Here is a 115,343-nt window from a genome sequence, read left to right as displayed (position 1 = left end):
CACGCGCATCCTGTTTTTCAACGTGCTTTAGAGCAGGCCCGTGAGTTTATCCGCCTCGGTAAGATTGATTTACCAGTATCTGAAGAGGGAAAAAACTAGGCGGAGTGCCGTTCTTTGTATTCGATACCGTTTTTTCGGCTATTGCCGACACCTTGGTCTTACCGTACACAATCACCATGCAAGCTGAAAAAGGCTCAATAGACGTTAATTAAGTAGTTATGCGACCTTTCTGATGAACGACTATTCTTTGGGTATTGGTGTTCAACCGCGAGAATGTGTGACTTTGGGACTGAAATAGGCGTTTTTAAAGCATGATCGCTCTCAAAAATGAACATCAAATTATTGATATCTCACATAGTCTAGTATGATTCGCCATCAAAACGATGATAAGGAAGCCAACAATGAAGGAAAAGTTTGCAGTATTCATCCTTTGTTCGTATCTGCTTGTAGGCAGCGTTATACATATTTATGACAACGTAACTGGTGGTTTCTTGCCATATACCGAAGTGCCGCAATGGCTTAATAGCTACTGGACGAGTTTAGGGATATTAAACTTACTCTCAATCTATTTGCTTATTAAACACCGCCGCACTGGGGTATTGATGTTGATTCTGACGATGGGCAGTGATGTCGTCTTTACCTCATATGCGCACTACAACTTTGGGCTTTTTAGCGATGAAGTTCCTTTGCAACTTCAATCAATGATCTTTGGTTTTGCTTTAGCCGCATCGTTATGGTTATGGAGTGCAAACAGGGTTAGAAACTCTCGTCAGATATTCCGCTAATTTTATTTTTAAATTGTTTTCTAACAGGGATGAGTTATGAACAACGTTAAGGATCTTGCGAGCTTTGGACTTTTCGCAGCGATCTCTGGCTTTAGCTTTGGTGCAATCTTTTTTGGGATTGCGTTTGTTTACTCTGCTATCAACAAACAACAAGATGTGAGTATGTTAGCGCTTGCGTCAATTGTGTTAGGTGTTATTGGCTTGTTTGTTGGCGTAACCCAATCAAACAAGAAGCGCGATTTGATCAAAGCCTAATTCCAGCAGAGCATAAATGCTTCAACACGTTTCTAGTGGAGACCCTTCGGTCGAATCCCTTTCCAGAGATTGCTTTCATGAACTGAGAGCAATCTACTCCCCAAACAAAACCGCAAAACCAACTTCAGGCAAAGATGAATGGGTCACTTACGCCTATTATATTGAAACCAAGGTTGTTGCTTGTATCAAAGTCAAATTAACAAGCAGCGAACTACAATTATCGGGATTAGCCGTCGAAAGAGCATCTCGTAAACAGGGCATCGCTCGCCGCTTAATTGCGGCTTTGTATGAGTTATATGATTTGGTGAATTGTTTGAGCGTCTGGTGTGTAGAAGAGACGGGTAATGTTGTTGTTTTTGAAGCACTCGGCTTTGAAGTGCTACAAAGTGAGGAGTCGACGCTATTCTCATCAACCAATGGTAACCCTGCAACAGAAGTTAAGCTGGTTTATTCAATCCGAAACACACTGGGATGAGTTGTAGTCGCATATTCGTGATACATATCATCTAGGTAGATCAGTAACTCATCTTCATCGAGAAAGGGCGGCACGACAAAATCTCTAACAGGGCGTTTTATTGATGTTTCCGAGTCGATATAAAGCGTCCAAATCCCATCTTTGCATTCAGCAAGCATGATTTTTCCAAACACATTCACCTTTATTGAACTGCTCATGAGGAAGACTTTTCCTTGTAACGAAATGGTTGGGTGAGCAGTCTATCCAATCTTTGCTCGTCTTTGTCGCGAATCTCTGGAACACCAATCACAACATCATCATGGCCTAACTCCGGTTGAGCGCAGTAGGTGCCAAACAAACGATCCCAGATAGACAAGAAAAAGCCAAAGTTTGAATGTGTCTCGCGCACGATGACAGAGTGGTGCACGCGGTGCATGTCTGGCGTCACAATCAACTTACGTAACTTCGCGTCCCAAAGCAGTGGCAGCTTTGCATTGCTATGGTTAAACATCGCGCTAGCATTTAATACAATTTCAAACACTACGATGGCGATAGGAGAGACGCCCAAAGCGAAAACAGCGGCGATTTTTACAATCATTGAGAGAATGATTTCTATCGGGTGGAATCGTGTTCCTGTGGTGACATCGATATCCAGGTCGGAGTGATGCATGCGGTGAAGCTTCCACAGCGGTTTAACGCGATGGAAGACTAAATGCTGTAGGTAGATGATGAGATCGAGTAATACGACGGCAATCAGCACATGTAACCAAGTTGGTAAGGCGAATGCATTGAGTAGACCCCATTGGTTTTCATAAGCGATGATGGCAGCTTGGAAAGCGGCAATAGGCATGACAATAGCAATGATGACACTATTTAAAACGACCAGCGTAAGGTTGTTAAACCAGCGAAATGATCGCTCGACCGTAAGCTTCTTTCTCGGCAGCTTGTTTTCCCATAGCGTACAGAGTAACAACACACCAATGAAGATGCTAAGCCTTAGCCAGGAAGGGTCGTTAAATGCAGTTTCAGTCACTCTAATTTCCTTGATTAATTCGCTTAACTCCTAAGACCTTACGACATCAATGTATCTTTCATCGAAAGGTAGGAAGGTGAATTGCGGTCTGTTTGCGAGCATTCCTTGAGACTAACAGACGATGCAAGTAGAATCGCGCTCTACTTTATAAAGACCCTAACAACTGGCACTTTCTATCCATGAGAATCCACGCTTTCCATCGTTTATACCAGCACCGTCAATCTATCTCAACGAAGCCATTTAATGCTCGTGGTTGTAAAGTGGTTCGTTGTCCATATTGTCAGGTTTCTGAGCAGTTTTGTTTGTGCGACATTCAACCGAACATCGAATCTGATATCGCGTGTATGCTGATTGTGTCGGAAAACGAAGTGTTCAAACCAAGCAATACCGGGCGTTTAATTGCTGATACGATTCAAGAGACCTACGTGTATCAATGGAATCGCACAGAACCTTCTGAAGAGATGCTGGCGCTGTTAAAGAACGACGCTTATCAACCTGTGGTTGTCTTCCCTGCAGACTATGTGGATGAGCCAGAACGCTTGTTAGACGGTCTGAACCCTGAGCGCTTGGCGACAGAAGAAGGTAGCATGGATAAAAAGTGGCTGCTGATTTTCATTGATGGTAGTTGGCGTGAAGCTCGCAAGATCTTCCGCCGTTCAGAGTTTCTTAAATCTTTGCCTGTGCTTTCTATTGAGCCGGAATCACTGTCTGAATACATTATGCGTCGTTCAGATAACGAGCAGCATTTATCTACGGCTGAAGTGGCGACGTTAGTATTCAAACAAGCGGGAGAAGAACAAGCGTCAGAGTGCTTGCAATTGTGGTTTGAAGCATTCCGTGAAACTTACATGCTAACAAAAACTCGCGTGAAAACTGACTGGTCTCGACCGCATCTGAAACGTTTCAAAGAGTGGGCTAAAATCGAGAGCTAACTCTAAGGAATGAACTTTTGTTGATGGCTTGTTGTTCAACTGGCTTTAATGAGGGGATAAATCTGCATTCGGTCACGGTTTGCAGGCGTACAGATATGGATAATGCCTAAAGTTTATATTTTTGACTCCAGCATTTTTTGGGAGTCGTTTGAGCATTTTAGGAGAGAATTGCATGTATTACGGCTTTGATGTCGGTGGCACTAAAATCGAGTTTGGTGCGTTTAACGATAAACTTGAGCGTGTAGCAACAGAACGTGTACCAACACCAACAGACAACTACGATTTGCTGGTAGAAACCATCGCAGGTCTAGTAAACAAATACGATGCTGAATTTGGTTGTGAAGGTACGATTGGTCTTGGTCTTCCTGGTATGGAAGATGCCGATGACGCAACGGTACTAACGGTTAACGTACCTGCGGCGAAAGGTAAACCACTTCGTGCGGATCTAGAAGCAAAAATTGGCCGCAGCGTAAAAATCGAAAACGACGCAAACTGTTTTGCGCTTTCAGAAGCGTGGGATGAGGAACTCAAAGACGAGCCATCGGTACTTGGCTTAATCCTTGGTACTGGCTTTGGTGGCGGCTTCATCTACGAAGGTAAGGTGTTCTCTGGTCGTAACCACGTAGCAGGTGAGGTGGGTCATACCCGTCTTCCCCTTGATGCTTGGTTCCACCTAGGTGAAAACGCACCGTTACTAGGTTGTGGTTGTGATAAGAAAGGCTGTCTAGATAGCTACCTATCTGGTCGTGGTTTCGAACTTCTTTACACGCATTACTACGGCGAAGAGAAGAAAGCGATCGACATCATTAAGTCACACGCAGAAGGCGAAGCAAAAGCGGTTGAACACGTTGAGCGCTTTATGGAGCTTCTCGCAATCTGTTTTGCGAACCTATTTACTGCAACTGACCCACATGTAGTTGTGTTGGGTGGTGGTCTATCTAACTTCGAACTGATTTACGAAGAGATGCCAAAACGTATTCCTAAGTACCTACTTTCTGTAGCGAAATGTCCGAAGATCATCAAAGCAAAACATGGTGATTCAGGCGGTGTACGTGGTGCTGCGTTCCTAAATATCAAGTAATCGTCAGAGTTTTCATTAAGAGAAAACATTTAAGACAAAGATTGAAAGCCTCGCTTCCCTTTAAGGTAAGCGAGGCTTTTTTATTGTTGTTATGCCGTTGCTATCTTTACCCAGTTTTACGCTTCATTTACGTCTCTTGAACTCGTGATTGATAAGCTGTTTCCATTGCTTCCATGAACAGTAGGAATGAAGATGTTCAACTCATTAAGATTTCGGTATGGTGTTCTTAGTATCGCTTTAGTTGGTATGGTCTCGCCGACGCTTGCAAAGCCGCCAGCACCTAAGCCCCAAAAACACGTAAAGAAAGTGGTGGTAGTTAAACCTGCTTATCGTCCCGTTTATAAAGCACCTGTTCACCGTGTTTATCATTACAACAAGATCCCAAGAACCGCGACGTACCTAGTGATTGCGGGGATCACTTATGCAGTGGTTGATAATGTCTATTACAAGCGAAGTGGCGATCAGTACATTTACGTTGAGCAACCACCGGTCTCTGTAAAGAGCGAAGTGAATACAGCGAGTAGCACTGTCGTAGCAAATAAGGGAATGGCAGGTAAGATAGTCGATGTGTTGCCAAATGAAGCGACTACGGTGACCGTTAATGGGGCGACTTTCTATGTCCAAGGCAGTGATTGGTATGCGCCAATTGCAGGAACGAACCAGTTTGTGATTGTTGAGCCTCAGTTATAAAGCCTTACCCTTGGATTTCATGCATAAAAAACTCGCGACGAATCGCGAGTTTTTTGCTTTGACCTATTTGGTTAGGCTTATTTGTTCTTTTTACCTACGCCCAAGTTTTCTTTTTGAGCTAGGGTGATTTTGCTAAAGCCTAATTTTCTGAAGTAGTTGTCGCGGTAGTTGCGCACAGCTTTAGTGTCAGATACTGCTTCGATTTGTTGCTCCATCTTTAGGAACTCAGTGATGTCGATACCTTCTGCTTCTGCAACCGCTTCTTGAATGTTGCGGTGTTGCTGGTACGAGAACGTCAGTTCTTTGTCTTGGTCTTTGTAAGTGTAAAGAATGGTGCGAGCCATAGCTGTCTCTCTGAAAAATTTTTCTGTAATCAATAAAAAGGCCAGACATGCTGACCTTTGAATTCTGAATTGGTCTAGATTCTGCCTTGAAGCGGGATAATTGTCACGCTTTCTCCTGCTTTTACTGTATCAACAGCAGGGGAGATTTCGATTAAACAGTTTGCCTCACTCATTGAACGTAAAATACCAGAACCTTGTTTGCCCGTTGTGCGAACCGTTAGGCGACCTGTTTCGTCTAGCTCGTAGATACCGCGGCTAAATTCGGTACGACCTTGGCGAGAGCGCAGATTTTCTGTGGCAATGGCGCTGACTTTAAGTGGCTTCCAGCCTTGTTCGCCTTGCATCTTACGCAGCGCTGGTTCAACAAAATTGATGAATGAAACCATCACGGCAACAGGGTTACCCGGCAAACCAAAGAAAGGTTTATCGTTGATTTGACCGAACGCAAGCGGACGACCAGGACGCATGTTGATACGCCAGAAATCAATTTGCCCCAGTTTATCCAATGCCAGCTTAATGTAATCTGCATCGCCAACGGATACACCGCCAGAAGTCATCACTACATCGGCTTGCGCAGAAGCATTTTCGAGCGCTTCAATCATCAACTGCTCGTTGTCTTCTAGAATTCCGAAATCCAAAATTTCGCAGCCAAGTTTCTCTAACATGCCCATGATAGTGAAACGGTTTGAGTCGTAGATTGAATTCGCTTTCTGTTCTGTACCCGGCGCTTGTACTTCGTCACCGGTAGAGAACACAGCAACTTTTAACTTGCGGAACACATTCGTTTCACCAAAGCCAAGAGAAGCAATCATGCCCATCTCAGGGGAGGCTAGGCGGGTGCCTGCAGTGAACACATCGTTACCAATTGCTAAGTCTTCACCTGCTTGGCGAACGTTTTGACCGGTTTTGATGCTCGCACCATTGAACGTAACCGTATCGCCGTCTTGGGAAGCTTGTTCACGCATAACAACGGTATCACCATTGATAGGTGTTGGTGCGCCCGTCATGATCTTAACCGCTTGACCAACTTCCAGAGGCTGATCGTAAGCATGACCCGCCATCACTTCAGCAACCACTTGGTAGCTGTCGCGCTCGACGTCATCACCGCGAATGGCGTAACCGTCCATTGCTGAGTTAGTGTATTGCGGAACGTTCACTGGTGACACAACATGATCTGCAAGCACGCGGCCGTACGCATCTTCAATCTTGCACGATTCGGTTTCGGCAACCGTGTTCACCAAAGATAGGATCTTTTCTTGGCCTTGAACGACAGAAAGGAAAGCTGGAGAAAGGGTATCGCAGCAAGCGGCTTCTTTCTCTTTGCTCTTTGGCGCTTTCGCTTCTTGAACATACTGAATAACGAACTGAGCAATCGCTTCAAGATCGTTGATGTTCATTTGTGGCAATTCAGAATCCAATTCGCCGCTGTCAGAAGCAATGGCGATGATGTTGTCATCGTTTGGATGAAGCCAAGGCTTGCCAACTTCTTCACGATGCAATTCGATCTTAGGGAACGCAATGTTTTTGCAGCCTTCCACTAGAACCACGTCTAGCTTGTCTTCGTCGAAACGCGTTAGTAGGTAATCAAACTCAGATTCCGACTCTGGCGTTTCTGTCATCAGCGCAAAACGGTTACGAGAAGAGATCAGCATTTGCGATGCACCCGCTTTACGTAGGCGGTGGCTGTCTTTGCCCGGTTGGTCGACGTCAAAGTTATGGTGTGCGTGTTTTAGCATACCAATGCGTAAACCCGCTTCGGTTAACTTCGGTAACAAGGCTTCAAGTAGCGTAGTTTTGCCTGTACCAGAGTAGGCAGCAAAACCAAGAATAGGGATGTTTAGCGTGTGTTTCATGATTCTAGTTGTCCAAATTGCGCCAGTTCTTCTGGAGTATTTAAGTTGACGAAACAGTTTGGTGAGTCGCTAAAGTCAACGTAACTGGTGTTGCACTCTTTGTAGAGTAGGATGATCTTACGATCGCCACGTTCTAAAAACGCAGTCAGTTTTGGCAGTACGCGCTTGTGGTAAAGCGTGAAGACGGGTTGCTGGTGGTCGCCATCATGAGCAACCAAAATATCGGTGTCTTCTTTTACCGCGTGGCAAAAACGCTCAACAAGATCGGTGTTAATTTGTGGGCTGTCACAAGGGACGAAGCCAACCCAATCGGTTTCTGCATGAACCAAGCCCGCGTGGATACCACCCATCGGACCTGGGAAATCTTTGAATTGATCGCTGAAGACGAAACCAAACGCACGATAGGCGTCTTGGTTTCGGTTTGCATTGATTAGAATGCGCGGTGTTTGCGGAGATAAACGTTCGATAACGTGTTCGATGAGTGGTTTCTGATTCAGTTCGATCAGGCCTTTGTCTTTTCCACCCATACGGCTGGCTTGACCACCAGCTAAAATGACCCAACTAGTTTGTGTTGGCTGAAGCATATGCGTTCTCTTGGGATGTTTCTTTTGGTATGACATACAAGATTGGAGACTCTACCAAAGTCTTGTCTTTAATCCACCACTGTTTTTTACATAAATCCGTCAACGCGTTAGCTTGGTGGCTAGTCACAACAATACTAGAACCTCGATCAAGCAGATCTTTTGCCATGATGACCAGACGTTCAATCGACTCTTGGTCAAGAGAGGCACTTGGTTCGTCCATCAACAAAATCGATGGTTTTAAGATCCAAGCTCGTGCCATTGCTACGCGTTGTTTTTCGCCGCCGGACAATACAGAGATGTGTTCGTCGGCTAAGGTTTCTAACCCTACCATGCGCAGCGCACTAATAACTTGAGCTCGCTTATCTTTTGCCGAGTCTTGTTGATATTTAACTCCATAAACGACGTTCTCATATACAGTGCCGTCAAAAAGGTAAGGAGATTGATGGAGATAAATCACATCAACACGACCACTACGACGCGTCCACTTTTTAAGCCAAGTGTCTTTAGGTGCAACCACTTTGCCCGTGGAAGGCTTTAGCAAGCCAGCTAGGATTTTGAGTAGGGTAGTTTTACCAACACCGTTGTCGCCTTTAAGGTAAATCGCGTCATTTGGACCAATAGCCAATTCAGGAATGTGAAAAAGCACGCGCTCTTTAAAGCGCATGGACAATTGCTCGGCGGTAATTTTTATAGTCATAATACACCCTTATATTGGGATGATGGCGAGTCGATTGCTTGCTTCATGTTCTTAGATAACCTTTGCCTCTCATACTAGATAAGAGAAAGTTGAGCGCTAACGCTAGAGATAATAATACAATTCCTAATGCAACTCCTTGCGCAAAAGCACCTTTACTACTTTCCATAGCAATGGCAGTCGGAATATTGCGGGTCACGCCCATAATATTACCACCAACCATCATCGAGCAGCCTACCTCGGTGACGATTCGTGAGAATCCCGCGATGATTGCCGCCAATAAAGGAAAACGTGTCTCCCAGATCATAGTAGCAGCGATACGTGGCATTGAGGCACCCAGTGTGATTGCAGTTTCAACTGCGCGACGGTCACTAGATTGTAGTGCGCCGTGCATCATGGAAACCAAAACCGGGAAACAGACGATCATTTGCCCTAAGATCATGGCTTTTTGCGTAAACAGCATTTGCCAATCTCCCAAAGGACCAGCTCTTGAAAGCATCATATACAGCAGCAAACCTATGACTACTGTTGGCACCGCCTGTAAAGTGTTCACAATGGAGAGCAAGAACCATTTACCACGAAAGTCGGTGTAGGCTAAGACAAAGGACATCAAAATAGACGGCAATACCACCAAAGATATTGCCGTAATAGAAACACTAAAGGAGACCGCAACGATCTCCCATAGGTCTGCATCAAAATTCACCAGTAAGCGCAGGGCTTCTAGTGTTGTATCAGCAAGATTCATATTGCGTTATTTGCTCTCAGCATTCGCCACGAACAATTGTTTACCATTCAGACGGAAGCCATTGATCAGCTCCTGACCGCGTGGGTTCACCAACCAGTCACTGAATGCTTTCGCACCTTGGTAGTTGATGGTTGGGTAACGCTCTGGGTTAACCAAAATCACTTGGTACGGGTTAAACAGTTTTTCGTCGCCTTGGAATAGAATCGCAAGATCCAGTTTGTTTTGGTAAGCCAGCCATGTACCGCGGTCAGTCATGGTGTAGCCTTGCATCTCTGACGCCATATTTAGAGTAGGGCCCATGCCTTGGCCTACGCTGCGGTAGCCACCAAAGTTTGGTTCCATCTTAGTTTGCGCCCAGATGCCCAGTTCTTTTTTGTGTGTACCAGAATCATCGCCACGAGAGATGAAAGTCGCGTCTTTGTTTGCGATCTCTTTGAATACGTCTAGCACTGACGCATCGTCTTTCACCTGTGCTGGGTCAGCTTTTGGACCAACGATAACGAAGTCGTTGTACATCAGTTTACGTGGAAGGACGCCGTAGCCGTTTTCAACGAACACACCTTCTGCTTTAGGCGCGTGCGTCATGACCAAATCAACGTCACCGTTTTCACCCATCTTCAGTGCTTTACCAGTACCTGCAGCGATGATGTCCACTTTGTAGCCAGTGTCTTTTTCAAATTGAGGAAGTAGGTAGTCTAGTAAGCCAGAGTGGTAAGTACTTGTTGTCGTAGCCAGACGGATGTGTTCACCTTCTTGAGCTGAAAATGCAGAGTAGCTTACAAGAGTGATTGACGTTGCAGCTAGAGTCAGCGCAATTTTTTTCATTTTAGTTGTTTCCTTTCCAATGATTCTTTGGCTTCTTAAGTCTTGGGGTACTAAAGAAGTCGCCAGAGCGTCATAGTGCGCTCATATCTCAAGTCATCTTAGGGTGAGGGAGTGAGGTGCGATGGTTGCGCGTTGATGTCTCCCGCATCCTGAGACCACTTGGACAATCCATATAGCAAACAAGATGCCAACATTTTACAAGCTCAAAATGTTTGATTTATGCGCTAATTCATGGACTTATTTGCATAAAAATTTGCGTTGGTACAAAATGTCGCACTTTTTGTAGGGTATCTCTGTTTAAACTTGGTACACTCTGTCCCATTCGAATCCAACTGGGGTAAATATGTCTACTCAATCCCATATTAGTACAAACCAACAATACAACGCTTTTTCAGTACTGGTCGTTGATGATGAACTCGGTATGCAAGCCATCCTTAAAAAGGCTCTGGGCAAACTGTTTTCGCAAGTCGATACAGCGGGCAGCATTGAAGAAGCGGAAGAGCTACGTAACTCGCGCCACTACGATTTGATTCTGTTGGATATCAATTTGCCAGGGCGTTCTGGGATTGAATGGGAGGAAGCCTTTGAGGATGACGACAAACGCGCCGATGTTATTTTCATGACCGGTTACGCGGATTTAGAAATCGCGATTCGAGCACTTCAGCTCGGCGCATCGGACTTTATTCTCAAGCCATTTAACCTAGAACAGATGTTGAAAGCGGTCAGTCGTTGTATGGATCGCCGCTTAAACGAGCGCATGCAATACGCGATGAAGCGTGACTATCAGCGTCATCATACCTCAGAGATTATTGGTGGCTCAGAGAAAACGCGTCAACTTAAACAGATGATTGCTCAGTTTGCACCGTCTCGCGCGTCTGTCCTAGTTGAAGGTGAGTCGGGCACGGGTAAAGAACTGGTCGCGCGAGGCATTCACCAAGCAAGTGGGCGCACTGGTCCATTTGTCCCACTTAACTGTGGTGCGATAGCGCCGGAGCTTTTAGAGAGTGAACTATTTGGTCACACCTCAGGTGCCTTTACCGGAGCGAAGAAATCACGTGAAGGTCTATTTCGCGTAGCCAATGGCGGCACATTATTCCTTGATGAAATCGGTGAAATGCCTTTATCCATGCAAGCGTCACTGCTGCGTGTGTTAGAGCAACGCACCATTCGCCCTGTAGGCTCAGAGCGTGAAATCAGTATCGATGTGCGCATTGTCGCGGCGACCAACCGCAACTTACAAGAAGAAGTCAACAAAGGTAATTTCCGAAGCGACCTTTATTACCGTTTAAACGTGTTAAAAATTGAAGTCGCACCTCTGCGTGAGCGTAAAACCGACTTGTTTGAACTGGTGCCGTACTTTAGCAATATGCTGACCAGTGAACTTGGCATGCAAGCACCGAAGTGGGCGCATGAAGATATGGAAGCAATGAGCGAATACGATTGGCCGGGCAACATTCGAGAGCTTAAAAACCTAATTGAGCGCTGTATTTTGTTAGGTAAACCGCCGGCGCATCACTGGCGTGAACTCAATGGCGGTCATGCTCTGCCTAACGTCTCGATTACCGTGTCACATAGCGAAGAGCTTCCGACGTTCAAAGAAGGTAAATCGTTCTCTGGGGAAGGCTATCCAAACTCTTGGACCTTAAAAGAAGTAGAAAAAGCGCATATTCAACAATTGGTTAATTTGCACGAAGGTAATAAGTCAGCAGCGTCTCGAGACTTAGGAGTGGCACGAAAAACGCTAGAGCGCAAATACAAAGAGTGGGATTCCGAGGACGAGGATTATGCCGAGTAATAGTTGGCAGCAACACAAAGGAATGTCGAAATGGACATATCGATTTAAAACTATGGTCCGTTATCGACTGTTGATTTTAACGTCTGCGCCAATCTTCCTAACGCTGATAGCCCTTATTGGTATTACGATCTATTGGTCTATTCACTATACGTGGCAAAACGCGCTATTAGATGTGTCTGAGCGTTTGGGCGTTGCGAATAACAGCATTACGCTGCTGCAACAAAAGCAAGCGAATTACGTTAAAGCGTTCTCGGATTCATATGATTTCCGTACACGAGTGAACCAAAATGTCCCACAAGCGCAACTGCAAACGTGGGTGACCGAGCAGAAGAAACGCTACGCGTTGGATTTTTTATCCTTTCAGCGTGTGAACTCGATGGAAAACAAGTTCCACTTTATGGATTTAACCAAGCGTGAATCTTTCTTCGATGTACTGGATAGAAAAGAGCTGGAGAAGCTTGACCCAGAACTCGCTAAACGCGCTGAAGTGCCTATTTTGAAAAATGGCGGCGTAGAAGCTCGTGGCTTAGTGAGTAGAACGGTTATCCCTGTTTATAGCCAGCATAATGACTTACTTGGTTTTTTAGATGGGGGACTGCTGCTTAATAACAGCACGGTGCTGGTCGATCAAATTCGTGATCTTATCTATTTGAACGATAACGACAGGCTGCGCCCGGTGGGAACTCTGACGGTATTTTTGGATGATCTTCGTGTTAGTACCAATGTTCCTTTAGATAGTGACCAACGTTTAGGGCGTGCGATCGGCACACGAGTCAGTTCAGAGGTGTACAACAAAGTTCTAGATGAAGGTGAGCAGTGGGTCGACCGCGCGTTCGTTTACGATGCTTGGTACATTACGGCATATCAACCTATCAAAGACCAGTATGATAACGTCATTGGCATGCTTTACACTGGTTATCTGATGTGGCCGTTTGTTAAGGCATACATGACCAACATTGTCGAAATCAGCGTCATTACTTTGGTGCTTTTATTGGCTTCTGGTGTGATGGTGTATCGTGGTTCACGGGATTTGTTTCGTCCAATAGAACGTATTTACAAGGTCGTGAAGTTGGTCCAACTAGGTAAAGAACAACGTATTGGTCCATTAGGTTTAGATGAACATCATGAGTTGGCACAGTTGGCTCGGCAGTTCGATAATATGTTGGACGCGCTAGAAGAACAAAAGCTAGAACTGAAAAACTCAGCAGCACAATTAGAGTGTAAAGTCCAAGAGCGAACCGCCAGTCTAAAAGATAAAACGGAAGAGCTAGAGCTGCATATTCAACTACTTAACCAAACACGAGACAAGCTAGTTGTAAATGAAAAGCTTGCGGCGCTTGGTGAACTAACAGCGGGTATTGCTCACGAGATTAACAACCCAACCGCAGTGATTCTGGGTAACGTTGAATTGATTCAGTTTGAGCTAGGTGAAGAGGCAAGCCGCGTTCAGGAAGAGATTGACGCCATTCACGCTCAAATTGACCGTATTCGCAATATCACTCGCAGCTTATTGCAATACAGCCGTCAGGGTGGTGTACAAGACGAAATTACGTGGCAGCACGTGAATCCAATCATTGATGAGAGCATCACGCTGGTTAAAACCGGCACTAAAAAGCGCGACATCGAGTTTGTCACCGATTTACAAGCCCATACTTCGGTTGAGATCAATCGCCACCACTTGTTGCAGATTCTGGTGAACTTGCAGATGAATGGCATTCACGCGATGGACGGTAAAGGCAAGCTAACCGTTGTGAGTGAAGATTGGATTGAAGACAGCGAATTGAAAGGTGCTGCGATTCATGTCACCGACGAAGGTTGTGGTATTAAGCCAGAAAACTTGAGTCGTATTTTCTCGCCATTCTATACCACTAAACGCGACGGTACTGGGCTAGGGCTTTCTGTTTCGCAAAGTATTCTTAGTCAAACAGGCGGCGAGCTAAAAGCCGAATCGGAATGGGGTAAAGGCAGTACGTTCAGTATCTACCTGCCAAAGAAAGCCGAACTATTGCTTGAGGTAACGAATATCGCTTAACCGGCGATTCCAATTAGCTAACGCGCAAAGAAAAGGGTCAGTGCAAATCACTGACCCTTTTTGTATCTGTCCTTCTCTAAACGCGAGAGGAATACATCGAATTAACCCGTATGTACCGCAATCTTCGGAGGATTGATACCGTGCTTCTTGAACTCTTTCATCACACGCAGAGTAATGTCGGTTTCAAACAGCTTCTCGTAGGCGGTGTCTACCACATAAGCCTTACACGTTAGCTGAATCGCCAAGTAGTTATCAGTAATAGTCTGCTTCACAAGCACCGTAACTGGCTTAGGTAGGTGGATATAACGACTTGAAGACGCCGCTTCCTGAATCAAGTCACGCGCTAACGTAATGTCTTCATTCATGCCTACATAGAACGGAATCACCACCTGCATATCCAGTGCACCATAGTTACCGCTGACGACAACTTCACTCAAGAACTTGTTGTTTGGAATCGTAATGATGTCATCGGTTAGGGTGCGCATACGCACAGAGCGCAAACCAATCGCAATGATATCGCCGTAGTTACCTTCGAACGTGACGCGGTCACCAACTTGGAACGGGCGATCCACCATAACCGTCATACCCGCGATGAAGGATGCGGCTAGGTCTTTCAATGCGAAACCAACCGAAACCGCTAACGTACCACCAATCAAAGCAAGGATTTGATCGTTAATACGGAAGCTCATCATAAACACGACAGAACCAGCGGTTAAGTAGATAAAGAACTGCAAGAAAGATTGAAGCTTTTGCAGCACCATGCGGTATTGCACGAATTGGCTACCAATACTTTCTACCATCGAGTTCATGAACTTAAGCAATAGCCACGTTGAGGCAATCACAATGACAGAGAAGAACACGCCGCTCCAGCGAATTAGGCTAGCGATTTGCGAGATATTATCCACACTCGCGATCTCTTCAGTTGCCAATGCAGAGGTGCTTAATAGCGATAACGCTAATACGGTGAGTAGTTTTTTCATCGTTATTTCACCAATAAATGTTGACGGTCGAGAACGTTGGTAATGTGACGGAACCAGTGATCCGACACGCGAGCTTTGTCTTCGCTCCACTCAATAAAGCCGCGGCTTTGGAAGTAGCGCAGAGTACCAATCACTTCCGCAATACTCAGCTGAGTACACTCAGAAAGCTCTTCCGGCGACGCCACTTCAAGCTGAACAATTGAGCGCAGCACGGCCAGCATTGGCTTCGGCATTTTCTCTAGCTCTTGAGACTCTGGTGCGTGGAACAATCGAACCACCACTTGTTGCGTCTCTTTATCCTGACGCAGAGACAAGCGGAAAAAGCGCAAGCCCACTGTCGGGTTACCATCTGAGTAATGCCACAGAATACGGTAGAAACCTTGTTTCGCACGTTCTTCTTCCGTGATGTCTTCTTGGTCCCATTGCTTAGGGACGACAAGACCATCAAACGTCACTGGGTTCTCAATCTCTTGGTTAATACGCGTATCAAACAGCGCAGACAGTTGTTTTTCACTCCAGCGCGGCATAAACGCCACCCAGTCAAACAACAAACGCTCGCCACGAGCACGGTCGACGAAACGCCAGCTTGCTTTCTCAATCGCCATCACAACGCGGTGGTTTTTCTTGGAGCGGCGAAGTAGGTTAGTCAGTTTAATCAAACCGCTTAAACCGCCTACCATTGGCTTAACTAGGCGCTGGGCGTTATCAACTGCGATAAGGTAAGGCGTATCACTCTTACGTAAATGCGCAAGAACCTGAATCTCTGAAGCGTCTTCTTCCAACCCAAGTTGTAGTGCCAGCTCTTTTAGTAGTTCACTGTAACCTGCGTATGGACAGTTCAGATAAAGTGGTTCGGCGTTCTTCACTTTGTTCAGGATAGTGCGCAGGAAGGTTGTTGTACCAACGCCACGTTCACCAGAAATCACACACACAGCAGGGCTATCTGTCAGTAGGTATTTAGACAGTTGTTTGATTTCGTCAGAGGCATACTCGACCAACTCGCTGTCTTCGCTACCTGGAAGAATATATTCGAACGTTTGCTCGCCTTTGATTCTTACGAGATTGGTATCACCACCGTTATTACCAGTTTGTTTGGCAACTTCGATTCGGAACAAGTACGCCAGCGCTTGGCTAAACATGGTGTAGTTAGACAACATTGCGACAATGCGGTGTTTAAAGCTGTGCAGCATAATCCACACAGCACAAATAGCCGTACCGATGATGCTTAGCAACAAGGTATCTTTACGACGGATTGACCAGTTTACCCAAACAGGACGATCAGAGAGCTTCTCCGCGACTTCAAATACCTTTTTACGCCATAGTCGCAATACCGACAGCGTCACCAATACAAACCAGAAGAACAGCGCGCTGTAGATCCACGAGTAAATGGTGCCTTTACCCAGCGTGCGAATCGAGATTTGCAGAATCACGCCAGCAACAATGGCGCTCCAAACGTAACGACGAATGGTTGAAAGGCGTAGGGCAATCACCTCTTGGCTAGTGCTGCGGCTATTGCGATAAGTGAACTCGAGAATAAAGCTAATTGCGATAGAACCACCTAGAACCCACCAAGTGAAGATTTCTAGAATGATCAAATGCTGCAAGCTTGGGATTTCTGATAGCACTCGAAGCGAGAGCGTAATCGAAATCAACCAAGCTATTGCTCTGTGCGCACGGCTGATATACCAAATCAAACGAACCCAAATTGGCGGTTTGGCAACGTTATCTAGCTGCGTTTCGCGGAATAGGGTAATGATGCGCTTGCTATTGGTTAACCACCACACCAAACCGAAGTAGATAAACAACACTTTGATGCCAGCCCAAACGACCGGAATCGGTGAAATCAGAATTTCTTTAATCAAAGATTGGAAAGAACGAATCTGGAAGAACACCAAGTATTCAACGTTAAGCTGAGTTTGACGCCACTCTTGCTTAAACTGCGTAACACCATAAGGACCAAAACCGGTCAATTTGTCGTGCGTGATAGGGTCGGTAAGCTCTAATAAACGTTCTTTGCTTTGACCTAGGCTGTTGACCGTAAGGTAACTGGATTGCGTCTCAAACCATTCTTTGTCTTCACCAGATTCACGGAATGTCTTTAAGTGTTGAGCAAAGATAAGGGTTTGTTTGCGCTGCTCACTCATTACTGCATTGAGCAGTTGGTTGACCTTACGTTTGTCTTGGTCAGACATAAATAAAGGTTCTGGCAGCTTGTTGATCTCCTGAGTGATCTCTTGCGCCACAGGGAGGATTTGAGGCTCAGGTTGGAATTCGTACTCCCACTCAGCGTGAGCAGGTAAAGAAAGCACGAGACCGACTAGCATTAAAATGCGCGCCATGAAATGCATAAAATTCTCTTAAAACTTATAAGGTTAGAGTTAGTGTAGTTGCTTTATCGCGATATGCGAGTTTTACCCAATGACCGTGCACGATGTTGCGATTTCCCTTGATAAACTGATGCTTAAAAAAGGCATAGCGTACGGGAATGATAAAAGGGGACGCACTATAAACCTAATTTCATGGAGTATGTCAATGCTTGGTCATGACGAATTTATGTCTCAGATTTGAGTCGGTTAGGGTAGGAGCGCTTATTAGTAGCAAGGTTTATGTTAGCCAAATCTCAAAAAACAGCCTGCTAAAGAATGCTTTTTCTCATTAATTAATAAAAACAAAACTTGAAGTGTGTAGCCTTAAGCAGTAACGTTGCGCGGTTTTTCCTAATAAACTTGAATTGCTAAGGTAAAGGTTTTGATTTCCACAGCGAATATTACTCAACAATTTGGCGCTAAGCCGCTATTTGAAAACATCTCAGTTAAGTTCGGCGAAGGTAACCGCTACGGCTTAATCGGGGCTAACGGTTGTGGTAAATCAACCTTTATGAAAATCCTGAGCGGTGAGCTTGAACAAACAAGTGGTAACGTAAGCTACGATCCAAACGAGCGCGTTGCAAAACTGAACCAGGATCAGTTTGCGTACGAAGAATTCACTGTAATCGATACAGTAATCATGGGTCATAAAGAGCTATGGGAAGTGAAGCAAGAGCGTGACCGCATCTACTCACTTGCTGAAATGAGCGAAGAAGACGGCATGAAAGTGGCTGACCTAGAAGTTCAGTTCGCGGAAATGGACGGTTACATGGCAGAAGCGAAAGCGGGTGAGCTTCTTCTTGCTGTGGGTATTCCAATGGAACAACACTTCGGTCTAATGAGTGAAGTTGCACCGGGTTGGAAACTTCGTGTGCTTCTAGCTCAGGTTCTATTTGCTGACCCAGACGTAATGCTTCTTGACGAACCAACGAACAACTTGGATATGGACACTATCCGTTGGTTGGAAGACACGCTAAACGCGCGTAACTGCACAATGATCATCATTTCGCACGACCGTCACTTCCTAAACTCAGTATGTACGCACATGGCTGACTTGGATTACGGTGAGCTACGTGTTTACCCAGGTAACTACGATGAGTACATGACAGCGGCTTCTCAAGCTCGTGAACGTCTGCTAAACGACAACGCGAAGAAGAAAGCACAAATCGCTGAGCTACAAACGTTCGTTGCACGTTTCTCTGCAAACGCATCGAAAGCAAAACAAGCGACATCTCGTGCTAAGCAAATCGACAAGATCAAACTGGACGAAGTGAAAGCGTCTAGCCGCCAAAACCCATTCATTCGTTTTGAACAGTCTAAAGAGCTATTCCGTAACGCTCTGATTGTTGAAAACCTAAGCCAAGGTTTTGAAGACGACTTGTTTGCTAACTTCAATGCGATTTTTGAAGTCGGTGAGCGCGTTGCAATCATCGGTGAGAACGGTGTGGGTAAAACAACCTTACTAAACACACTTGCTGGTGTACTAGAACCACGTACTGGTGAGTTCAAATGGTCTGAAAATGCGAACATCGGTTACTACGCGCAAGACCACGCACACGACTTCGAAGAAGACCTGAACCTAACTGATTGGATGGGTCAATGGCGTCAAGAAGGCGATGACGAGCAAGTGGTTCGTAGTTTCCTAGGTCGTATGCTGTTTGGTCAAGATGACATCAAGAAGTCAGTAAAAGTACTGTCTGGTGGTGAGCAAGGTCGTATGCTGCTTGGTAAGCTAATGATGCACAAACCAAACATGCTGCTAATGGACGAACCAACCAACCACATGGATATGGAATCGATCGAATCATTGAACACGGCACTAGAGCAGTACAAAGGCACATTGTTCTTCGTATCGCACGACCGTGTATTCGTAGACTCACTAGCAACACGTATCATCGAAATCCGCGATGGTAAAATCACAGACTTTAAAGGTACTTACTCTGAGTTCCTAAAATCTCGAGGCATTGAAGGCTAACGCTCTCATAGCCCAAAAATAGAAGTCTAAAGATAAAAAGCCCCAAGCATGCCTTATGCTTGGGGCTTTTTTACATCTCTTTGCTAAAAGATGCCGCTCAAGTCTTTAATAATTGAAAAGGTGCATAGCAGCGGCGCTGAACTTCCCCGTAGCTATGCTTTTTCCATTAATACTTAAATTGACCAAGTAGCGTCTGTAATCTTGAACTTACGCTCTCAACCTCGTTACTCGACGTAGAAGATTGGGCAACGAGTTGATGGGTCTCACTGGCTAGTACCGCGATTTGGGTAATATTACGGTCAATCTCACTTGACACTGTGCTTTGCTCTTCGGATGCAGCGGATATTTGGGAATTCATATCGAATAAGGTATCCACTTGCGTAGTGATTGACTCTATTGAGCCTTGAGCTTTTGAACTGATCGAATTGGTTTCTTCGGCTTGCTCGAAACTGGTTTGCATCATGTTTACGGCTTGTTGCACACCCATGCCAAGCTGACTAATCGTGGTTTCAATTTGATGGGTCGAATCATTGGTGAGTATTGCCAATTGTCTTACTTCATCGGCCACGACTGCGAATCCTCGTCCACTATCACCAGCTCTTGCTGCTTCAATAGCCGCATTAAGTGCGAGTAAGTTTGTTTGTTCTGCAATACGCTGAATAGAGGAGACGATATGGTTGATCTCTTGGCTCTGGCCTTCCAAATCTTCAACGGTAGATTTGGAGGCATGGATATGCTCCATTAGAGTTGTGGTGCTCTGCTTCGATTGCTCAGTTAAAGAAAGTGTTTCTATTGCACTACGACGAACTTCGCTTGCTGTTTGCGCCGCAGCATCGATATTGTTGTTGATCTCATTACTCGTCATCACCAACTCATTGACCGCCGTTGCGACAGACTCCGCTTCGACCTTTTGCAATTGGCTATTATTCATGCTCTTGTCTGCGCTGTGCTTACACGTTGAAGCACTTACTTTAAGAATTTCCAGCACTGCAGCGAGCTCAATCATATTGTTGTGTATTTTTTCTATGAAGAAGTCAAAGGACTGAGCCAATTGTCCCAACTCATCTTTGCCTCTCGCTTCCATTCTTACGGTTAAATCACCATCACCTGATGAAATGTTGTTCATCATATGTGTGATTGCATTCAAGCGTCTCGATATGGTCACAGATAGTAAGATAAGCAATGTCGATACGAACAGTGCGATGAACGCTCCAATTATATGAAGTTGGAACTGAACTTCTTGTTGCGCATTTTTGGCCATCACTTCAATGTTCTTTTGTAGATCAAATAGCTGTTGTTCTAAGAGGTGGACATTACTTCTTAATGCCCCACTGAAACCTAGACTAGGGGTGTAGCCAATACGCTCAAAACTTGAGACTAAAGATGTTAGGGAAGATAAATAGAGGCGTGAAGAGTGCTCAAGAGAAGGGAAAGTCACGGCTTCTATATTAACTAAATCCGAGGCTTTTGAAATGAGACGCTGGCCAAGGTTCATAGATGGCAGGGAAAGATATTGATAATCCAACTCAACTAACTCTAAGTAGGCGATTTTTGCTTGTGCGCTGTGTGTGTCTATTGTCGCTCTCTTTAGCTCTTCGCGTGCTGTTGCCAGCTGTGCATAAAAGCCGTTTGGTGTGTAGAGTTTTGTTACTTCGTTACTCAGCTCTTTGAATTGTCGTTGATACTCAAAAATACGGCTTTGAGCTTCTTGGATAGTTGAATTGTATTGCGGTGCATTTTGTGTGATAAACGTATTCAGTTCATCGAGTGACACTTCGAGTTCTTGAAAGGTTTTACTAAATCTTGAAAGGTATTTGGGATCATGACGAGCAAGAAAGTCTTTTTCATGCCTTCGTAGGGTGAGGAGTTCTATTTCGCTGAGCTGATTAACCTCGATTGCGTGCCTCAGGGAATCAAGTCTTTCAAAGCTCGCTTGCTCAATATAGGCGTATCCAGAAATGCCTATGAGAAGAATGACAATAATGGATGTAAGTTTTGCTCGGATGGATAGATTGGTAAGTCGTTCAAGTATTGGTGACCCTGGCATGGACACCTCCCTAGCTATTGACGTTTAATTTATGCACCGCAATTCATAATGAGATGTCATATATAAAACTAATAGTATATTGGAGGTGTATTGCAAGTCTGAGTGATAGAGCCGTTACGAGTTACCCTTTACGTCGAACTCAATCTTCTCTGCTCCGGTAAATACTTGGAAGCGTAAGCCTTTCGCACGAGCGATAGTAGTAATGCCAAACTTTTTCGCCAGATCCAACCCCATTTGAGTCACGCCTGAACGAGAAAGCAAAACAGGGATACCCATCTGCGCTACTTTAATCACCATCTCTGATGTAAGGCGACCTGTTGTGTAGAAAATCTTATCTTCACCGGTCTCTTGATTAAGCCACATTTCACCTGCTAGCGTATCAACCGCGTTGTGACGACCAACATCTTCCACAAAAGACAGCACTTCATTGCCTTTACAAACCGCACAGCCATGCACCGCACCTGCTTTTTTGTAGGTATCGTTGTAATGCGTCAACGCTTCAAGCGCCGCGTAGATTTCAGATTGTTTCAACGGCACTTGTGGCACTTGGTAATCTTCAAGCTGCTTCATCACGTTGCCGTACATAGTGCCTTGACCACAACCAGACGTCACCGTCTTCTTCTTCAGCGCGCCTTCTAAGTGCTCAGTATTTTCTTTGGTGATAACCGCAGCTGAGTGCGTTTCCCAGTCAATAATGACCGATTCAATCGCTTCAGGATCAGACAAGAAGCTCTGGTTCTTTAAATAACCCAACACAAGCGCTTCAGGACGAGAGCCAAGCGTCATTAGCGTAACGACTTCCTTCCAGTTCAACATCACCGTAAGAGGGCGCTCACAGGCGATTTGCTTAGTCAGCTTCTCACCGTATTCGTCAAACACTTCTACTTCGATGGTCTGTAGGGGATTTTCACTGGTTTTAATAATGTTTGGTTTTACCACAGTCATGTCCTAATGAATGAGAGAGCCGATACACGCTCTCATTAATGGGTCTATTCGTCTTAACTCTGCTTACAAAGCAATTCTCATTCCAAAATAGCCGTTATGCGAGAAATTGCGAGGCTTTAGGTCAATTCAATGCAAAAACCGCGATATCGCAGTAATGACACAGATATCGGTTTGCGTATCGACTAGTTTTGATCTTGGGGAGAATTTGAGTTTGATTTGGCGCGTTTATTGCTTTGTACCGCTAAAATGGTTGAAAGCAAAGTACAAAATGTCCTTTTCTGTCTTAAAGCCAACATAGAACAAATTGGGTGAGTTATGTCGGATAAGAAACAGTTCGAGAAAAATGAAGATTCATGGCCGGTAGGTGTGGATCTTGTAGAGCATGAGATCAGTACCGGTATTTGGGTTACGACCCAATGGCAACTGACGGGATTTGAAATTAACCCAACCGAAGACACTCAACATGTGTGCTTGCTGCAATTGCACAAAGACGAGCGCACCGATTACCGCTTTAACCTGAGCTCGCAACAACCAAAGCTTTTCTTGGTTATGGACAATGTCGACTCTGGTGATACACCGACGATTCAGTTGCTTACGGCGTCTCAAACTGTCGCTGCGCAATACATGGATGGCGATAACCTAGTATTATCCAATGATATGCCGTTAGCCGTTCAAGCTTGGATGGAAGCTTTTATCGGTCGCCACGGTGAATTGTTAGAAGTAAGACGTAAGAAACGCAAAGGAGCGGGTAGAGCAAATGGCAACTAGTTTTTTTAGCCGTTGGTCGAAACGTAAATTAGAAGAAACTACGACCGAGTCTACAGAGGCTAAGGTTGTGGACTCTGTTGAATCTACTGAGCCAGGAACCGCATACGCACAACAAGAATTAAGCACTGAAGCGGAAGCATCTGCTGCCGAGGCTCCTGCTAAAGAGACTGAAGCTCAAGATACATCAAGCGAAACTACCAATCCTGAAGAGATGTCCGTAGCGCAGTTATTGGTTTCTGAGGCGTCAGAGAGCGTTAAGAAAGCCGCACTGCGTAAGATGTTCTTATCAGAAGAATTTAACGTCCGTGATGGTTTGGATGATTACGACGATGACTACAGTAATCTCAAGTCGCTTTCTGAAGGGGTTGCTGAAACACTTCGTGATTGGGTGAAAGAGAAAACAGAAGAAGAATCAGCAGAAGAAAACGCCCAAATCGCTGAATCTAAAGAACAAAGTGATATTGAAGAGGCTGATGCAGAACTTACTGAAGGTGCCGAAATTCCCGAAGAACAAAAAGAACTGGATATAAACACAGCATCTAATGAAAGTGATATTCCAGAGACAAAACTAGGCCCAGAAGAAGTGGGACAAAATATACCACACAAAGAATAGGTACATTTTGACTAAATACTCAATGAACCGGTTGAGACAAAATGTCTCAGTCGGTTTTTTTATCCCTACAATTTCTAAGATAAATAGCTAACCTATTGAAAATTAGCTTATATTTAATTGGCACGACATTTGCTATCTGTTGCTCATTACCATTTTCGTTGAACTTAGCCTAATTGCTTAACAGGCAAATATGGCGAGGTCGGTACTACTCAAAAGAGGAAGTTACGGACGAGTTAATCAGCAGAATCGCCTGCGCTAACTACAATGAATGATGGAAGAAACTATCCATGCGTATAAATGGAACTGAGCAATGTTGAAACAACTATTAGAACAAGCAACTTCCAATAACGGTAAAGCGCGTCTGTATGCGTTTGAAAATACCGTAGAGTTGACCAATCTTATTCCACCAACGGTGAGCTACGAGAGTGGCGGTAATACACTGATTGTTGGACCGACTGCCATCATTGAGAGTGCAGCCGCGCAGCTATCTCAAATGAACAGCCTGACACTTCTTTCTACAGACGGAGAGAAAGGCACCAATCCAGAACTGTACTTTGCAAACTCAGTTCAGGTTTCTGGTTTCCTAGGCACGTTTGAAGTGCTTATCGAAAATAACGGTCTAACAAGCAACCTAGCAAAAGTCGCTATTAATAGTGATTGTTTCGATGTTGTTCTCGATCTTTGTCTAAGCAGTTGTATGTCAGAAGAGGTTCCGGTTCCGGGTTACTACCCAGTAGGACGCGGTTATCCAAAACTGGCAGAAGCGTTAGAAGAAATCCCAACATTAATGGGTACGTTTGATAAGCCAAAGTTCTTCCGTCTGGACACTGATCTATGTGCGCACAGTTCTCGTGGCGTAAAAGGTTGTGAGCGTTGTGTGGATGCTTGTCCTGCTGGTGCACTATCAAGTGAAGGCAGTGATAAAACCGGTCATCGCATCGAGATTAACCCATACCTATGTCAGGGCGTGGGTACTTGTGCAACGGCTTGCCCGACAGAAGCGATTCATTACGCGCTACCTAATCCTGAAGATACGCAAAAATTCATTGAACGCACGCTAGCGAACTACGAGCAAGCGGGCGGTCTGGATCCTATCGTTCTTATCTGTAGCTCTCGTCACGAGGCTTACAACGTGATGGCACTGAAAGCGCTACCAGATAACGTGATTCCAATCGTGGTTGAAGAGCTTCCTTCTATCGGTATCGATACATGGTTTGCCGCTCTAGTTAATGGCGCGACGCAAGTGTTATTTGCGGCTTCTCGCTTTATGCCTGCAACCATCATTCGTGTTCTGAACAACGAAGTGGGTATCGCGCAAGAGCTATTGGATCAACTTGGTATCGCAAAAGAGACCATCGATATCCTTTACTTGGAATCGCTTCGTGAAGGTCCTCCAACATTATGTACAGATTCATTCGATCTTGCTCTTGGCGATCTTCAAGGTAACAAGCGTCAACGTTTATTTACTGCGCTGGATGCAATGTCTTCTTCTCGTATTCCGGTTGAGAACATTGTTGAACTGCCTGCGAACGCGCCTTACGGCAATGTTTCTTGTGAGAGCAAAGATTGTACGTTGTGTATGAGTTGTGTGGCGGTATGTCCAACACGTGCACTTCATACCGACGGTGAATCACCATCACTTAAATTCGTTGAACAAGATTGTATTCAATGTGGTTTGTGTGAAAAAGCATGTCCAGAGAAAGTTCTGACTCTAACGCCACGAATGAACTGGGTGAAAGAAGAGCGCCAAAAAGCGGTTGTGATTCACGAAGAGAAAGCAGCGGAATGTATTCGCTGTCATAAGCCATTCGCACCTCAGTCTATGATCGACATGCTACAAAATAAGTTACGCGGTCACTCTCATTTCTCTGATGAAGCGGCGATCAATCGTATCGCGATGTGTGAAGACTGCCGTGTGATCGACATGTTTGAGTCGATGGCAGAAGACCCAATGAAACAACTGAAATACTAGGAGCTCGCAGTGGATACACAACGAGAACAAGAACAAACACTGAGAACAGAGATCTACTTGGCTTTGTCTGCGCTTTTCCGTAGCGCACCAAGTGAAGAGATGATCGAGTTCCTAACTTCTCTAGAAGTTGAACCATCAGAAAGCGCAATGCAAAAAGCGTGGATTGCGCTTCAACAAGCGGCGAAAGATTCCAACCGCGAAGCGCTAGAAGATGAATACCAAGATCTTTTCATTGGTATCGGTCGTGGTGAAGTGATGCCGTTCGGCTCATGGCACATGACGGGTGCAATGATGGAAAAACCACTGGCTGAAATTCGTCACGATTTGGAGCTGCTTGGTTTCGAGCGTGATGAGAATGTGAAAGAGCCGGAAGACCACATCGCGGCACTTTGTGAAGTGATGTCGATGCTAACGGGTGAAGAAGAAGATCTTCAACAAGCGGTGTTTAATAAACACATCGCACCTTGGTTTAACTCTTTCACTCAGCAACTAGAAAACGCAGAGAGCGCGAACTTTTATAAGCCAGCAGCTCAACTGTGTGAGGCGTTCTTAACACTGGAACAAGTGCGCTTTAGCGTGAACACCAAAAGCAGTAAGCACAAATTAAAAATTGATGTGAAAAACGTCACTGATTACGAGTAATCGAGCAGTACTTGGTCATATCGATAGAGGGGCAATAGCCTCCAAAGATCTACCGTAAGGTAAGGAAGCAATGATGAAAGATAATAAAGAAATAAACACAAGCCGTAGGGATCTCCTGAAAGGCTTAACGACTGCAGCCGTAGCTGGTGCGGTTGTCGCTGGAACAACAAAAGTGGCAAGCGCTTCAGAAACGGTTGAGCCTTCTGAAAAAGACGTGAAGAAGAAAGGGTATCGTGAAACTCAACACATTCGCGATTACTACGACACACTTTAGGAGATAACGGATGAAACTTGTCAAACGCTCCGACAGTGTGAGCAAAGAAACCAATCAGCTTGGCGTTTCTCGCCGTGCATTCATGAAAAACACCTCGCTTGCTGCTGGTGGTGCGGTTGTAGGTGCAAGTCTTTTTGCACCGGGCATGATGAAGAAAGCACAAGCTAAATCGGTGGATCCAGAAGCGAAAACAGAAGTAAAACGTACCATCTGTTCTCACTGTTCTGTAGGTTGTGGTATCTACGCTGAAGTTCAAAACGGCGTATGGACAGGTCAAGAGCCTGCATTCGATCACCCATTCAACGCTGGTGGACACTGTGCAAAAGGTGCAGCACTGCGCGAGCATGGACACGGTGAGCGTCGTCTGAAATACCCAATGAAGCTTGAAAACGGTAAGTGGAAGAAGCTTTCTTGGGATCAAGCGATCGAAGAAATCGGCAACAAGGTGATGGACATCCGCAAAGAGTCGGGTCCAGATTCAGTTTACTGGTTGGGTAGTGCGAAGCACAACAACGAACAAGCGTACCTATACCGTAAAATGGCGTCACTTTGGGGTACCAACAACGTTGACCACCAAGCACGTATCTGTCACTCAACAACCGTAGCAGGTGTGGCAAACACTTGGGGTTACGGTGCGATGACCAACTCTTTCAATGACATGCACAACTGTAAGTCGATGCTGTTCATTGGCTCTAACCCTGCAGAAGCGCACCCTGTTGCGATGCAGCATATCCTTATCGCGAAAGAGAAGAACAACTGTAAGATCGTTGTAGCGGATCCTCGTCGTACTCGTACAGCTGCGAAATCGGATCACTACGTATCTCTACGTCCGGGTTCTGACGTTGCGTTCATTTGGGGCGTGCTATGGCATGTCTTTGCGAATAACTGGGAAGACAAAGAGTTCATTCGTCAGCGTGTTTTCGGTATGGATGAAATCCGTGCGGAAGTAGCTAAGTGGACACCAGCAGAAGTTGAGCGCGTAACTGGCGTTCCTGAATCTGAAGTTTACCAAACAGCGAAACTGCTTTCTGAAAACCGTCCGGGTTGTATCGTTTGGTGTATGGGTGGTACTCAGCATACGACTGGTAACAACAACACTCGTGCTTACTGTGTACTTGAGCTTGCGCTAGGTAACATCGGTAAATCGGGCGGCGGTGCAAACATCTTCCGTGGTCACGATAACGTACAGGGTGCAACTGACCTTGGCGTACTATCTGATACGCTTCCAGGCTACTACGGTCTGTCTGAGGGTTCATGGCGTCACTGGTCGAAAGTGTGGGACATCGATTTTGATTGGGTAAAAGGTCGCTTTGATGACAACGCTTACGGCGGTCAAAAACCAATGAACAGTGCAGGCATTCCTGTGTCTCGTTGGGTGGATGGTGTACTTGAAAACAAAGACAACATTCGTCAACGTGAAAACATCCGTGCAATGTTCTACTGGGGTCATGCAGTAAACTCTCAGACTCGTGGTCCTGAGATGAAGAAAGCGATGCAGAAGCTGGATATGATGGTTATTGTCGACCCATACCCAACAGTCGCAGCGGTAATGAACGACCGTACTGACGGCGTTTATCTGCTTCCAGCAACGACTCAATTCGAAACACACGGCAGTGTAACTGCTTCTAACCGCTCTATTCAGTGGCGTGATCAGGTTATCGAACCATTGTTCGAATCTAAACCTGACCATGAAATCATGTACCTGCTAACTAAAAAGCTAGGTTATGAAGATCTGCTGTTCAAGAACATCCGTGTTGAGAACAACCAGCCAGTGATTGAAGACATCACTCGCGAATTTAACAAAGGCATGTGGACGATCGGTTACACAGGTCAAAGCCCAGAGCGTCTAAAAGCGCACCAACAAAACTGGCACACATTCCACAAGACATCTCTGGAAGCAGAGGGTGGTCCTGTGAATGGTGAGACTTACGGTCTACCTTGGCCATGTTGGGGCACGCCAGAGATGAAACACCCAGGCACACACATTCTGTACGATACGTCTAAAACGGTTGCAGAAGGTGGCGGTAACTTCCGTACGCGTTTCGGTGTGGAATTCGAAGGTCAAAGCCTACTTGCTGAAGACAGCTACTCCAAAGGCTGTGAAATCAAAGACGGTTACCCAGAGTTCTCTGACAAGCTAATCAAACAGCTTGGTTGGTGGGACGACCTAACGGCTGAAGAAAAAGCAGCCGCGGAAGGTAAAAACTGGAAAACTGACCTGTCTGGCGGTATCCAACGCGTAGCAATCAAGCACGGTTGTATCCCGTTTGGTAACGCAAAAGCGCGCGCGATTGTTTGGACATTCCCAGACCGCGTACCGCTACACCGTGAGCCGCTATACACGCCTCGTCGTGACCTTGTAACGGATTACCCAACTTGGGACGACAAAGAAGCAATCTTCCGTGTACCAACGCTTTACAAGTCTATCCAGAAAGAAGACAAGTCTGGTGAATACCCAATCATCCTGACTTCTGGTCGCTTGGTTGAGTACGAAGGTGGTGGTGAAGAAACACGTTCAAACCCATGGCTTGCTGAACTTCAACAAGAAATGTTCGTTGAAGTGAACCCGAAAGACGCAAACGATCTTGGCTTCAAAGATGGCGATGACGTTTGGGTTGAAGGTGCAGAAAAAGGCCGCATCAAGGTGAAGGCGATGGTAACTCGTCGTGTTAAACCGGGTCTGGCGTTCATTCCGTTCCACTTCGGCGGTAAGTTTGAAGGTGAAGACCTACGTCCTAAGTACCCAGAAGGTACGGACCCTTATGTTGTTGGTGAAGCAGCCAACACGGCAACCACTTACGGTTACGACCCTGTTACTTTGATGCAGGAAACTAAAGTAACCCTATGTAACATTCGTAAAGCGTAAGGAGTCTGACAATGGCACGAATGAAATTCCTATGTGACACCAAACGCTGTATCGAGTGTAACGGCTGTGTTACTGCATGTAAGAACGAAAACGATGATGCGCTTGAGTGGGGTATTCAACGTCGTCGCGTGGTAACACTGAACGACGGTGAACCAGGTGAAAACTCAATCTCTGTTGCTTGTATGCACTGTACAGATGCGCCTTGTATGGCAGTTTGTCCAGCTGACTGTTTCGAGCACACAGAAGACGGCATCGTTCTTCACAACAAAGATCTTTGTATCGGTTGTGGTTACTGTCTGTTTGCTTGTCCATTCGGTGCGCCTCAGTTCCCGAAACAAGCATCTTTCGGTGAGCGTGGCAAAATGGACAAATGTACTTTCTGTGCAGGTGGTCCAAACACAGAACCAGGTTCTCTAGAAGAGCGTGAGAAGTACGGTGCGAACCGTATTGCTGAAGGTAAGCTACCTATGTGTGCGTCACTATGTTCAACAAAAGCACTGCTAGCGGGTGATGCAGAGAAAGTTTCTGACATCTTCCGTCAACGTGTGGTTGAGCGCGGTGCGAAAAACGCAGGTTGGACAGACGGTAACGATCTTTCTTACGACGCAACCAAAAGCTAAGTAGGAGAGACACATGTTAAATACTCTTAAACGTGCGTCTCTTGTAATGCTGTCGATGATGACAGCATTACTGCTGACCTTCGCGATGCCAGCGTCTGCGCAAGAAGACACATCTCCAGTGGTACAACAGGAGATGACGCAACTTGCAGGTGCAGACTTCTGGCGTCAGGTCAAAGAGGGGCAAGAAGGCTATACCACGTCGAAATCAGCGGAACACGGTGTGCTGATCAGTACTCCGGGTGAGACTTGGTACATTCTTAAAGAGAAATGGATGTCTCCTGCGGGCGCTGTCGCGATTTTCGGCAGTATCGCAATGGTTATCATGGCTTACGTATTCGTTGGTCCTCTGATGCTAAGCAAGCCACGTACTGGCAAGAAGATGAAACGCTGGTCTCGACTAGACCGCGCACTACACTGGAGCATGGCGTTTACCTTCTTAACGTTGGCGTTCAGTGGTTTGATGCTGGTTTACGGTAAGCACTTCTTAAAACCGTACGTACCAACTGAGTTCTGGGGCTTCATCGTCATGTTGGCGAAGCAGTACCACAACTACATGGGTCCGCTGTTCTTCATCTTGCTGATGTTTGTTCTACTGAAATGGTGGCGCAAATCTATCCCTAACATGACAGACATCCGTTGGTTCATGAAAATGGGCGGTATGGTTGGTAAACATAAAGGTACGCACCCATCGGCTGGTTTCTCGAACGGTGGTGAAAAGGCGATTTACTGGTTGTTGATTTTCTTTGGTGCTATCGCTGCAGTGAGTGGTTTAATTCTGGATTTCCCAATTTTTGGCCAAACTCGTCGCGATATGGAATTGTCTAACCTTGTTCACGCGATTTCGGCATTGATTCTAATCTGTGGCTTTGTCTTCCACATCTACATCGGTCTATTCGGTATGGAAGGTGCGTTAGAAGGTATGGTTACCGGTGAAGTTGACGAAACATGGGCGAAAGAACACCACGATCTTTGGTATGAAGAAGTAAAATCCAAAGAAGCGATGGGCGAAACAGATACGGCAAACACGGAACCAAAAGGAGCGAAAGCGAATGAACAAACCTCATAACGGGATTTGGGTTGCGTACATCCTGAGTTGTTTGACCCCGTTTACGTTTTTGATCTCAGGCGTTATCGCAATCATTTACGCGGGCTACCGCTTGGATAAAGGCGAAGACAGTGATGTAGTGAACTCGCATTACTACGGCTTGATTCGTACTTTCTTCCTGTACTTCACGTTCTTTGTTGTATTGATCGTAACAGTGGCAACATCGAATGGTGTGTTGGTTGGCGTAAGTGACTATTGGGTGCACAGCACCTTGCTAGACACGGTAGCTTACTTCATTCCTTGGGTTGGTATGCTGTTCGCAACGCTAGCGATTCTAGTGTGGTTCTTACGTATGTACCAAGGTATGAACCAACTACGCAACAATATGCCGCACAGACCGTCTACAGGTCCAAACCTGTAAAACGGAACCTTTGCTCAAGAGCCTCGCAATCGCGGGGCTTTTTTATGCCTTGAACATAAGATTCGTCTTACAAATATGACACCCAGTCTCAAACAAGCGAATTACTAAGGATTATTTGATCGTTTTTATATTCATGGAGGAGCCTCAAAGATTTACTACAACTTTAGAATACAGGTTCTAAGTGACGGGATATCACTCACAACACTACTATTGTGCATTTACTCAGATTTATTTGTGTCGATAGAGTGTGTAGCGCTAAGAAAATCAGTGGTCTACAAGCGTGTCAAGGCCAGCGCAAAGTTGTTATCTACAGGCATTAGTAAAGGACTAACACGTTACAGCTATGGTTCCGCAATTCATTCTTCCCCTAATCAGTACATCTGGTGCGCTATATCATTTATCGAGTGAAAAACCTCCTAATGGTGAGTTAGTTGAATTCAACTCTCTGATCGCTGCAGAAGATTTCTTAAAAGGGTTTCAGAATGCAGAAACCTCTGATATTGAAAGACTCTTCTATCAAATTGGGGAATTTCCACCACAGCTAGTTGAAACAGAGTCGCCATTTGATAGCTACTTACCTCGTCTTTCAGAAGCGTTGCTCAACGGCAAATTAAAAGCTTCTTTCATCCCTCCTTCAAAAGAACATGTGATGACCACAGGGGTGACAAATCCCCCAAATTCGTCTACCAAAGTCAGTAGCAAACAACCCCTAAAAGCCGAGCAAAAGCAGCAGGCTAGGGTCGATGCAATGTCAGCCAAACCACAAAAAGAGAGCTGTGAAAAAGACCAAAAAGCAGGTGATCCAGTATCCTTAGTTAGTGGCGAGGAGATACTGACGTTAACGGATGTAGAACTGCAGAACGGTTTTGTATGGTCGAGAACATATCGCTCAAGCATCTCGGATACCGATCAAGGGTTGGGTTATGGGTGGAGGCACAACTTTTCATTCGATCTTAAAGATAACCATGACGAAAAAGGATCCGTAATAAATTGGGAGTTCAAAAATGAACTTGCTGATGTCATCAGCTTTACGCCAGTGTCAGTCGGTGCAACCAGTTATCAAATTTACGTAGGTGCAAGTTGTCATTTTTTAAACTCAGTGACAAGAGTTATTACTTTAGCAAACGGTAATCAATACCGATTTGAGCTGAAGCGCGAAAAGTGGCTATTAAGAGAAATTCGATCTGACATCTTTTCAAACTATCAGCTTGAGTATTCACAAAACCATCGCTTGATTCGAATTGCTACGAATAAACAACCGACGATAGAGTGTCAATATAATGATGAAGGTCGCTTGGTCGAATTATTCCTACCTAATACAGGAAAAGCGTTAGCGACTTTTGAGTACAACTCTGAATTTGATCTTGTTAAAGCGTCAAATCAATGGAAGTTGACTGAGCATTATTATTACAACCATTCACACCTCATCACCAAACGAGTTAGACCAACAGGCTTTGCCCATCATTTTGTTTGGGAGGGGGATGATACTGAAGCCGTCTGTATTAGAAACTATGGTGACCTAGGCGTATATGACTACCAATTTTCTTTTCACCCTCCACATTCATCATACTCAAATTCTTTTAATGACACGTGGAGATTTGTCCATGATGAACAGGGAAAGTTATTAGAGAAAATCAGTCCTAGTGGAAGGAAATGGACATTTGATTATGACGACTTAGGAAGGAAAGTCACCGAAACCTATCCAGACAACACCAAAACAAGTTACCAGTATAACCTTCAAGGTCAATTAGTATCGAAGTCGCATTCCTCTGGTGCGATAAATGCCTACGAGTATGACTCGCTGGGGCAACTCACTAAGGTCATTACGCCAGATGGCGAATCAGAGCAGGTTTTTTATAACTCCCTTGGACAGCGAGTATGGGACAGCGACTCTCAAGGGTGCATGACTAAGTATGAATACGACAAACACGGTCATATCATCCGCAGCACTTGCTCTGATGGAGAGGTTAAACAATGGTGGTGGGATAAGCAGCAACGAGTCGTAGCCCACGAGCTTAATGGGACTTTGATTCGGTATAGTCATAATGAAAATGGTTGGATCAATGGTATCGCTTACCCCGATGGCTGTATTGCTTCGTTAACTTATGATGATACTGGTAAACGCACAAGCGTGCAGTTTTATAACGAGAGTGACAAAACAGGCTTTAGTGAAGAGTATTCCTACGATGAGTACAGCCGAGTAGTAAGAGTATCAACGCCCGAAGGCGTCACGCAAATTGTTTGGGGACAGCTAAACCAGCAAGAAGGTATTGTGCTTGCTGATGGGAGTAGCTTTTTCTATGAATACGATGAGGAAAGAAACCTCAGCAAACTCATACGTAGTGATGGATTGGAATTTTGCTTTTCTTACGATCAAGAAGGGGAATTGATCTCAACCCAAGGCTTTGATGGGATAGAAACCAAGTTTCGCTATGATTCGATGGGAAGGATTGCCGAAAAACAAGTTCATGAACGGACAGTGCTATACAGGTATGATGATGCAGGTTATTTGTCTAATGTTCGGGCAGGAAATGGTCGCTTTATCAACGAAAGTCACTTCAGTTACACCCTAGGTGGGAAAATTACTTTTGCCTCCAATAAGCATCAAACTCTTCAATATCATTACTGCCCATCAGGAAACCAAATAAAGCGGGTTCAAGGGTCGTTCGAATTCACCCAAGAATATAGTCGCCTCGGCAAGTTGCTACAGGTATCGTTGCCGGATAAAACGAATGTCGTACACGAATATGATCGATATGGACAAGTGTCTGCTGTCATTATTGGAGATGATGCGAGACATAAGGTGGAATTCAACTACGACAAAACTGGCAGAATCTGCGCCATTAAAAGCAATGACTTTATAGAGAATAAGGTGTTCGATGGTATTGGGCGTTTGAAAGAACAATGTTGGCCCGATAGGAAAAAGAGTTACTTATTCAACGCAAGTAATCACATATCTACTATTGTCGACAGCGTGTTTGGAAAGACACATTTTCATTACGATAAACTTGGGCAACTCATACGTGTAAATTCCCCAAAAGATATTCAGTCTTTTTGTTTTGATAGCTTTGGAAACCCCAAAATTCCTGATTGCGAAGTACATTTAGACCGAGTCGATATGTATGGCAACATGAGATACAAATACGACTCTCAGGGGAATCAAGTTTCAGCAGAAGGGAACGGTTACACCCAAACTCGAGTCTTTGACGCCTTGAATCAATTGATAGAAGTGCATTTATTCAAAGGTATATGTCAATTTGAATATGATGCTCTTGGTCGACGGACAAGGAAAATCTCCGAAAATGGAATTCGTGAGTTCTTCTGGGAAGGAGAACGCTTGATTGGTGAGTATTTTTCAGGTTCATTCCGTTGGTACTTCTATCAACCTGAAACTTATATCCCTCTAGCGTTGTATGAAGATGGCCATGTGTATTTTTATCAATGTGACCAAGTCGGAAAGCCAGAAGTACTCAAAGATATTGACGGAAGGACAGTATGGCAAGCGACTTACGACACGTTTGGGTATGCGCACATTGATATTGAAGAAGTCGTTAACCCGCTAAGGTTTCAAGGGCAGTACTTCGATTGCGAAACCCAGTTACATTACAATTTAGCACGTTACTATGACCCGACCCTCGGCCGCTTTATTCAACAAGATCCCATAAGCATTGCGGGCGGTGTTAACCATTATCAATATGCCATTAACCCTATTCAATGGATTGACCCTACAGGGCTACTTTGCGATGAAGGTTTAAAACGTTTATCTAAAATGTTGGTTGAAATCCATTCTCAAGGCAAAGTACCCAAAGAGTTGTGCGACCGTGTATTGCAAGCAGCTAAAGAAACATCTGTTGGGGAAGATGGTGTTCGTTCACAAGTTAAGATTCGTAAACCCAATGGCAAAAACCACATCAGGTATGAATACGATATCGATCATATTGATTGCCAGAAAAACGAAATCACCTTTTATCGTCACATCAATCAATCAGGTGGCAGCAAACAAAAAGTTCAGTACGTAGTCGGTATAGAGGAGTTTGTAAATGCGCATGTACTGGACTCTGAGAGTGCAGATGGCGAGCAGGGCTGCACAATCTTTACTGAAGATCTGGTGCTTAATAAAGCCGAATACAAAGAAAACTCGGAACTAAACACCAACGATTATGAACTGACAGATCGCAACAAAGAAAAAATCGATAAGTGTCTGAAGATGCGCAAAGAGGCGATGAATGCAAGAGAAACAGAAGGTCATAATGCGCAAATAGCCAAGATCAACGAGCAGTCTGCAAAAATTGGTGAGTTGGCGGCCGACGACTTTGTTAGAAGTAAGTATCCAACTGCCAAACTATTGCACCCTGAAGATATTGAAACATCAGGCTCCAAGCCTGGTGACTTCGATATGGTTTATGAGGTCGAAGACCCTCCTCCGGGTGAAATCATTGTCGTAGAGGCTAAGGGTGGCAGCAGCCCGCTCGGCAGCCGTAAAATTGGCAATGAAGCGTATCAGCAAGGTACAGGTAAATATGCGGCGGAAATAGTTAAGCTAATGTCAGAAAATAAAGAAGGAACGACGGAAGAATTAGCTGCCAACGAAATTCAATACGCCGCTTTATCCGGCAGACCTATTCGATATATACATACTCAAGCGAGCATCCCTAAAAGTGGAAAGGCATCGGACTTAAAACTAGAAGTGGCAGAGTTTAAAATTGATTCCAAAGGACTAAAGTAAAAATGCAAAGTAATGAATCGGTCAACATTGTAGAGCGCAACGCAAACCCTGAACTTGACACACAAGCCGTTGTGAATAAAAAAAAATTTATAAACCGGGTTCTAGATAACAGAAAAGAATGTCTTGAAGTCAGACGGGAAAACCTAGTCAGTCTTGGTGACTTTGCCATTGACCAGGTTCGCTGGTATACCTGGTTCCAAACCTCACATGAAGATGAGCAAATATGTACATTACGTCTTTACGAAACTTCATTAATGGGGGCTTGTTATCATCGGCTTGCTATGTTTCCGAATGAGCCATTAACTGTTCAGATACTCGGTTATCCAGAAGTAACATGGGATGGTGAAGGTATCTTAGAGATGGGCTTCATTTGTCCTTCAATGTGGCTGGATGCTTATTTTATATCAGCAATTGTGCGTGATAGACCAAGTTTAGACCTATTGGCCAACTTTCCTATTTCTCTGATAAAACAAAGTTCCACAAAGGCAGGAGAACTGTCTTACATGTTGGTGGATGTCATTCAGTCTTTTCACAATCGTACTTCCGATTACCCTGATAAGTTGGTAGCCGCGATGGATGCGACCATTGCTCAGGGTGATGACTGGGCATTAGAAATTGCGATGGGCATTCTAGAAACCTTTGCTGCCCTGACAACCGACATTGGTTATGACTTCGAAGAAGTGCTAATTAAGAACTTGAAGCTGCAGGAGCAATATCACCTTCGAGAACTTGGTCCGGAGCGAATAGGCATTCGTACATTCATCAATTTCCCTCTGCTTGGTATGGCATGTATGTGGTATGACAAAGGGAACCGATTGTCTGTAGAGACAGGTTGGCTGCCACCATATCTTGTTGAAGGACGTTGGCTAGAAGACGTCAAAGCAGGAAAGATCACTCGATAGAAAAACTAAGGGGTATATTGACGCTATTTTTTGCTGTCGTTTGAGTATCTCTGCTAATTGGCAAAGTGTAATAGGCTCATTTCCAAATCTAACGCAAACGAACCATACCGAATAGGTGTGTTGGCGGCCGATGACTTTATTAGAAGTAAGTATCCAACCGCCAAGCTATTGCCCCCTGAAGATATCGAAGCATCAGGCTCTAAGCTTGGAGACTTCGATATGGTTTATGAGGTCGAAGACCCTCCTCCTGGTGAAATTATTATCGTAGAGGCTAAAGGTGGGAGCAGCCCGTTGGGGAGTAGGAAGGTTGGAAATATGGCATATCAACAAGGTACTGCAGAATACGCAACTGAAATTACCGAATTGATGTTTCAGAAAGGTAAAGGCACTACCGAATGGAAAGCAGCTCGAAGTATCAATAAAGCAATGAGAAAAAAACGACCAATTAGGTATATTCACACTCAAACTGCTATTTCTGATGAGGGAAGGGTTCCCTCGGTTAATATCAAGGAATTTAATGTAGAATTCGGAGCGAATTAAATGACTGAGAATAATAAGAAAGATTTCGTAAAGAGAAAGGCGGAACCTCAACTATCGCAACATGATGTTGCTGAATATCAAATGTACTTTGATGAAGATTTGGACGAGCGAAAAGAGCTAATCACAATTCGTAGAGAAAACCTAATTGCCCTTAGTGACGACACGTCAGAGCAAGTTCGGTGGTACACTTGCTTTCCGTCTGCAATAGAAACTGAGAAAATAGCAACGCTTTGCCTTTACGAGTCGTCATTGATGCGTGCTTTTTATCATCAGTTAGCGATGAAGCCTAGCGAACTTTTAAGTATTAAGTTACTAGATCACCCGGAAGTCACATGGACAGGAGAAGGCATATTAAAAACAGGATGCTTGCACCCCAATAGGTGGTTAGACGCTTATTTTACCTCAGTCACCGTACGCGATAAACCCAGCATGGATTTGCTGGCCGACTTTCCGATTTCTCTCATGAAACAAAGCTCTACGAAGGCAGGAGAACTGTCTTACATGTTGGTGGATGTCATTCAGTCTTTTCACAATCGTACTTCCGATTACCCTGATAAGTTGGTAGCCGCGATGGATGCGGCCATTGATCAGGGCGATGACTGGGCATTAGAAATTGCGATGGGCATTCTAGAAACCTTTGCTGCCCTGACAACCGACATCGGTTATGACTTCGAAGAAGTGCTGATTAAGAACTTAAAGCTGCAGGAGCAATATCACCTTCGAGAACTTGGTCCGGAGCGAATAGGCATTCGTACATTCATCAATTTCCCTCTGCTTGGTATGGCATGTATGTGGTATGACAAAGGGAACCGATTGTCTGTAGAGACAGGTTGGTTACCACCATATCTCGTTGAAGGACGCTGGCTAGAAGAGGCAAAAGCAGGGCGGATTACTCGTTAGTATATCCGAGCAACCTCAAAATGGTTAAAGAGAGTACTTTCTTGTAAAGGCTTGATGAGCTAGGCGATCTGAGTCCCGCTCCTAAAAGTCGGTCGGGGTAGAATGGAGCGCAAGTTGATAGTCATTGCGCTCCACCCAGCGAAGAAGTCTAATTAAAGTAGTGGCATACATTGTACCGCTGTTTTAATTTAGCAGTTTCCTTTCTTTGCTTGACCCGGTGGGCAAAAATCTCCGCCATGACCCGGATGTTTGTTATTATCATTGGTACTCACTTTGACTTTTACATCGTCGAATTCACCCTCAACATTTGTAAGCTGACACCCTGCTAAAGTACTCAATAGGATAAGGACAAGAGATACACGTCTCATTGCTTTGCCTCTCAATTTATCATTCTAATTAAGACCAATACGACCATGGTCTAATCCATATTACTACTGTTGTTATTCGTTCAGTGTTAAGCTAATGAAAAAGAACAACAAGGATAGGTTATGAATTTCCCCTATAGAAATATTGTAGTACTTACTGGCGCAGGCATTTCGGCTGAGTCTGGTATTCAAACATTTCGAGCTCAGGATGGTCTTTGGGAGAATCACCGAATAGAAGATGTGGCAACACCAGAAGGTTTTGACCGCGATCCGGATCTTGTTCAATCATTCTATAATCAACGCCGTAAAAAACTGCAAGGTGACGATATCAAGCCAAACGCTGCTCATACCGCGTTAGGGCGCCTTGAAAAAGAGCTAGAAGGCAAAGTAACTATCATTACGCAAAACATCGATAATTTGCACGAAAGAGGTGGTAGTGCCAATATCATACACATGCATGGCGAACTACTGAAAGCACGCTGCAGCGAATCAAATCAAGTCATTGAACATTCGGAAGACATTCAAACTGGTGAGTTGTGTCACTGCTGCCAAATTCCTTCACAGATGCGCCCACACATTGTTTGGTTTGGTGAGATGCCATTACGCATGGGTGAGATATACGCGGCATTAGAAGAAGCAGACTTGTTTATTTCTATTGGCACATCTGGCGTCGTTTACCCTGCGGCAGGTTTTGTACATGATGCAAAGATGCACGGTGCACATACGATTGAAATCAATTTAGAGCCAAGTGCTGTCGAGAGTGAGTTTGAAGAGAAGCGTTACGGTAAGGCAAGCATCGAAGTACCGAAGCTTGTTGACGAGATTCTTGCTCTGGAAAACGAAGCTAGCGCTTAAAAACGAGTCAACTCCAAAATATAACAAAGGCATCGAGCGATTCGATGCCTTTTTGTATTCTGAAACTTTGTATTCTGCCGCTTTGTAATTCGAGCAGTATGGATTGAGATGAAAAGCGCGATCTCTAGATACAAGAAAAGCGACCGAAGCCGCTTTTCTGAACTATTTCGACAGACTGATTAGTTGTCTACTTTTAGTTTTTGGAAGTACTCATCGTAAAGCACGCTTGCTTCACCAACTTCATCTTGCCATGTACCGCTGTCCATCACTTCTTGTGGAGGGAAGATGCTTGGATCGTTAGCAAATTCTTTCGGTAGTAGATCGTGAGCTGTTTTCACTGGAGTAGGGTAACCAATCTCTAGCGCAATCTTAGCTGCGTTCTCAGGGCGTAGTAGGAAGTCGATCATCTTATGAGCGGCATCAACGTTCTTCGCGCCAGCTGGAATCGCTAGGCTGTCCATCCAGAAGATAGTGCCTTTTTCTGGCCAGATGACGTCGATGTTAGCGCCTTCTTGACGAGCCATGTATGCAGAACCGTTCCAAAGCATACCAAGTGATACTTCGCCTGCTAAGTATGGGTTCGCTGGGAAGTCTGAGTTGAACACCAATACGTTCGGCATTAGCTTTTTCAGCTCTTCGTAAGCCGCTTTGATTTCGTCAGGGTTAGTCGTGTTTGGAGAGTAACCAAGTTTTGTTAATGCAATGTGGAATACTTCGCGAGAATCATCCATTAGCATTAGTTGACCTTCCCACTTGCTATCCCAGAAGTCATCCCATTTAGTCACAGAAGACTTGTCTAGCATATCAGCATTGATACCAATACCGGTCGCACCCCAAATGTATGGGATAGAGTAGTTGTTGTTCGGATCGAACGGCTTGTTTAGGAAGTTAGTGTCTAGATCAGCAAAGTGAGACAATTTCTCTTTGTCGATCTTTTGCAGCATGCCTTCTTTACGCATTTTAGATACGAAATAGGTAGACGGTACTACCAAGTCGTAACCAGAACCTTGAGTTTTCAACTTCGCGTACATGCTTTCGTTAGACTCGTACGTAGAGTAGATAACTTTGATACCAGTTTCTTTTGTAAAGTCTTCAAGAACTTCGTTTGGAATGTATTCCGACCAGTTGTAGAAATACAGCTCTTGATCAGCAGCCATTGCAGGGGTAGCGATTAGCGTCGCTGCACACAGTGCGCTTGCGTAGAATTTACTTTTCATTTGTTTTCCGTTTTGTTCAGCAACAGGACAAATCAATACTAGTAACAAATAACGATTTGAGCCAAATTGCGATAAGCACAATTCTGTTTATCTGAGCCATGACAACAGGCATTACGAACAAAATAGAGCGTAATGCTTGAACTCGAGTCAAATAAACCTAGCAACATACAATTATATCAGTCAATTACAAAAATAGGCAGCGTATTGCTGCCTATTTTCATTTAGTAGATGGCTTAGTAAGCGATTATTGACCCGCTTTCAGCTTCAAGAAGTAATCTTCGTACTTCACTGTCATGTCGCCAACAGAATCTTGCCATTCAACGCGGTCAAGATCTTCTTGAGAAGGGAACAGTGGCGCAACGTCTTTGAACTTAGCGTTCGATTCTGCAACCGCTGTTAGGTAACCCGTGTCCGCTGAAATTTGCTCTGCGATTTCTGGACGTAGTAGGAAGTCGATCATCTTATGAGCCGCTTCTACGTTTTTTGCACCAGAAGAGATAGCGAAGTTATCAACCCAGCCGATACCACCTTCTTTAGGGAATACTAGCTTAAGGTTCATGCCTTCATTTTGAGCTGCTGCTGCGCTGCCGTTCCAAAGCATACCAACGCCAACTTCGCCAGACATGTATGGTGCACCTGGGTTGTCAGAGTTAAATACTAGAACGTTTGGCATTAGCTTTTGTAGCTCTGCGTACGCTTCATCAATTTGTTTTGGATCCGTAGAGTTACCTGAGTAACCCAGTTTGCGTAGCGCAATGTGGAACACTTCACGAGTGTCATCCATCAGCATTACTTGACCTTCAAGCTCAGGTTTCCATAGGTCAGCCCAGCTTTCGAAGTCGTTTGGATCGTACATGTCCGCGTTCACCGCTAGACCTGTAATCGCAACAACGTGAGGAATAGAGTAGTCGTTATTTGGATCATAAGGCTTGTCTAGGTAGTTCTTGTCTAGGTTGCCGAAGTTCTTCAGCTTAGTCTTATCGATCTTTTGTAGCATGCCTTCGTCACGCATCTTCGCTACGAAGTAAGTGGAAGGAACCACTAGATCATAACCTTGGTTATGAGTTTTTAGCTTTGCATACAAAGTTTCGTTCGACTCGTAAGTCGAGTAGATCACTTTGATGCCAGTTTCTTTAGTAAATTGTTCTAGGATATTACTGTTGATGTAAGGACCCCAGTTCATAAATACTAATTCTTTATCATCCGCTGCCGCTGTACCAGAGAACAGAGAAAGCGCACATGCACTACCAGCTAATAGAGTAGCCCATTTTTTCATTGACGTTAGCTCCAAACCAAACGTTGTCCAATTGATTTTGGACGATAGATAGAAAAACAGAATGGCATGTAACCATTCTGTTTCGCGATGTTAACGGGTGCGGATTTTACTTCACTTTTTCTCTTGCTAGCAACTGAGAAATTACTACAAGAACCAAAGAAACAATCAGCATGACCGTTGCAAGGGCGTTCACTTCCGGTGAAATACCCACCTTAACCATTGAGTAAATCTTCAATGGTAGGATTTCGTATGTTGGACCTGTCACAAACGAGCTAATAATTACGTCGTCCAGAGACAGGGTAAAGCTTAGTAGCCAACCCGCAGCAACCGCTGGTTTAGCGAGAGGAAGGATGATCTGCTTCAAGATTACCCATTCGCTTGCACCAAGGTCTTTTGCTGCTTCCAACATCTTCACATCAAAGCCATTTAAGCGGCTGTACACTGTTACCACAACGAACGGTAGACAGAAGGTGATGTGAGCAATCAATAGCGTAAAGAAGCCAAGCTGTGCGCCTAATACGAGGAACAGAGCAAGCAATGAAATCGCCATTACAATATCTGGAGACATCATTACGACAAACAGCATGCCGTTTACTGCGCCTTTACCCTTGAACGAGTAACGGAATAGAGCAACGGCTGTCAAACTACCAATAATTGTAGCAGCAGTTGCAGAAAATACCGCGACGTTCAATGAATGCCATGCAGCCTGCATTAGGCTGTCGTTATTAACTAAGGTTTCGTACCACTTAGTAGTAAAACCACCCCATTTCATACCAAACTTGTTGGCATTAAATGAGTTAACAATTAAGACGATGATTGGTAGATACAAAAATGCATATACCAGCGCCATAAAGCTAAATCTAACTGTGCGTCCCATTAGTCTAGCTCCACTTTCTTATTCAATAGTTTGCCTGCTCTGTAGTAAGCGTAAAGCATCACAGCCATTGCGAAGGTGAGGGCGATACTGGTCGCTGCACCAAATGGCCAGTCACGAGCGTTCAGTACTTGGCTCTTAATCACGTTACCAATCAGTAGGTTCTTCGCGCCGCCAAGAAGGTCAGAGATGTAGAACATACCTAGTGCAGGTAGTAGAACCAACAAACAGCCACCGATAATGCCAGGCATTGTCAGAGGGAGAATCACTTTAGTAATGGTTTGGAACTTGTTCGCACCAAGGTCTTTTGCTGCCTCGATGTAAGTGTTGTCCAACTTCTCAATCGCCGAGTAAAGCGGCAAAATCATAAATGGAAGTAGGATGTACACAAGACCGATCATTACTGCTGTTTCGGTGTACATTAAACGCATTGGCTTATCGATGATTTCCATCGCCATCAACGATTTGTTCAAAATGCCCTGAGTACCAAGAACAATCTTCAGACCGTAAGTACGGATCAGAGAGTTAGTCCAGAACGGTACAATCACCAAGAACAACATGAACGGACGCCATTTCTCAGGCATTTTCGCTACGATGTAAGCAAATGGGTAACCAATCACCAGACACAACAAGGTTGCGATGATCGCCATGTAGAAAGAGTGCATCAACACTTTTGCATACAGAGGATCGAGTAGGCGAAGGTAGTTGTCGAAAGTAAACGTTAATTCAATTAGGTTCGCTTCATCACGCGTCAAGAAACTCGTACCGATAATCATTAGGTTTGGTACTAACACAAACAGTGTTAGCCAGCCAACGATTAGGGTAATGATCGCGTTCTGAAGATTAAGCTTCTTGCTTATCATTTAGTACTACCTCCCAGCTCTCAACCCAAGTAATAGCGACTTTCTGGCCGAGGGAGTGGTCCACATCTGGATCATCTTCGTTAAAGAATTCGCTTACCATCACGCGCATGCCTGAATCCAACTGGATAACTGAATCAAGCGTCATACCTTTATAGGTACGCTCTGTTACGTGACCTACGATGCCTTTTTCTTCAGACTCTTTGATCTCTTCAATGCGTAAGTCTTCTGGGCGAAGTAGTACTTGTAGCTTGTCACCTGGTTGAGCTTCTTGATCGTAGTAAACAACTGACTCAACACCTTCGATTTCTGCACGGATACGTTTCTCGTCGATACGCTCTAGCATGGTTGCGTTGAATACGTTGATCTCACCGATAAAGCGAGCAACAAATAGGTTCTTAGGTTCTTCATAAATCTCACGTGGAGAACCGTCTTGCTCGATAACACCGTCGCGCATAACAATAATGCGGTCAGACATCGATAGGGCTTCTTCCTGATCGTGCGTAACGAAGATAAAGGTAATACCAAGTTGACGCTGAAGTTGTTTCAGCTCGATTTGCATTTGCTTACGCAATTTGTAATCAAGTGCAGATAGAGATTCATCTAGCAGCAGTACTTTTGGCTTATTAACAACCGCACGCGCAATCGCGATACGTTGTTGCTGACCACCAGAAAGTTGGTGAGGCTTACGTTGTGCCATTTTTTCGAGGCGAACCATACGTAAAGCATCCATCACTCGTGGCTCGATCTCTGCTGCAGGGGTTTTCTGCATACGAAGACCAAATGCAACGTTTTCGAATACGGTCATATGAGGGAAGAGTGCGTAACTCTGAAATACTGTGTTGACGTGCCTTTGCTCTGCAGGAACCTGTGTTACATCTTGGTCATCTAATACGATTTGACCGTTGTCTGCCGTCTCAAAGCCCGCAATCATGCGTAAAACCGTTGTTTTACCACAACCTGATGGACCAAGAATCGTCAGAAACTCACCATGATTAACATCCAGATTTAAATTACCGATGATCTCCTTGCCATCGAAACTTTTGCTAATACCAGATAGACGAACTACTGGCTTTCCTGCTTGCTGTTTAGCGTTCAACGTCTGTATTTCTCCCACGTTCAAGTTGGGGTGGATCCAATTGATGTGACATTAGTCATTCACTTTTGAGGCGCGCATCATAATCACCAAAATTGTGAAATCAAAGCATTTTCTTATCTTGAAACAGAAAAAATTTTGCAGGCAAAAGTAAACATTCCTTACCATACTGTTTTTATGACAGTATTTGTGCTTCCACTATCACTTTGTTAGGTATTAGTTTCGCTGGCAAATGTTTGCTATTTCATAGATTTGCAAGTGGTTAATTATCGACCAAATGGTAGAATTTGCAAGTATTTAGGCGTTGTTATGATTTTAGACATGCAAAGATTTCTTTATAATGACGCCCTTATTAATTAGCTGGTTTTTCAGCATATATTTTAAAAGTTAGCCTTGGATAACATATGAACAACGATTTTGAGAAAGATTTTAATCTTGGAGGGAGTATTGAGCGCGCTCTTTCTGGCCAATACGAACTAAAAGCCGGAGCAGTTTTTAGTGAAGCTTGGCGTATCACTATCCAACAATTCTTATCCTTTTCTCCGGCTATCATTTTATTGCTCTTTGTTCAGCTAGGTATCTTTTATATTGCATTACAACTTCAATTAGGAAACCCAAGCGTCATTCTTGATGCACTTCAAGACCCAGAATCATTTACAACCGATATTGTGTCCGCCATTTATGTAGCAAACTTTAGCTATGAAGTAATCAGTGCGCCAATTTATGCTGGTATTAGTTTGATGGCGATGAGCCATGTAGCGGGCTTAAAGACAAAAGTACGTCACGTAGGTAAGGGACTTCAATTCACCGTTCCAGTGATCTTGGCGACGCTGTTTAGCCTTATGATGCAGGGTGTAGCAGGAATGATTTTCCCGTTGCTGTCTCTTTACCTTTCTTTGGCATTTAGTCACTCTATCTTGTTGATTTGTGAGAAAAGAGTTCCTCCAATGCAGTCGCTTCTGTTGTCACTTCGTGCAATCAATAAGAAGCTTTTTGTCGTCGCAGGGCTTTACTTAGGCGTGATGTTGATGTTTATTATTGCAGCAATGTTCTACGGAATCGGCTTAATTTTCGTGTTACCGTTCTTTTTCCATTTGAAGGGTATCCTTTACCGCGAAATGTTCGGTATTAAGTTGAAGATCGTGGCAACACAGAAAAATGATAACGATCACGATGGTAAATCTCAGGTGTTTGATGCCTAAATCTTTAAAATCTATGAGTTTACGAGTGGCGGCTATCACAATAGCCGCCACTTTTGTTTCTATTGGTCCTTATTTGCATTATGACCGTGAGTATCGCAAGGCGATTGACCCACAAGTAGTGCATAGACCTGTTTCGCACCCGGACCTGTCACATCTTCCGTATATTGGTGATATTCCAGACTTCAATTCGATCACAGACACGAAAGATAAGAAGACGGCATTTTTCGACTTCCTTCGTCCGAAAATCGCGTTAGAAAATCAGCGTATCGAGAAAGAACGTGCTTTCTTAACTTCTTTGAAAGTCGGAGAGGTAAGTTCGGAGCAAACGTCATACGCAGAGCGTTTGGCTGCACTTTATTCCTATCCATTGAAGGATGGTACAGTCACACAAGCTTGGTTGGATGAAATGCTCAAGCGCGTCAATGTGTTGCCTGAAGCACTAGTGTTAACCCAAGCAGCCAATGAATCTGCGTGGGGAACCTCTCGTTTTGCAACTCAAGCAAATAACTTGTTTGGTCAATGGTGTTATAAGAAGGGCTGCGGTATTGTTCCTGCAAAACGCGGCGCAGGTAAAACACATGAAGTAGAGAAGTTTGACACTGTTCAGGAATCTGTACACGGATACTTTATGAATGTGAATCGCAACCGTGCTTATGCTGATTTACGCGATATTCGCGCTAACTTAGCGGAGAAACACAAGGATTTGTTATCTGTGGCGACAGCATCTGAATTGACTCATGGTTTGCTTGCGTATTCCGAACGCGGCATCGCCTATGTTAATGACTTACGTGCAATGATTCGTCACAATAACGCTTACTGGACACAATAAAAGAAATAACGGATCGGATGAAGAAGTTAAGCCTAAGTTTACTAGGCAGTGCGGTACTGGTCTTAGCATCGCCTGCAACTCACGCGCAGGAATACATGTTCACGTATTCCAAGCTCTATACACAATTGAAGAATAATGCGAAAGAAGGCCACGATGATGTAAAAGTTGGTGTGTTCTTTGTAGATGCAGACACCAAGCAATTGTGTGAGATTGAAAAAGCATGGATGGAAAAAGAAGAGCATTACGAAGAGTTTGTGATTCCGGCTTCTAAGGAGCTTCCAATTCCAATCGACAAAAACCTGAAGTCAGCGAATCCGCTTGTCTTTGTGCAAACTCCGAAAGATACGCGATGTGATTATTCTTTAGTTGTAATGACTAAACATCCGTTACAGGGTAGCGTTTCATACGAGCAACTAACGCCATTAATGCCGCAAATGCAGGCTTTACTTGAAGATCTTGGCGGTATGTTTGCAGGCTGGTTCACTCCAGAAGTTCAAGGCGTGACCATGGAGTTTGCTGATGAGTTGAATGACAACATCAGATTCTCCGATGGTACGGAAAAAGCCATTGTGAATGGTAAAGTACAAGTCGCACTAAGCGAGATTGGCGAGGGTGGTCATATGATATTGCCTCAGCCAACAACTCGCGTGCTACCTTATCTACCAAACGCGAAAAAGTAATCGTGATTTGATTCTTAAAGAGCTGCAGTTGCGGCTCTTTTTTATTTTTATTGCTCATCGCGCTGTTTTCGAGTGCATTTATTGGTGACTCGGTCACACAAACATTTAATCCTGCGTAAAAAGCTCGTATAATCCACGCCCCATAGAAACCCATGTTAGGAAGCCCTAGTCGATTTATCGGCGATGTGAGAGCCCGCAATGAACCAAGTAGATACAAGAAAAGAAACCCTAGAATTCAACAAGCTTCAGAAACGCCTCAGAAGAAATGTTGGAAATGCCATTACTGATTACAACATGATCGAAGAAGGCGATGTTGTGATGGCATGTATTAGTGGTGGTAAAGATTCATTCGCGATGCTGGATATCCTGTTGAATCTACAAAAGGCTGCACCAATCAAGTTTGAAGTGGTAGCGGTTAACCTTGACCAGAAACAACCTGGATTCCCTGAGCACATTCTTCCAGATTACTTTGAAACGCTGAACATTCCTTACTACATCGTAGACAAGGACACTTACTCAGTTGTTAAAGAGAAAGTGCCAGAAGGAAAAACAACTTGTGGTCTGTGTTCACGTCTTCGTCGTGGTACGCTTTACTCTTTCGCAGAGAAGATTGGCGCAACTAAACTGGCGCTTGGTCACCACATGGATGACATCGTAGAGACAATGTTCTTGAACATGTTCCATGGCTCACGCCTTAAAGCGATGCCACCAAAGCTTCGTTCAGATGATGGTCGTAACGTTGTGATTCGTCCGTTGACATACTGTCGTGAAAAAGACCTGATCAAATATGCAGAACATAAGGATTTCCCAATCATCCCTTGTAACCTATGTGGTTCACAAGAGAACCTTCAACGTCAATCGATTAAAGCAATGCTTATTGATTGGGACAAGAAGACACCTGGTCGTGTAGAAGCTATCTTCAAGTCAATCCAAAATGTAAGCCCAAGTCAGCTTGCTGACCGTGATTTGTTCGACTTTGAAAACCTTCCATTAGATCGTGAAGGTAATCGTGAAGAATACGAATTCAGCGAAGCCGTGGTTTCTTCAACCAACATTGATGAGTCTATGTTTATCGATGTAACCAATATCTAGTTTGAAAGAGGAGGCTGAATTAGCCTCCTTTTTGTTCGACGTGCTCTAAGGGCTGTCAGCAACATAAAAAATCCCCCAATAGTTGGGGGATTTTCATTTCTTTATAGCTTTAAAACTCAAAAGTCACTATGTGGCCGTGTTTGGATCAAGCGGACTGATGTAACCGTTTGGTTTCAATGCCAGTACGTCGCAATTAATTTTATCAATCACATGCTCAGCAGTGTTACCAATAAATACTGCTGAAAGACCCGTACGCCCAGTTGTACCAAGAATAACCATTGCTGCATTTAGTTTTTCAGCGGTGGTAGGAATGATGTCCTCAGGTAGGCCTTGCTCAACAATAGTTTGTTCTTCATCCAAGCCGTGTTTCTGACGAAGCGCTTTCATTGCTGTTAAGTGATGCCCACGAACGGCATCGGTGTACGTCATTGGGTCGAACTCTGGCAACTCGATAGTAATGTTAGCCGGGGTCACCGGGTATGCATTAACAAGATACGGATCCGCATCGAGGCGACTAGAGATTTCTTTAAGACGTTCAACCATTGAATCATTCAAGTCAATGTGGGTTGGATTTTCAGACCCAACATGGACAGAGGCAAGAATCTTTGCATGTTCTGGCCATTCAGCATTCTTAATCAACAGAACAGGGATAGGGCACTTACGTAGCAAATGCCAATCTGTAGGAGTGAAAATGACGGATTCTAGAACATCGTGTTTACGCGTTCCTTTAATAACGATGTCGTGACCGCCGGCAAAGACTTCAGCAATGATCGCTTCATAAGGGCGATTATGCCAAACAACACAAACATCAAAGTCGAAGCTATCGTCTAAATACGGTTGGGCTATCTTACGCATCCATTGTTCACGTTGGTGGATAACACCGCGACGCATAGCATCTCTTTCATCGACCGACAGCATTGAGGTCATGTCATACGAAAAATCGTAGATTGACAGAAAGAAAGTGATTCGGCTTCTGGATACACTTTTTTGAGCGAGTTGAACTGCTCTTGCAAGTGCTGGCTGCTCATCGTTATTGATGTCAGCAACAACAAGGATCTTACTGTATATACTCATAACTAAGCCCACTTATTATTGTAAAACCAAACACTGAATATAAGGTAAATCAGTATATTGGAGTACTCAAGGTACATTTTTACTGTAGCTCAGTTTGAGGAAGAATATGAGGACTTTCGAAGGGATTTTAGAAGAAATATGATGTAGCTCATTTTCGAGCTACATCAATTGATAGGACAAATTAGTCTTTGCTAACGCCAGCAAGTTCCATCAATGCATCGTGATCTAGGATGGTGATGTACTTACCTTTTACACTCAAAATTTCAGACTTCTGGAAGCGGCCGAGAAGTCGGCTGATGGTTTCCACTGTTAGACCTAAGTAGTTACCGATGTCACCACGAGTCATAGTCAAACGGAACTCACGAGGGCTAAAACCACGTTGCGAGAAACGCGTTGATAGGTTGTAAAGGAAAGCAGCTAAACGTTCTTCCGCGTTCTTTTTAGAAAGCAGAAGGATCATTTCTTGGTCGCCTTTAATTTCGTTACTCATCAGACGCATGATCTGTTGACGAAGTTTAGGCATTTTTCCTGACAGGTCATCAAGGATTTCGTAAGGGATCTCACAAACCATTGATGTTTCAAGAGCCTGAGCGAAACTTGGGTGTAGGTCACCCGTAATCGCGTCGAAACCTACAAGGTCACCTGCTAAATGAAACGCAGTGATTTGCTCATCGCCTTGTTCTGTAATTGTGTAGCTCTTGATCGTGCCAGAGCGGATAGCGTACAGAGATTTTAGCTCATCACCTGCTTTAAAAAGCTCTTGGCCTTTTTGGATTGGCTTTTTACGCTCGATGATTTGATCCAACTGATCCAGTTCAGACTCATTTAGAGTGAACGGAATACACAGTTGGCTAATGCTACAATCTTGGCAATGAATCGCGCAACCGCCTGATTGGATACGCTTTGTTGCAGGTTTTTCAGAAATCATAACAACCTTTCACTATTTGATATACATCAATATTTTATCACTGCTTACTTCTAAAGGGTAGCAAAAAAATTATCGAAAACGACTTTGATGCTATATGAAACCAAGCATTCTCATCGCACCAGCGGCAGTATACATGCCATAGCTTATTAGAATTAATGCTGAGATGTTTCTAAATATTAACGATTTTTGCAATTTCTGAAAGTGACTCGCGCCGTACCCGACCGCTAACATGGATGGAAGAGTGCCGAGTCCAAATGCTAGCATGATTAATCCACCATTTAGTGCGCTCCCTGAAACTGCAGACCATGTGAGCGCTGAATAAACCAAGCCACAAGGTAGCCACCCCCAGATAAAGCCAAATGGGAATGCGTGAGAGGGATGCTTCAAAGGGAGTAACCTCTTTCCGGCTGGAGAGATAAACTTCCAGAGATACTGGCCAGCTTTTTCTATCACCAATAAACCCTGCCACCATTTGGCGATATAGAGTGCGACTAGGATCATGAAAAGTGCAGCGACAAAACGAAGCCAAGCAAGAGATTGGGTTAGACCGCTCAGTTCAGAAAGGCCAGAGATTGCGCCACCGACAATAGCGCCAATCAAGGCGTAGCTTGCAAGCCTTCCAAAGTTATAGAAAAGAGGAATGGTTGGGGAGGGATTATTGTTCGGTGCGCCGATAGAAAGCAGTGATGCGATACCACCACACATTCCCATGCAATGACCAGCACCAACGAGGCCGATCATAAATGCACCAATAAAGTCTGGATTCATAGGGTAACGTTATAGTTTTTTGTTATTCGGTTTTTCGTCTTCATCAAGAAGAATGTTGTGACCTTGTCGCTCTAAATCCTCAAACTGATCACTACGAACAGCCCATAGGAAAATAGCAACAGCGACACAGACCAATACAATGGCGATAGGGATTAATATGTATAGACTTTCCATGTTTGATCTCTCATCTACTTCTCTTTAAGCAGTCGCAACGAGTTGGATACAACAATAATAGAACTTGCCGACATACCAACAACGGCCACATACGGTGCGACTAAGCCTGCAACTGCCAGCGGCAAAATTAACAGGTTGTAGCCTAAAGACCAAGCCAAGTTTTCTCTGATTATCTTTCTAGTACGTATCGCAAGCAATCTCGCTTCTAAAAGCTTCTCTAAGTTATCGCCAAGAAGTGTCATATCTGCAGAAGCTTTAGCGACATCCGTACCTCCACCCATGGCAACGGAGAGGTGCGCACCGGCTAGTGTTGGAGCATCGTTTATACCGTCGCCAACCATCAGAGTGATATCGTCTTTGTCTAGCCCCTTAAGATACGCGAGTTTGTCTTCTGGTTTTGCCGATGCGATCACATGGTCGATGCCCATTTCATCGGCAACCGGCTGAGCATTTTGTAATGAATCTCCAGTCAACAACGTGGTTTTGATACCAGCGTCAGCAAAACGTTGAATAAATTCTTTACTCTGTTTACGAATAGGATCGCGGTAGTAGAAAGTCGCAACATGGACATCATCCACAGAAAGGTATACTGCATTGCTTTCATCTCGGACTTCACCAACAACAAAATTTGCGCTGCCGATTTTTACTGTTTTCTTACCCCAAATACCTTGAATACCCGAACCAATGACATTTTGAACGTCATTAACAGTGAGATCTTCTCGACCAAAGTCAGCAAAAGCACGAGCAATAGGGTGGTTAGCATGAGCCTCAAGTGCTGCTGCAATCGCGAGTGCTTCGGCTTCCGTTATGGTAGCAAAGGTTTTGGTTTCACTTATTTCGATGTCGCCTTTGGTTAAGGTGCCTGTTTTATCAACGACAAGGTGATTAATCTTACACAGTGTCTCGAAAACATGACCTTTCCGCAGCAAGATACCAAAATTGCCCATACGAGATGTTGCACAAGTTAGTGCTGTTGGCGTTGCTAAAGATAGAGCACACGGACAAGTAGCGACCAAGACAGACAACATAATCCAGAACGCATCATCAGGTTTGGTTTGATTCCAGTAGAACCATGTGCCTGCCGAAATGATTAGAATAGCACCAACGAAATAGCGTGCTACCACATCCGCGATCTCGGCGATCTTAGGTTTGGAATGCTGCGCTTCATCTTGAAGACGCACAATATTCGAAATCATCGAATCTGCTTTCGAATTGGTGACTTTCAATTCGAAAGATTCATCTCCATTCAATGTTCCTGCGTATACCGCATCGCCCGCTTTTTTTACTACGTGAACAGATTCGCCAGTCAGCATTGATTCATCGATATGTATGCGACCTGACATCACTTTGCCATCTGCAGGGATGTGTTCGCCAGGGAGAACGCGAATACGGTCACCAACCTTTAAGGTCTTTACTGGGATTTGTTCACCGTCTAGCGTTGTAGCAATCGCAGGGATTAATTTGAGGAGGTTGCCGCTAGCTGCCGCTGCCTTACGGCGAGCTCGCATTTCCAAGAATCGACCTACTAGCAAGAAGAAGGTAAACATCGAAATGGATTCGAAGAAGACTTCACCTTGCTCAGTAACTGTCGCAACTAAACTTGCGACATAAGCAAAGATCAATGCAATGGAAACAGGAACATCCATACCCAGTGTACGGCCGCGAATACTGCGCCATGCATTGAGGTAGAAAGGAAGCGCTGAATAGAGCAGTACAGGGGTTGCGAAGATTAAACTCACCCAACGGAAGTAGTTTTTAAACTCCGGCTCTAAATCGCCAAAGACTTCCAAATACAGGGCTACTGCGAGCATCATGACCTGCATTGTTGCAAGGCCAGCGATACCTAGGCGGTATAGGTACTGCTTCATCGTATGATGGTAGGCAGCTTCTTGCTTATCTGCTTCGAAAGGCGCTGCTTTATAGCCAAGTTTGTGAATGATAGAGAGTAATTCACTAAGGCGAACTTGTGTCTTATCCCACGCAAGCAATGCACGGTTAGTGGTGGTGTTCACACGAATAGAAACCAAACCTTTGACACCGGACACTTGTTTTTCAATCAACCATGCACAAGCTGCACATGACACGCCTTCCAGTGATAGCGTAACTTCAGAGGTATTTTCATGATTGCGAACAAACTCAGATTGAACATCTTCGTTGTCATAATGAATGAGAGCTTGTAGCTGTTCTGGAACTAAGTCTGCTTTTTCAGCTGGCGCAGTTCGATATTGGTAGTAGGAAACTAAACCGCTGTTGACAATAGTTTGCGCCACAGTTTCACAACCAGGGCAACACATGTCGCGAATTTCACCTAATATTTCTACTTTGAAATCCGTGTTGGCTGGTACATCTTCACCGCAGTGATAACAGGATTTACACATAGACTTACTTCATTAATGTTGTTGGTTGCGCAGGGAACTCGACTCGACCTTGAATCATCCATTCTTTGTTGTGTGGTTCAAGCTCGACGAACCAGGGACCCTGAATAGAATCTTCAGGAGTTAAACGATAATTACCTTTTGCATCTGCTGTAAGCAGCTTCGTGAAGTCACGGTCTGGCAACGTACGGTGTGTGAACGTTGCAGTTAGAGCAGGGAAGTGAGGCAACTCGCCTTTATTGAAAGCGATAACAACCGTGTTCTTATCAGAAGAGACTGTAGCGTTAAGACCAAGGTCACGAGCGACATTCATTTTACTGATGTCGATATTGATGCCTTTGCCTTTTTTATAGTAATCCTCAGCGACCAAAGATACCGAGTTGTTGGCGAATACGACTACTGTAACGACCGTCCATACTACAACCGTCAGAGGTAGGATGATCAGGAACCACGGCCAAAATTGTTTATACCAAGGCTTTACCATAAAAAAGTTCTCAACAGCTAAATGAAAAAATGTAAGGCTTTAAATTTAAAGGAAAGACAGCCCCTATGAAAGAGGCTGTTATTGAAATGTTACTTATTGTCTGAGTTGCTTAAACTCCAGACGTATGCCGCGACAAGCTGAACTTTGTCTTCGCCTAGAATGTCCTTCCAAGCAGGCATTACACCAGAGCGACCATTCATAACTGTTTCGGTTACCGCGGCGCGCGAATCACCGAACAACCAAGTTTGATCAGTTAGGTCGGGAGCACCTACAGCAGGGTTACCCTTACCATCTGTACCGTGACAAGCTGCACACACAACGAAACGCGCTTTACCAGCTTCTGCTTCACGTGCATTCACTTTACGACCAGATAAGCTTAGCGTGTAGCTTACGACTTCTTGAACACCTTGTTCGCCAAGTGCATCTTTCCACGCTGGCATCTGACCGATACGGCCTTGCATGATAGTTGTAACGATAGCTGCTGGCTCGCCGCCGTATAGCCATGCGTTGTCAGTTAGGTTAGGGAAGCCAGTTTGACCTCGAGCATCAGAACCGTGACATTGTGAACAGTTCTGCAGGAACAAACGCTGACCAACCTTAATTGCTTCAGGATCTTGCGCAATCTCTGGGATAGGGCGTAGACCATCTGCGTTATGAGCAAGGGCACGGAATGCTTCACCGAAGTATGCATCTGCGTCATCTAGCTCTTTAGCGTATTGGTTAAGTTGTTTGTTCTCTTGTGCTCGTGCGATGGCTTCTTTTGATTCTTCCAACGTACGAACGGTTTGATCTGAACTCTGCCAGTTTAGGAAACCTTTAAAGTTACCTAGGCCTGGAAAAAGAGCCAGATATACAGCTGCAAACACAAATGTGCTCACAAACAAGTATGTCCACCATTTTGGTAGAGGGTTGTTAAGCTCGCGAATACCATCGTACTCGTGGCCCATGTCTTCCCCTTCCTCGACGCCCATTTTATCTTTAGCGCACCAAGTCAGGAGGATCGCACAGCCAACTAGCGTACCGACAGTAATCACGATAATCCAGAGACTCCAGAATGTAGTCATTACTTCTTCACTCCTTGGTTATTTGGGGTCGTTTGTTCTTCGTCAGCAAACACCAAGTTAGCATCTTCTTCAAAACGTGCTTTACGTTTCTTGCTAAATGCCCACCATACGATGCCGATAAAACTAGCGAAGAGTACAACGGTATAAATACTATGAATTGTACCGAAATCCATATGACCCCCTTACTTCATTGCATGACCAAGAGACTGAAGGTAAGCGATGATTGCATCCATCTCTGTTTTACCTTCTACTTCTTTAGCCGCATTCGCGATTTGTTCATCCGTGTACGGAACACCGAACTGGTTGCGGAATACTTCTAATTTCTTCTGCGTCAGCTTGCCGTCTAGTACGTTTTCTTCAAGCCAAGGGAAACCTGGCATATTTGATTCAGGTACTAGCTCACGTGGGTCAATTAGGTGAACACGATGCCACTCATCAGAGTAACGTCCGCCTACACGTGCTAAATCTGGACCAGTACGCTTAGAACCCCATAGGAATGGGTGCTCCCAAACACTTTCGCCAGCAACAGAGTAGTGACCGTAGCGCTCTGTCTCAGAGCGGAAAGGACGAATCATCTGACTGTGACAAACGTTACAACCTTCACGGATGTAAATGTCACGACCTTCCATTTCTAGAGGAGTGTAAGCTCGCAGGTTTTCTACAGGCTCGGTAGTTTGCTTCTGGAAAATCAGAGGAGTGATTTCTACAAGCGCACCCCAACTGATTGCAAACACAATGAAAATAGCCAACAAACCGACATTACGTTCTAGGATTTCGTGGCGATTATTCGAATTATTACTCATTCTTTAATCTCCTTATGCCGGTTGAGGGATAGCTTTTAAGCTTTCTTTAGGCGCAGTTACCGTCTTGTACGTGTTGTATGCCATTAGGAACATACCGAATAGGAAGATGAAGCCTCCTAGGAAACGTACGAAGTAGAACGGGTAAGATGCTTCTACAGATTCAACAAAGCTGTAAGTTAGCGTACCGTCAGAGTTGACTGCGCGCCACATTAGGCCTTGCATTACACCAGAGATCCACATTGCTACGATGTAAAGAACAGTACCGATAGTTGCTAACCAGAAATGAACGTTGATTAGGCTAACAGAGTACATACGCTCTTGACCAAATAGACGAGGAACAAGGTGATATACAGAACCGATTGAAACCATTGCAACCCAACCTAATGCACCAGAGTGAACGTGACCGATGGTCCAGTCTGTGTAGTGCGATAGCGCGTTAACTGTCTTGATAGACATCATTGGACCTTCGAAAGTAGACATACCGTAGAAAGACAATGAAACGATTAGGAAACGTAGGATAGGGTCGTAGCGAAGCTTATGCCATGCACCAGATAGCGTCATGATACCGTTGATCATACCACCCCAAGATGGAGCGAATAGAACCAGAGACATCACCATACCTAGAGACTGAGTCCAGTCTGGTAGGGCTGTGTAATGTAGGTGGTGAGGGCCAGCCCAAATGTACAGCGAAACTAGTGCCCAGAAGTGAACGATAGATAGACGGTAAGAATAAACAGGACGTTCAGCTTGCTTAGGAACGAAGTAGTACATCATACCAAGGAAACCAGCGGTCAATAGGAAACCTACCGCGTTGTGTCCATACCACCATTGAACCATTGCATCCACGGCGCCTGAGTAAATCGAGTAAGATTTACCTAGAGCAACAGGAATTGCCATGCTGTTCACGATGTGAAGTACTGCTACTGTGATGATAAAGGCACCGAAGAACCAGTTAGCCACGTAGATATGAGAGGTATTACGCTTAACCAGTGTTCCAAAGAACACGACTGCGTAAGACACCCAGACAATCGCAATTGCGATATCAATAGGCCATTCTAACTCAGCGTACTCCTTACCCGAGGTAAAACCTAAAGGTAGGGTGATTGCTGCTGCTAGAATAATTGCTTGCCAACCCCAAAAGGTGAAGGCAACGAGTGGACCACCAAAAAGACGTGTTTGACAAGTACGCTGAACAACATAATAAGATGTTGCGAACAGGGCACTGGTACCAAACGCAAAAATTACCGCATTAGTATGCAATGGACGTAAACGACTGTACGTCAACCACGGCGTATCAAAGTTTAGCTGTGGCCAAACTAACTGAGCGGCAATCAAAACACCAACAGCCATACCAACTATGCCCCATAAAATGGTCACAAGGGTAAATTGGCGAACGACTGTATAGTTGTAGTTTTGTTCAAGCTGCTTTACTTGGCTCATTTGCATGCTTCCAATTTCTAATTAACTACACTTTACTTCCAACACGACTTGCGTCGTAACACCACCCAAGTAAACTCAAGAATTCAAGTGTTATCATCACTTTATTTCCATTGCTGACTTTAATAAAAAGTGGCATTTTCAGCGAGACACTATACTTGAATTAACAATTCAATGACAGAGTAGTAACCTTACAACGCCTCTGGAAATCATTTTTTATTTAAAAAGTTTGAAGTTTGTAACAAGGATATTAGGAATTATGGCCGCACAAAAGTTAACAAAGGCAAGACTTGCACAAATCTTAATCATGCTCAGTGTTTTAATTGGAGCATTTTTCTGGCGCACCTTTACTTATGAGACGAGCAGAGTTGTGGATTGTTCACAAAAACAACGATGTGATGTAACAATTGGTCAGTCAAAAATCGCCATAAACAAGAGTTCGAACGGTTTTTCGATCGAAAGCACAGAAATTGACAGTCTAAAAATTGATCTAAATCAATCTGGTCAATTTATTAACGTAGGTGATAAATATCGCGATATTGAGTGGAATAGTATTTCTGAGACAAAAGCAATTAATCTCAAAATAAACGAAAACATTGTCCAAGTTCATTTATAAATCAGATCTGACGCGAGATAATTGTATCTTCTTTGTGCAGTTAATACCTTCTTACCTAGCGCTTAATTTTCGCAATGGTATAACAGTAAAGTGATAAACAATAATAAAACCGTATGCAGTGCCAATCATTATTTACTCATATTACCGACGAATATTCAGCGATAGAAAAATTTCGCTCAGAATTGAGCCAGGATAATCTGTCCCATTTGATCTGTTATTACACAGAGGAGTATGACTTCAGAAAAATTCAACGTGCATTCGTTAAACTATTTCCTGAAGCCACCGTGCATGGGGCCAGTTCGTGTCAAGCAATCATGACCAACCATGGGTATCATCAAGGACCTGTTATTGCAGTACTTGCGATTTATGATTCCGGTCAGCACGCATACGGGACTGGGATTTCAACCTATGGGGCAAATTTAGAAACAAGCGTTGATGAGGCGCTTAATATGGCGCTTTTTCATGCAAATAGAGTAGGTGAAGTACCCAACCTGATCCTTCTTCATGCAACTCCGGGACATGAAGAATCGATTATCGAATGTATCGATGAGCGCTTTGGTACTTTGGTTCCCATTATTGGCGGATCGTCAGCCGATAACAATGTAAAAGGGAATTGGTCTGTAATCACGTCCCAAGGATATGAGCAGAACGGGGTAAGTCTTACTCTCTTCTATTCGTCTCAGGCAGTTGATACCGCTTTTAGTGCAGGGCACTCTCCAACAAGCATCACTGGTATCGCAACAAAGACTATGGGCCGCTGCCTTTTAGAAATAGACGACCAACCCGCACTAGATGTCTACCGCAAGTGGACGAAGCATCAAGAAACACAATCGGACGAACAAAGCTTCCTATTTACAAACTCCAGTGCGTATCCTCTGGGACGTATTGCAGGGCACCTGTACGAGAGGCCTTATTACAAACTGTCTCACCCAATCAGAGAAACAGAGCAGGGTGGCATCGAGCTTTTCACGAATATTGAAGAAGGTGAAGTTCTTACCCTAATGCAGGGAAGTCGTCAGCATCTAGTGGCTCGAGCGGCCAGAGTTGTTAACGCTGCTTTCAATCAAAAGTTAGAAGAGTCTCGAAAAATAGGAGTGATAAACATTTTTTGCGCGGGCCCTATGCTGCACTTAAAGCAAGATATTAATAGTGTTTGTGAACAAATTAACCAGGAATTAGATAACCTGCCTTTTATTTGCCCGTTTACCTTTGGTGAGCAAGGAAGATTTATAGGTGGCGAAAATGGACATGGAAACCTGATGATCTCTTCAGCAATTTTCCATAAACCTTATGAAAAATAAATATTTAGAGATATACCAACAAGAAGCGTTACAAGAGGCACTTGTTGAACTAAAAGAGGCAAGACAGCGAGAGAAGCTCTTGGCTGACGAAAACAAAGCAATCTTATCAGCCATTTCTGCTATGAGTGAGGCTCGTAATCGCCACGAAATATTTTCCGGCCTCAACAGCGTTCTAAAGAAATACATCGACTTTGATGACTTCATCGTCATCACCCGTGACTGCAATCAACAAAATTTCAAAACACTTCTATCGACAAATAGCGTCTTTGATAGAACTAGTTGGTTACCGGGTAACGCGTCGGAGAGGGCGCTCAATGGTGAGTGTATTTTGCTGTTTGAACCAATGCGGTTAAAGGAGTTTGAGGGGCTTAACTCCTTTATTAAAAGCCAGGTAAGTTCCATGCTTGTAACTGGTATTCGGTCTGAAGTAACACAAACTATCATCATACTTGTAGGTGCTCAAAAAGGTCACTTCAGTATCGAAAACAAAGAGACGCTTCGGCGTTTCAGACCTTTGATTGAAAGGGCTGTTATAGATATCGAAACTAAAGAGAAGTTACAACGTATCGTAGAGGTTCGCACCTCACAGCTTGCTAAGGCAAGAGAAGAGGCAGAAAGAGCAAACCAGTCTAAGTCAGAGTTCTTAGCCATGATGAGCCATGAGATTCGTACTCCGTTAAACTCAGTTTTGGGCATGCTCGACATATTGAGGCAATCGACTTTAACCGAAGAACAATCAGAAATCCTTAATCAGATGGAATGCTCAGCAGATCTGCTTCTCGCAATCATTAGCGACATTCTTGACTTGTCAAAAATAGAGTCTGGTAGCTTTCATTTGAACGAACAGTGGACTAACCTTAGTGACGCTGTAACTCTTATCGTTTCTCAACAAAAACAGGTAGCTAAAGCTAAAAATTTGAGTTTTGAGTTCGAGTGTAACCTCGATAAAAACAGGCAATATTGGATAGACTCAACACGCTTGTCTCAAATTCTTTTTAACTTAATTGGCAACGCGAGCAAATTTACAGATTTTGGTGGTATTGATATCTCTGTGATTGAGCAAGATAGCGAACTTGTAATTTCTGTTGCTGATACTGGCATTGGAATTCCAAAAGCTAAGATTGGAAATCTCTTCACGGCTTTTAATCAAGGAGACAGCTCGATTACGCGAAGATTTGGAGGTACAGGCCTTGGACTGGCTATCACCAAACATTTGGTTGAAATGATGCGAGGAACAATCAGCGTTAAAAGTGAAGAGAATGTTGGCTCACACTTTGAAATTAAGATACCTGTGTTAACGAGAAATAATCAAGATAGACCGGTAAAGATAGAGCCCAACCATCCATCAAAAGCAATGAACCTTCTTGTTGTAGAAGATACGGAGTCTAATCAACTTGTGATTAAACTAATCTTAAACAAGTTAGGACATAATGTTTTTATTACGAGCCACGGCGCAGAAGCAATCGCATTTCTTGAAGAACAAAGGCAAAACATCGACATCATTTTGATGGACGTCTCAATGCCAATTATGGACGGGATAACAGCGACGAGGCTAATCAGACAGAAAGGCATTAATATTCCAATCATCGCGTTAACAGCTCACGCATTAGAAAGCGACAAGACTACATGCATGAAAGCCGGTATGGACGGTTTTGTTTCAAAACCAGTTCGACGACAAGAGATCTACGAAGCAATTCAGTCGCTAGTTGAAACCGCGTAGCGCGTTAATATAGATCTTAACAATCGTAGATTATTAAGATCTATATTAAGTATTTTATGGTAAATCGCCATTATGTTTAATGGCATTGCCAAAAAGCGCGGCATTTTAAAATCTGAACGGGATAGGAGACCAAACTAGAGAAGATTTGGCGCACATGGATAGTTTATTTAACATAATATACATAATGCGCACTGGTATAGTAATTCTTGTGGGCTTGTTAACACTACGGCTAATCCAGTGCAAGCCATTTAAATTCCAGACAATCCAAGCGCATTGAATTATTTGCGATATTCGTCCTCTGTCAGCATTTGAGGCTTATCCCCAAATCAGGCGCAATTTGTTTCTATTGCACGTAGTTCATTCGCTCTTTGTAGGCGTCAATGAACTGGTTTGTGTACATTTCTGCTGCTACAAAAAGATCTGTACGCGACCACCTTGGCTGCAGTTATTCTAAATGTGTCTGTTCGTCATATCCGGCGCTTACTCAATCGAATTTGCACTATAGGAACTCAAAGTCTCGCACACGCTGCTCGTGGTCGTCCGAGTTACCGACGTTACTCTGAAGATTTTAAAGTTAAAATACTAAAGATCATTCACAAGTATTATTCTGATTTCTCACCAACGCTCGCTCTAGAAAAACTCTCAGTACAACACAACCTCGCGGTATCCAAAGAGACTCTACGTCAATGGATGATCGCCGACGGGCTTTGGGTCCCACACTCTAAACGCAAGCCCCGAGTTTACCAACCTCGTTACCGACGTGATTGCGTGAGCTCATTCAAATTGATGGTTCGCACCACGTGTACCTAAACTTGGTTACGCTTCTTTTTCATGGTGACGTTGTCACTATGGATGTCTTGACATGAACCACGCTCAAATCATCTAATAGATTTTCTGTCTGACTACAAAAGCGGTTGTTTCCTTTGGAGCCAAAGACTTAAGTAGTTTTTACTAAGCTGCTCATCTTCTTTCAAGCATGAGCTAATTAAAGGATTTCGTTACCGCGTAACCAACAAGGGCGGCTAGCTCCCTGCTCCACCTATGTTCAACCTAGCTTTGGCCAAGTATCTTAGAAGTTGATACATATTAAAATTTCTGGATAGCACTTCAGATGCTCTCGCACTTCACGACATCACACTGTAACTATTAATTGATTTAGTCGTACCTTACGGCTTAACAACAAAAAAGCTCGCGACGCGAGCTTTTCTTTTCATACTGATTTCTACATTGTTAATGTTAACTTCCCGGGGATTCTTGAGCGCACTTCTTTTAGTGCTTCTCCAGACATCTGAACATTTGCGAACCAGAATGGCTTGTGCTTATCAATGAAGGCGCTACTTTTTGTTAAGCCTTCATAAATTGAGTACGCTTTGGCTTGTGCCAATGCTGCGCCATAGTCGCTTCTCTCCAATATTGGTATGTTATCAAGATCTTCGATGACAGCATTTTTGATATGTAATGAAGCTTTTGGCCAATCATATGATTCGAGAATACGGCGTGTAATCGATGCTTCCATCTCGTGTATGACTTTTGGTAAAAAGGCGGTATTGGCTTTTATGTCAGCACAAGCATAGTATTCTTCTTTTTTTTCTGCTTTCCTGTAGTTAAGCATGACCTCAACCAATGCGTCTTCAAAGGTATAAGTAAAATGATTGACGATGACGAAGTTACCTAGCGTACGCAAAACACCAATTAGGATACCTGCGTCTGGCTCTCGAACACCTGCACTTTGTAAACGCATTCGTGTGACATTTGCAGTTACCACAAGGTGTTGCCACATTTTAGGAGCAATAAGTTTGGTATTCCGATCTGCCCATTTGAGCATCGGCCTTGCCATTAAGACAGGAAATAACAGGCGACAATTCTCAATTCCGATTTGACCAATAGCAACTTTTGCATCCGGTACGCCCTTAGGTTTACGCCCTAGCCTTTCACAAAATTTGGGGTTAGAAATGAGATCTACAATGGTAGAGTTCAATTGGTGACTAAGGGTCGTGAGTGTCCCTAACTTCGAAAAAGACAGTGATGGAGAGTATGCAAAAGAAGCAAAATGATCAAAAAGAGGGATTCCTCCGCATAGTTTATCAATAGGATAAGACTCTAACTTACTAATCAACATGCGTTCAGCTACTCGTGAAACATCCCGCACAACTTTTCTTAGTGTTTTTTGTTTGTCTTCAACAACCTGACGTCTTTCCTGTACCCGCTCTTGTTCGCACATAAGTAAAATACGTTGATTTCGGGTTATACGTTCATCCTCGTTGAAGATGACGTCGTCACAATAGCGGCCTTGTAAACTTAGTAAATCATCGACCTCTGTTTGATCAACTAGGTACTTCATGCTAACAAGCCATTTTGCGTGTCGAATTTCTACCTCTTTCGATACTTTACTTGCTATATCAATTGCTTCTTGCGTGTAGGTTTTCTTGGTTAGCAACAAGCTTCTATCCCTATACTTCTTATAATGAATCTAATTGGTATAGTGTATACGATATGGCAATCAATCTTAAGTTTTGTGTGATATTAATTCAGATAATGCCCCATCCGAATCTACTAAACCATCAACAAACTACAATTTTGACAGAGTAGACAGGTGAAGGCGGATAAACTTTTCGGGATACCGATATTTAAACTTTTTGCCTTTCTTCAGCTTCGATTTGGCAAATTTGCAGATCTTCGTGTCACCTATGCCAGTGACACGCCTTATCTTGGCAGTGCTGTTGGAGTGCTCTAGCTCAATCATGACATCACAATACCCTTGGTAATCATCAAACCTCTTATCTACCTGCTTTTGGAGCTTAGATTTGATTTTCTTTGCCACAGGATTGAATTCCGAATCATCTGCAACAATAAGGTTCGAAAACAATAATAAAGGAAACAGGAGTATTGAACGCATTTTCAGTCAGATAGTATTTAGAAGCCATGAATACTGACTATATTAAGTTCTCTTTCGTAAATAAAACCGGGACGCATGTTGTGCGTCCCGGTGAGTGTTTTTTCGTAAGTGATATGTTTGTTAGGCCTGCTTTTTCCCTTTGCTACTTTTAAAACCTTGGTGAGGAAAAACGTTTCTAATACGCTGCTGTACTTTCTTGGGTACCTGTTTAGAAAACACCAGTCGCATACCAGTGCGCTGACTATATACTTTCAGTTGACCATCAAAAGGAAAATGTTCAGCAATATCTTGCAAGTTGTGCTTAAAAGAAGGTGGAATGTGGCCTTTCACTTTAGTCAAACTACCCTTGTCAAAGTTCACCTTTAAAACTGGGCGATCTACAGCTATCAACCAAAAAATAACAACAGCAGCAATCAAGATTACATAAAGCATTCGGTGCTCCTTAGCTAGACAACAGTTTACTCAAGTCTTCTTTAATTGATGATACCTTAAGACTTGCCTTTTCGCTTCTTGATGCTTCGGACAATAAATATTCGATGGCATCGGATAACGTACAACCTAGCTCATTCGCTCTACTGGAGAGCTTTTCCCATACACGATAGTCAAGATCGATGGATTTCTTCTTGGTATGAACTTGCTCAGCATTAAAGTGACGTTTGCGCTTAGCGCGAATCGCTTGCTTGAGCTTATTATCGAGTTCTTCTGACATATGGTTTTCAATCCAAGTCAGAACTTGTGTTGGCTCATGCTCTATTTTACGCAACTCAGCAACTGCTGCGTCAGCTTCACTGGTGTCAATGTAGCGTGTTATCGCCTCTCCATCTTTCCATTTTTTGATGAGATACTTCCACTTCCAACCACATTCTAAATTTTCAAGTTGCTGATATTTCATCCTTTCGACCCTTAATGCGCATCTGGGTGACAGCGTAACCCAGAGATGTCAATTCAGCAATTAAAACTCGTGAAAGTATCGATGTCGATCACTTATTTGTCTAAAGTTTAACCGGCGTACCGTTTCAACTTTTGGGATTGGTTAAATTGTCGCTAGGGAGTTGATCATCGTTTCGTTATAATGCTTCGCAAGATTAGATTAAGATGAATTTTAATGAACCAAGTTAACTGGCAAGATGTCACCCCTTCTTTCGAGCAATATGAAGAGCTTTTAAGCAATGCAACTACTCTTCCGATAAAATCCTTTATTGACCTTCAGCCAAGACTTGAAGCAACCATTAATAGATTTACTAACGTCCGAGGACTCACTCGCATACTCTTGGTCAACTGTACTGATAACGCCATTTATAGAGGGTTTATCTTTGATGTAGTAAAGGGTAAAACGTCTGGTCCTGTTATCACAACAGAATCGCTTGACGCGAAAGAGTTGTTTGACCGTTACAGGGTGAGTCGAGATGGTAACACGACATGTGAATCGGGTTTGCTCTCTAAAGCAGATGGTGGCTATCTAATTGTTCCAGCAAATTTGGTTCTTGCTAATGCCGCTCGTTGGCCGAGTATCAAAGCAGCTATTCAGGGGACTGGATTTTCGCCAATAAACCTAACGCCTGAGCGTATCGCCTCTTCACCAGTTACGGCAAAAACTTACGATGTAAAACTGATAATCACAGGCGATCGTAATCAGTTGGCCGAAATAGAATATGTTGATGATGACTTTTCGGCAGGCTTAACGATGTATACAGAAGTGGAAGAAGACATTCATCTTTCTCAAGAGAACCTCGGTAACTATATTGGATTGGTTAACTGGATTTGTAAGAAATATCAGCATCCAAATTTAGATTGCAGTGCATTTAAAAGGTTAATTCTTGCTGGTATGCGATACACGGAGGATCAGCATTACTTACCTCTTGGTGTGATGTGGCACAACCAGTTACTTGGCCTTTCACGACAATATGCTACGAGCGATATCATTAACTTTAACGCGGTTGATCAGGCTATTGATGACAAGTACTACCGTGAGTCATACCTGCCTCAACGAGCGGTTGATGATATTCTTGACGGGCAAGTGATCATCGAGACTACGGGAGAACAGGTTGGCCAAATTAACGGATTGACCGTTATCGATATGGCTGGACACCCAGTTTCTTACGGAGAGCCCGCTCGTATCTCATGTGTTATACACTTCGGTGATGGTGATATTTCCGATGTTGAACGCAAGGCAGAGCTTGGCGGTAACTTACACGCCAAAGGCATGATGATCATGCAAGCATTTGTGAGCTCAGCACTGGATCTTGATGAACCCCTACCATACTCCGCATCGATTGTATTTGAGCAGTCTTACAGTGAAGTTGACGGTGATAGCGCCTCATTAGCCGAGCTTTGCTGTTTGGTAAGTGCCCTGTCTGAATCTCCAGTCAATCAACAGATCGCCGTCACCGGAGCTGTAGACCAATTTGGTCGTGTGCAAGCCGTTGGTGGCCTGAACGAAAAAATCGAAGGTTTCTACCAAGTATGTAAACACCAAGGGTTCACTGGCCAGCAAGGTGTGATTATGCCCAAATCTAACCTCAAGCACCTCGCGTTACATAAAGATGTCATAGAGAGCATTAAGAATGATGAGTTCCATATTTGGTCTGTTTCTACTGTAGACGAAGCGATTCCTATCCTGATGTCAAAACCATTTCGTGGAGAAGAAGATAGCGTCATTGGTAAAATTGCTGAACGTATTGAAAGCTTTGAAAGACACGAACATCCTGAAGGAATTGTGGAGCGCATCAAAAACTGGTTTGTCTAGTACTGATCGGAGTTGTTTAGCGTACACGTGTTCACTAAGATGCAGCTATCAAAAATCGGAGTAATTGATAATGCAAAACAAACGTGATTCTTATAACCGTGACGATCTTCTAGCTTCTAGCCAAGGTGAGCTGTTCGGACCTGGTTACCCTCAGCTTCCAGCGCCAAACATGCTAATGATGGATCGTATTACTAAAATGTCTGAGACTGAAGGCGATTTTGGTAAAGGTTTAATTCTTGCAGAATTGGATATTACTCCTGACCTTTGGTTTTTTGATTGCCACTTCCCTGGTGACCCGGTAATGCCAGGCTGTCTTGGTCTTGATGCAATGTGGCAGCTTGTTGGTTTCTTCTTAGGCTGGGTTGGCGGTAAAGGGAAAGGTCGCGCTCTTGGTGTTGGCGAAGTGAAATTTACTGGTCAGATCCTACCAACAGCGAAAAAAGTAACTTACGAAATCCACATGAAGCGTGTTGTTAACCGTAAGTTGGTGATGGGCTTAGCTGATGGCCGTGTATGTGTAGACGGTAAAGAAATCTACGTAGCAAAAGATCTGAAAGTGGGTTTGTTCCAAGACACTTCTAGCTTCTAATCACCTACTCTGAAGCGTTTTATAAGGCTCCTTTTTTAAGGGGCCTTTTTGTTATCCGTGTACCGTCCTAAATAAGGTTGACACATTTCCGACATGAAATTGGAGAGTGTCATGAAATCAACAAGTAAACGAACCCAACGAGATTATTCTCTTGCTTTTAAATTGACGGTCGTTGACCAAGTAGAAAAAGGCGAAATGACCTATAAACAAGCTCAAGAGCGATACGGGATACAAGGTCGGTCTACTGTCTTAGTTTGGCTTCGTAAGCACGGTCAGCTAAATTGGTCTAAAGGAATAGAGAAACCAAACACAGTAGGTAATGGTATGCCTGATTCTCCTTCTACTCAAACTCCAGAACAACGGATAAAAGAACTCGAGCAACAACTTGAAGAAACTCAACTGAAAGCGGACTTCTTTGAGGCTGTCGTAAAAGTAATGGATAGAGATTTCGGAGTCCGAATCTCAAAGAAGCGCAAAGCCGAGTTATTAAGGAAAAAACGGTCAAAAAGCTCACAGTAACTAAAGCTTGTCACTTCATCGGGATTACTCGGCAGGCGTTTTACAAACGCTGCGCGCTCGAGCTTCAGCGAACTCAGAAAGAGCAATCTGTCATTGGGTTCGTCAAAGAGCAAAGGATTCGACATCCTCGATTAGGAACTCGAAAGCTAAAGTACTTACTCAGTCAGAGTAACATTTATATAGGGCGAGACAGTCTGTTTTTATTGCTAAAACAGCATCGCCTATTGGTCTTAAACCGTAGGGCTTATCATCGAACAACAAACAGCCATCACCGGTTCCACTGCCATCCAAACCGAATCAAAGAGGGCATGGTTCCAAATAAACCGGAGCAGTTGTGGGTCGCTGATGTTACTTACTTGGCAACACGAGCGGGAAATACTTATCTCAGCTTAATCACTGACGCTTACTCGAGGAAGATAGTTGGGTATCATCTCGATGATAATATGAAGACGCAAGCCGTTAAGAGTGCGTTCCTGAAAGCTTTGAAAAAGCGGCGATATGAGGGAGAGCTTATCCATCACTCTGATCGAGGTATTCAATACTGCTCTGAAGAATATCAGTCATTACACAGAAAATATCATGTGACATGCTCTATGACTGATGGGTACGACTGCTATCAAAACGCTCTAGCGGAAAGAGTAAATGGTATCTTAAAGATGGAGTACTTGCTGACTAAGCCGAATGACTTGAATGAAGCTAAGAAAATGGTCGCTGAGTCTGTGAAACTCTATAATGAACAGAGACCACATACAGCTCTAAAATACAAAACGCCCGATGAAGTTCATCGAGCGTTTTAACTAAAAGTGTCAACCCATATCAGGACGGGTCACCGCAGTATTGTTTTAAAACAAAATCTAGGCTTATGAACGCAGAAAAGGCTCTAAATGAGCCTTTTCAAATCCTTCTAGTTGTATGTGGAGAGTTATTTGTAGAGACCAGACTGTTTTTCATCTCTGGCATCACGCCAACCACCTAACCAATACGACCGAGCATCAATTTGTTGATATGGGCAAGCCTCTTGGGACCTTCCATTCAACCCAGCTTTGTAGCCTTGAGATTGAGCTCGCTCTAGGCGATCACGCTTTTGTCTCTTCATAGGTAATTCCTCATACAGGTCGTACAACTGTTATTGTGAAACTTTGATGGAGTTTTTATGACTCCACTTATAAGAATCGATCAAAGTTTGCTTTTTCTCAAGGCATAAAAAAAGCAGAGACTCATTTCTGTGAGCCTCTGCTTGATTTAAAAAATACTGACTATTTTCTACGGAACCCGAAAAGCCCAAGTAGTGTCAAAGCAAAAATGCCAAGCCCAGCACCTTGGCGTTCTGCTGCCGCTTGGTCGACAGATCGAGTGACAATGTCAGTTGCATCATTGGATGCGATTGGAATTAGTTTAACCGCCACCACTTTTTCAGCATTTGCCTCACCACCGTTACACAGTGAGTTATGTGCAAACGTATCATAGCCACCTGGACACATCGTCGCCGTTGCGGATATCATACCTGCATCATTAATGTCGGTTGCATCAATAATGCGGAATTGGTTGTTTTCAGCTGAATAATCACCACCATTAGTAAGGTCGTCCAAGTACCAAGCTCGATCTTGGAAGATATCTCTTCTCGCTTCAACTGTCCCTGTTGCGTCGTAAGGTAGGATAAAGCCGCGTTTTCGGCGTGCTTTGCCATCAACTTCACGCGTATCCTCCGCATCTAGCTGACCAACAATTTCATTGTAATTGTTGATGGACCCAACTTTACCGCCGATACCATCAAAAAAGATACCTCCGGATAGGTAGTTCGCAGTTGGCTGTTCAATGTTACTAACCACAAATAGCCTGTTTGACGCTGAACCATTTTCGGGGGCACCACCTGATCGCTTTGCCTCGCCGACTGCTATAAGGTTATCGTTTATCGTTTCAACTACAGAATTAGTATAAATAAAGTCAGAACTAATTTCTGATGTTGCACCTGATACACGTGATGATGTCCAAGCTGCGGTGGATACATTAGAAGAAGAATCAAAAGTGCCTTTAAAAATAGTTGCCTCTAGGTAATTGTCATCATTTCCGTAAGTGTTATATCCAACGCCGTATATCACACTGTTTGCAGAATCCTTTTTAGATACAAAATCTCGCATACTTCCTTGCGCAATACGGTCATTTCTTATGGTATTGCCAGAAGACCAACCAATAAGAGCGGTATTACCTGCACTATCCCAGATTGCTGCCTTCGAGCTGTAATTCGAGCCATAGTCATTAACTTTTGAATATGAAACACTACCCGACACAAAACTATCATCGCTAGCCCAAGCTCTAGATTGATAATACTCTGTCTTAGCATCATCATCTGATTCCTTAATATAACTAGGATAAACAGGGGCAACAACTTGGTTACGTGTTTTCAATTTACTAGCGAGAGAGCCATCGCTGCTACTGTTAAGTACACTTTGATTACCTATCGCCTGACCGCTTTCAGTAAGAGCGTTTATTACATTGTTGTACTTGTTATCAAAAGGAGCACCCTCTGAGAATGCTAGCGCATTCGATTTTTCGTTTAGTGTGTATTTCTCTTGATACCAAGGCTCCCAAACACGTGAAGCCCAACTCTCACATGTGGAATATCGTAGTTCTCTAATACAATATAACTCAACGTCATCAAAGTCTTCGATGTAACGGAACTGAGCATCCATCGCAAATGGTACTTCCTCACGAAAGCTAACACCATCTACCGCTTCACCCGATAGTATCTTGGTCGTTCTCGTTTCACCGGCTAGCTTGAATGTTGTTTCATCACAAGCGGCACCATTATCAAAACAACCTAACTGATATGGTGTTGTTTTATCAGTGTCTTCATAAACGTTACCAGCTTGGATTGCAACGCCATATGCTGTGGCATAATCGGTATTGATACCTTCTGGAGCCACCTCCACCACACGGTAAAGCGCAGCGTTAGCATTCATTGCCGTACCCACCATCATCGCGACGGCGGTCAATTTGAATTTGTTACTACAATTCATGGAATTCTTAACTGTCCTGTTGCATTGCTTCGAGTTCTTCCCATCTCTCGAACGCGATTTCCAACTCCTGCTCTACGGCAGCGAGCTGTTCCAATACCGGTTGAGTCTGTTCTACAGGTTTAGTGAAGAACTCTGGGTCATTCACTTGTTCTTGTAGAGTCTCAATATCCGACTCTAATTGTTCTAGTTTAGCTGGAAGAGCCTCTAATTCTCTTTGCAGCTTATACGATAACTTCTTCGAATTGTTCTTAGGTTGCGTAGTTTTGGGAGTTTCCTCAACCACTTTCTCTTTCTTCGCTGTTTTTTCAACCTGACCACGCGAAGCAAGAACTTGATCACGTTGCTGTTTTGCATCGTGATAGCCACCAACGAACTCTTCGATTACGCCGTTACCTTCAAAAATCCAACTGGTCGTTACTGTGTTATCTACAAACTCACGGTCGTGGCTTACTAACAGTAACGTACCCTGATAATTGGCAAGCATTTCTTCTAAAAGTTCCAACGTTTCGATGTCCAAATCGTTAGTTGGTTCGTCCAGAATAAGCAAATTGTTAGGTTTCAATAAGATACGCGCTAGCAACAAACGGTTTTTTTCACCGCCTGATAACGCTTTTACTGGCGTACGAGCACGTTTTGGTGCGAACAAGAAATCTTGCAGGTAGCTCAATGCGTGACGCTGACGACCGCCCACCATTACTTCTTGCTTACCATCCGCTAAGTTATCGATAACCGTCTTTTCAGGATCGAGGATTTCACGGTACTGGTCGAAGTAAGCCACTTCAAGTTTTGTACCGCAATGTAGACGACCACCTTGTGTCTCTAACTGGCCTAGTAGCAACTTGAGAACAGTACTTTTACCACAGCCATTAGGGCCAATAAGTGCGATTCGATCACCGCGCATGATGTTGAAGCTGAAGTCATCCACGATCTTTTTGCCTTCAAAAGCAAAAGAGACGTTCTCTGCTTCAAAGACGATCTTGCCTGAACGCGATGCATCATCGATATTAAGGTTAACTTTACCTTGAACTTCACGGCGGTCACGACGTTCTTCACGCAGCTTTTTAAGAGCACGAACGCGACCTTCGTTACGTGTACGACGCGCTTTAATACCCTGACGAATCCATACTTCTTCCTGAGCTAGCTTTTTGTCGAACTCTGCATTTTGCATCTCTTCAACACGAAGCATTTCTTCTTTGTCATTCAAGTATTGGTCATAGTTGCCAGGGAAAGAAGCCAATTGACCACGATCTAAGTCAACGATACGTGTCGCCATCGATTTGATGAACGCACGGTCGTGAGAAATAAAGATAATCGAGCCCTTGAAGTCTTTTAAGAAGTTCTCTAACCATTCGATGGTTGTTACATCAAGGTGGTTAGTAGGCTCATCAAGAAGCAATACATCAGGGTCACAAACAAGTGCACGAGCGAGCGCAGCTTTGCGTTGCCAGCCACCTGATAAATCTGTCAGTTTGGTTTCAGGACTTAGCTTTAGCGCGCCAAGTACATTCTTAACACGATCATCAAAGCGCCAAGCGTTAAGGTGATCCAGCTGTTCTTGAATCTTAGCGAGTCGGTTGATGTTCTTTTCACTTGGGTCCTGAGCCACAAGATCGAGAAGATCGTGATAGATCTTTAGCTGTTCACCGATTTCAGCCAAACCGCCAGATACGTATTCGTAAACCGTACCCTCTTGATTACGCGGTGGATCTTGTTCAAGTCGAGAAACAACTACGTCTTGAGTGATTTGAATCTTGCCATCGTCCAACAAAATGTCGCCGGCAAGCACTTTCATTAATGTAGACTTACCTGCACCGTTGCGACCAACTAAACAAACGCGTTCGTTCTCTTGAAGAGCGAACTCGGCTTTGTCTAGCAATGGATGGTCACCAAATGCAAGTTGTGCGTTATGAATGGTAAGTAATGCCATTATTATCCAACCAATGTGTGAGTTGTTCTAAGTCAAACGGCCAGTTCAACTCAGAATCTTGATATTTTAATACGGGAATTGTGACGCCGTAACGAGAAAAGAGAACATCGTCGAACGCAATGTCGACGATGTGAGTTTGTTCGGCGAGACCAATCTGACCAACGAGGTCAAACGCCATCTCACAGAGATGGCATCCTTCTGTGCTGTAAAGTGTTAGCACATTCAACATCCTTTTACTGTTCCGTCCCTATTCTGCGTGCGTAACCAACCAGCAGTTGTGAATCTGTTTGTTACGAGAGAAATCCAATGGCAGAGTTTGAGAAGAAATGTTCTGCGCTTTTAAGCCAAGTTCTGCAAGCCCCGCTTCGTCCATCTTGAAGTGACGTTTATTGTTAGAAAACACAATCGTACCGCTGGCACGTAATAGACGCTTCAGGTTTGTCATTAGCTTAATATGATCGCGTTGTACATCGAACGACGTTTCCATTCGCTTAGAGTTAGAGAATGTCGGTGGATCAATAAAGATAAGATCGTATTCACCTTTCGCGTTCTCAAGCCACTGTAGACAGTCAGCTTGCTCAAAACGATGCTGGCGACCCACACAACCATTTAGCTGCATGTTGTCTTTCGCCCAGTTAAGGTAAGTGTTAGACATGTCTACCGTGGTTGTAGAACGCGCACCACCAACGGCAGCGTGCACTGTCGCACTGCCAGTGTAAGCAAACAAGTTAAGGAAATCTTTACCCTGAGCCATCTCACCAAGGCGACGACGAGTGATCTTATGATCCAAGAACAAGCCTGTGTCTAGGTAATCGTGAAGGTTCACGATCAGCTTCACGCCATACTCATTCACTTCAAGCGTCTCTGAAACTTGACCTAGTTTTTGGTATTGACTACGACCTTTCTGCTTCTCACGAACTTTAAGTACAACTTTGTTCGCTTCTACACCTGTTACCTGAATCGTTGCACGGATGATGTCCGTTAGACGACGCTTAGCTTTTTCCTCAGGAATGTTTTTAGGTGCCGCGTATTCCTGAATCACAATTTGCTCGCCGTACACGTCGATAGCTACGTTGTATTCTGGAAGGTCCGCATCGTAGATACGGTAACAGTCTAGTTTCTCTTTACGCGCCCACTTACCAATCTTGCCGATGTTTTTCTTCAAACGGTTTGAAAAGTCAGGTGCGATTTGGACGTTAGTGTCCGCACCTTTCACTTCATCAGCACTACGCTCCGCAATGCTGTAGTTCTTTTGGTGACACGGTAACGCACCATTATTCAATTTGAACTGTTTGTCCGCACGCATACGAAGACAACTTAGTAGCTCGTCTGAACTAGAGAAAATAGACGCTTTACAACCGCCAAATTCTGCTTTTAGCTGACCACCAAACGCTGTGTATAGCGCAATCAGACCTGGCTCAGTACCAAGACGCTCACCATACGGCGGGTTAGACACGATAACACCAGCTTCGAAACCGGCCGGACGAGTAATAGTTGCTGCGTCGCCTTGTGCAAATGTAATTAGCTCTTCAACTCCAGCTCTGCGAGCGTTGTCCTGTGCTACTTTCAGAACTTTCGGGTCGTTATCGAAGCCAAAAAACTTAGCGTCAACTTTTTTGACACCGCGTCGGGCTTGTACATTTGCTTCTGATTTAATCTCTGCCCAAAGCTCAGGTTCAAAGTCTTCTAGCGCTTCAAAGCCCCACTGTTTACGTTTAACGCCAGGTGCCATGTTCGCTGCCATCATTGCCGCTTCAATCAGCAACGTACCAGAACCACACATTGGGTCTAGAAGTGGTTGAGAGCCATCCCAGCCACAACGCATTACGATTGCTGCAGCAAGCGTTTCACGAAGTGGAGCTCGGCCAGATTCTGGGCGATAGCCGCGTTGATGAAGGCCACTGCCCACCATATCGACACCAAGAATCGCTTTGTCTTTATGTAGACGAACGTGAACACGGATATCTGGACGCTCTTTGCTAATGTTCGGACGAGGAAGTCCTTTCTTCTCAAAGCAGTCTACGATGCCATCTTTGACTTTCATCGCGCCATATTGGCTGTTGCGGATTTCGCGGTTAGTACCGTTGAAATCAACCACAAAACGCTTTGAGCTATGGAATTGGTTTACCCAGTTGATTGCAGACGTTGACAGGTAAAGATCCATGTCGTCGTTACAGGTAAACTCCGATAAAACACGTACAAATCGAGACGCTAAGCGGCTCCACAAACAGCAACGGTAAATCTGTTCATTCGTTGCCTTAAATTTTACGCCTGCCTGTACTGGTTTGGCGTTTTCAATGCCTAGTTTAGTCAGCTCTTCTACAAGCAAGTTTTCCATGCCGTTTGAAGTTACCGCGAGATATTGATTCATAGTGTTCTTTCGTCGATAAAAAATGGCTTTGATTATACCTGACTTTACGATCAATGCCTCGTTTTTAAAGGCTTTTTCGCTTTATTAGCGCAAACAGTCGCCAATCTCACCAACTGAAAGTCAAATCACATCACCTCCATAAACAGAATACGTCTCCTTTTCACCTTCTTGTAAAAATGCGGCCTGTGGCGAAAGTAAATACTTATTCACTAACAAATTGGTATATACCAAGATGGGTTTTGGCATGTAATTTACTTACAAAATGGGTGTATAGAGGAATAAAAGGTGAAATATAAAGCGTCTTATTGCCTAATTTAAGGAAAAGCTAAAGTGAAAAAATTGGAATAAAAGTGAGTTGCTTCATATATGAGATATGAAATCCCCCTCATCTAGGGATGAGTTTTGGGTGCGTACAAGGAGAGATTTGGAAAATTCTAGGCAAAAAAAATCGACCTAATGCGGTCGATTAATGCAAACAAAGGAACGAAAATAAAGAAAAAATCAAAAGGAAACTAACCCACCATCGCCATTGGTGCCATCATGAATAGGTGATTGGCACATACCATGCGATCATGCATTACTTTAATCGGTTGTCCAAATGGCAGTGCTTTATTGCCATCGAGTAAGAACTCGTCCTGCCCTACATAAGCACACAGACTAGATGTTTCGCCTGACTCGAGAACGATGAATACGCCTTCTGAAAAGCGGTTTGTCAGGCATACCATGTCCCCTTCTTCTGGCTCATGTCCATCGCATTGGGCATCGAAGAACCAGCTCTTGGGCTGGACTGGCTTGTGAAAGCGTTTTGCGGCTACGCAATAAAGCGTAAGTTCGGCTTGACGGTATTCGTTGATGTCGAGACAACGGATTCGTTCGTTGTACGTTTGGAACGCGCTTGCGTCATCAACGGTGAATTCATTGTCTGAGAAGGCACAATTGACCAACAGCTTACGGCATAGATTGGTTTGGAAAATCATCTCCTCCCCCAAATCCAGCATTAGGCAAGCTTTCTGCTCGTCAAAATACCAATTCCATTTGTCGCTGGGTTTAAGCATTATTCCGTTCTCTTGTGACTAGTTAAACAGTAATAAGAGGTAAAACGCTTAATTACCTACTCATGATTTTTAAATTTTACAAACGAACGGACAAAAAAAAAGAGGAAACGAGTTCCTCTTTTTTTTAGTAACAAGCGTCGATTTCTCAACGAGTTAGCAGCTAATTTTATAGACTTTTAACAATATCGCGTACGAGGCCCGGACCGTGGTAGATGAACCCAGTGTAAACTTGAACAAGTTGTGCACCCGCCATCATTTTCTCTTTGGCAGCAACGTATGAGTCCACGCCGCCTACGCCGATGATCGGTAATTTGTCACCCAGCTCTTCATGAAGTTTACGAACGACCTCTGTTGAACGAGATTGAACTGGGCGTCCACTTAAACCACCCGCTTCGTTCGCATGTTTCATTCCTTCAACAATTGTGCGATCCAACGTCGTGTTTGTTGCAATAACGCCGTCAATGTTGTTCTTAATTAGAGAATCACAGATCTGGCTGATTTCGTCATCACTCAAATCCGGTGCAATTTTTAGCGCAAGTGGTACGTACTTACCGTGTTTTTCAGCAAGTTCTGCTTGTTTCTCTTTGAGTTCAGATAACAACTCGTCTAGCGCTTCACCGTACTGAAGCGAACGAAGTCCTGGTGTATTTGGTGACGAGATGTTCACGGCAATGTAACCGGCATATTCGTACACTTTTTCCATACAAATCAGGTAGTCCTCTGCCCCATTCTCAATTGGTGTGTCTTTATTCTTACCAATGTTGATACCAAGAACGCAGTTGTATTTTGCCTTTTTCACATTCTCAACCAGATGATCCACACCTAGGTTGTTAAAGCCCATACGATTGATGATACCTTCCGCTTCAACTAGGCGGAACAAGCGTGGCTTGTCATTGCCTGGTTGCGGACGAGGCGTAACAGTACCAACTTCGACAAAACCAAAGCCCATAGCGTCAAATGCTTCGATACATTCACCGTTTTTGTCCAAACCTGCAGCAAGACCCACAGGGTTACGGAATGTAAGCCCCATGCATTCTACTGGACGATTTGGTAATTGTTGACGATAGAAAAGATCGAGAGGAGTGCCGTTAAAGCGTTGGAAGTTTTTGATTGCAAGATCATGTGCCTTTTCGGCATCAAGTTGGAAAAAGCCAGTTCTGGCTAGACGGTAAAGCATTGTGCCTCCGAAAGAAAAAAGCCCCGTGTAAACGGGTCAATATTATTTACTGTTTTTCAATGCAATTCAATGAAAATGAGTGAATTCAGCAAAATAGTACGTCTCATTTTAGTTTTGCTCATAAAAACAGTCGATTAGCGAACTATTCTCTGTACAAAATTGCTAGCTTTTTCTTTAAAAGCAAACGATTTCATGCCATAAAAACTTAAACATGGAGTTACGGCGTCACTATTCATGGGTAGTTATAATGATTTGAACATAAAAAAGCCCCGCGATTGCGAGGCTTTTGCTAAAGTGGCTTACCCTATTCGTTTGAAGAGCAGTTTAAGTTGAGTAGAACCAACTCTCGAAGCGCTACAGAGAACTTAGCGAACTCATGAACTGAGCCGACTTTGAACTCGTTCAAGATGCTTTCCCAACGATGGAGTGACAGCTCATTCGTTGTCATCCAATCTTCTAGCGCTTGCATCACATCTAGATCTTCTGTTGAGCAACCACAAGTTAGAACTTGAGCTGTCAATTGACGTTGTTGCCAATCAAGATCTTCACGGAACGCCGCACGAGCAAGAGCTTGCCAGTTGTTGTCTACCGCTTGACCATTGATTTGTTTCAAGAACCAGTGAAGTGATAGACGGTCACCCAAGTTGAAGTAAAGCTTCGAAGCTTGCTCAACGGTTTTACCTGTTTCACTTGCCACTGCTGAGATATCCAGTGCTGACTGCAGGCTAGAAAGACGAGCCACATGATGAGCCAGCTTCTCTTCTACTCCACGCTCAATCCATTTCTGAGCAAGTTCGTTATGCTCTTCCACTTCTGATGCAACTAGCATGGTATCTAGTGTTTCAGTAATGGTGTGAACATCGTCTTTATATAGTGCAACGAGCTCAGTTACTGTGCTCTTACCGCTACGGTTACGTAATAACCAGCGAGAAATACGGCGTAATGCGCGACGTACGTAGAACATAATCTCATATTGAGCTTCTGCGGTTGCAACGTTATCAAGTGCACGGGTTTGCTTAAGAATATCTTCCAGTTCGAAGATTTCACGCGTCGCACTGTAAGCGTTAGCAATATCAACCACACTCGCGCCCGTCTCTTCTTGAAGACGAGTCACGAAGTTACACCCCATTTCATTAACCATTTGGTTTGCCAACGCTGTTGCGATGATTTCAGCACGCAGCGGGTGGTTTACCATTTGATCCTTGTAGTTACGGCGTAACTCACTTGGGAAGTAAGCAACTAATTGTTTTCCATGGAATTCGTCATTTGCAATTTCGTCAGCGACCAATTGCTCTTTCAGAACCATCTTACCGTACGCTACCAGAACCGAAAGCTCAGGACGTGTCAGGCCAAGACCTTGTTTTTCGCGCTCAATGAGTGTTTCGTCGTCAGGAATGTACTCAAGAGCACGATCCAAGTACCCTGCCTTCTCCATTGTATGGATAAAGCGGATTTGCTCTTTAACGATGCCAACACCTTGTTGTTCAGTCACAGAAATCGACTCAGACTGGCGATATGCATCGTCCAATACGATCTCACCCACTTCGTCTTCCATCGATTCAAGAATCTGGTTGCGTTGTTTAACCGTCAGATCGCCATTCGATACAAGACCGTTCAAGAAGATCTTGATGTTTACTTCATTGTCCGAGCAATCTACGCCACCAACGTTGTCAACAAAGTCGGTATTTACACGACCGCCTGCGGTTGCGTATTCGATACGACCCAACTGAGTCATACCCAAGTTACCGCCTTCACCAACGACTTTCGCTTTTAAATCACGCCCATCGATGCGGAGTACGTCGTTTGCACGGTCGCCAACGTCAGTGTGTGTCTCGCTAGAAGCTTTAACATAAGTACCGATACCACCATTCCAAAGGAGATCCACTTCCATTTGCAGGATCATCTTAATCAGATCATTTGGTGCTAAAGACGCTTTCTTCGTACCCAACATTTTTTGGATTTCTGGCGTAAGTTGGATCGATTTAGAGCGACGAGAGAAGATACCACCGCCCTGTGAGATCAACTCCGCATTGTAATCTTCCCAGCTTGATCGTGGCAGATTGAATAAGCGATTACGCTCTTCCCAGCTGGTGGCTGAATCTGGATTTGGATCAATGAAGATGTGCATGTGGTTAAACGCAGCTTGTAGACGAATATGCTTAGATAGCAGCATACCGTTACCAAATACGTCCCCTGCCATATCACCCACACCAATTGCTGTGAAGTCAGTGGTTTGACAGTTGATGTCCATTTCTCGGAAGTGGCGTTTCACCGATTCCCAACCACCTTTCGCAGTGATACCCATTGCTTTGTGGTCATAACCGTTAGAACCACCTGATGCAAACGCGTCACCTAGCCAGAAGTTGTACTCATCCGATACAGAGTTCGCCAAATCAGAGAATGTTGCTGTACCTTTATCGGCGGCAACAACTAAGTATGGGTCGTCTTCATCGTGACGCACTACACTCTTCGGCGGAATAACTTCGCCTTCGATGATGTTATCGGACACATCGAGAAGCGCGCGAATGAAGCGTTTGTAACAACGTTGACCTTCAGCGAAGATTTCATCACGGTTAGTTAGAGTTGGCTGACGTTTACATACGAAGCCACCTTTTGCACCCACAGGAACAATAACCGTGTTCTTAACTTGCTGTGCTTTAACCAGACCAAGAATTTCAGTACGGAAGTCCTCTTGACGATCCGACCAACGCAAACCACCACGCGCGACTTTACCGCCACGTAGGTGTACACCTTCAATATCAGGTGCGTAAACGAAGATCTCAAACGCAGGCACTGGCTGAGGAATATCTGGGATTTCGCTTGGTTTCATCTTCAACGATAACCAAGGTTTCGGCTGCTTATTTTCGTCCAATTGGTAGTAGTTAGTACGTAGCGTTGCCGTGATCATTTCCATGTAGCGACGGATGATACGATCATCATCTAGGCTTTCAACACGATCCAGTTGCTCGGTTATTTTCTTGATAAGATCTTTCTGACCTTTCTCGCTGCCTTTGTGTTTTGGATCGAATCGTTTGGCAAACAAGTTTACTAGACCCGTTGCCAAATCTGGGTAATGGCTAAGGGTATCTTCTATGTATTGTTGGCTGAATGGGAAACCAACCTGGCGCATATAGCGCGCGTATGCACGAAGAATTGAGATTTCACGACCAGACAGTGAAGCGCCTAGTACCAAGCGGTTGAAGCCATCACTCTCTAGATTACCAGCCCAAATCGCTGCGAATGCTTGTTGGAAACGATCGCGAGCTTCACGAAGATCAACGGTCTTGTCGCTCTTATGCAGCATTGAGAAATCAAGGATCCAGAACGTTTGACCATTGTTGGTTTCGATCTCATAAGGCGATTCGCCGATCACACGTAACCCTAGGTTTTCCAACATTGGCATCACGTCGGATAGGTGAATTGGCTCGTCGCGGTGGTATAGCTTCAAGCGAACTGCTTTCGATTCAGCCGCTTCTTCTTGCGGACGATAGAACAACATGCCGAGTTTGTTGTCGTCGCTTAACGCTTCTAGACGTTCGATATCTGCAACCGCAGAACCCGGCATCATGTCTTCTTTATATGAACGTGGGAATGCGCTCATGTACTCTTTCGAAAGCGGAAGACCTTTGCTTTCACCAAAGTTAGCAATGATAGACTCTTTTAGGCGGTCGTCCCATGAAGTTGATACTTCCATTAAGTTCTGCTCAATCTTTTTCACGTCTACATCAATGTTGTTATTGTCTACACGAACAATGTAATGGGTTCTCGCCAGTGGGCTCTCTGAGAAGAAGGTAGTGAATTCAACTTCTTGCTCACAGCCAAAGTACTGCTTAAGAATGCGTTGTGTTTGACGGCGAAGCTCGGTGTTGTAACGGTCTTTTGTCACATAAACCATGCAGCTGAAGAATCGGCCAAACGGGTCTTTACGAACAAATAGACGTAACAAGTCACGATCTTGCATTTGCACGACACCCATCCCCACTTCTAGTAGCTCTTCTTCACGAGCTTGAAGCAGTTCATCACGTGGGTAGTTTTCTAGGATGTTGTGCAGGGCTTTATACGAGTACGATCCGTTACGGTAGCCACTCGCTTCTAGAATACGATCCACTTTCTCGCGGATCAGAGGAATACTTTGTACCGCTTGGTTGTATACAGCAGAAGTGTAAAGACCTGTGAAACGGTGCTCACCAATCACTTTGCCGTTCTTGTCGAATTTCTTAACACCAATGTAGTCAGTGTACGCTGGGCGGTGAATACGAGATGCTTGATTGCCCTTAGTGATGATCAATGCGTAAGGCTTTTTCGCTTCAAGGCGCGCAGAGTCGGACAGTTCAGAAAGCTTGATGCTGCGAATGCGATTGTCATCGGCAAAGAGACCAAGACCTTTCTCTTTAACAGGTTGCAGCTCAGTGTCACCATTGACGCTAACAAGATCATACTCTTTGTAACCCATGAAGGTGAAGTTATGATCCCCTAACCAACGTAGGTATTCGATCGTCTCATCTAAACGATCAGTCTTCATCGAAACTCGATCTTTGTTCTTTTCAAGATCATCAGTAACGATCTTAAGTTTATCAACCATTTGTTTCCAATCATCAACCACTAAACGCGTGTCAGACAAAATGGTCAGTAGCTCATTTTTCAGCTCTTGCATTTCATCTTTACTGGTTAAACGGTCTACTTCGATGTGGAATAGAGATTGAAGAACGCCGCCCTCACCATTTACATCCGTCACTTGCCCTTTCTTATCGCGTTCTAGTTGCGTTGGGTTGTTGAGCATCAAGTGAGAAACAAGGTCGAGTCGCGTTAGCGCCATCTTGATGGAATCCACTAAAAACGGGCTATCCGGTACAACGATTTCAACAATAGTGTGAGTTGATTGCCAACCTTGGCGGCTGACAGTCGGGTTGAATACCCTGACAGAAATGTCTTCTGGTTTCTTTTCATTGATATGATGCCACAGGCTAACAACGGCACCATAAAGGTCGGATTCATTTCGCTGAATCAAGTCATCATCAGCAATGTTGCTAAATAAGTGTTGAGCAAGTTTAGTTACAAGCGGTTGGTGAGAAAGCTCGAGTTTGTCTTGAATTAGTTGGTATACCTTTTCAAGCAGAACCGGCACTACATTTTCACGCGCGGTCATATTCACACTCCACATTAGAATTGTTGTTTTGTAGGGGGACTTAACTTCGGGTTTTAGCCTCGAAACTAAGCATAGGTAATGCATGCACTTATTGTAAAAGCATAATTACAAATGTTTAACAAAAATTCGCAGTGGTAAGAGGTGAAATGTTTGATTATGTGACTAAGATTCCTGTTTAACTCACTAGGAATATCAGGCATCACAGAGTTTCTAACTTTAGAAACTTATTATTTTGGTCAGTTGTGAGCCTAAAACGGCCTCTAACGCCTAATTGACTAAGAAACGGTCTGAATTTTGATGCATCTAGTTGCACTCTCAAACCATTGTCAGTTATGACTTGTACCGAGCTTGCGGCACCGGAATAGTGTGAAAGAAATGTTTGATAAGAGATGTTGAGAGAGAAGTAATACTGGTTCATGAGAATGGATTATTGTCAGAACAAAAAACTAGGGTGATCATAACGACCACCCTATTCTTTTGTCGATTATTCGTCTAGTGCTTTAGTCACTTTTTCGAATAGGTCTTTCGCTAAATTGTCCATCGCTTTAAGCTTTTCAAGCTCTGCACGGATAAGGGCTTGGCGACCTTCATCGTATTTACGGAACTTCAATAGAGGATCGATCATACGAGACGCCACTTGTGGGTTGGTATCGTTCAACTGACGAAGGATCTCACCAGCAAACTGGTAGCCAGAGCCTGATTTATCATGGAAGCGCACAGGGTTTGCGTTTAAGAAAGAACCAATCAAGCTACGCGTACGGTTCGGGTTCTTCAAGCTAAATGCTTCGTGGCTCATGGTTTCTTTCACTTTCTCAAGTGCGTTTTCAACTGGGTTGCTGCCCTGAAGAACAAACCATTTGTCCATAACCAGACCATCGTGCTTCCATTTGTCACTGTAGTCCGCCATTAGAGCTTCACGACATGTAAGTTGCGCATTGTTTGCTGCACTCATTGCCGCAATCGTATCAGTCATGTTGTTTGATGACTCGTATTGCGCTTTAACTAGTTCATTACCCTTCTCAGTATGAGTTAGGAACTGCAGACATTGGTTACGCAAAGCTCGTTTGCCAATAGCGTCGTGATCAATGCTGTACTCTGCTTGGTTCAATGCGTGGTAGGTGGCACTCAGTTCATCTTCTAGCTCTTTAGAAAGTGACACTGTAATGTCATTCAGTACCGTATCTACCGCATCAATATCAATCTGCTTGTACCAACCTGTGATTTCGTTGATTGAAGGCAAAGACAGAACTTGTGCGATAAACGCAGGTTCAAGATTCGCATCAAGTAACACGCCTCGGAATGCATCGATTAAGTCTTCAGATAATTTAACCTCACCACCCGCTTGAACATTGGCTACGTTTTGACGAATGTATTTCGCTAGTAGCATTTGGCTAGCATCCCAACGAGCAAAATCGTTTGTCGCATGCTTCATCAAGAAAATCAGTTCATCATCACTGTAGTCGTATTCCAATTTAACCGGTGCAGAGAACTCACGAAGCAATGATGGCACTGGTTGTTCTGCGACGTTTTCGAATACGAAAGTCTGCTTGTCTTGCTTCACGTCTAGAACGTTGTGTACCGATTCACCGTTGATAACCAGTGGAATCACATCACCGTTTTGTGCGTACAGCTCAATATCGAATGGAATATGTAGCGCTTGTTTTTCTGATTGGTCGTGCGTTGCTTCAGTAAATTGTTCAACTGTTAGTGCGTAAGTTTTTGCTTCCGCATTGTATTCACTGTTTACACGAAGTGTTGGCGTACCAGACTGGCTGTACCATAAGCGGAATTGCTTAAGGTCAACGCCCGTTGCGTCTTCCATTGCAGAAACGAAATCTTCACACGTTGCTGCAGTACCATCATGACGCTCGAAGTACAGTTTCATACCTTTTTGGAAACCTTCTTCGCCAAGTAGCGTATGATACATGCGAATCACTTCGCTGCCCTTTTCGTACACGGTTAGCGTGTAGAAGTTATTCATTTCAATAACTTTATCCGGACGAATTGGATGCGACATTGGGCTTGAATCTTCCGCGAATTGCGGACCGCGAATAATGCGAACGTTGTCGATGCGGTTTACTGCACGTGAACCAAGATCAGATGAGAACTCTTGATCGCGGAATACCGTTAGGCCCTCTTTCAAACTCAACTGGAACCAGTCACGACAAGTAACACGGTTACCCGTCCAGTTGTGGAAGTATTCGTGACCGATTACCGCCTCAATACCAAGGTATTCACGGTCAGTCGCGGTTTTTTCATTCGCAAGGACAAACTTCGAGTTGAAGATGTTTAGACCTTTGTTTTCCATCGCGCCCATGTTGAAGAAATCAACGGCCACGATCATGTAGATATCTAGATCATACTCAAGACCAAAGCGGTCTTCATCCCACTTCATTGAGTTGATAAGTGAAGTCATCGCGTGACCAGCACGATCTAGGTTACCTTTGTCGACAAAGATTTCTAGGTCTACTTCACGACCTGATGTGGTTGTGTATTTATCACGTAGTACATCGAAATCACCGGCTACTAATGCGAACAAGTAAGCTGGTTTTGGGTGTGGGTCTTGCCATTGAACCCAATGACGACCATTTTCTACCTCACCTTCAGCTACGCGGTTACCATTGCTTAATAGGTATGGATACACGGCTTTGTCTGCGATCACTTTTGTTGTGTATTTCGCAAGAACGTCTGGACGGTCTAGGTAGTAAGTAATACGACGGAAGCCTTCTGCTTCACACTGCGTACAAAACGCACCACCTGATTTGTAAAGACCTTCAAGTGCCGTGTTTGCTTCTGGGTCGATCTTAGTAATGATTTCTAAATCAAATTCCGCAGGCAAATCGGTAAGCACTAAAGAGGCTTCTTTTACTTCATGGTGAGACCAATCTTCACCATTCACTTTTACGGAGCGTAGCTCTAGACCTTCACCGTCCAGTTCTAACGTGGTTGATTCACCCTTTTGAACTACTTTTGATACTGCTGTGACGATTGTGTCGTTGTCATAAAGATCAAACGTCAAATCGATATCAGTAATGGTATGAGATGGCGCCTTATAATCTTTGCGATATTTCGCTTGGGGAGCTTGAGACATGTCCATAAATCCTTGTATATAGAACCACAAAAATACCAGGACTAGAGGCTCAAACACCTCACACTGGTATCACGATATAAGCTATTTGTAGGGGTTATGGTATCAGAATACAAGTCTTTCTATAAAAAAACGGAGCTTTTAGTGGCTTAGCTCCGCTTTCCGTTTAACATTTAATCAACATCAGAATATTTCACTATTAATAACCTAGCGTGAAATAATGAGGATGAATCATTTAGGGTGTCACTCGGTTGAGAACCGCGTACATATCACCGTTTGAATCCTTAATCGTAAGCTCATTTTGATTGAGTACGTAGCGAGTACCATGTTCCCCGTTTTCATACAAAAGAACCAAATGTTCCCCCTCGGTGTAGAACACGCCCTGCTTAACAGACTCCTCACCTTCATCGTTCGCGACACGGAACATGAACACAAAGTCAGGTTGTAGAATCAAATCCATCTGATTGATGTTATTGGCGAGCATACCATCGCCGCCGACTTGTGAACTGGACCAAATGCCGGCAAGCGCATTTGAGAGTCCTTTTGTGAAGGTCACGCCGTTCAAATCTAATGTGTTGTGATTGTTTCGATATGCATAAATTTGTGGTTCGTCTGTATTCAAACCAAGAACAATGGTGTCTTCATTGGCGTTATACATCCCTTCCCAATGGTCTATTGAGTAGTCTTTTTTCTGTATATCGATCGAGAAGGTGTAATCAGAACCCAAAGTCAGTTTGATAGCACGGAAATTCTCTGATGATTCTTCCGGGTTGGGATTCATCAAGTACCAGTCGCCGATCAAAAACGGGGTGTCGAAGTGACTGAGTTCGTCTTCCTTGTTGGTTTCCGCACTAGAAACACTAAAGCAGCAAAAGCTAAGTAAAATAATGAACCATTTCATAACGGTATCCTTATCGTTTTCTTTTAGCTTAGGCACTAGAACTCATTTTTGCGATATATTTGATCTAGATCACGTAAATTATTGGTGAGAATTAAGAGTATGAATCATCGTATTTAGCGTAAACATTACGGTAAAAGCACACAAAAAAAGAGCGAATCAAAATGACTCGCTCTTTTTATATTGAATTGCTAGTCGTTATGACTGAATACTTAGCTCTTAAGCATATCAACCATCACCGCGACAGATTCATCTAAATAAACATCTGGGGCTTCGTAGTCTTTTGGCACATCGTCTAACGTCTTGAATGGTTCTTTACCCATTGCAGTCTGACGTTCATTAATGCGCTCTAAACGTAATGCTTCCGCTTTATCCGATTCGTCTTCACGTACTTTCTCGTTAAGAGACAATAAGTTATCGTCTTTCTCTTTACGGTACTTCTCGATATCTTCTTTAATGAATCGGAATTCCATTTCGTCGGCAATTCGTTTGTTATGAAGCTCAGTTAGCTCAGTCACAAGTGCTTCATTGCTAGGGAAAGTCTGATATTTTGCTTTATCAATGCTATCCCAAGGCAGTGCATTGTCTTCAACACTTTCACCTGTTTCACTTGGCTCAACCGGAGTTGGATAAGCGATGTCTGGCGCTACACCACGGTTTTGAGTACTGCCACCATCAATGCGGTAAAACTTTTGAATCGTGTATTGAACGTAGCCCAGTTCCTTATCAAACAAATCATAGATATGATTCAATGAACGGTGCTGCTGTACAGTACCCTTACCAAAAGAGTTTTCGCCAAGAATGACTGCACGGTTGTAATCCTGCATTGCTGCAGCAAAGATCTCAGACGCCGAAGCACTGTAGCGGTTGATCAACACTGTGAGAGGACCATCGTAGCTAACTTCACCATCGGTATCCGCATTCACTTTGATACGACCGTAACTATCACGAACTTGCACAACTGGACCTTCTTTAATAAAGAGACCTGTTAATGCCGTTGCTTCAGTCAGTGCACCACCACCGTTGTTACGCAGATCTACGATCACGCCATCAACGTTTTTCGATTTCAGCTCAGATAGCAGTTTATCGGTATCTTTAGAAAGACCGACGTAGAAGCTAGGAACTTCAAGTACCCCTATCTTCTTGCCATCTTTCTCGATAATTTCAGATTTAACTGCACGATCTTCTAGACGTACTTTATCACGGACAATAGTGACAACGTAACTCTTCGCATCTTTACCTTCTGGCAAGACTTGCAGATTAACTTTAGTGCCTTTTGGCCCCTTAATTAACTGTACGACATCATCAAGACGCCAACCAATCACGTCTACAACTTCTTCGCCATCCTGACCAACACCAATAATTCGGTCGCCCTCACCTAGCTGTTTGCTCTTTGATGCAGGTCCACCAGCAACTAAGGATCGAATAACAGTATAATCATCCGTCATTTGAAGCACAGCACCAATTCCTTCTAGGGAAAGGTTCATTTCTGACTGGAACTGCTCTGCATTTCGTGGGGACAAATAGCTGGTATGAGGATCAACTTCACGAGCGAAAGCGTTCATGTAAAGTTGGAAAGCGTCTTCGTTGCGAGTTTGAGTGATACGTTTCATTGCGTTGTTATACCGCTTCTCTAATACCTCTTTAATTTCTGGCCATTCTTTACCAGTCATCTTGAGGTTAAGAGCGTCATATTTAACACGCTTACGCCACAGTTCATTCAATTCCGCTTCATCTTTTGGCCAAGCAGCTTCAGAGCGATCTAATTCAATAAATTCATCAGTATCAAACTTGATTTCGTTATCGAGTAGAGTCAGTGCGTAGGCGAAACGATCAAAGCGCTTCTGCATCGAAAGGTTATAAACATCAAAAGCAATCTTGTTGTTGCCAGCTTTAAGTTGATCATCAAGGCTGATTGACCAATCTTTGAAAGAGTCGATATCGGCTTGAGTAAAAATATTTCTATTGTAATCAAGCATTTCTACGTAGCGCTCAAAGATCGCTTTGGAGAAATCATCGTTAAGATTGAAGTGCTTATAGTGAGATCGTGTGAATCGAGATGTTACACGTTTGCTGGCTGTTTCGTGCTGAACTTCAGGAGCGAGAACCGGCAAATCATCTTTGTTTAGTTTGGCTTCTAGAGCCTGAGCTGAAGCTGCTAGCATTAAGCTAGCAGCAATCAGTGTCACTTTTGAACGGCAATTCATGCGTAGGAGTATCTCCCTTATGCGCGCAAGTGCTCCGCTTTTACAACCATTTGTAGGCCGTTAGCAAGTTGAACACGTACATCATCCTTATTGACTTCAACAATGGTCGCTGCCATGTTTCCTTTACCCATGTTCACGTTTACTGCATTGCCTACTGTGATTTCATCAGCGTTTAATGCGCGTGTTTCTACAGGCTTATTCTCTTTTTGTACTTTTGGTTTGTTAGTACGACGAGGCTGTTGAGGTTTTTTAGCCGATGGTTTTGCCTTAGCTTTACCTTCTTCACGAGCCTTTTGAGCTTGCTCTTTACGACGAGCCTGCACTTTAGCTTTGCTCTCAGCTAGTGTTGCTTTAGCGTGATCTACGTGCTCTTCTTCTAGTTCACCACAAGGGTTGCCATCTAGATCAACACGTACCGCACCAGGTTTTACGCCGTGTAGGTAACGCCATGATGAAGTGTACTGTCTTAACGCTGCACGAAGCTGAGTTTTGCTTACTTTTTCGTCTTCATTTAGACGTTCCGCAAGATCTTGAAAAATACCAATTTTCAGAGGCTTTGCTTCACCTTCTAAAGTAAAGCACTTAGGGAAACATTCAGCAATATATGCGATAACTTCTTTGCTGTTTTTTAACTTTTCAGTCATGAGGGTTCCTGATTTGAGCGGATTTCCGCGAAGCATTAAGAAAAATATTCTCGTATTATAGTGACATGCCAAGGAAAAACCACACTCGAGGGCGAATTTATGCGTCGTTAGCGTGCGAATTAAGCAGCTTTTCTACTTCTAACATGAAATGTGTGAGGCCTTGCTCATCAATTTCATTAAAACGACCAATACTTGGGCTATCAATATCAAGTACACCAGCCACTTCCCCATTGATCGTAAATGGCAGAACTATTTCTGAGTTACTTGCTGCATCACACGCTATATGACCTTCAAACTCGTGTACGTCGTACACTCTTTGTACGCGATTAGTTTGCGCCGCAGTTCCGCATACTCCTCGCCCCATAGGGATACGCACACAAGCGGGTTTACCTTGAAACGGACCAAGAACGAGCTCGTTTCCTTTTTTCAAATAAAATCCCGCCCAGTTTAGGTTTTCTAGTTCCATAAATAAAAGTGAACTTATGTTCGCAAGATTTGCAATTAAATCCGGTTCCGACTCGATAAGTGCAACCGCCTGTTTGGTAAGTGTTTGGTATTGTTCTATGGTCATATTAACTTCCAAATTATTCTGTTGAGGCTTCCATTATTAGTGAATACAATGCTCGCCTAAAATTTAATAGGACTTATTCTCATTACAATGACTTCACGAAATGACACTATTAGCCGTTCTTGGTTGATAACTCAAGCAAAAAAGCACAAGTCTAAATTGGCTTTGGCTAACGTTATTGCGGTTTTAGCAACTCTGATTAGTGTTCCTATCCCACTTCTGATGCCACTTATGGTCGATGAAGTACTACTCGATAAGCCAGCTTCTGGTTTGGCAGCCATGAATCTTGTTTTACCAGAGGCATGGCATACTCCTACGGGTTATATCTTCTTTACTCTCTTCCTTGTTGTTCTCATGCGCGCTGCCAGCCAAGCGCTTAACATAGTTCAAAGCCGCCAGTTTACTCTTGTTTCAAAGACGATTACTTATGGAATGAGAAGCAAGATGATCGACAAACTTGGTCGGATAAGTATTCGCCAATATGAAACAAAAGGTAGCGGCGGCATCAACGCTCACCTTATCACTGACATAGAGACCATAGATAAATTTATCGGTTCTACGTTAGCTAAATTTGTTATTAGCTTACTCACCGTCATAGGTACGGCCATCATTCTCTTGTGGTTAGACTGGCGTCTTGGATTATTCATTCTTCTAGTGAACCCTATCGTTATCTACTTTTCACGCAAGCTGGGAAGTACGGTCAAACATCTTAAGCGCAAAGAGAACCACTCATTCGAAGTTTTCCAAAACCGATTGGTTGAAACTTTAGATGGCATCTACCAATTGCGAGCAGCCAACAAAGAACGTGAGTTTCTTCAACAGTTAAAATTCGATGCTGATCAGATCCGTATCGACGCAGACAAATACGCCTGGCAGTCAGAGGCAGCTGGTCGTGTGTCCTTCCTTCTTTTCTTAATCGGTTTTGAACTTTTCCGTGCCGTCGCAATGCTCATGGTGATGTTCAGTGACCTCACCATCGGTCAGATTTTTGCGGTCTTTGGCTATCTTTGGTTTATGTTGTCCCCTGTACAAGAGCTATTAGGCATTCAGTTTTCTTGGTACAGCGCTAAAGCTGCCCTAAAACGCATCAATGACCTTCTTGAACTCGAGGAAGAACATAGACCTGTTTCTAAGGTAAATCCTTTCAACAAAGGCCAAGAAGTTGATGTTAAAATCGAGAATGTAGATTTTTCATACAATAGTGAGGTAAAGGTCTTGGATAGCCTCTCACTGCACATTCCACCGGGTAAAAAAGTGGCACTGGTTGGTGCTTCTGGTGGAGGTAAATCCACACTGATCCAACTATTAATTGGTGTTTATCGACAAAACTCTGGAAACATACGTTTTAATGATGAACTCAGTGAAGATATAAGCTTCGATGTAATTCGTAATAAAATTGCCGTTGTATTACAGCAACCTATATTATTTAACGACACGCTAAGGCATAATCTTACGCTTGGTGGTGACTTTGATGAGTTGTCTTTGTGGCGCGCATTAGAAGTTGCTCAGTTACAAGACGTAATGAAGCAATTAGACAATGGTTTAAACACCCAAATCGGTAGGAACGGTATCCGATTGTCTGGTGGACAAAGACAGAGATTGGCCATTGCTCGTATGGTGTTAAGCGATCCTCAGTTTGTAATACTTGATGAGGCGACATCAGCATTAGATACCGCTACGGAAGCAGCGCTCCATAAGGCGTTAACAGAGTTTCTGAACGGCAGAACCACTTTAATCGTTGCGCACAGGCTGTCTGCAGTAAAACAAGCTGATTTAATTTACGTACTTGAAGATGGAAAAGTCACCCAGTCGGGCACGCATGGTGAGTTAGTTGAACAAGAAGGTTTGTACCAAACGTTATACGGGGGAGTTCAGTCCCACGTTTAGTATTATTGCAGGGAGGTCATATTGGCCTCTCTAGATAAGCATGCAAATAACCCTGACAATGTCAGACTATGTCAGGGTTGCGAATTACCTGTCGATACCCTCCTTCTACCTAGAGGGAAACACGCCTATTGCCCTCGATGTGGCACGCAACTTTATCGTGGAGGCTCTCCTAGCCTTTCTGGGAATCTGGCAATTGCCGTCACTTGCTTATTACTGTTCATCCCTTCCCACTTCTTTGACTTCATCAGTATTCGTTTAGTTGGGGTCATGATCCCGGCAACCCTCCCTGCTGGAATGATTACGTTAATGGACGAAGGTTTCGTTGCACTGTCACTTTTGATTCTATTTTGTAGTTCTCTAGCTCCATTTATCGTTTGTAGCTCTGTTGTCGTCGCTCATGCATCGATGAAGATCCGCTGGTTTAACGGTATGCGTATCTCACTCTGGCTTGTTCAACACCTAAAGCATTGGGTGATGATTGACGTATTTCTTGTTAGCATCGCCATTTCATGTTTTAAGCTCCAAGATTACTCAGATATTTTCGTTGGTCCTGGGCTTATTGGCTTAGTTCTCCTTCAATTGTTTACTGTATTATTAATCACCCGTATCAGCGTTCGTCGATATTGGGAAGCCTGGCAACCAGAACGAGCTTTTCACTTCGAGCACAAAGATATTCATTGTCATGAGTGTCACCTTTCACAGCCCGAAGGTGATAAATGTCAACGATGCCATCATGTGCTATATCATCGAAAACCAAACTCCATTCAAAAAACGTGGGCGTACTTAATTGCAGCGACGATTGCAATCTTCCCCGCTAACTTAATTCCTATATCTATCTTGATCACAAATGGACGACGTTTAGAAGATACAATCTTTTCAGGTGTTGCTGGATTAGTTAAAAATGGCATGTACGGCATTGCAATAATTATATTTGTCGCCAGTATCATCGTCCCCGTCATCAAGATTTTAGGTTTGGCCTATATCCTACTTTGCATCAAGTTCAAGCGTTCTGTATTTCATAAACAGCGTATGATGGTTTACTTCGCTGTAAAATGGATTGGCAAATGGTCAGTAATGGATTTATTCGTTATTTCAATAATGATGACGCTAGTCGACCGTGGACAGATTTTAGATTTCACACCAGGTTATGGTGCAGTCGCATTTGGAATAGTAGTTGTTTTAACTATGCTCGCAGCAGATAGCATAGACCCAAGGCTTATTTGGGATAATGCTCCAGACTATAAAAAAAGAGTTCATAAATGAGTGTTCAGAATAGTTCTCAAAATTCTTACTCCCCTGACGTAAAGAAAAGTATTGGCCTGTCTCCTCTTTGGCTATTACCTATTCTTACCATGGTACTTGCCGGCTGGTTAGTGGTTAAATCCATTCACGATGCAGGTCAACGAGTACAAATTTACTTTTCTGACGCCGCGGGATTAGTAGCGGGCAGAACGACGATCCGATATCAAGGGTTAGAGGTAGGTATCGTCAGAGACATCAACTTATCTAAAGACCTCAGTAACATTTACGTTGATGCGGATATTTATCCAGAAGCCACAAAGCTATTGAATGAAAGTACACGATTTTGGCTAGTTAAACCGACGGCGAGTTTGTCTGGTGTCTCCGGCTTAGACGCCTTAGTTTCTGGTAACTATATTTCTATTCAGCCAGGCAATAGCAAAGAGTACGAAACAACATTTCATGCTTTAGATTCAGCACCTACTGATCTTCGCGTCACTCAAGGTCTTAATATCATACTCAAGAGTAAGGATTTGGGTGGCGTGTCGGTTGGGTCTCAGATTGTCTATAAAAAGATCCCTATCGGCGAAGTGTACAGCTACCAGTTAAATGAAGACGCAAAATCCATTTCGATCCATGCCAACATTCAAGAGCAGTACCGACACATTATTAATAACCGAAGTCGCTTTTGGAATGTGAGTGGTATTGGTGCGAGCATCGGTTTTGATGGCGTAGATGTTCGTTTAGAGAGCATGAGCGCCCTTCTTGGTGGGGCAATAGCCGTTGATTCCCCGGATGATGGTGAACCAGTAGAAGAAAACAAGCAGTTCAGACTGTATCGCGATCTAAAAACGGCTGGTCGAGGTATTCCGATTAAGATCGCACTACCCGACGACAACAATATTAGCGGTGAAGGCGCACCAATCATGTATCGCGGCATTGAGATCGGCCAAATCACAGACTTGGGTCTATCTGAGGGTAGAGAGTTAATTCTCGCCTCTGCTGCGATTCAGCCTGCGTTTAGCGACATGTTGACAACAAATACAAAGTTCATCTTAGAAGAAGCGAAAGTGTCACTCTCTGGGGTGGAAAATATCACTAACCTAGTTCGCGGTAATTTCCTTACCATCGTCCCAGAGCAAGGCGATCGCGCTCGTCGTTTCAGTGCTATTCGTAAAACAGATTTCAATCAACAGCAAGAAAAGTCTATCGCCATTCGCTTAGTGTCAGACAACTCATTTGGCTTAGATACTGGGGCAAATGTCTTATACAAAGGAATCGTTGTAGGTTCGATTATCAACGTTGGCTTGCTGGATAAAGAGAGCGCTACACAAGTGAAACATGAAGTGTTTATGGATGTCCTCATTGACCATGAGTTCAAGCACTTAATTAAATCTAATAACCGCTTCTATGTGACCGGCAGCGCTTCTGCTGAGTTAACTGAATCAGGATTAAGCGTCACCGTGCCACCAGCAAAGCAGCTTCTAACCGGTTCAATCAGTTTCGTTAGTGAAGGAAAAGAGTCCATCACTAGTGAGTATCAATTGTTCCAAAGTGCTTCTCTTGCGGAATTAGCAAAATATAATCAAAGCGGGTCACAAACTTTGACGCTCTTTGCCAACGAGCTTCCTCCTATTTCAAAAGGCAGTCCTCTACTCTACCGCAACCTTCCTGTCGGAAGTGTCTCTGACTTCAACCTCGTTGATGGCGGTGTAATTGTAAAAGCGACAATTGAAAATCGCTATGCACACCTACTTACTAACCAAACGGTATTTTGGAACCGTTCAGGAGTAGAAGTTGAAGCGTCATTGGCTGGTATTAGCGTCAAAGCTCATCCATTAAAAACGCTGATAAAAGGCGGTATCGCCTTCGACTCTATTCCAGGGATTGAGAATAAAATTGGACAGAACTGGAAGCTTTATAGTGACCAGAACAAAGCGCGTAAGTTTGGCCGAATCATTGAACTGGTCACCGATGGGACTCAAGAAGTAACAAAAGGCATGCCGATTAATTACCAAGGAGTGAAAGTCGGTGAAGTTACCTTAGTTGTACCGAACTTTAAACAAGAGCATATCGACGTCACTGCTCGAATTCTGCCAGAGTTTGTCAGTGATGTTGCTGTTACAGGCTCACACTTCTGGCTAACTGAACCCGAGATAGGGCTAGGTGGCGTGAAAAACTTAGGTGCGTTGGTCTCGAAATCAATCAGCGTTGAACCTGGTCATGGTGCAGAAAAATTTAAATTTGATTTAGCCAAAAGTCAGCAAGCAGAAAAAGGCATCTCATTCACACTTCAAAGTGAGCAGCGAGGTTCAGTTCAGGTTGGCACCCCAATTCTATATCGTCAAATGGAGGTTGGCAGCGTGACTGATGTTCGTCTTGGCGAGTTTGCGGATCGTATTGTCACTAAGATTGAGATACAACCTGAATACGCTTACCTTGTTCGTCAAAATAGTGTGTTCTGGAATGTCTCAGGTGTAGATGTATCAATTGGCATTACTGGCGCGAACATCAAAGCAGGCACATTTGATAGCTTAGTTCGTGGCGGTATTGCTTTCTCTACCCCGGAACAATCACAAATCCCGCCTGCGGCAAAAGATGGTCAATCATTCTATCTGTACCCACAAGCAGACGAGAACTGGTCAAAATGGCGCACCGCCATTCCAAAACCGTAATCGCGAGAAGCGATAATAATCTCGATCTAAAGAGCAGCAATCACTGCTCTTTTTTATGACCATCGCCGCATGACTATTCGTTTCTGAGTCGCTTTCGTATATTATTTGCAGCAAATTCTGCAATCGAGATTTCACTTTGCATCCTAATGTTTACATCCCAGAAGCTTTTCTTGAAAAAATCCAAACTATTCTCCCTGCTCACCTTAACATGGAAGACTTTATCGCATCGTGCCAAAAGCCACTTCGCAAAAGTATTCGTGTAAACACACTGAAGATAAGTGTAGAAGCGTTTCTAGAGCGCGCAGAAGCAAAAGGCTGGACTCTTTTCCCTGTACCATGGTGTGAAACAGGTTTTTGGATCGAAGCTGATGAGTCGATTGTACCTCTTGGAAATACTGCTGAGCACATGTCTGGGCTTTTCTACATTCAAGAAGCCAGCTCTATGATGCCTGTCTCTGCCCTATTCATGAACGATGAGTCATACGAAGCCGTTCTAGATACAGCCGCAGCGCCAGGTTCTAAAACGACTCAAATCGCCGCGTTGATGAATAACGAGGGCGTATTGGTTGCAAATGAATACGCAGCGAGTCGTGTCAAAGTGTTACACGCAAACATCGAACGTTGTGGCGTTCGTAACGCCGCGCTTAGCAACTTCGATGGTCGTGTCTTTGGTGGTTGGCTACCTGAACAGTTTGATGCCGTTTTACTCGACGCACCTTGTTCCGGTGAAGGTACGGTTCGTAAAGATGAAGATGCAATGAAAAACTGGACGCAAGCGTCAGTAGTGGAAATTGCAGATACTCAGAAAGACCTGATTGAAAGTGCTTTCCACGCTCTAAAGCCAGGCGGCGTAATGGTTTATTCAACCTGTACGCTAAGCACGGAAGAAAACCAACAAGTTTGTCATCACCTGAAAGAGACATTTGGTGACGCGGTTGAATTCGAAAGCTTAAAAGATCTGTTCGAAAATGCCGAAGCGGCGCTTACAGAAGAAGGCTTCTTACATATTTTCCCGCAAGTCTATGACTGTGAGGGCTTTTTCGTGGCACGCATTCGTAAGCTTGCTGCAGTAGAAGCACCAAAGGTGAAAAAGCGTATGGGTAAATTCCCATTTGTTAAAGCATCGAACAAAGAGTCAGCAGAGATTGCAAAGCAACTGCGAAGCACGATGGATATTGAGTTACCAGGTGACAGTTCAGTTTGGATTCGCGACAAAGACGTTTGGTTGTTCCCGAATGAGCTAGAGTCCATGATTGGCGAACTGCGTTTCTCTCGAATGGGGATAAAGATTGCCGAATCACACAAAAACGGTTATCGCTGGCAGCATCAAGTGGCGACGGCACTTGCAACGGGCTCAGAAAAGAAAGCTATTGAGCTGACTATTGAAGAGGCTCGTGAATGGTATATGGGACGAGACGTGCGCCCTCAAAACATTCCTTCCGATATGAAGACAGGGAAAGGTGAAGTTCTAGTTAAGTATGAAGGCACGATCATTGGTCTTGGGAAATGGGTCAGCAATCGAATTAAAAACGGTCTGCCACGCGAACTTGTGCGTGATAAGAACTTATTTTAGTAACAAATTGACATGCTATAAACAAATGAAAAGCCATCGTATTTACGATGGCTTTTTAGTTATAAAGCATGATTGGAGCTGAGCTTACTAGCGATTCGAGTGCCCTGTACTAAACTGAATGTATCAAAGCATCGCTTTGAAACGGCATTTCTCTCTATGTTTAACCGACAATATGTGTTGGTCAAAAAAGTTTAGCGCAGGCTCTAAAAGGAGCCGTTTCCCCTAGGCCCAAAAAAAGGACGAGTTTGGGCCATTTTTTTGGCTGCAGCATTTGTCAACGTGAGCTCAAAGCTCATCAGCTATAAGGAACTCAACCAGCAACCTTTTTGAGGGGTTAGCGAGCTTATTAAGCCAGACGGATACCGTCTTTCTCAATAACGATCTTACCATCCTTGTATAGCCCGCCAATGGTCTTTTTATAAGTACCTTTGCTAGTGCGGAACGATTCAAAAATTGCTTCTGGAGAAGACTTATCGTTAAGAGGTAAGAATCCCCCCTTCTTCTCAAGTTGTTCCATGATCTTGCTCGATAGGTCATCCATCTTCGCAACACCAACTTTTTGAAGCGCTAAGTCAATCTTTCCGTCTTCACGAATTTGCTTAACGTAACCTTTCAGTTTCTTACCGATAAATAGCTTACCAAAGACATCTGATGGGAAGATCATACCCCAGTGCTCACCGTTAACGATCGCTTTGTAACCAAGTTGGCTGCGCTCTGCGATGATAAGATTAACTTCTTCGTTTACTTCATAGTTAGCGGGAGTTTTATCTAGCCATTTGTTGAATTTAGTCGTACCTACGATACGACCAGATGCTTTGTCTGTGTATACGTATACCAGGATATTTTGGCCAGCAGTAAAACGAGCACGTTGCTCGCTGAATGGGATAAGAAGGTCTTTCTCTTTAATACCCCAGTTAACGAATGCACCCGTTTTGTTGATGCCTTCGATTTTCATAAGTCCCCATTCGCCCACTTGAGCAATTGGCTTATCAATGGTCGCAGCTAGCTGACTTTCTGAATCAAAGTAAAGAAATACGTCTAGGTGATCACCCAGTTCTGTGCCCTCTGGTACATGCTTGTTAGGCAGCAATACAGAACCGTAATCTTCACCATCCAGAAATACGCCAAAATCAGCCGTTTTAATGACTTCTAAGCTGTTAATTTGACCAATTTTAATCATCGAATTTGTCTCTTTTTAAATTTACTGGGAATTATACCCAAACTAACAAGAAAATCAGAGAGAAAAGCAAACCTCTCTGTTATGCTGTTGCTGTTCAACCACCTCCCTAGTAATTCAACTATCGTGATATGGGTACACATTGCTTTAGCAACATCAGGAGCCTTCCTTGGTCACTGTCGATAAACAAGACTCAATAACTTTAAAAATTAGCCACGCATTGGCAAAGAGTAAAACACTTGACCTTGATATCTACTTTTTTGTCCCAGGGGAATTGGGGCTAAATTCCGACATCATCAGTGAGTCTGAGTTCTACTATACCTCGATCACCCAAAAACGTTCTTATTACAGTACTGAGGTACTTCTCCCTCTAGTGCACAGTCGTTTAGCAAAACGAGGCCGTTTATCTAACCAGCAATACCGCGTGAGTCTGAGTTTATTCGCCTATCAGTACGTCATTGCACTCGATAAAGCAGTAGCAGCGCTGAATAAACATGAGAGTGACAGCGTCACCGCTGAAGAGGTAGATGAAGTTATAGAGCTAACGCTGGATATTTTAAAACGCCTTCGTCGCTCGATTCCATATGAAGAAAGCCTCAAGCGCTACTACGTAAATATTGATAACTACCTATCTTGGTATACTGAGCAGAAGTTTTTGTCGTTAGTTGCTCATCTTCCACGAGAAGGTGATTACAGCACAATTAAAGAGCGTTTGATCACCCTGTGTGAAAAAGAGCAAGCGCACCGGAAATTGAACAATTATAACTCTGCAAGTGTGGTTGATGATGTAACACGTCTATCGAATAAGATGCGTTTACTAAGGCGCTTGATTGAGCACCCTATCGTTTTACGCGAAAAAACAATGTCGATGGGCAATAACATCAAGCGTGCGATCAAAGGTATTGCGACAGGCTTAGTCATGGTTGTTGTCACAAGTACGGTGATTCTTGCTCGTGATTACCTTGGTGAGATTTCTGCGTCGTTTATTATCGCGATGTCTTTCATCTATGCTCTACGCGAAATCTTTAAAGATGACCTCCGTGATGCGATGTGGCGTTGGATCCGAAAAGGTAAGCCAAAGTGGCGTAAGAAGTACATGGATCCGACCACCAAAAAAGTCGTTGGCCGTAAGTTGGAATGGTTAGATTACCGCTCACTTTCGAGTTTGCCTGACCGCATTCAAAATATCCGTAAGAAGCGCGTTGTTCAGCGCGAAGAGCAAATTCTTCATTACCATGCTAAGACAGAAATGGCCACTTCTCTCTTCTTAAGTGGTTACGAACAGACTCGTGAGACTTTAAACATCAGCTTGCGTCCAATTATTCGTCTAATGGATAAAAGCTCAAACCGTGTTTATCGCTTGGCGGATGGACAAGTAAGTAAAGAGTCTGTTGAGAAAAGACACTTACTCAATGTGATTGTCAAAGAAGACAACCACACGGATGATCCGGTTTATTACCGTTGGAAAGTCGTATTAAACCGCTCCAAAATCGTCTCTATCGAAAAAATCGAACTGACCTAACCACGACTTCTACAATGAATGATGTTAAGCAGCTTGTTTTTGGGCTGCTTTTTTTATCGACAGAGTAAGAGAGAACTCTGCCATTGGCTCATCACCATGCAAACTTGGACACAAAGCCGTAATTTTCACATCTTGGTTAACTCGCTCCCCCGTTTCTAATGTTCTTCGCAACATGTCATCAATTAAGGGGCCATCATGACAAACAAAATGAACGTCACCCTCTGGACGCTTCAAAAAATCCGCTTTAACACCTTTGAATGCTAAAGAAATCCTCTCACCTTGCTCTTCCGCTTTACTCATAGCCAGAAAGCCACCAGCTACATCTGCGCCCACAGCTAAAGCACCAAAATACATACTATTTAGGTGGTTTTTGGTTCGTCGTTTCAGAGGAATTCTTACTTCAACGTGCTTCTCATCAATAGCTAATATCTTTGGTCTACATAGCCAAATTAGCGGCACTTTTGTAAAACCAAACATATTTAAATAGAAGTTTGCACGACGCACTGCTGACAACATTTTTTGGTCTCCCCACCAAACTAGTCTGACCAGTTAATCAGCCAATACTCTAAATGTCAAAGAAATGTTAACAATACAAGATTAAAACCAGAGGTCAATGTCATTTCATTTTACTCACGGGTATGTCGATATATACCAAAACTCCGCTAACTTCTTTTATATGGAGCATGGTCGAGCCTAACAACCAGTTCATTATCAAACTGAATAAAGCCCCTCACAACTACTGTTGCCGCCGCTCAATTCGTTATGTTTGAAAATAGGAATATTGCTCTAAAAATCAAGTCGCTATGCATTGATAGCATTGCGTAAAACGCGCTCTCACAGATAAATACCGTGAATGAATGAGCACTTCCACATAGGTAAAGCACTATTTACTGGGTAAGAATACCGTTAAACGGTTTATTCCTAACTATAATTCCGTTATCTTTACCGCTTCGCAATAGAGAAAAAAGCTATAACATGCCTATTAAAACAGATGAATTGAGAACCCAACCATTGGGTCCAATGCCTACACCCGCAGAGCTTGGAAGCGTGTATCCAATTACTGACGATGTCGCGGATCGTATAGCTCAATCTCGCCGTCAAATTGAAAAAATCCTAACAGGCGAAGACGATCGTATTCTTGCTATCGTTGGCCCTTGTTCAGTGCATGACACAGAAGCAGCGATCGACTACGCGACGCGCCTTGCTAGCATTCAAGATAAGTACAAAGATGAACTATTTATCGTCATGCGCACTTATTTCGAGAAGCCTCGTACAGTAGTTGGTTGGAAAGGTCTTATTACTGACCCTAACCTTGATGGTTCATACGCGCTAGAAGCTGGTCTTCACAAAGCACGTAAACTGCTACTGGATATCAACAAGCTTGGTCTTGCTACTGCTACTGAGTTTCTTGATATGATCACTGGTCAATACATTGCAGATCTGATTACTTGGGGAGCGATTGGCGCTCGCACCACAGAGTCTCAGATCCACCGTGAAATGGCGTCTGCTCTTTCATGTCCAGTTGGCTTTAAGAATGGTACAAACGGTAACGTAAAAATTGCCATTGATGCTATCCGTGCATCAAAAGCATCGCATTACTTCTACTCTCCAGACAAGCATGGCCGTATGACGGTTTACCGTACTAGCGGTAATCCTTATGGCCACATCATTCTTCGTGGTGGTGAAAAAGGTCCAAACTTTGATGAGACATCAGTGAAGCAAGCGTGTGATGCACTTGCCGAGTTCGACTTGCCACAACGTTTGATTGTAGACTTCAGTCATGCTAACTGCCAAAAGCAACATCGTAAACAAATAGAAGTAGCACAAGACATTTGTGACCAAATTAAGTCAGGCAGCACTCGTATTGCTGGTATCATGGCAGAGAGCTTCATTATTGAAGGCAATCAGCCAATGACTGATATTAACAACCTTACTTATGGTCAATCTATCACTGACCCATGTCTGAGTTGGGATGATACTGTGACTATGCTAGATATGCTGGCAGAAGCAGTAAAATCCAGTAAGTAATTTCCCTATAACAAGATAATCAAGGAATCTTCATGCCATCGTTTGATATTGTTTCAGAAATCGATACCGTTGAACTACGTAACGCGGTTGATAATGCTAACCGAGAACTGTCTACTCGTTTCGATTTCCGCAATGTGAATGCGAGCTTTGAGCTAGTAGAAGAAAACGTAAAAGTGTCAGCAGAAGGTGAGTTCCAGCTTAAGCAAATGCGTGACATTCTGCGTAGCCACCTGGCTAAGCGTAATATTGATGCAAATGCTATGGACGCGAAAAATCCAGAAGCAACAGGTAAAAACTGGCACCAAAATATCGCTTTCCGCCAAGGCATCGACACTCCAACCGCGAAAAAGCTAGTTAAACTGATCAAAGACGCAAAGCTTAAAGTGCAAGCTTCGATCCAAGGTGACAAAGTTCGTGTTACAGGTAAGAAGCGTGACGACTTGCAGGCGACGATTGCAGCGATCCGTGAAGCAGATATGGGTATCCCATTCCAGTACAACAACTTCCGTGATTAATTGCGCTCTCCTATTCTCCCTATAATTGGATAGGAATAGTGGAATAAAAAACGCCGACGAGAGAGAATCGTCGGCGTTTTTGTATGTATCGCTTAGAAGGAGGGAGATATCGCTTTTAGATAACTAAGTCTTGCCCTTGCAAAAGTGAAAACTCACTCGTGCCCTGCGGAACAAAGACACAGATTCGTAAATTGTCCTCTTTTGCTTTTTGCAGCATATCAGATAGCTCAGTGGCACTCGAGAATGACTCACGCTCGGCATCTCTTCTTACGAGTTCCATAACATCTGCTTCGCACTTTGTTGAATACAATGCGAGTTCAGCTTGCTGCATGTAACGCACAGCTTTAATTGGTAGCATTTCGACATCATTACCTACTTGAATCCAAGTACAGCTTCCTTGGTCATCTAGAGGCTTTGCCATTGTTTGTTGGTAAATGGTTTCAAGCTCACGGTTATCACGTGCATTCTCAACATCTGGGTGTGAGAAGTAGTTCTCCCAAAACTTACGACGTAAGTCGACACTAGGCAGTGCTTCCTTAATCGAATTGCGTTTTGAGTTAGCAAACTCTGCCATCAATCCCATATTTTGTGGCAGGATCGCTTCTAGCTTTTCACGAATGTTTCGAATCAAAACAGGTGAAGCACCACCACTAGAGATAGCGATTTGAATACGACCTCGATTGATCATCGAAGGCGTAATGAAATCACAATAAGGCTTGTCGTCGACAACGTTCACTAAGATGCCCAACACCTTAGCATCTTTATAAACTTGGTGGTTCAGTGCCGGATTATCCGTTGTCGCCCAAACTTGAACAAACGAACCAGTGACAATGTCACTAGAGTAAAAGCGCTGAACCCAACTCACTTGGTGATCGTTTGCCAACTTCGCAAGAAAATCGACCAAGCTCGGGGATACAATGGTGACGTCAGCCCCTGCTTTAAGTAAAGCTTCTACTTTACGGCTGGCGACTTCACCACCGCCAACAACCAGCACGGGTTTATCGACTAAATCTAAGAACAGAGGAAAATATCGCATTTCAATCCATGATTACTTTAAATAACTACCGAAATTCATGCTACCAAAAACAGGGCAACCTGTTCACCTTGTTTTGATGTCACAAATAATTTTTGTTCAAAATTTTCGCTATCATAGCCAACCTACACTAATGACAGTTTTAATAACAAACTTTTATCCTTCCGTTTTAAACCCTCTTTGCGTGATTGTTCTGATGCACCAATTCGACAATTAGTTGCACTATTTACAAACAATTAACATTTCGTCATTCTAAATCTCAAGGCGCTTTGTGAGTTCTCTCCAAAAACCTTTTTAAATTATATATTTGAGAATTAGCAGATCCTTTCCTACGCTTATAACGGATTGATTTTGCGATTGCCGTTTCTTCGAAAATCAATCACGTAGGACAATAACACAAACAAAACAGGACACGTTGTATCAGGTCGCTCCTGATTAAACATGGATCATACAGGAAGGATACAAATGGCAAATAAACTAACAATTCTTGCTTCCGTCGTAGCGGCTTCTACTGCAATGATGGCGACATCAGCACAAGCTGCAGACACTACTCTGGACAAAGTGACAAAACAAGGCTTTCTTACTTGTGGCGTAAGTACTGGTCTACCTGGTTTCTCTAACCCAAACTCAAAAGGTGAATGGGAAGGTATCGACGTAGAATATTGCCAAGCATTGGCTGCTGCCGTTCTTGGGGATAAAACGAAAGTTAAATATGTACCCCTAACTGCAAAAGAACGTTTTACTGCACTTCAGTCGGGTGAGATTGATGTACTTTCACGAAACACTACCTGGACACTGCACCGTGACACCGCTCTTGGTCTAAATTTTGTTGGTGTAAACTACTATGACGGTCAGGGTTTCATGGTAATGAAAGACCTTGGCGTTTCTAGCGCTAAAGATCTTGATGGCGCGTCTGTATGTGTGCAATCGGGTACCACTACTGAGCTAAACCTCGCCGACTACTTCCGCAACCAAGGAATGGCCTATAAGCCTGTAGTCTTTGATACTGCTGCTCAAACTTCTAAAGGCTTCGATGCTGGCCGCTGTGACGTATTAACGACTGACCAATCCGGCCTTTATGCTCTTCGCTTAAATCTAAAAGATCCCGCTGCTGCAACGGTTCTACCAGAAATCATTTCGAAGGAGCCGCTGGGCCCAGTAGTTCGTCAAGGCGATGATCAGTGGTTCAATATCGCTAAATGGACTCTATCTGCAATGGTGAACGCGGAAGAATATGGCATTACCTCGAAAAATGCTGATGAGATGTTGAAATCAAAAGATCCAAACATCAAGCGTATTCTTGGCGTGGATGGTCCAAAGGGTAAAGGACTGGGCATTCGCGACGATTGGGGCTACCAAGTTATCAAACAAGTTGGTAACTACGGTGAAAGCTTTGAGCGCACAGTTGGTACTGGTTCACCTCTGAAAATTTCTCGTGGTGTCAATGCACTATGGAATGCAGGCGGCTTCATGTACGCGCCGCCAATCCGCTAATACAACGATTATCACAGGGCGGTTTATGCCGCCCTTTTTCGTGAATAAATAAGGGTTTGAGGTTATCGCTGTATGAAACCGACTAATGATACATCGCCAAGTACGATGTCCAAACCAAGCGGAAGTAAGAGCCTGATATACAATCCAGCCTTTCGTTCTGCTCTTTTTCAGATCATTGCCATTGCTGCACTGGTGTTTTTTTTCTATACAATCATCAACAATGCACTCAACAACCTTGATGCACGAGGTATCGCTACAGGGTTTGGGTTCCTTAACCAAGAAGCAGGCTTTGGGATAGGTCTGACTCTTGTTGAATACGACGAAACGTTTTCTTATGGGCGTACGTTTGTCGTTGGCCTCCTTAATACCGCATTGGTTTCTGTGCTGGGTATTATTCTCGCCACCATAATTGGTTTTGTCATGGGTGTCGCGCGTCTCTCTTCCAACTGGTTGGTAAGTCGATTAGCCGCGGTATACATTGAAACGTTCCGAAATATCCCTCTACTTCTACAAATTTTCTTTTGGTATTTCGCCGTTCTTCAAGCCCTCCCGTCACCAAGGCAAAGTATGAGTCTTGGCGAAGCAATTTTTCTGAACGTACGCGGTTTATACTTCCCTGCCCCTGTTATGGAAGCTGGAAGCAGTTTTGTTATCGCAGCGTTTGTCTTTGGTGTCATCGCGAGTATTTTGATCAATGTATGGGCAAACAATAAACAACGCTTAACAGGTCAGCAAACACCGATGGGCAGAATTGTGCTGGGTTTGGTAGTTGTACTACCTTTAGTTGTATACTTCTTAGCGGGCATGCCTATTTCACTGCAATACCCAGAATTAAAAGGCTTTAACTTCCGCGGTGGTATCAGCATCATTCCGGAACTTGCCGCACTGCTTCTTGCACTAAGTGTCTATACTGCGTCATTTATCGCCGAGATCGTACGTTCTGGTATTAATGCGGTGAGTCATGGTCAAACAGAAGCAGCGATGTCGCTCGGCTTGCCTCGCACTAAGACGCTAAAGTTAGTCGTCATTCCGCAAGCTCTGCGTATTATCATCCCTCCTCTCACTAGCCAATATTTAAACCTTACCAAGAATTCTTCTTTGGCGATGGCAATTGGTTACCCTGACTTGGTTTCAGTATTTGCAGGCACCACACTGAACCAAACAGGACAAGCGATAGAGATTATCGCGATGACCATGGGCGTTTACTTGACGTTGAGTTTGGTGACTTCTGCGTTGATGAACTTATATAACCGCAAAGTTGCGCTGGTGGAGAGATAATATGAGCACACATCAATTTCAGCCTGATCTCCCGCCGCCAGCAAATACTGTTGGTGTAGTAGGTTGGCTGCGCAAAAACCTATTCAATGGCCCTGTCAACTCAATAGTAACGCTGATTCTAGCTTACATTGTGTTTTCTGCTCTTTGGAACATCCTTGATTGGGCGTTTATTAATGCGGATTGGATTGGCACAACAAGAGATGACTGTACTCGTGAAGGGGCGTGCTGGGTATTTATCAGCGTCCGTTGGGAGCAGTTCATGTATGGGTTCTACCCTGAAGCTGAGCTATGGCGCCCTCGCCTGTTCTACATCACGTTAGCGATCTTTACTGTGTTGCTAGCGTACGAGAAAACACCAAAACGTATTTGGATATGGCTGTTCTTTGTTAACATCTATCCGTTCATCATCGCTGCTCTACTATACGGTGGTGTGTTTGGTCTTGAAGTAGTTGAGACACACAAATGGGGCGGTCTATTAGTTACCTTAATCATCGCACTCGTTGGTATCGTAGTATCGCTACCTATTGGTGTTGCTTTGGCACTAGGTCGACGTTCTGACATGCCGATCATTCGCAGTATTTGTACTGTTTACATCGAAGTATGGCGTGGAGTTCCATTGATCACCGTGCTGTTCATGGCATCAGTAATGCTGCCCCTGTTTTTGGCAGAAGGCTCTGAAACAGACAAGCTAATTCGTGCGCTTATCGGTGTGGTCATGTTCAGTGCCGCCTACATGGCGGAGGTAGTACGTGGTGGTTTGCAAGCGATTCCGAAAGGACAATATGAAGCGGCAGATGCACTCGGATTAAGCTATTGGAAGAAAATGGGGCTCATCATTTTGCCTCAGGCACTGAAGATCACTATCCCTTCTATTGTGAATACCTTCATCGGCCTGTTCAAAGATACCAGTCTGGTGCTTATTATCGGTATGTTTGATGTGCTGGGTATTGGGCAAGCCGCGAATACCGACCCTGAGTGGTTAGGCTTCGCAACAGAAAGTTATGTATTTGTCGCGTTAGTGTTTTGGGTATTTTGTTTTGGCATGTCGCGTTACTCGATATGGCTTGAAAACAAACTGCATACCGGTCACAAACGATAACTCATCAAGATCAAGGACGTATTATGACGCAACAACAAGATTATATGATCCAGTTGAAGGACATGAATAAGTGGTATGGTGAGTTTCACGTACTAAAGAACATCAACCTAGACGTAAAGAAAGGCGAGAAAATCGTTATCTGTGGTCCATCTGGCTCAGGTAAATCGACCATGATTCGCTGTATCAACCGTCTCGAAGAACATCAAGCTGGTAGCATCTATGTATCGGGCACTGAACTTACAGAAGACCTGAAAAACATTGAGGCGGTTCGTCGTGAAGTGGGAATGTGTTTTCAGCACTTTAACCTCTTCCCTCATCTAACGGTTTTGGAGAATTGTACGCTTGCCCCTATCTGGGTGAAGAAAATGCCAAAAGAAGAAGCCGAAGCCATCGCAATGCAGTACTTAGAGCGCGTTAAGATCCCCGATCAAGCCGACAAGTACCCAGGGCAGCTCTCCGGTGGTCAGCAACAACGTGTGGCGATCGCACGCTCTCTTTGTATGAGCCCTAAAGTGATGCTATTTGATGAGCCGACATCGGCACTCGACCCTGAGATGGTGCGTGAGGTGCTTGATGTAATGGTTGAACTGGCAGAAGAAGGCATGACCATGTTGTGTGTAACGCACGAAATGGGCTTTGCTAAAGAAGTGGCTGATCGAGTTATCTTTATGGATGCGGGGGAAATCATCGAAGAGAATAACCCTGTCGACTTCTTCGAGAATCCGCAATCGGATCGAACCCAGAACTTCTTAGCTCAAATCCTTCACCATTAAAACGGGTTAGATACATAGCTAAAATTGTAAAGCGCTGACATCAAAATCAGCGCTTTTTCTTTGTTTAATCGGTTGCTATTCACTCATGTTACGAAAATCCAGTTGATTCAATACGTTGTAAATTTGCACAATCTTACAAGCACTTCGTGAGCTGGTCTTCAGAGCTTTGAGTATTAAACCGTTGTTTGCTATGCAAGGTGGTAATATTGTGTTACAAGTTGCCACATACATAACACACTATTTCTATTATTATTTTGTTCTAGAGATAGACGTGTCGGGCTTGATTTATTGAACTTTCGGGCCCATATATGTCTATATATCAAAGATAAGACGGTCCCTTATAGAGGAAGATTATGAACAGTCCTATGTTTTCACGCACTACTACTCAAGAGAGTGCTCTACAAACCAACAAAGTATTGCGTAACACATATGCACTACTTTCAATGACTTTACTATGGTCAGCACTGGTTGCTGGCGTTTCTATGGCGTTTAACTTGCCGCGTCCAGGTATTATCCTGATGCTGGTTGGTTTCTACGGTTTGCTATTCTTGACTGAGAAAAACCGCAACAACAGCCTTGGCCTTGTATTTACGTTCCTATTCACGGGCTTCTTGGGTTACACCATTGGTCCAATTCTGAATATGTACATCGGCGCTGGTATGGGCGATGTTGTTCTTACTGCTCTTGGTGGTACAGCCCTGTCATTTATGGCAGCTTCAGCTTACGCACTAACAACTAAGCGCGACCTATCAATGATGGGCGGTCTAATGCTGTCACTGTTCGTTGTTCTAGTAGTAGGTATGATTGCAAGTATCTTCATCCAATCAACTATCCTTCACTTGGCAATGAGCAGCTTGTTCATCGTATTCTCAACGATGGCGATTTTGATGACCACTCAAGGCATCATTCGTGGCGGTGAAACAAACTACATCTCAGCAACGATTACGCTGTATGTTTCAATCTACAACATCTTCATCAGCCTACTTAGCATCCTAGGCATCATGAACGACGATTAATCTGTTAGGTTGAGTTCAAAACTTAAAAGCCCGAGGTTCTACTTCGGGCTTTTTCTTTGTCTGCGCTTTATAAAGACGCCCTATTTTTGATTTATGTATCGCTAGCTTTTATCTCTCAAATACTCATCGAACGATGAACATAACCACAGCACTCCTAGCGCAATCCACCAATGACCAAAAAACTGTGTTGCTGGCTCAAAATCATTCCATTCAGAAGCTTCAAATACAAGATCAAAAAACTGGTAAACAGAAATGAACGGAATTACTAACATAACCAGCCAACTAATAAAAAACACAACGCCTATCAGACTACCTATCCCTTGATACTTTGGTTTTAGCGGTTTATGACGAATAAAAACCATTACACAGAAAAAAGATAAAAAGACAAATACCAACTGCAGTAACACCCAACCAATTAAAGCTAACGCATTCCACCATTGAATTTCCATCTAAGCCTACCTCTATGTCTTATGAACTTGCTAAATGCTGAGATTGTAATCTTGCAACTTCAATACAATATATGAGTTTTTACCTATCTCATTGTAACTGCGACTGAGCTTTCAAAAGCGTACTCTTGGAGTGTGGATGTTATTATCAACAACATTCTGCATAATGATGCAAAAATCAAAATACTTACCCCGAGAATTTTCTAACTAAACGCATAAAAAGACAAATTAGTGAATAGATGTTGATTTATCCAAACCGTTTGCCCCTTTCCAAGCTCTACTCTTGGCTGCACATATTTACATCGCTCAAAAAGCTTAGAAGATTCTTTTGTTGAGAATACGTTAGTCTCTACGCTACCCTATACGTATCAATGGTTACTTAGCGGAAACAAAGCTATGTTCGTTTACAACGGCAAAGAAATTGAAACCGACGCTCAAGGCTACCTACTTGACCACACTCAGTGGGAAGAAGGCATGATTGAGCTTCTAGCAAAAGATGAAGAGATCGAGCTTACCGATGCACACTTAGAAGTGGTTCACTTCGTACGTGACTTTTATGAGGAGTTCAACACCTCACCTGCGGTAAGAATGCTTGTTAAAGCGATGGAAAAAGCGCACGGGCCTGAGAAAGGTAACAGCAAGTACCTGTTCAAACTGTTTAAGAAAGGCCCAGCGAAACAGGCAACCAAATTGGCTGGCCTTCCTAAACCAGCGAAATGTCTGTAAGGCTCTGGTTTAAAATACCACTTACAAAATGAAAGCTTATAAAGCTATAAGATCTTAAATCCGCGGAAAGGTTTGTAAGACACACTTTCCTGAGTGACACTGTCTACTGTCGCTGTCCGCGGACCTTCCTCCAACCACTTCGAAAACGCGGCAATTTGATCTTCTGTGCCACAGGCAATCACTTCAACATCTCCGTTGTTTAAGTTCTTCGCATACCCCGTTAAACCAAGCTTCAATCCTTGATGCGATGTGTGGTATCGAAATCCTACCCCTTGTACGTGACCTACTATCAGAAACTTCTCACACTTTAGTACCATCCGTATACCGCTCCCTATATTTGAGTGATATATTAATTGCGTCTATTTACCCCACTAAGGATAGTGGGTTTTTATTTGGTTTTTATTATTATGAAAGAAATTCCATTCCGTTGGATTGATAAATATCTCATCCATTTAAAAATTCAAGAGAAGTTCTATCTACTCTTCTTGCTCCCCGTCATTGCCTTAATTGTTCTTACGCTTGTTCTTAATAGTGCTGCAAACACTATGCTGGGACATTTGTATCAAGAAGAATTGATACTAATGAAAAACCTTATTGAGGCTGGAAATCTCAACCAATCACAAGTCTCTGCGTTACTTGCAACTTCGGAGACGATCAGCTTCGGCACTGGCCCAGGTGCCATTTCTGTTCTAAATGGGTCATTCAGCCTTGTTGCGAACCACGATCAATCACTATGGACTGCACTTTCCACTACTCAAGTCAGTATCATTCTTGTCACTTTGTTCATTATCGCGCTTGGTGTTTACTACATCATGACGTTCATCGGCGGTGCAATGTTCACAATGAATAGAGCACTAAACACGCTAGCGGATGGTGATCTAACCGCACGTATGAACTTCTTCCGTGTTCGTGATGAGTTCAGTGAAATTGCAATCACTATCGATAAAGTGGCAGATCGTGAACAAAAGATGGTTCAGTCGATTCAAGAATCTGTCGCGCTGATGCAGCAAATCAGTTCTGATCTTAACCTATCGATTCAAAACAGCTCTGAAATCTCGAATACGCAGCAAGAGCACCTCAACTCTCTAGCTAGTGCAACAGAACAAATGGCATCGACTATTCGTGAAGTGGCAACACTGGCACACAGTTCAAGCACACAGACTGAAGATGCTCGCAGCGTTGCGCAGTCTGGTCAGGTGAAAGTAGAAAATACCCTTCACTCTATCTCAAATCTATCGACTGAGATCCAATCTGCGTCTCAAGCGGTTGAAGAATTAGATGCGAACGCAGCACAAATCGATGAAGTGGTTACAACCATTAATGGTATTTCTGAGCAAACTAACCTACTTGCACTGAATGCGGCTATCGAAGCGGCACGCGCAGGCGAACAAGGTCGTGGCTTTGCCGTCGTTGCTGATGAAGTTCGTGCTCTTGCGGGACGTACTCAGCAAGCAACGGTTGAAATTCAAGCGATGATTGAGGCGCTACAACGTAACAGCCAATCGCTCACTAAGCTGATGGAAGTAACGGTGCATAACGCCAACGAAGGCCAAACTCTGATGGCAGAAGTAAATCACGAGATCGGCTCACTAGCAGATAAGAACCAAACTATCTCTGACAGCAGCATTCAGATTGCAACTGCTGCGGAAGAGCAAGGCGTGGTTGCAGATAACATTGCCTCAAGCGTAGAAGAAGTTCGTGTCCAAGCAAATAACGTGTGTAATATGATCAGCACAACGTCTCAAAATGTTGAACAACTCCGTGCTCAGAGTGACACAATGGAGTCTCTACTGACAGGACTTAAAGCTTAGTTATAAGTTGAAAAATATAGGGTCACTTCGGTGGCCCTTTTTTGTTTCCATTGCACAGGAGTAATCCCCGTCAGCTTTGCGCATCGAGCTGAAAATGAAACCTCAGCAAATGACTGGATTATCGATGGATATTGCTTTTGCGGGCAACATCCCGGACAATACGCCCCTTTCAAAATTCAACAAGAGCTAAAGAAATGACAGCTGCTATCTATTTGGTTAAAGGTCGTGAGAAATCGGTAAAGCGTAAGCACCCTTGGATCTTCTCTCGAGGCATCAATAAAGTTGAGGGCGAACCAGCTCTTGGCGAAACCGTTGATGTATTCACTCACGACGGAAAATGGCTAGCTAAAGCTGCATACTCGCCTGCTTCTCAAATTCGAGCGCGTATTTGGAGTTTTGAAAAAGAAGAGATCAACAAAGCGTTCTTCGTTAAGCGTTTCAACAACGCTCAACTTCTTCGTGAAGACATTATCGAGCGCGATGGTCTGACTGGTTATCGTCTGATAGCTGCGGAATCTGACGGCCTACCTGGCGTTACAATCGACCGCTATCAAAACTTCTTCGTGTGTCAGCTGTTAAGTGCAGGTGCAGAATACAACAAGCAAGCGATCGTTGATGCGCTAGTGGAATGTTTCCCTGATTGCAACGTTTACGAGCGTTCAGATGTAGCAGTACGTAAGAAAGAAGGTCTGAAAGAAACGACTGGTGTGTTACACGGTGAAGAGCCACCAAAATCAGTGGTTATTGAAGAAAACGGCGTGAAGATCAGCGTAGATATCGTTGGCGGCCATAAAACAGGTTTCTACCTAGACCAACGCGATAGCCGCCAGCAAGCTGTGAAATACATGAAGAACAAAGAAGTTCTCAACTGTTTCTCTTACACCGGCGGTTTTGGTTTATACGCACTAAAAGGCGGCGCAAAGCGTGTTATCAACGCAGACGTGTCGCAACCTGCACTGGACACCGCGAAATTTAACGCCGAGCTTAATGAATTTGATATCTCGAAAAAGCGGGCGGTGTTCCTAAACGCAGACGTATTCAAACTACTGCGCGAGTACCGCGATCAAGGCACAAAGTTCGATGTAGTTATCATGGACCCACCAAAATTCGCTGAAAGTAAAGCGCAATTGAATGGTGCATGTCGTGGCTATAAAGACATCAATATGCTAGCAATGCAAATCCTTAAGCCTGGTGGCACGCTGCTGACCTATTCTTGCTCAGGCTTAATGGACCAAGTTCTGTTCCAAAAAATCATTGCCGATGCAGCAGTAGATGCGAATCGCCAAGTAAAATTCGTAGAACGTTTCGAGCAAGCAGCTGATCACCCAACAGATACAGCATACCCAGAAGGCTTCTACCTTAAAGGTTTTGCATGTAAGGTGCTTTAATCGCTGATTAAAATCGATTAAAAAGAAAACGGAGCTGCGCTCCGTTTTTTTATTCTCTTAGTTGTTCAAGGTTGCTAATGAGACTGTTCGCAATATCAGCGGCAGATGCTCCATCAAAGTTAACTTCGAGTTGTTGGCCGTCTTTGTTAATAGTTAAGGTCGAGTTAATCCCACTTTCGGTTACTGATACCGAAATATCATCAACTTGCCCAGCATAATCACCAGAGCTCAGATCATCTAACAAGATAGATAGATCGTCTTCTGTGACGCCATCAAACAAGTCCACAAAGTCTAAAGAATCTCCGTCACCAAAATCAGTCACTGTATCTGTGGCATCATCCATTTCTGTCCATTTAAAGACATCGTTACCACCTCCACCGGTAAGCAGATCGTCGCCAAGTCCACCAATCAAGATATCATTACCATCCGTACCAACCAACGTATCATCTTGGTCAGTACCTTGAACTATGTTGTTAGCTTGCATTGACGCTACTTGGACAGCAGAAGCTTCTACTGCATCTACAGAGACATTAGAGAACTCGATATCAACTGTTGCAGTATCAGTGCTTGTGAGCCCTCCAGAATCGACTGCTTGATAGTCAAATGAATCATTTACATTGTTGAAGCTGGTAATCTGTGTACCTACTAATGTAAAACTCGCTTTATCACTCGCGCTATCGGTCTCTGGGAATAAACGAATTTCGTCAAAGCTACCGCTACTAATGGCGACAGTAGCAAAGCCTTCTTGGTTTCCGGTAAATACAATGTCATCAGTTTGGATAACCTGGGTTTCAGCGAGAACTCCGTCCATGTAAAAATAAACGTTTATCCATGCAGCACCACTATTGAAGCGGTCATTCAAGCTTGCCAAATTTAACCTTGCTTCTTTCGCTTCAAGACCGTCATCGAGATCAATGGCAATGAATTCACTGGTACTGATTTCATCACCCTGTCCAGTCTCTCCAGGTGACACGACAACTAAGCCTACTTGTTGAGCAGCAAAATCAACTTTGATCTGAGC

The 115,343-nt window shown here is 43.8% G+C and carries 104 protein-coding genes (2 of these 104 running past the window's edge); 51 read left to right on the top strand and 53 right to left on the bottom strand.

Translation table 11 applies throughout. From position 1 onward, the window contains the following. From J4N37_RS07755 to J4N37_RS07740, 5 genes are all read left to right on the top strand, one after another. Window positions 1-99 carry the final stretch of an NUDIX hydrolase gene (locus tag J4N37_RS07755; protein ID WP_045389604.1) on the top strand. 345 nt of this gene lie to the left of the window's left edge, so only the last 99 of its 444 coding nucleotides appear in the window; its start codon lies off the left edge, out of view; it ends in the stop codon at window positions 97-99. 5 nt (window positions 100-104) lie between these two features. Continuing rightward, complete coding sequence (locus J4N37_RS25185) at window positions 105-212, top strand: YceK/YidQ family lipoprotein (protein WP_227741912.1); 108 nt, start codon at window positions 105-107, stop codon at window positions 210-212. Between the two features lie 189 nt (window positions 213-401). After that, window positions 402-785 (top strand): hypothetical protein, encoded by a 384-nt coding sequence (locus J4N37_RS07750; RefSeq protein ID WP_010448293.1) that lies wholly within the window; start codon window positions 402-404, stop codon window positions 783-785. Between the two features lie 36 nt (window positions 786-821). Beyond that, window positions 822-1,040: a hypothetical protein gene (locus J4N37_RS07745; protein WP_038884798.1), complete on the top strand. Its 219-nt coding sequence runs from the start codon at window positions 822-824 to the stop codon at window positions 1,038-1,040. A gap of 16 nt (window positions 1,041-1,056) precedes the next feature. Continuing rightward, a complete protein-coding gene (locus tag J4N37_RS07740) occupies window positions 1,057-1,515 on the top strand; it encodes a GNAT family N-acetyltransferase (protein ID WP_252040432.1) in 459 nt (152 codons plus the stop codon). Here the strand turns inward: J4N37_RS07740 and J4N37_RS07735 are convergent. Both J4N37_RS07735 and J4N37_RS07730 read right to left on the bottom strand, forming a co-directional pair. Continuing rightward, window positions 1,488-1,712: a DUF7661 family protein gene (locus J4N37_RS07735; RefSeq protein WP_045389610.1), complete on the bottom strand. Its 225-nt coding sequence runs from the start codon at window positions 1,710-1,712 to the stop codon at window positions 1,488-1,490. The two genes, J4N37_RS07740 and J4N37_RS07735, sit on opposite strands and share 28 nt — an antisense overlap. Continuing rightward, window positions 1,709-2,527 carry a sterol desaturase family protein gene (locus J4N37_RS07730; protein ID WP_252040429.1) on the bottom strand — a complete coding sequence of 273 codons (819 nt, stop codon included), beginning with the start codon at window positions 2,525-2,527 and terminating at the stop codon, window positions 1,709-1,711. Before J4N37_RS07730 ends, J4N37_RS07735 begins: the two co-directional genes overlap by 4 nt. A gap of 179 nt (window positions 2,528-2,706) precedes the next feature. On the opposite strand from J4N37_RS07730, the gene J4N37_RS07725 reads away from it, so the two are divergent. From J4N37_RS07725 to J4N37_RS07715, 3 genes are all read left to right on the top strand, one after another. Then, window positions 2,707-3,459, top strand: a complete 753-nt coding sequence (locus J4N37_RS07725) for a tRNA-uridine aminocarboxypropyltransferase (protein WP_138954069.1) — start codon at window positions 2,707-2,709, stop codon at window positions 3,457-3,459. Between the two features lie 172 nt (window positions 3,460-3,631). After that, window positions 3,632-4,540, top strand: a complete 909-nt coding sequence (gene nagK, locus J4N37_RS07720) for an N-acetylglucosamine kinase (RefSeq protein ID WP_010448284.1) — start codon at window positions 3,632-3,634, stop codon at window positions 4,538-4,540. A 192-nt stretch (window positions 4,541-4,732) separates the two neighbouring features. Then, window positions 4,733-5,230 (top strand): VPA0510 family protein, encoded by a 498-nt coding sequence (locus J4N37_RS07715; RefSeq protein ID WP_252040427.1) that lies wholly within the window; start codon window positions 4,733-4,735, stop codon window positions 5,228-5,230. A gap of 77 nt (window positions 5,231-5,307) precedes the next feature. Here J4N37_RS07715 and J4N37_RS07710 read toward each other — a convergent pair whose 3' ends face one another. The 6 genes from J4N37_RS07710 to J4N37_RS07685 all read right to left on the bottom strand — a co-directional run bounded on the left by J4N37_RS07710 (window position 5,308) and on the right by J4N37_RS07685 (window position 10,275). Then, window positions 5,308-5,574 (bottom strand): DUF2960 domain-containing protein, encoded by a 267-nt coding sequence (locus J4N37_RS07710; protein WP_005377584.1) that lies wholly within the window; start codon window positions 5,572-5,574, stop codon window positions 5,308-5,310. A gap of 74 nt (window positions 5,575-5,648) precedes the next feature. Continuing rightward, complete coding sequence (locus J4N37_RS07705; protein ID WP_252040425.1) at window positions 5,649-7,427, bottom strand: bifunctional molybdopterin-guanine dinucleotide biosynthesis adaptor protein MobB/molybdopterin molybdotransferase MoeA; 1,779 nt, start codon at window positions 7,425-7,427, stop codon at window positions 5,649-5,651. Next, the gene (gene mobA, locus J4N37_RS07700) at window positions 7,424-8,011 is read right to left on the bottom strand and encodes a molybdenum cofactor guanylyltransferase MobA (protein ID WP_047479398.1); all 588 of its coding nucleotides are present in this window, start codon (window positions 8,009-8,011) and stop codon (window positions 7,424-7,426) included. The genes J4N37_RS07705 and mobA overlap by 4 nt, the downstream gene beginning before the upstream one ends. Then, window positions 7,989-8,708, bottom strand: coding sequence for an energy-coupling factor ABC transporter ATP-binding protein (locus tag J4N37_RS07695; RefSeq protein WP_252040423.1), 720 nt, complete (start codon window positions 8,706-8,708; stop codon window positions 7,989-7,991). Before J4N37_RS07695 ends, mobA begins: the two co-directional genes overlap by 23 nt. 43 nt (window positions 8,709-8,751) lie before the next feature. After that, window positions 8,752-9,450: an ABC transporter permease gene (locus J4N37_RS07690; RefSeq protein ID WP_010448263.1), complete on the bottom strand. Its 699-nt coding sequence runs from the start codon at window positions 9,448-9,450 to the stop codon at window positions 8,752-8,754. Window positions 9,451-9,456: 6 nt separating this feature from the next. After that, entirely contained in the window at window positions 9,457-10,275 is an 819-nt protein-coding gene (locus J4N37_RS07685; protein ID WP_010448262.1) for an ABC transporter substrate-binding protein, read from the bottom strand. A gap of 343 nt (window positions 10,276-10,618) precedes the next feature. Here J4N37_RS07685 and J4N37_RS07680 point away from each other — a divergent pair, with 343 nt between their 5' ends. Together J4N37_RS07680 and J4N37_RS07675 are read left to right on the top strand one after the other, a co-directional pair. Next, entirely contained in the window at window positions 10,619-12,070 is a 1,452-nt protein-coding gene (locus tag J4N37_RS07680) for a sigma-54-dependent transcriptional regulator (protein ID WP_088880806.1), read from the top strand. Continuing rightward, a complete protein-coding gene (locus tag J4N37_RS07675; protein WP_252040421.1) occupies window positions 12,060-14,102 on the top strand; it encodes a sensor histidine kinase in 2,043 nt (680 codons plus the stop codon). The genes J4N37_RS07680 and J4N37_RS07675 overlap by 11 nt, the downstream gene beginning before the upstream one ends. Window positions 14,103-14,203: 101 nt before the next feature. On the opposite strand, the gene J4N37_RS07670 is transcribed toward J4N37_RS07675, so the two are convergent. Then, on the bottom strand, window positions 14,204-15,082 hold the full coding sequence (locus J4N37_RS07670) for a mechanosensitive ion channel family protein (RefSeq protein WP_252040419.1): 879 nt from the start codon (window positions 15,080-15,082) through the stop codon (window positions 14,204-14,206). Window positions 15,083-15,084: 2 nt separating this feature from the next. Further along, window positions 15,085-17,430 (bottom strand): ATP-binding protein, encoded by a 2,346-nt coding sequence (locus J4N37_RS07665; protein WP_252040417.1) that lies wholly within the window; start codon window positions 17,428-17,430, stop codon window positions 15,085-15,087. A 400-nt stretch (window positions 17,431-17,830) separates the two neighbouring features. Between J4N37_RS07665 and J4N37_RS07660 the strand changes: the two genes are divergently transcribed. Beyond that, window positions 17,831-19,423, top strand: a complete 1,593-nt coding sequence (locus J4N37_RS07660; RefSeq protein WP_005427581.1) for an ABC-F family ATPase — start codon at window positions 17,831-17,833, stop codon at window positions 19,421-19,423. Between the two features lie 166 nt (window positions 19,424-19,589). On the opposite strand, the gene J4N37_RS07655 is transcribed toward J4N37_RS07660, so the two are convergent. Then, a complete protein-coding gene (locus J4N37_RS07655) occupies window positions 19,590-21,470 on the bottom strand; it encodes a methyl-accepting chemotaxis protein (RefSeq protein ID WP_252040415.1) in 1,881 nt (626 codons plus the stop codon). A 114-nt stretch (window positions 21,471-21,584) separates the two neighbouring features. Further along, on the bottom strand, window positions 21,585-22,409 hold the full coding sequence (locus tag J4N37_RS07650; RefSeq protein ID WP_045389713.1) for a formate dehydrogenase accessory sulfurtransferase FdhD: 825 nt from the start codon (window positions 22,407-22,409) through the stop codon (window positions 21,585-21,587). A 321-nt stretch (window positions 22,410-22,730) separates the two neighbouring features. Here J4N37_RS07650 and J4N37_RS07645 point away from each other — a divergent pair, with 321 nt between their 5' ends. The 13 genes from J4N37_RS07645 (at window position 22,731) to J4N37_RS07585 (ending at window position 38,704) form a co-directional block, all read left to right on the top strand. Next, entirely contained in the window at window positions 22,731-23,183 is a 453-nt protein-coding gene (locus tag J4N37_RS07645; RefSeq protein ID WP_045389646.1) for a DUF3305 domain-containing protein, read from the top strand. Further along, window positions 23,173-23,796, top strand: a complete 624-nt coding sequence (locus J4N37_RS07640; RefSeq protein ID WP_252040414.1) for a DUF3306 domain-containing protein — start codon at window positions 23,173-23,175, stop codon at window positions 23,794-23,796. Before J4N37_RS07645 ends, J4N37_RS07640 begins: the two co-directional genes overlap by 11 nt. Before the next feature lie 310 nt (window positions 23,797-24,106). Continuing rightward, the gene (locus J4N37_RS07635) at window positions 24,107-25,768 is read left to right on the top strand and encodes a 4Fe-4S dicluster domain-containing protein (RefSeq protein WP_252040412.1); all 1,662 of its coding nucleotides are present in this window, start codon (window positions 24,107-24,109) and stop codon (window positions 25,766-25,768) included. A gap of 9 nt (window positions 25,769-25,777) precedes the next feature. After that, window positions 25,778-26,410: a TorD/DmsD family molecular chaperone gene (locus J4N37_RS07630; protein ID WP_252040410.1), complete on the top strand. Its 633-nt coding sequence runs from the start codon at window positions 25,778-25,780 to the stop codon at window positions 26,408-26,410. 73 nt (window positions 26,411-26,483) lie between these two features. Then, window positions 26,484-26,684, top strand: a complete 201-nt coding sequence (locus J4N37_RS07625; RefSeq protein ID WP_005427585.1) for a twin-arginine translocation signal domain-containing protein — start codon at window positions 26,484-26,486, stop codon at window positions 26,682-26,684. A 10-nt stretch (window positions 26,685-26,694) separates the two neighbouring features. After that, window positions 26,695-29,550 carry a formate dehydrogenase subunit alpha gene (locus tag J4N37_RS07620; protein WP_252040408.1) on the top strand — a complete coding sequence of 952 codons (2,856 nt, stop codon included), beginning with the start codon at window positions 26,695-26,697 and terminating at the stop codon, window positions 29,548-29,550. Between the two features lie 11 nt (window positions 29,551-29,561). After that, window positions 29,562-30,170: a formate dehydrogenase FDH3 subunit beta gene (fdh3B, locus tag J4N37_RS07615; RefSeq protein WP_005427693.1), complete on the top strand. Its 609-nt coding sequence runs from the start codon at window positions 29,562-29,564 to the stop codon at window positions 30,168-30,170. A gap of 13 nt (window positions 30,171-30,183) precedes the next feature. Then, window positions 30,184-31,236, top strand: a complete 1,053-nt coding sequence (locus tag J4N37_RS07610) for a formate dehydrogenase subunit gamma (RefSeq protein ID WP_252040407.1) — start codon at window positions 30,184-30,186, stop codon at window positions 31,234-31,236. Continuing rightward, complete coding sequence (locus tag J4N37_RS07605) at window positions 31,220-31,636, top strand: membrane protein (protein WP_038896939.1); 417 nt, start codon at window positions 31,220-31,222, stop codon at window positions 31,634-31,636. The genes J4N37_RS07610 and J4N37_RS07605 overlap by 17 nt, the downstream gene beginning before the upstream one ends. A gap of 343 nt (window positions 31,637-31,979) precedes the next feature. Continuing rightward, window positions 31,980-36,362 (top strand): RHS repeat-associated core domain-containing protein, encoded by a 4,383-nt coding sequence (locus J4N37_RS07600; protein WP_252042093.1) that lies wholly within the window; start codon window positions 31,980-31,982, stop codon window positions 36,360-36,362. A 2-nt stretch (window positions 36,363-36,364) separates the two neighbouring features. After that, complete coding sequence (locus tag J4N37_RS07595; protein WP_252042092.1) at window positions 36,365-37,264, top strand: immunity 49 family protein; 900 nt, start codon at window positions 36,365-36,367, stop codon at window positions 37,262-37,264. A gap of 117 nt (window positions 37,265-37,381) precedes the next feature. Then, window positions 37,382-37,804 (top strand): hypothetical protein, encoded by a 423-nt coding sequence (locus J4N37_RS07590; RefSeq protein ID WP_252042091.1) that lies wholly within the window; start codon window positions 37,382-37,384, stop codon window positions 37,802-37,804. Then, the gene (locus tag J4N37_RS07585) at window positions 37,805-38,704 is read left to right on the top strand and encodes an immunity 49 family protein (protein ID WP_252042089.1); all 900 of its coding nucleotides are present in this window, start codon (window positions 37,805-37,807) and stop codon (window positions 38,702-38,704) included. A 188-nt stretch (window positions 38,705-38,892) separates the two neighbouring features. On the opposite strand, the gene J4N37_RS07580 is transcribed toward J4N37_RS07585, so the two are convergent. Continuing rightward, on the bottom strand, window positions 38,893-39,072 hold the full coding sequence (locus J4N37_RS07580; RefSeq protein WP_045389674.1) for a hypothetical protein: 180 nt from the start codon (window positions 39,070-39,072) through the stop codon (window positions 38,893-38,895). 120 nt (window positions 39,073-39,192) lie between these two features. Here J4N37_RS07580 and cobB point away from each other — a divergent pair, with 120 nt between their 5' ends. Next, the gene (gene cobB / locus J4N37_RS07575; RefSeq protein WP_252042088.1) at window positions 39,193-39,924 is read left to right on the top strand and encodes a Sir2 family NAD+-dependent deacetylase; all 732 of its coding nucleotides are present in this window, start codon (window positions 39,193-39,195) and stop codon (window positions 39,922-39,924) included. A gap of 179 nt (window positions 39,925-40,103) precedes the next feature. On the opposite strand, the gene J4N37_RS07570 is transcribed toward cobB, so the two are convergent. From J4N37_RS07570 to potA, 5 genes are all read right to left on the bottom strand, one after another. After that, on the bottom strand, window positions 40,104-41,141 hold the full coding sequence (locus J4N37_RS07570; protein ID WP_252042087.1) for an extracellular solute-binding protein: 1,038 nt from the start codon (window positions 41,139-41,141) through the stop codon (window positions 40,104-40,106). 244 nt (window positions 41,142-41,385) lie between these two features. Next, entirely contained in the window at window positions 41,386-42,417 is a 1,032-nt protein-coding gene (locus J4N37_RS07565; RefSeq protein ID WP_252042086.1) for an extracellular solute-binding protein, read from the bottom strand. Window positions 42,418-42,523: 106 nt separating this feature from the next. Next, window positions 42,524-43,294: a spermidine/putrescine ABC transporter permease PotC gene (gene potC, locus J4N37_RS07560; protein ID WP_005389180.1), complete on the bottom strand. Its 771-nt coding sequence runs from the start codon at window positions 43,292-43,294 to the stop codon at window positions 42,524-42,526. Next, the gene (gene potB / locus J4N37_RS07555; protein WP_010447924.1) at window positions 43,294-44,154 is read right to left on the bottom strand and encodes a spermidine/putrescine ABC transporter permease PotB; all 861 of its coding nucleotides are present in this window, start codon (window positions 44,152-44,154) and stop codon (window positions 43,294-43,296) included. The genes potC and potB overlap by 1 nt, the downstream gene beginning before the upstream one ends. Continuing rightward, complete coding sequence (potA, locus tag J4N37_RS07550) at window positions 44,135-45,250, bottom strand: spermidine/putrescine ABC transporter ATP-binding protein PotA (RefSeq protein ID WP_033009172.1); 1,116 nt, start codon at window positions 45,248-45,250, stop codon at window positions 44,135-44,137. The genes potB and potA overlap by 20 nt, the downstream gene beginning before the upstream one ends. 401 nt (window positions 45,251-45,651) lie before the next feature. On the opposite strand from potA, the gene J4N37_RS07545 reads away from it, so the two are divergent. From J4N37_RS07545 to ttcA, 4 genes are all read left to right on the top strand, one after another. Continuing rightward, window positions 45,652-46,449, top strand: a complete 798-nt coding sequence (locus tag J4N37_RS07545) for a DUF2189 domain-containing protein (protein WP_010447927.1) — start codon at window positions 45,652-45,654, stop codon at window positions 46,447-46,449. Further along, a complete protein-coding gene (locus tag J4N37_RS07540; protein WP_138954084.1) occupies window positions 46,442-47,278 on the top strand; it encodes a glucosaminidase domain-containing protein in 837 nt (278 codons plus the stop codon). Before J4N37_RS07545 ends, J4N37_RS07540 begins: the two co-directional genes overlap by 8 nt. Window positions 47,279-47,295: 17 nt before the next feature. Continuing rightward, window positions 47,296-47,958: a DUF2987 domain-containing protein gene (locus J4N37_RS07535; protein ID WP_038883690.1), complete on the top strand. Its 663-nt coding sequence runs from the start codon at window positions 47,296-47,298 to the stop codon at window positions 47,956-47,958. Window positions 47,959-48,156: 198 nt separating this feature from the next. After that, the gene (gene ttcA, locus J4N37_RS07530; RefSeq protein WP_010447933.1) at window positions 48,157-49,050 is read left to right on the top strand and encodes a tRNA 2-thiocytidine(32) synthetase TtcA; all 894 of its coding nucleotides are present in this window, start codon (window positions 48,157-48,159) and stop codon (window positions 49,048-49,050) included. Between the two features lie 126 nt (window positions 49,051-49,176). On the opposite strand, the gene uspE is transcribed toward ttcA, so the two are convergent. The 10 genes from uspE to ccoN form a co-directional block, all read right to left on the bottom strand. Continuing rightward, window positions 49,177-50,124, bottom strand: a complete 948-nt coding sequence (uspE, locus tag J4N37_RS07525) for a universal stress protein UspE (RefSeq protein ID WP_010447935.1) — start codon at window positions 50,122-50,124, stop codon at window positions 49,177-49,179. Window positions 50,125-50,305: 181 nt separating this feature from the next. Continuing rightward, a complete protein-coding gene (gene fnr / locus J4N37_RS07520) occupies window positions 50,306-51,052 on the bottom strand; it encodes a fumarate/nitrate reduction transcriptional regulator Fnr (protein WP_005429849.1) in 747 nt (248 codons plus the stop codon). 90 nt (window positions 51,053-51,142) lie between these two features. Beyond that, the gene (locus tag J4N37_RS07515; protein ID WP_045389695.1) at window positions 51,143-51,820 is read right to left on the bottom strand and encodes a sulfite exporter TauE/SafE family protein; all 678 of its coding nucleotides are present in this window, start codon (window positions 51,818-51,820) and stop codon (window positions 51,143-51,145) included. Window positions 51,821-51,829: 9 nt separating this feature from the next. Next, a complete protein-coding gene (gene ccoS / locus J4N37_RS07510; protein WP_252042085.1) occupies window positions 51,830-51,994 on the bottom strand; it encodes a cbb3-type cytochrome oxidase assembly protein CcoS in 165 nt (54 codons plus the stop codon). A gap of 14 nt (window positions 51,995-52,008) precedes the next feature. Further along, on the bottom strand, window positions 52,009-54,372 hold the full coding sequence (locus J4N37_RS07505) for a heavy metal translocating P-type ATPase (protein WP_252042084.1): 2,364 nt from the start codon (window positions 54,370-54,372) through the stop codon (window positions 52,009-52,011). Between the two features lie 4 nt (window positions 54,373-54,376). After that, the gene (locus J4N37_RS07500) at window positions 54,377-54,853 is read right to left on the bottom strand and encodes a FixH family protein (RefSeq protein ID WP_010447941.1); all 477 of its coding nucleotides are present in this window, start codon (window positions 54,851-54,853) and stop codon (window positions 54,377-54,379) included. Window positions 54,854-54,942: 89 nt separating this feature from the next. Next, a complete protein-coding gene (gene ccoP, locus J4N37_RS07495) occupies window positions 54,943-55,917 on the bottom strand; it encodes a cytochrome-c oxidase, cbb3-type subunit III (protein WP_010447942.1) in 975 nt (324 codons plus the stop codon). Next, the gene (locus J4N37_RS07490; protein ID WP_005396487.1) at window positions 55,917-56,090 is read right to left on the bottom strand and encodes a cbb3-type cytochrome oxidase subunit 3; all 174 of its coding nucleotides are present in this window, start codon (window positions 56,088-56,090) and stop codon (window positions 55,917-55,919) included. Before J4N37_RS07490 ends, ccoP begins: the two co-directional genes overlap by 1 nt. A 9-nt stretch (window positions 56,091-56,099) precedes the next feature. Continuing rightward, a complete protein-coding gene (ccoO, locus tag J4N37_RS07485) occupies window positions 56,100-56,720 on the bottom strand; it encodes a cytochrome-c oxidase, cbb3-type subunit II (protein WP_010447943.1) in 621 nt (206 codons plus the stop codon). Window positions 56,721-56,732: 12 nt separating this feature from the next. After that, complete coding sequence (gene ccoN / locus J4N37_RS07480) at window positions 56,733-58,160, bottom strand: cytochrome-c oxidase, cbb3-type subunit I (protein WP_010447944.1); 1,428 nt, start codon at window positions 58,158-58,160, stop codon at window positions 56,733-56,735. A gap of 256 nt (window positions 58,161-58,416) precedes the next feature. On the opposite strand from ccoN, the gene J4N37_RS07475 reads away from it, so the two are divergent. From J4N37_RS07475 to J4N37_RS07465, 3 genes are all read left to right on the top strand, one after another. Further along, entirely contained in the window at window positions 58,417-58,773 is a 357-nt protein-coding gene (locus J4N37_RS07475; RefSeq protein WP_252042082.1) for a hypothetical protein, read from the top strand. Window positions 58,774-58,886: 113 nt separating this feature from the next. Continuing rightward, complete coding sequence (locus J4N37_RS07470) at window positions 58,887-60,074, top strand: FIST signal transduction protein (RefSeq protein WP_252042081.1); 1,188 nt, start codon at window positions 58,887-58,889, stop codon at window positions 60,072-60,074. Further along, on the top strand, window positions 60,064-61,794 hold the full coding sequence (locus tag J4N37_RS07465; protein WP_252042079.1) for a response regulator: 1,731 nt from the start codon (window positions 60,064-60,066) through the stop codon (window positions 61,792-61,794). The genes J4N37_RS07470 and J4N37_RS07465 overlap by 11 nt, the downstream gene beginning before the upstream one ends. A 167-nt stretch (window positions 61,795-61,961) precedes the next feature. On the opposite strand, the gene J4N37_RS25255 is transcribed toward J4N37_RS07465, so the two are convergent. Further along, the gene (locus tag J4N37_RS25255; protein ID WP_503048340.1) at window positions 61,962-62,042 is read right to left on the bottom strand and encodes a DUF3693 domain-containing protein; all 81 of its coding nucleotides are present in this window, start codon (window positions 62,040-62,042) and stop codon (window positions 61,962-61,964) included. A 142-nt stretch (window positions 62,043-62,184) separates the two neighbouring features. Between J4N37_RS25255 and J4N37_RS07455 the strand changes: the two genes are divergently transcribed. Beyond that, the gene (locus tag J4N37_RS07455; RefSeq protein WP_252042078.1) at window positions 62,185-62,604 is read left to right on the top strand and encodes a hypothetical protein; all 420 of its coding nucleotides are present in this window, start codon (window positions 62,185-62,187) and stop codon (window positions 62,602-62,604) included. A 412-nt stretch (window positions 62,605-63,016) separates the two neighbouring features. Here J4N37_RS07455 and J4N37_RS07450 read toward each other — a convergent pair whose 3' ends face one another. From J4N37_RS07450 to matP, 4 genes are all read right to left on the bottom strand, one after another. Beyond that, window positions 63,017-64,234, bottom strand: coding sequence for an HDOD domain-containing protein (locus J4N37_RS07450; protein WP_252042077.1), 1,218 nt, complete (start codon window positions 64,232-64,234; stop codon window positions 63,017-63,019). A 129-nt stretch (window positions 64,235-64,363) separates the two neighbouring features. After that, window positions 64,364-64,690, bottom strand: coding sequence for a hypothetical protein (locus J4N37_RS25250; protein ID WP_010447998.1), 327 nt, complete (start codon window positions 64,688-64,690; stop codon window positions 64,364-64,366). Between the two features lie 120 nt (window positions 64,691-64,810). Beyond that, complete coding sequence (locus J4N37_RS07440; protein ID WP_010448001.1) at window positions 64,811-65,122, bottom strand: DUF3634 family protein; 312 nt, start codon at window positions 65,120-65,122, stop codon at window positions 64,811-64,813. A gap of 10 nt (window positions 65,123-65,132) precedes the next feature. Beyond that, window positions 65,133-65,582: a macrodomain Ter protein MatP gene (gene matP / locus J4N37_RS07435; protein WP_045394892.1), complete on the bottom strand. Its 450-nt coding sequence runs from the start codon at window positions 65,580-65,582 to the stop codon at window positions 65,133-65,135. A 213-nt stretch (window positions 65,583-65,795) separates the two neighbouring features. On the opposite strand from matP, the gene J4N37_RS07430 reads away from it, so the two are divergent. From J4N37_RS07430 to J4N37_RS07420, 3 genes are all read left to right on the top strand, one after another. Beyond that, the gene (locus J4N37_RS07430) at window positions 65,796-67,436 is read left to right on the top strand and encodes a S16 family serine protease (protein ID WP_252042076.1); all 1,641 of its coding nucleotides are present in this window, start codon (window positions 65,796-65,798) and stop codon (window positions 67,434-67,436) included. Window positions 67,437-67,506: 70 nt separating this feature from the next. Next, on the top strand, window positions 67,507-68,025 hold the full coding sequence (gene fabA / locus J4N37_RS07425; RefSeq protein ID WP_010448008.1) for a bifunctional 3-hydroxydecanoyl-ACP dehydratase/trans-2-decenoyl-ACP isomerase: 519 nt from the start codon (window positions 67,507-67,509) through the stop codon (window positions 68,023-68,025). Between the two features lie 111 nt (window positions 68,026-68,136). Beyond that, window positions 68,137-69,341 (top strand): IS3 family transposase gene (locus J4N37_RS07420; RefSeq protein WP_252042075.1). Its coding sequence is split into 2 segments (ribosomal slippage): window positions 68,137-68,524 and window positions 68,524-69,341, totalling 1,206 coding nucleotides; the frame shifts between segments, so codons are not numbered across the junction. A gap of 125 nt (window positions 69,342-69,466) precedes the next feature. On the opposite strand, the gene rmf is transcribed toward J4N37_RS07420, so the two are convergent. From rmf to msrC, 14 genes are all read right to left on the bottom strand, one after another. Next, window positions 69,467-69,640 (bottom strand): ribosome modulation factor, encoded by a 174-nt coding sequence (gene rmf, locus J4N37_RS07415; protein ID WP_005532367.1) that lies wholly within the window; start codon window positions 69,638-69,640, stop codon window positions 69,467-69,469. Between the two features lie 160 nt (window positions 69,641-69,800). Then, a complete protein-coding gene (locus J4N37_RS07410; RefSeq protein ID WP_252042074.1) occupies window positions 69,801-71,561 on the bottom strand; it encodes a DUF3466 family protein in 1,761 nt (586 codons plus the stop codon). 7 nt (window positions 71,562-71,568) lie between these two features. Next, the gene (locus J4N37_RS07405; protein WP_252042072.1) at window positions 71,569-73,488 is read right to left on the bottom strand and encodes an ABC transporter ATP-binding protein; all 1,920 of its coding nucleotides are present in this window, start codon (window positions 73,486-73,488) and stop codon (window positions 71,569-71,571) included. Next, entirely contained in the window at window positions 73,466-73,717 is a 252-nt protein-coding gene (locus J4N37_RS07400; protein WP_012128011.1) for a glutaredoxin family protein, read from the bottom strand. Before J4N37_RS07400 ends, J4N37_RS07405 begins: the two co-directional genes overlap by 23 nt. Window positions 73,718-73,735: 18 nt before the next feature. Continuing rightward, window positions 73,736-75,859, bottom strand: coding sequence for a bifunctional 23S rRNA (guanine(2069)-N(7))-methyltransferase RlmK/23S rRNA (guanine(2445)-N(2))-methyltransferase RlmL (gene rlmKL, locus J4N37_RS07395; RefSeq protein WP_252042071.1), 2,124 nt, complete (start codon window positions 75,857-75,859; stop codon window positions 73,736-73,738). A gap of 512 nt (window positions 75,860-76,371) precedes the next feature. Next, entirely contained in the window at window positions 76,372-76,914 is a 543-nt protein-coding gene (locus tag J4N37_RS07390; protein WP_045394901.1) for a cell division protein ZapC, read from the bottom strand. Window positions 76,915-77,080: 166 nt separating this feature from the next. Further along, on the bottom strand, window positions 77,081-78,091 hold the full coding sequence (gene pyrD, locus J4N37_RS07385) for a quinone-dependent dihydroorotate dehydrogenase (protein WP_045394903.1): 1,011 nt from the start codon (window positions 78,089-78,091) through the stop codon (window positions 77,081-77,083). 304 nt (window positions 78,092-78,395) lie between these two features. Further along, entirely contained in the window at window positions 78,396-83,237 is a 4,842-nt protein-coding gene (locus J4N37_RS07380) for an NAD-glutamate dehydrogenase (protein WP_252042070.1), read from the bottom strand. Window positions 83,238-83,436: 199 nt separating this feature from the next. Beyond that, a complete protein-coding gene (locus tag J4N37_RS07375; RefSeq protein WP_078607003.1) occupies window positions 83,437-83,655 on the bottom strand; it encodes a DUF2835 domain-containing protein in 219 nt (72 codons plus the stop codon). 66 nt (window positions 83,656-83,721) lie between these two features. Continuing rightward, entirely contained in the window at window positions 83,722-86,328 is a 2,607-nt protein-coding gene (pepN, locus tag J4N37_RS07370) for an aminopeptidase N (protein ID WP_252042069.1), read from the bottom strand. 232 nt (window positions 86,329-86,560) lie between these two features. Further along, window positions 86,561-87,226 (bottom strand): hypothetical protein, encoded by a 666-nt coding sequence (locus J4N37_RS07365; protein WP_009706130.1) that lies wholly within the window; start codon window positions 87,224-87,226, stop codon window positions 86,561-86,563. 209 nt (window positions 87,227-87,435) lie between these two features. Then, entirely contained in the window at window positions 87,436-89,430 is a 1,995-nt protein-coding gene (gene prc / locus J4N37_RS07360; RefSeq protein ID WP_010448034.1) for a carboxy terminal-processing peptidase, read from the bottom strand. Window positions 89,431-89,447: 17 nt separating this feature from the next. Continuing rightward, on the bottom strand, window positions 89,448-90,074 hold the full coding sequence (gene proQ / locus J4N37_RS07355; protein WP_010448036.1) for an RNA chaperone ProQ: 627 nt from the start codon (window positions 90,072-90,074) through the stop codon (window positions 89,448-89,450). Between the two features lie 97 nt (window positions 90,075-90,171). Beyond that, on the bottom strand, window positions 90,172-90,645 hold the full coding sequence (gene msrC, locus J4N37_RS07350; RefSeq protein ID WP_010448038.1) for a free L-methionine (R)-S-oxide reductase MsrC: 474 nt from the start codon (window positions 90,643-90,645) through the stop codon (window positions 90,172-90,174). Window positions 90,646-90,732: 87 nt separating this feature from the next. Here msrC and J4N37_RS07345 point away from each other — a divergent pair, with 87 nt between their 5' ends. The 4 genes from J4N37_RS07345 to rsmF all read left to right on the top strand — a co-directional run bounded on the left by J4N37_RS07345 (window position 90,733) and on the right by rsmF (window position 98,016). Beyond that, a complete protein-coding gene (locus J4N37_RS07345) occupies window positions 90,733-92,529 on the top strand; it encodes an ABC transporter ATP-binding protein (protein WP_252042068.1) in 1,797 nt (598 codons plus the stop codon). 21 nt (window positions 92,530-92,550) lie between these two features. Next, window positions 92,551-93,792, top strand: coding sequence for a paraquat-inducible protein A (locus J4N37_RS07340; protein WP_029560977.1), 1,242 nt, complete (start codon window positions 92,551-92,553; stop codon window positions 93,790-93,792). Continuing rightward, a complete protein-coding gene (locus J4N37_RS07335) occupies window positions 93,789-96,443 on the top strand; it encodes an MlaD family protein (protein WP_252042066.1) in 2,655 nt (884 codons plus the stop codon). The genes J4N37_RS07340 and J4N37_RS07335 overlap by 4 nt, the downstream gene beginning before the upstream one ends. Before the next feature lie 136 nt (window positions 96,444-96,579). Next, window positions 96,580-98,016, top strand: a complete 1,437-nt coding sequence (rsmF, locus tag J4N37_RS07330; RefSeq protein ID WP_252042065.1) for a 16S rRNA (cytosine(1407)-C(5))-methyltransferase RsmF — start codon at window positions 96,580-96,582, stop codon at window positions 98,014-98,016. 346 nt (window positions 98,017-98,362) lie between these two features. Here rsmF and J4N37_RS07325 read toward each other — a convergent pair whose 3' ends face one another. After that, window positions 98,363-99,196: a CvfB family protein gene (locus tag J4N37_RS07325; RefSeq protein ID WP_252042064.1), complete on the bottom strand. Its 834-nt coding sequence runs from the start codon at window positions 99,194-99,196 to the stop codon at window positions 98,363-98,365. A 166-nt stretch (window positions 99,197-99,362) separates the two neighbouring features. Here J4N37_RS07325 and J4N37_RS07320 point away from each other — a divergent pair, with 166 nt between their 5' ends. Then, window positions 99,363-100,715 carry a hypothetical protein gene (locus J4N37_RS07320; protein ID WP_010448049.1) on the top strand — a complete coding sequence of 451 codons (1,353 nt, stop codon included), beginning with the start codon at window positions 99,363-99,365 and terminating at the stop codon, window positions 100,713-100,715. 24 nt (window positions 100,716-100,739) lie between these two features. Here J4N37_RS07320 and J4N37_RS07315 read toward each other — a convergent pair whose 3' ends face one another. After that, window positions 100,740-101,231 (bottom strand): PaaI family thioesterase, encoded by a 492-nt coding sequence (locus J4N37_RS07315; protein ID WP_010448051.1) that lies wholly within the window; start codon window positions 101,229-101,231, stop codon window positions 100,740-100,742. A gap of 459 nt (window positions 101,232-101,690) precedes the next feature. On the opposite strand from J4N37_RS07315, the gene J4N37_RS07310 reads away from it, so the two are divergent. Continuing rightward, entirely contained in the window at window positions 101,691-102,743 is a 1,053-nt protein-coding gene (locus J4N37_RS07310) for a 3-deoxy-7-phosphoheptulonate synthase (protein WP_010448053.1), read from the top strand. 32 nt (window positions 102,744-102,775) lie between these two features. Further along, window positions 102,776-103,258, top strand: coding sequence for a YajQ family cyclic di-GMP-binding protein (locus J4N37_RS07305; RefSeq protein ID WP_010448055.1), 483 nt, complete (start codon window positions 102,776-102,778; stop codon window positions 103,256-103,258). Window positions 103,259-103,373: 115 nt separating this feature from the next. On the opposite strand, the gene J4N37_RS07300 is transcribed toward J4N37_RS07305, so the two are convergent. Further along, a complete protein-coding gene (locus J4N37_RS07300; RefSeq protein WP_252042063.1) occupies window positions 103,374-104,294 on the bottom strand; it encodes a precorrin-2 dehydrogenase/sirohydrochlorin ferrochelatase family protein in 921 nt (306 codons plus the stop codon). Between the two features lie 462 nt (window positions 104,295-104,756). Here J4N37_RS07300 and J4N37_RS07295 point away from each other — a divergent pair, with 462 nt between their 5' ends. The 5 genes from J4N37_RS07295 (at window position 104,757) to J4N37_RS07275 (ending at window position 109,951) form a co-directional block, all read left to right on the top strand. Beyond that, a complete protein-coding gene (locus J4N37_RS07295; protein WP_010448059.1) occupies window positions 104,757-105,785 on the top strand; it encodes an amino acid ABC transporter substrate-binding protein in 1,029 nt (342 codons plus the stop codon). Window positions 105,786-105,857: 72 nt separating this feature from the next. Continuing rightward, a complete protein-coding gene (locus J4N37_RS07290; protein WP_045394783.1) occupies window positions 105,858-107,063 on the top strand; it encodes an amino acid ABC transporter permease in 1,206 nt (401 codons plus the stop codon). A gap of 1 nt (window position 107,064) precedes the next feature. Then, window positions 107,065-108,162, top strand: coding sequence for an amino acid ABC transporter permease (locus tag J4N37_RS07285; protein WP_138955961.1), 1,098 nt, complete (start codon window positions 107,065-107,067; stop codon window positions 108,160-108,162). 23 nt (window positions 108,163-108,185) lie between these two features. Beyond that, window positions 108,186-108,935 (top strand): amino acid ABC transporter ATP-binding protein, encoded by a 750-nt coding sequence (locus J4N37_RS07280; protein WP_005443945.1) that lies wholly within the window; start codon window positions 108,186-108,188, stop codon window positions 108,933-108,935. A 353-nt stretch (window positions 108,936-109,288) separates the two neighbouring features. Continuing rightward, window positions 109,289-109,951, top strand: a complete 663-nt coding sequence (locus tag J4N37_RS07275) for a Bax inhibitor-1/YccA family protein (protein ID WP_071236421.1) — start codon at window positions 109,289-109,291, stop codon at window positions 109,949-109,951. 101 nt (window positions 109,952-110,052) lie between these two features. Here the strand turns inward: J4N37_RS07275 and J4N37_RS07270 are convergent, their stop codons facing one another. Continuing rightward, window positions 110,053-110,400, bottom strand: coding sequence for a hypothetical protein (locus J4N37_RS07270; protein WP_252042062.1), 348 nt, complete (start codon window positions 110,398-110,400; stop codon window positions 110,053-110,055). A 393-nt stretch (window positions 110,401-110,793) separates the two neighbouring features. On the opposite strand from J4N37_RS07270, the gene J4N37_RS07265 reads away from it, so the two are divergent. Next, window positions 110,794-111,123 (top strand): TusE/DsrC/DsvC family sulfur relay protein, encoded by a 330-nt coding sequence (locus tag J4N37_RS07265; protein ID WP_005443942.1) that lies wholly within the window; start codon window positions 110,794-110,796, stop codon window positions 111,121-111,123. Between the two features lie 44 nt (window positions 111,124-111,167). Here J4N37_RS07265 and yccX read toward each other — a convergent pair whose 3' ends face one another. After that, window positions 111,168-111,440, bottom strand: coding sequence for an acylphosphatase (gene yccX / locus J4N37_RS07260; protein WP_252042061.1), 273 nt, complete (start codon window positions 111,438-111,440; stop codon window positions 111,168-111,170). 90 nt (window positions 111,441-111,530) lie between these two features. On the opposite strand from yccX, the gene J4N37_RS07255 reads away from it, so the two are divergent. Beyond that, a complete protein-coding gene (locus J4N37_RS07255; RefSeq protein WP_252042060.1) occupies window positions 111,531-112,934 on the top strand; it encodes a methyl-accepting chemotaxis protein in 1,404 nt (467 codons plus the stop codon). 194 nt (window positions 112,935-113,128) lie between these two features. Continuing rightward, window positions 113,129-114,322 (top strand): class I SAM-dependent methyltransferase, encoded by a 1,194-nt coding sequence (locus tag J4N37_RS07250; RefSeq protein WP_071236419.1) that lies wholly within the window; start codon window positions 113,129-113,131, stop codon window positions 114,320-114,322. 49 nt (window positions 114,323-114,371) lie between these two features. On the opposite strand, the gene J4N37_RS07245 is transcribed toward J4N37_RS07250, so the two are convergent. After that, window positions 114,372-115,343: the end of a Calx-beta domain-containing protein gene (locus tag J4N37_RS07245; protein WP_252042059.1), read on the bottom strand. 4,785 nt of this gene lie beyond the right edge of the window; the window shows 972 of its 5,757 coding nt (coding positions 4,786-5,757); its start codon lies off the right edge, out of view; it ends in the stop codon at window positions 114,372-114,374.

The sequence above is a fragment of the Vibrio sp. SCSIO 43153 genome, from assembly GCF_023716625.1.
Taxonomy (GTDB): domain Bacteria; phylum Pseudomonadota; class Gammaproteobacteria; order Enterobacterales; family Vibrionaceae; genus Vibrio; species Vibrio rotiferianus.
The sequence above is the reverse complement of the archived record's forward strand: the minus strand, read 5'-3'. Positions and strand labels throughout refer to the sequence as shown.

Excerpts from the sequence above, each read along its gene's own strand:
- J4N37_RS07515 (WP_045389695.1), bottom strand. The coding sequence starts at position 51,820 with ATGAATCCAGACTTTATTGGTGCATTTATGATCGGCCTCGTTGGTGCT.
- J4N37_RS07400 (WP_012128011.1), bottom strand. The coding sequence starts at position 73,717 with ATGTTGAATGTGCTAACACTTTACAGCACAGAAGGATGCCATCTCTGT.
- J4N37_RS07545 (WP_010447927.1), top strand. The coding sequence starts at position 45,652 with ATGAACAACGATTTTGAGAAAGATTTTAATCTTGGAGGGAGTATTGAG.
- J4N37_RS07715 (WP_252040427.1), top strand. The coding sequence starts at position 4,733 with ATGTTCAACTCATTAAGATTTCGGTATGGTGTTCTTAGTATCGCTTTA.
- prc (WP_010448034.1), bottom strand. The coding sequence starts at position 89,430 with ATGAATTGCCGTTCAAAAGTGACACTGATTGCTGCTAGCTTAATGCTA.
- proQ (WP_010448036.1), bottom strand. The coding sequence starts at position 90,074 with ATGACTGAAAAGTTAAAAAACAGCAAAGAAGTTATCGCATATATTGCT.
- J4N37_RS07595 (WP_252042092.1), top strand. The coding sequence starts at position 36,365 with ATGCAAAGTAATGAATCGGTCAACATTGTAGAGCGCAACGCAAACCCT.
- J4N37_RS07380 (WP_252042070.1), bottom strand. The coding sequence starts at position 83,237 with ATGACCGCGCGTGAAAATGTAGTGCCGGTTCTGCTTGAAAAGGTATAC.
- ccoO (WP_010447943.1), bottom strand. The coding sequence starts at position 56,720 with ATGAGTAATAATTCGAATAATCGCCACGAAATCCTAGAACGTAATGTC.
- J4N37_RS07735 (WP_045389610.1), bottom strand. The coding sequence starts at position 1,712 with ATGAGCAGTTCAATAAAGGTGAATGTGTTTGGAAAAATCATGCTTGCT.
- mobA (WP_047479398.1), bottom strand. The coding sequence starts at position 8,011 with ATGCTTCAGCCAACACAAACTAGTTGGGTCATTTTAGCTGGTGGTCAA.
- J4N37_RS07740 (WP_252040432.1), top strand. The coding sequence starts at position 1,057 with ATGCTTCAACACGTTTCTAGTGGAGACCCTTCGGTCGAATCCCTTTCC.
- J4N37_RS07540 (WP_138954084.1), top strand. The coding sequence starts at position 46,442 with ATGCCTAAATCTTTAAAATCTATGAGTTTACGAGTGGCGGCTATCACA.
- pepN (WP_252042069.1), bottom strand. The coding sequence starts at position 86,328 with ATGTCTCAAGCTCCCCAAGCGAAATATCGCAAAGATTATAAGGCGCCA.
- J4N37_RS07295 (WP_010448059.1), top strand. The coding sequence starts at position 104,757 with ATGGCAAATAAACTAACAATTCTTGCTTCCGTCGTAGCGGCTTCTACT.
- uspE (WP_010447935.1), bottom strand. The coding sequence starts at position 50,124 with ATGAGTATATACAGTAAGATCCTTGTTGTTGCTGACATCAATAACGAT.
- matP (WP_045394892.1), bottom strand. The coding sequence starts at position 65,582 with ATGAAATATCAGCAACTTGAAAATTTAGAATGTGGTTGGAAGTGGAAG.
- J4N37_RS07655 (WP_252040415.1), bottom strand. The coding sequence starts at position 21,470 with ATGCCAGGGTCACCAATACTTGAACGACTTACCAATCTATCCATCCGA.
- rlmKL (WP_252042071.1), bottom strand. The coding sequence starts at position 75,859 with ATGAATCAATATCTCGCGGTAACTTCAAACGGCATGGAAAACTTGCTT.
- J4N37_RS07345 (WP_252042068.1), top strand. The coding sequence starts at position 90,733 with ATGACTTCACGAAATGACACTATTAGCCGTTCTTGGTTGATAACTCAA.
- J4N37_RS07500 (WP_010447941.1), bottom strand. The coding sequence starts at position 54,853 with ATGGTAAAGCCTTGGTATAAACAATTTTGGCCGTGGTTCCTGATCATC.
- J4N37_RS07315 (WP_010448051.1), bottom strand. The coding sequence starts at position 101,231 with ATGTTGTCAGCAGTGCGTCGTGCAAACTTCTATTTAAATATGTTTGGT.
- J4N37_RS07465 (WP_252042079.1), top strand. The coding sequence starts at position 60,064 with ATGAAAAATAAATATTTAGAGATATACCAACAAGAAGCGTTACAAGAG.
- J4N37_RS07640 (WP_252040414.1), top strand. The coding sequence starts at position 23,173 with ATGGCAACTAGTTTTTTTAGCCGTTGGTCGAAACGTAAATTAGAAGAA.
- J4N37_RS07305 (WP_010448055.1), top strand. The coding sequence starts at position 102,776 with ATGCCATCGTTTGATATTGTTTCAGAAATCGATACCGTTGAACTACGT.
- fabA (WP_010448008.1), top strand. The coding sequence starts at position 67,507 with ATGCAAAACAAACGTGATTCTTATAACCGTGACGATCTTCTAGCTTCT.
- msrC (WP_010448038.1), bottom strand. The coding sequence starts at position 90,645 with ATGACCATAGAACAATACCAAACACTTACCAAACAGGCGGTTGCACTT.
- J4N37_RS07620 (WP_252040408.1), top strand. The coding sequence starts at position 26,695 with ATGAAACTTGTCAAACGCTCCGACAGTGTGAGCAAAGAAACCAATCAG.
- J4N37_RS07535 (WP_038883690.1), top strand. The coding sequence starts at position 47,296 with ATGAAGAAGTTAAGCCTAAGTTTACTAGGCAGTGCGGTACTGGTCTTA.
- fnr (WP_005429849.1), bottom strand. The coding sequence starts at position 51,052 with ATGATTTCTGAAAAACCTGCAACAAAGCGTATCCAATCAGGCGGTTGC.
- ttcA (WP_010447933.1), top strand. The coding sequence starts at position 48,157 with ATGAACCAAGTAGATACAAGAAAAGAAACCCTAGAATTCAACAAGCTT.
- J4N37_RS07405 (WP_252042072.1), bottom strand. The coding sequence starts at position 73,488 with ATGGCATTACTTACCATTCATAACGCACAACTTGCATTTGGTGACCAT.
- ccoN (WP_010447944.1), bottom strand. The coding sequence starts at position 58,160 with ATGAGCCAAGTAAAGCAGCTTGAACAAAACTACAACTATACAGTCGTT.
- J4N37_RS07675 (WP_252040421.1), top strand. The coding sequence starts at position 12,060 with ATGCCGAGTAATAGTTGGCAGCAACACAAAGGAATGTCGAAATGGACA.
- J4N37_RS07375 (WP_078607003.1), bottom strand. The coding sequence starts at position 83,655 with ATGAACCAGTATTACTTCTCTCTCAACATCTCTTATCAAACATTTCTT.
- J4N37_RS07390 (WP_045394901.1), bottom strand. The coding sequence starts at position 76,914 with ATGCTTAAACCCAGCGACAAATGGAATTGGTATTTTGACGAGCAGAAA.
- J4N37_RS25255 (WP_503048340.1), bottom strand. The coding sequence starts at position 62,042 with ATGGCTTGCACTGGATTAGCCGTAGTGTTAACAAGCCCACAAGAATTA.
- J4N37_RS07285 (WP_138955961.1), top strand. The coding sequence starts at position 107,065 with ATGAGCACACATCAATTTCAGCCTGATCTCCCGCCGCCAGCAAATACT.
- J4N37_RS07470 (WP_252042081.1), top strand. The coding sequence starts at position 58,887 with ATGCAGTGCCAATCATTATTTACTCATATTACCGACGAATATTCAGCG.
- J4N37_RS07635 (WP_252040412.1), top strand. The coding sequence starts at position 24,107 with ATGTTGAAACAACTATTAGAACAAGCAACTTCCAATAACGGTAAAGCG.
- J4N37_RS07565 (WP_252042086.1), bottom strand. The coding sequence starts at position 42,417 with ATGAAAAAATGGGCTACTCTATTAGCTGGTAGTGCATGTGCGCTTTCT.
- J4N37_RS07440 (WP_010448001.1), bottom strand. The coding sequence starts at position 65,122 with ATGCTTTATGTAATCTTGATTGCTGCTGTTGTTATTTTTTGGTTGATA.
- J4N37_RS07505 (WP_252042084.1), bottom strand. The coding sequence starts at position 54,372 with ATGTGTAAATCCTGTTATCACTGCGGTGAAGATGTACCAGCCAACACG.
- J4N37_RS07725 (WP_138954069.1), top strand. The coding sequence starts at position 2,707 with ATGAGAATCCACGCTTTCCATCGTTTATACCAGCACCGTCAATCTATC.
- J4N37_RS07410 (WP_252042074.1), bottom strand. The coding sequence starts at position 71,561 with ATGAATTGTAGTAACAAATTCAAATTGACCGCCGTCGCGATGATGGTG.
- ccoP (WP_010447942.1), bottom strand. The coding sequence starts at position 55,917 with ATGACTACATTCTGGAGTCTCTGGATTATCGTGATTACTGTCGGTACG.
- J4N37_RS07690 (WP_010448263.1), bottom strand. The coding sequence starts at position 9,450 with ATGAATCTTGCTGATACAACACTAGAAGCCCTGCGCTTACTGGTGAAT.
- J4N37_RS07270 (WP_252042062.1), bottom strand. The coding sequence starts at position 110,400 with ATGGAAATTCAATGGTGGAATGCGTTAGCTTTAATTGGTTGGGTGTTA.
- J4N37_RS07580 (WP_045389674.1), bottom strand. The coding sequence starts at position 39,072 with ATGAGACGTGTATCTCTTGTCCTTATCCTATTGAGTACTTTAGCAGGG.
- J4N37_RS07605 (WP_038896939.1), top strand. The coding sequence starts at position 31,220 with ATGAACAAACCTCATAACGGGATTTGGGTTGCGTACATCCTGAGTTGT.
- J4N37_RS07750 (WP_010448293.1), top strand. The coding sequence starts at position 402 with ATGAAGGAAAAGTTTGCAGTATTCATCCTTTGTTCGTATCTGCTTGTA.
- yccX (WP_252042061.1), bottom strand. The coding sequence starts at position 111,440 with ATGGTACTAAAGTGTGAGAAGTTTCTGATAGTAGGTCACGTACAAGGG.
- J4N37_RS07365 (WP_009706130.1), bottom strand. The coding sequence starts at position 87,226 with ATGAAATGGTTCATTATTTTACTTAGCTTTTGCTGCTTTAGTGTTTCT.
- J4N37_RS07310 (WP_010448053.1), top strand. The coding sequence starts at position 101,691 with ATGCCTATTAAAACAGATGAATTGAGAACCCAACCATTGGGTCCAATG.
- potC (WP_005389180.1), bottom strand. The coding sequence starts at position 43,294 with ATGGGACGCACAGTTAGATTTAGCTTTATGGCGCTGGTATATGCATTT.
- J4N37_RS07250 (WP_071236419.1), top strand. The coding sequence starts at position 113,129 with ATGACAGCTGCTATCTATTTGGTTAAAGGTCGTGAGAAATCGGTAAAG.
- nagK (WP_010448284.1), top strand. The coding sequence starts at position 3,632 with ATGTATTACGGCTTTGATGTCGGTGGCACTAAAATCGAGTTTGGTGCG.
- fdh3B (WP_005427693.1), top strand. The coding sequence starts at position 29,562 with ATGGCACGAATGAAATTCCTATGTGACACCAAACGCTGTATCGAGTGT.
- J4N37_RS07625 (WP_005427585.1), top strand. The coding sequence starts at position 26,484 with ATGAAAGATAATAAAGAAATAAACACAAGCCGTAGGGATCTCCTGAAA.
- J4N37_RS07255 (WP_252042060.1), top strand. The coding sequence starts at position 111,531 with ATGAAAGAAATTCCATTCCGTTGGATTGATAAATATCTCATCCATTTA.
- J4N37_RS25250 (WP_010447998.1), bottom strand. The coding sequence starts at position 64,690 with ATGCGTTCAATACTCCTGTTTCCTTTATTATTGTTTTCGAACCTTATT.
- J4N37_RS07600 (WP_252042093.1), top strand. The coding sequence starts at position 31,980 with ATGGTTCCGCAATTCATTCTTCCCCTAATCAGTACATCTGGTGCGCTA.
- J4N37_RS07710 (WP_005377584.1), bottom strand. The coding sequence starts at position 5,574 with ATGGCTCGCACCATTCTTTACACTTACAAAGACCAAGACAAAGAACTG.
- ccoS (WP_252042085.1), bottom strand. The coding sequence starts at position 51,994 with ATGGAAAGTCTATACATATTAATCCCTATCGCCATTGTATTGGTCTGT.
- J4N37_RS07280 (WP_005443945.1), top strand. The coding sequence starts at position 108,186 with ATGACGCAACAACAAGATTATATGATCCAGTTGAAGGACATGAATAAG.
- rmf (WP_005532367.1), bottom strand. The coding sequence starts at position 69,640 with ATGAAGAGACAAAAGCGTGATCGCCTAGAGCGAGCTCAATCTCAAGGC.
- J4N37_RS07685 (WP_010448262.1), bottom strand. The coding sequence starts at position 10,275 with ATGAAAAAAATTGCGCTGACTCTAGCTGCAACGTCAATCACTCTTGTA.
- J4N37_RS07645 (WP_045389646.1), top strand. The coding sequence starts at position 22,731 with ATGTCGGATAAGAAACAGTTCGAGAAAAATGAAGATTCATGGCCGGTA.
- J4N37_RS07680 (WP_088880806.1), top strand. The coding sequence starts at position 10,619 with ATGTCTACTCAATCCCATATTAGTACAAACCAACAATACAACGCTTTT.
- J4N37_RS07475 (WP_252042082.1), top strand. The coding sequence starts at position 58,417 with ATGGCCGCACAAAAGTTAACAAAGGCAAGACTTGCACAAATCTTAATC.
- pyrD (WP_045394903.1), bottom strand. The coding sequence starts at position 78,091 with ATGCTTTACCGTCTAGCCAGAACTGGCTTTTTCCAACTTGATGCCGAA.
- J4N37_RS07665 (WP_252040417.1), bottom strand. The coding sequence starts at position 17,430 with ATGCATTTCATGGCGCGCATTTTAATGCTAGTCGGTCTCGTGCTTTCT.
- J4N37_RS07335 (WP_252042066.1), top strand. The coding sequence starts at position 93,789 with ATGAGTGTTCAGAATAGTTCTCAAAATTCTTACTCCCCTGACGTAAAG.
- J4N37_RS07670 (WP_252040419.1), bottom strand. The coding sequence starts at position 15,082 with ATGAAAAAACTACTCACCGTATTAGCGTTATCGCTATTAAGCACCTCT.
- J4N37_RS07610 (WP_252040407.1), top strand. The coding sequence starts at position 30,184 with ATGTTAAATACTCTTAAACGTGCGTCTCTTGTAATGCTGTCGATGATG.
- J4N37_RS07570 (WP_252042087.1), bottom strand. The coding sequence starts at position 41,141 with ATGAAAAGTAAATTCTACGCAAGCGCACTGTGTGCAGCGACGCTAATC.
- J4N37_RS07705 (WP_252040425.1), bottom strand. The coding sequence starts at position 7,427 with ATGAAACACACGCTAAACATCCCTATTCTTGGTTTTGCTGCCTACTCT.
- J4N37_RS07430 (WP_252042076.1), top strand. The coding sequence starts at position 65,796 with ATGAACCAAGTTAACTGGCAAGATGTCACCCCTTCTTTCGAGCAATAT.
- J4N37_RS07695 (WP_252040423.1), bottom strand. The coding sequence starts at position 8,708 with ATGACTATAAAAATTACCGCCGAGCAATTGTCCATGCGCTTTAAAGAG.
- potB (WP_010447924.1), bottom strand. The coding sequence starts at position 44,154 with ATGATAAGCAAGAAGCTTAATCTTCAGAACGCGATCATTACCCTAATC.
- J4N37_RS07745 (WP_038884798.1), top strand. The coding sequence starts at position 822 with ATGAACAACGTTAAGGATCTTGCGAGCTTTGGACTTTTCGCAGCGATC.
- J4N37_RS07490 (WP_005396487.1), bottom strand. The coding sequence starts at position 56,090 with ATGGATTTCGGTACAATTCATAGTATTTATACCGTTGTACTCTTCGCT.
- J4N37_RS07585 (WP_252042089.1), top strand. The coding sequence starts at position 37,805 with ATGACTGAGAATAATAAGAAAGATTTCGTAAAGAGAAAGGCGGAACCT.
- cobB (WP_252042088.1), top strand. The coding sequence starts at position 39,193 with ATGAATTTCCCCTATAGAAATATTGTAGTACTTACTGGCGCAGGCATT.
- J4N37_RS07300 (WP_252042063.1), bottom strand. The coding sequence starts at position 104,294 with ATGCGATATTTTCCTCTGTTCTTAGATTTAGTCGATAAACCCGTGCTG.
- J4N37_RS07265 (WP_005443942.1), top strand. The coding sequence starts at position 110,794 with ATGTTCGTTTACAACGGCAAAGAAATTGAAACCGACGCTCAAGGCTAC.
- J4N37_RS07290 (WP_045394783.1), top strand. The coding sequence starts at position 105,858 with ATGAAACCGACTAATGATACATCGCCAAGTACGATGTCCAAACCAAGC.
- J4N37_RS07275 (WP_071236421.1), top strand. The coding sequence starts at position 109,289 with ATGAACAGTCCTATGTTTTCACGCACTACTACTCAAGAGAGTGCTCTA.
- J4N37_RS07325 (WP_252042064.1), bottom strand. The coding sequence starts at position 99,196 with ATGATTAAAATTGGTCAAATTAACAGCTTAGAAGTCATTAAAACGGCT.